General features: G+C 33.6%; 101 protein-coding genes, 2 tRNA genes, 3 pseudogenes, 1 riboswitch and 1 other annotated feature (1 of these 108 running past the window's edge). Of the genes and pseudogenes, 18 read left to right on the top strand and 88 right to left on the bottom strand.

All coding sequences use genetic code 11. The features are described from left to right. From cas9 to LPC11_RS00470, 13 genes are all read right to left on the bottom strand, one after another. Window positions 1-118: the beginning of a type II CRISPR RNA-guided endonuclease Cas9 gene (cas9, locus tag LPC11_RS00530; RefSeq protein WP_231307298.1), read on the bottom strand. 3047 nt of this gene lie to the left of the window's left edge; 118 of the gene's 3165 nt are visible here — the first part of the coding sequence; its start codon is at window positions 116-118; its stop codon lies off the left edge, out of view. Window positions 119-758: 640 nt separating this feature from the next. Next, window positions 759-1697 carry a VOC family protein gene (locus LPC11_RS00525; RefSeq protein ID WP_023374366.1) on the bottom strand — a complete coding sequence of 313 codons (939 nt, stop codon included), beginning with the start codon at window positions 1695-1697 and terminating at the stop codon, window positions 759-761. A 370-nt stretch (window positions 1698-2067) separates the two neighbouring features. Further along, window positions 2068-2157: a type I toxin-antitoxin system Fst family toxin gene (locus tag LPC11_RS00520; protein WP_106913175.1), complete on the bottom strand. Its 90-nt coding sequence runs from the start codon at window positions 2155-2157 to the stop codon at window positions 2068-2070. Between the two features lie 378 nt (window positions 2158-2535). Next, the gene (gene cntE / locus LPC11_RS00515; protein ID WP_023374367.1) at window positions 2536-3714 is read right to left on the bottom strand and encodes a staphylopine family metallophore export MFS transporter CntE; all 1179 of its coding nucleotides are present in this window, start codon (window positions 3712-3714) and stop codon (window positions 2536-2538) included. A gap of 11 nt (window positions 3715-3725) precedes the next feature. Beyond that, window positions 3726-4475: an ABC transporter ATP-binding protein gene (locus tag LPC11_RS00510; protein ID WP_023374368.1), complete on the bottom strand. Its 750-nt coding sequence runs from the start codon at window positions 4473-4475 to the stop codon at window positions 3726-3728. Next, complete coding sequence (gene cntD / locus LPC11_RS00505; protein ID WP_023374369.1) at window positions 4468-5283, bottom strand: staphylopine uptake ABC transporter ATP-binding protein CntD; 816 nt, start codon at window positions 5281-5283, stop codon at window positions 4468-4470. Before cntD ends, LPC11_RS00510 begins: the two co-directional genes overlap by 8 nt. Beyond that, the gene (gene cntC, locus LPC11_RS00500; protein WP_041613789.1) at window positions 5280-6149 is read right to left on the bottom strand and encodes a staphylopine uptake ABC transporter permease subunit CntC; all 870 of its coding nucleotides are present in this window, start codon (window positions 6147-6149) and stop codon (window positions 5280-5282) included. Before cntC ends, cntD begins: the two co-directional genes overlap by 4 nt. Further along, window positions 6146-7081 (bottom strand): nickel/cobalt ABC transporter permease, encoded by a 936-nt coding sequence (gene opp1B, locus LPC11_RS00495; protein WP_023374371.1) that lies wholly within the window; start codon window positions 7079-7081, stop codon window positions 6146-6148. Before opp1B ends, cntC begins: the two co-directional genes overlap by 4 nt. A 12-nt stretch (window positions 7082-7093) precedes the next feature. Then, on the bottom strand, window positions 7094-8692 hold the full coding sequence (gene cntA / locus LPC11_RS00490) for a staphylopine-dependent metal ABC transporter substrate-binding lipoprotein (RefSeq protein ID WP_023374372.1): 1599 nt from the start codon (window positions 8690-8692) through the stop codon (window positions 7094-7096). Window positions 8693-8759: 67 nt separating this feature from the next. After that, window positions 8760-10052 (bottom strand): staphylopine biosynthesis dehydrogenase, encoded by a 1293-nt coding sequence (cntM, locus tag LPC11_RS00485; RefSeq protein ID WP_023374373.1) that lies wholly within the window; start codon window positions 10050-10052, stop codon window positions 8760-8762. Then, window positions 10045-10860, bottom strand: a complete 816-nt coding sequence (gene cntL / locus LPC11_RS00480) for a staphylopine biosynthesis enzyme CntL (protein ID WP_106913174.1) — start codon at window positions 10858-10860, stop codon at window positions 10045-10047. The genes cntM and cntL overlap by 8 nt, the downstream gene beginning before the upstream one ends. Continuing rightward, window positions 10860-11699, bottom strand: coding sequence for a histidine racemase CntK (cntK, locus tag LPC11_RS00475; protein WP_107566270.1), 840 nt, complete (start codon window positions 11697-11699; stop codon window positions 10860-10862). The genes cntL and cntK overlap by 1 nt, the downstream gene beginning before the upstream one ends. Window positions 11700-12003: 304 nt before the next feature. After that, complete coding sequence (locus LPC11_RS00470; RefSeq protein WP_023374376.1) at window positions 12004-12564, bottom strand: TetR/AcrR family transcriptional regulator; 561 nt, start codon at window positions 12562-12564, stop codon at window positions 12004-12006. 140 nt (window positions 12565-12704) lie between these two features. Between LPC11_RS00470 and LPC11_RS00465 the strand changes: the two genes are divergently transcribed. Further along, a complete protein-coding gene (locus LPC11_RS00465) occupies window positions 12705-13430 on the top strand; it encodes an ABC transporter ATP-binding protein (RefSeq protein WP_023374377.1) in 726 nt (241 codons plus the stop codon). Continuing rightward, the gene (locus LPC11_RS00460; protein WP_023374378.1) at window positions 13430-14515 is read left to right on the top strand and encodes an ABC transporter permease; all 1086 of its coding nucleotides are present in this window, start codon (window positions 13430-13432) and stop codon (window positions 14513-14515) included. The genes LPC11_RS00465 and LPC11_RS00460 overlap by 1 nt, the downstream gene beginning before the upstream one ends. Before the next feature lie 111 nt (window positions 14516-14626). Here LPC11_RS00460 and LPC11_RS00455 read toward each other — a convergent pair whose 3' ends face one another. Continuing rightward, on the bottom strand, window positions 14627-15199 hold the full coding sequence (locus LPC11_RS00455; RefSeq protein WP_023374379.1) for a TetR/AcrR family transcriptional regulator: 573 nt from the start codon (window positions 15197-15199) through the stop codon (window positions 14627-14629). A 30-nt stretch (window positions 15200-15229) separates the two neighbouring features. After that, window positions 15230-16015: an arylamine N-acetyltransferase gene (locus tag LPC11_RS00450; protein ID WP_231307297.1), complete on the bottom strand. Its 786-nt coding sequence runs from the start codon at window positions 16013-16015 to the stop codon at window positions 15230-15232. Window positions 16016-16152: 137 nt separating this feature from the next. Between LPC11_RS00450 and LPC11_RS00445 the strand changes: the two genes are divergently transcribed. The 3 genes from LPC11_RS00445 (at window position 16153) to LPC11_RS00435 (ending at window position 19000) form a co-directional block, all read left to right on the top strand. Beyond that, window positions 16153-17562, top strand: coding sequence for an MDR family MFS transporter (locus LPC11_RS00445; RefSeq protein ID WP_023374381.1), 1410 nt, complete (start codon window positions 16153-16155; stop codon window positions 17560-17562). A 31-nt stretch (window positions 17563-17593) separates the two neighbouring features. After that, complete coding sequence (locus tag LPC11_RS00440) at window positions 17594-17965, top strand: DoxX family protein (protein WP_023374382.1); 372 nt, start codon at window positions 17594-17596, stop codon at window positions 17963-17965. A gap of 66 nt (window positions 17966-18031) precedes the next feature. Further along, window positions 18032-19000: an amidohydrolase family protein gene (locus LPC11_RS00435; protein WP_023374383.1), complete on the top strand. Its 969-nt coding sequence runs from the start codon at window positions 18032-18034 to the stop codon at window positions 18998-19000. A gap of 217 nt (window positions 19001-19217) precedes the next feature. On the opposite strand, the gene LPC11_RS00430 is transcribed toward LPC11_RS00435, so the two are convergent. The 9 genes from LPC11_RS00430 to LPC11_RS00390 form a co-directional block, all read right to left on the bottom strand. Then, on the bottom strand, window positions 19218-20219 hold the full coding sequence (locus tag LPC11_RS00430) for an NADP-dependent oxidoreductase (protein WP_181138340.1): 1002 nt from the start codon (window positions 20217-20219) through the stop codon (window positions 19218-19220). A 192-nt stretch (window positions 20220-20411) separates the two neighbouring features. After that, window positions 20412-21323, bottom strand: a complete 912-nt coding sequence (gene rbsK, locus LPC11_RS00425) for a ribokinase (protein WP_023374385.1) — start codon at window positions 21321-21323, stop codon at window positions 20412-20414. Window positions 21324-21346: 23 nt separating this feature from the next. Beyond that, the gene (rbsD, locus tag LPC11_RS00420; RefSeq protein ID WP_023374386.1) at window positions 21347-21751 is read right to left on the bottom strand and encodes a D-ribose pyranase; all 405 of its coding nucleotides are present in this window, start codon (window positions 21749-21751) and stop codon (window positions 21347-21349) included. Window positions 21752-21769: 18 nt separating this feature from the next. Next, window positions 21770-22651: a ribose/proton symporter RbsU gene (gene rbsU, locus LPC11_RS00415; protein ID WP_023374387.1), complete on the bottom strand. Its 882-nt coding sequence runs from the start codon at window positions 22649-22651 to the stop codon at window positions 21770-21772. Window positions 22652-22833: 182 nt separating this feature from the next. Continuing rightward, complete coding sequence (gene rbsR / locus LPC11_RS00410; protein WP_023374388.1) at window positions 22834-23823, bottom strand: ribose utilization transcriptional repressor RbsR; 990 nt, start codon at window positions 23821-23823, stop codon at window positions 22834-22836. Between the two features lie 284 nt (window positions 23824-24107). After that, a complete protein-coding gene (locus tag LPC11_RS00405; protein ID WP_041614065.1) occupies window positions 24108-25043 on the bottom strand; it encodes an amidohydrolase family protein in 936 nt (311 codons plus the stop codon). Between the two features lie 16 nt (window positions 25044-25059). Continuing rightward, window positions 25060-25683, bottom strand: a complete 624-nt coding sequence (locus LPC11_RS00400; RefSeq protein ID WP_023374390.1) for a nuclear transport factor 2 family protein — start codon at window positions 25681-25683, stop codon at window positions 25060-25062. Window positions 25684-25906: 223 nt separating this feature from the next. After that, window positions 25907-26932, bottom strand: a complete 1026-nt coding sequence (locus LPC11_RS00395; protein WP_023374391.1) for an NAD-dependent formate dehydrogenase — start codon at window positions 26930-26932, stop codon at window positions 25907-25909. A gap of 153 nt (window positions 26933-27085) precedes the next feature. Continuing rightward, the gene (locus LPC11_RS00390; protein WP_041613794.1) at window positions 27086-27436 is read right to left on the bottom strand and encodes a Na-translocating system protein MpsC family protein; all 351 of its coding nucleotides are present in this window, start codon (window positions 27434-27436) and stop codon (window positions 27086-27088) included. Between the two features lie 202 nt (window positions 27437-27638). Here LPC11_RS00390 and LPC11_RS00385 point away from each other — a divergent pair, with 202 nt between their 5' ends. Continuing rightward, entirely contained in the window at window positions 27639-27794 is a 156-nt protein-coding gene (locus LPC11_RS00385; RefSeq protein ID WP_159033338.1) for a hypothetical protein, read from the top strand. A gap of 220 nt (window positions 27795-28014) precedes the next feature. Beyond that, window positions 28015-28473 (top strand): annotated as a pseudogene (locus LPC11_RS00380) (isochorismatase family protein); the annotation flags it as partial. A 72-nt stretch (window positions 28474-28545) separates the two neighbouring features. Here LPC11_RS00380 and LPC11_RS00375 read toward each other — a convergent pair. From LPC11_RS00375 to LPC11_RS00345, 7 genes are all read right to left on the bottom strand, one after another. Next, entirely contained in the window at window positions 28546-30042 is a 1497-nt protein-coding gene (locus LPC11_RS00375; protein ID WP_023374394.1) for an MFS transporter, read from the bottom strand. A gap of 376 nt (window positions 30043-30418) precedes the next feature. Next, window positions 30419-30685, bottom strand: coding sequence for an FmdB family zinc ribbon protein (locus LPC11_RS00370; RefSeq protein WP_023374395.1), 267 nt, complete (start codon window positions 30683-30685; stop codon window positions 30419-30421). Beyond that, window positions 30685-31878 carry a formamidase gene (gene fmdA, locus LPC11_RS00365; protein WP_015364571.1) on the bottom strand — a complete coding sequence of 398 codons (1194 nt, stop codon included), beginning with the start codon at window positions 31876-31878 and terminating at the stop codon, window positions 30685-30687. Before fmdA ends, LPC11_RS00370 begins: the two co-directional genes overlap by 1 nt. A 338-nt stretch (window positions 31879-32216) precedes the next feature. Then, entirely contained in the window at window positions 32217-33578 is a 1362-nt protein-coding gene (locus tag LPC11_RS00360; RefSeq protein ID WP_023374397.1) for an MFS transporter, read from the bottom strand. Between the two features lie 160 nt (window positions 33579-33738). Continuing rightward, on the bottom strand, window positions 33739-35100 hold the full coding sequence (brnQ, locus tag LPC11_RS00355) for a branched-chain amino acid transport system II carrier protein (protein WP_023374398.1): 1362 nt from the start codon (window positions 35098-35100) through the stop codon (window positions 33739-33741). A 218-nt stretch (window positions 35101-35318) separates the two neighbouring features. Beyond that, window positions 35319-36299 (bottom strand): alpha/beta hydrolase, encoded by a 981-nt coding sequence (locus LPC11_RS00350; RefSeq protein ID WP_023374399.1) that lies wholly within the window; start codon window positions 36297-36299, stop codon window positions 35319-35321. A gap of 17 nt (window positions 36300-36316) precedes the next feature. Next, window positions 36317-36886 carry a DapH/DapD/GlmU-related protein gene (locus LPC11_RS00345; protein WP_023374400.1) on the bottom strand — a complete coding sequence of 190 codons (570 nt, stop codon included), beginning with the start codon at window positions 36884-36886 and terminating at the stop codon, window positions 36317-36319. A 124-nt stretch (window positions 36887-37010) separates the two neighbouring features. On the opposite strand from LPC11_RS00345, the gene LPC11_RS00340 reads away from it, so the two are divergent. After that, window positions 37011-37877 (top strand): LysR family transcriptional regulator, encoded by an 867-nt coding sequence (locus tag LPC11_RS00340; protein WP_023374401.1) that lies wholly within the window; start codon window positions 37011-37013, stop codon window positions 37875-37877. Between the two features lie 89 nt (window positions 37878-37966). Here LPC11_RS00340 and LPC11_RS00335 read toward each other — a convergent pair whose 3' ends face one another. The 5 genes from LPC11_RS00335 to LPC11_RS00315 all read right to left on the bottom strand — a co-directional run bounded on the left by LPC11_RS00335 (window position 37967) and on the right by LPC11_RS00315 (window position 41397). Further along, complete coding sequence (locus tag LPC11_RS00335) at window positions 37967-38377, bottom strand: cupin domain-containing protein (protein ID WP_023374402.1); 411 nt, start codon at window positions 38375-38377, stop codon at window positions 37967-37969. A 16-nt stretch (window positions 38378-38393) separates the two neighbouring features. Then, window positions 38394-38717 carry a carboxymuconolactone decarboxylase family protein gene (locus tag LPC11_RS00330; RefSeq protein ID WP_023374403.1) on the bottom strand — a complete coding sequence of 108 codons (324 nt, stop codon included), beginning with the start codon at window positions 38715-38717 and terminating at the stop codon, window positions 38394-38396. 139 nt (window positions 38718-38856) lie between these two features. Next, a complete protein-coding gene (locus LPC11_RS00325; RefSeq protein ID WP_107566272.1) occupies window positions 38857-39738 on the bottom strand; it encodes a LysR family transcriptional regulator in 882 nt (293 codons plus the stop codon). A gap of 75 nt (window positions 39739-39813) precedes the next feature. Further along, complete coding sequence (locus tag LPC11_RS00320) at window positions 39814-40518, bottom strand: Na+/H+ antiporter (RefSeq protein ID WP_023374405.1); 705 nt, start codon at window positions 40516-40518, stop codon at window positions 39814-39816. A 108-nt stretch (window positions 40519-40626) separates the two neighbouring features. Continuing rightward, window positions 40627-41397: a cation:proton antiporter domain-containing protein gene (locus tag LPC11_RS00315; protein ID WP_023374406.1), complete on the bottom strand. Its 771-nt coding sequence runs from the start codon at window positions 41395-41397 to the stop codon at window positions 40627-40629. 134 nt (window positions 41398-41531) lie between these two features. Here LPC11_RS00315 and LPC11_RS00310 point away from each other — a divergent pair, with 134 nt between their 5' ends. Genes LPC11_RS00310 through LPC11_RS00300 form a run of 3 tightly spaced genes read left to right on the top strand, consistent with a single transcriptional unit; the run spans window position 41532 to window position 43425 of the window. Then, the gene (locus tag LPC11_RS00310; protein WP_226956353.1) at window positions 41532-41912 is read left to right on the top strand and encodes a MerR family transcriptional regulator; all 381 of its coding nucleotides are present in this window, start codon (window positions 41532-41534) and stop codon (window positions 41910-41912) included. 6 nt (window positions 41913-41918) lie between these two features. Continuing rightward, a complete protein-coding gene (locus LPC11_RS00305; RefSeq protein ID WP_023374408.1) occupies window positions 41919-42554 on the top strand; it encodes an NAD(P)H-binding protein in 636 nt (211 codons plus the stop codon). Window positions 42555-42573: 19 nt separating this feature from the next. Beyond that, window positions 42574-43425, top strand: a complete 852-nt coding sequence (locus tag LPC11_RS00300) for an aldo/keto reductase (RefSeq protein WP_023374409.1) — start codon at window positions 42574-42576, stop codon at window positions 43423-43425. A gap of 133 nt (window positions 43426-43558) precedes the next feature. Here the strand turns inward: LPC11_RS00300 and LPC11_RS00295 are convergent, their stop codons facing one another. From LPC11_RS00295 to LPC11_RS00285, 3 genes are all read right to left on the bottom strand, one after another. After that, complete coding sequence (locus LPC11_RS00295) at window positions 43559-44119, bottom strand: sugar O-acetyltransferase (RefSeq protein ID WP_107566273.1); 561 nt, start codon at window positions 44117-44119, stop codon at window positions 43559-43561. A 55-nt stretch (window positions 44120-44174) separates the two neighbouring features. Continuing rightward, entirely contained in the window at window positions 44175-44780 is a 606-nt protein-coding gene (locus tag LPC11_RS00290) for an FMN-binding negative transcriptional regulator (RefSeq protein ID WP_023374411.1), read from the bottom strand. 122 nt (window positions 44781-44902) lie between these two features. After that, on the bottom strand, window positions 44903-45124 hold the full coding sequence (locus tag LPC11_RS00285; protein WP_023374412.1) for a hypothetical protein: 222 nt from the start codon (window positions 45122-45124) through the stop codon (window positions 44903-44905). A 305-nt stretch (window positions 45125-45429) separates the two neighbouring features. On the opposite strand from LPC11_RS00285, the gene LPC11_RS00280 reads away from it, so the two are divergent. Next, window positions 45430-46467, top strand: coding sequence for a PTS sugar transporter subunit IIC (locus tag LPC11_RS00280; protein ID WP_002450215.1), 1038 nt, complete (start codon window positions 45430-45432; stop codon window positions 46465-46467). Window positions 46468-46593: 126 nt separating this feature from the next. Here the strand turns inward: LPC11_RS00280 and LPC11_RS00275 are convergent, their stop codons facing one another. Continuing rightward, entirely contained in the window at window positions 46594-47529 is a 936-nt protein-coding gene (locus LPC11_RS00275; protein WP_023374414.1) for a hypothetical protein, read from the bottom strand. 285 nt (window positions 47530-47814) lie between these two features. On the opposite strand from LPC11_RS00275, the gene isaB reads away from it, so the two are divergent. After that, window positions 47815-48324: an immunodominant staphylococcal antigen IsaB family protein gene (isaB, locus tag LPC11_RS00270; protein WP_023374415.1), complete on the top strand. Its 510-nt coding sequence runs from the start codon at window positions 47815-47817 to the stop codon at window positions 48322-48324. A 459-nt stretch (window positions 48325-48783) separates the two neighbouring features. Here the strand turns inward: isaB and LPC11_RS00265 are convergent, their stop codons facing one another. The 3 genes from LPC11_RS00265 to LPC11_RS00255 form a co-directional block, all read right to left on the bottom strand. Then, window positions 48784-49518 (bottom strand): class I SAM-dependent methyltransferase, encoded by a 735-nt coding sequence (locus tag LPC11_RS00265; RefSeq protein WP_023374416.1) that lies wholly within the window; start codon window positions 49516-49518, stop codon window positions 48784-48786. Window positions 49519-50006: 488 nt separating this feature from the next. Then, the gene (locus LPC11_RS00260) at window positions 50007-51245 is read right to left on the bottom strand and encodes an ArgE/DapE family deacylase (RefSeq protein ID WP_104681494.1); all 1239 of its coding nucleotides are present in this window, start codon (window positions 51243-51245) and stop codon (window positions 50007-50009) included. A gap of 23 nt (window positions 51246-51268) precedes the next feature. After that, on the bottom strand, window positions 51269-52699 hold the full coding sequence (locus LPC11_RS00255) for an MDR family MFS transporter (protein WP_041613797.1): 1431 nt from the start codon (window positions 52697-52699) through the stop codon (window positions 51269-51271). Window positions 52700-53046: 347 nt separating this feature from the next. Here LPC11_RS00255 and LPC11_RS00250 point away from each other — a divergent pair, with 347 nt between their 5' ends. Beyond that, the gene (locus tag LPC11_RS00250) at window positions 53047-53913 is read left to right on the top strand and encodes an SDR family NAD(P)-dependent oxidoreductase (protein ID WP_023374420.1); all 867 of its coding nucleotides are present in this window, start codon (window positions 53047-53049) and stop codon (window positions 53911-53913) included. A gap of 226 nt (window positions 53914-54139) precedes the next feature. Further along, entirely contained in the window at window positions 54140-54778 is a 639-nt protein-coding gene (locus LPC11_RS00245; protein WP_023374421.1) for an FMN-dependent NADH-azoreductase, read from the top strand. Between the two features lie 92 nt (window positions 54779-54870). On the opposite strand, the gene LPC11_RS00240 is transcribed toward LPC11_RS00245, so the two are convergent. The 3 genes from LPC11_RS00240 to LPC11_RS00230 all read right to left on the bottom strand — a co-directional run bounded on the left by LPC11_RS00240 (window position 54871) and on the right by LPC11_RS00230 (window position 57002). Continuing rightward, window positions 54871-56241 carry a CitMHS family transporter gene (locus tag LPC11_RS00240; protein ID WP_023374422.1) on the bottom strand — a complete coding sequence of 457 codons (1371 nt, stop codon included), beginning with the start codon at window positions 56239-56241 and terminating at the stop codon, window positions 54871-54873. Between the two features lie 241 nt (window positions 56242-56482). Beyond that, window positions 56483-56755: a Txe/YoeB family addiction module toxin gene (locus LPC11_RS00235; protein WP_023374423.1), complete on the bottom strand. Its 273-nt coding sequence runs from the start codon at window positions 56753-56755 to the stop codon at window positions 56483-56485. Next, complete coding sequence (locus LPC11_RS00230; protein WP_023374424.1) at window positions 56748-57002, bottom strand: type II toxin-antitoxin system Phd/YefM family antitoxin; 255 nt, start codon at window positions 57000-57002, stop codon at window positions 56748-56750. The genes LPC11_RS00235 and LPC11_RS00230 overlap by 8 nt, the downstream gene beginning before the upstream one ends. A 245-nt stretch (window positions 57003-57247) precedes the next feature. Here LPC11_RS00230 and lip point away from each other — a divergent pair, with 245 nt between their 5' ends. Continuing rightward, the gene (gene lip / locus LPC11_RS00225) at window positions 57248-59449 is read left to right on the top strand and encodes a YSIRK-targeted triacylglycerol lipase (RefSeq protein ID WP_023374425.1); all 2202 of its coding nucleotides are present in this window, start codon (window positions 57248-57250) and stop codon (window positions 59447-59449) included. Window positions 59450-59575: 126 nt separating this feature from the next. Here the strand turns inward: lip and LPC11_RS00220 are convergent, their stop codons facing one another. From LPC11_RS00220 to LPC11_RS00180, 9 genes are all read right to left on the bottom strand, one after another. Then, a complete protein-coding gene (locus tag LPC11_RS00220) occupies window positions 59576-60013 on the bottom strand; it encodes a hypothetical protein (protein WP_023374426.1) in 438 nt (145 codons plus the stop codon). Between the two features lie 145 nt (window positions 60014-60158). After that, window positions 60159-61481 carry a PrsW family glutamic-type intramembrane protease gene (locus LPC11_RS00215; RefSeq protein WP_023374427.1) on the bottom strand — a complete coding sequence of 441 codons (1323 nt, stop codon included), beginning with the start codon at window positions 61479-61481 and terminating at the stop codon, window positions 60159-60161. A gap of 392 nt (window positions 61482-61873) precedes the next feature. Further along, on the bottom strand, window positions 61874-62110 hold the full coding sequence (locus LPC11_RS00210) for a hypothetical protein (protein WP_226956352.1): 237 nt from the start codon (window positions 62108-62110) through the stop codon (window positions 61874-61876). A gap of 186 nt (window positions 62111-62296) precedes the next feature. Beyond that, window positions 62297-63346 (bottom strand): PTS sugar transporter subunit IIC, encoded by a 1050-nt coding sequence (locus LPC11_RS00205; protein WP_104681493.1) that lies wholly within the window; start codon window positions 63344-63346, stop codon window positions 62297-62299. Window positions 63347-64008: 662 nt separating this feature from the next. Further along, entirely contained in the window at window positions 64009-64407 is a 399-nt protein-coding gene (locus LPC11_RS00200; RefSeq protein WP_023374431.1) for a hypothetical protein, read from the bottom strand. 190 nt (window positions 64408-64597) lie between these two features. Next, complete coding sequence (locus LPC11_RS00195; RefSeq protein WP_023374432.1) at window positions 64598-65008, bottom strand: phosphate-starvation-inducible protein PsiE; 411 nt, start codon at window positions 65006-65008, stop codon at window positions 64598-64600. A 229-nt stretch (window positions 65009-65237) separates the two neighbouring features. After that, window positions 65238-66215, bottom strand: a complete 978-nt coding sequence (locus LPC11_RS00190; RefSeq protein ID WP_023374433.1) for a LacI family DNA-binding transcriptional regulator — start codon at window positions 66213-66215, stop codon at window positions 65238-65240. Between the two features lie 136 nt (window positions 66216-66351). Next, window positions 66352-67767, bottom strand: a complete 1416-nt coding sequence (locus LPC11_RS00185) for a glycoside hydrolase family 32 protein (RefSeq protein WP_023374434.1) — start codon at window positions 67765-67767, stop codon at window positions 66352-66354. A 2-nt stretch (window positions 67768-67769) separates the two neighbouring features. Further along, window positions 67770-69071: an MFS transporter gene (locus LPC11_RS00180; RefSeq protein WP_023374435.1), complete on the bottom strand. Its 1302-nt coding sequence runs from the start codon at window positions 69069-69071 to the stop codon at window positions 67770-67772. Window positions 69072-69318: 247 nt separating this feature from the next. Here LPC11_RS00180 and LPC11_RS00175 point away from each other — a divergent pair, with 247 nt between their 5' ends. Continuing rightward, complete coding sequence (locus tag LPC11_RS00175; RefSeq protein ID WP_023374436.1) at window positions 69319-70299, top strand: tRNA dihydrouridine synthase; 981 nt, start codon at window positions 69319-69321, stop codon at window positions 70297-70299. 288 nt (window positions 70300-70587) lie between these two features. On the opposite strand, the gene LPC11_RS00170 is transcribed toward LPC11_RS00175, so the two are convergent. The 26 genes and pseudogenes from LPC11_RS00170 to hutH form a co-directional block, all read right to left on the bottom strand. Then, entirely contained in the window at window positions 70588-73224 is a 2637-nt protein-coding gene (locus LPC11_RS00170) for an AAA family ATPase (protein ID WP_023374437.1), read from the bottom strand. 12 nt (window positions 73225-73236) lie between these two features. Beyond that, complete coding sequence (locus LPC11_RS00165) at window positions 73237-73914, bottom strand: zinc ribbon domain-containing protein (RefSeq protein WP_023374438.1); 678 nt, start codon at window positions 73912-73914, stop codon at window positions 73237-73239. A gap of 1056 nt (window positions 73915-74970) precedes the next feature. Continuing rightward, window positions 74971-78093, bottom strand: coding sequence for a type I restriction endonuclease subunit R (locus LPC11_RS00160; protein ID WP_231307296.1), 3123 nt, complete (start codon window positions 78091-78093; stop codon window positions 74971-74973). Continuing rightward, on the bottom strand, window positions 78077-79360 hold the full coding sequence (locus LPC11_RS00155; RefSeq protein WP_023374440.1) for a restriction endonuclease subunit S: 1284 nt from the start codon (window positions 79358-79360) through the stop codon (window positions 78077-78079). Before LPC11_RS00155 ends, LPC11_RS00160 begins: the two co-directional genes overlap by 17 nt. Then, window positions 79350-80858 (bottom strand): annotated as a pseudogene (locus LPC11_RS00150) (type I restriction-modification system subunit M). The gene LPC11_RS00155 and the pseudogene LPC11_RS00150 overlap by 11 nt, the downstream one beginning before the upstream one ends. A 352-nt stretch (window positions 80859-81210) precedes the next feature. Continuing rightward, window positions 81211-81834, bottom strand: a complete 624-nt coding sequence (locus tag LPC11_RS00145) for a hypothetical protein (protein WP_023374442.1) — start codon at window positions 81832-81834, stop codon at window positions 81211-81213. Window positions 81835-81979: 145 nt separating this feature from the next. Further along, a pseudogene (locus LPC11_RS00140) lies at window positions 81980-82900 on the bottom strand (SEFIR domain-containing protein). Between the two features lie 378 nt (window positions 82901-83278). Next, on the bottom strand, window positions 83279-83437 hold the full coding sequence (locus LPC11_RS00135; protein WP_167321431.1) for a hypothetical protein: 159 nt from the start codon (window positions 83435-83437) through the stop codon (window positions 83279-83281). Window positions 83438-83544: 107 nt separating this feature from the next. Then, a complete protein-coding gene (gene rlmH / locus LPC11_RS00130) occupies window positions 83545-84024 on the bottom strand; it encodes a 23S rRNA (pseudouridine(1915)-N(3))-methyltransferase RlmH (protein WP_002466394.1) in 480 nt (159 codons plus the stop codon). Window positions 84025-84389: 365 nt separating this feature from the next. Continuing rightward, complete coding sequence (locus LPC11_RS00125) at window positions 84390-85190, bottom strand: MBL fold metallo-hydrolase (RefSeq protein ID WP_015364556.1); 801 nt, start codon at window positions 85188-85190, stop codon at window positions 84390-84392. Between the two features lie 473 nt (window positions 85191-85663). Further along, window positions 85664-86455 (bottom strand): two-component system regulatory protein YycI, encoded by a 792-nt coding sequence (locus LPC11_RS00120; protein WP_023374445.1) that lies wholly within the window; start codon window positions 86453-86455, stop codon window positions 85664-85666. After that, window positions 86456-87793, bottom strand: coding sequence for a two-component system activity regulator YycH (yycH, locus tag LPC11_RS00115; RefSeq protein ID WP_041613800.1), 1338 nt, complete (start codon window positions 87791-87793; stop codon window positions 86456-86458). Then, window positions 87786-89612: a cell wall metabolism sensor histidine kinase WalK gene (gene walK, locus LPC11_RS00110; RefSeq protein WP_002451566.1), complete on the bottom strand. Its 1827-nt coding sequence runs from the start codon at window positions 89610-89612 to the stop codon at window positions 87786-87788. The genes yycH and walK overlap by 8 nt, the downstream gene beginning before the upstream one ends. 12 nt (window positions 89613-89624) lie before the next feature. Continuing rightward, a complete protein-coding gene (yycF, locus tag LPC11_RS00105; RefSeq protein WP_002451565.1) occupies window positions 89625-90326 on the bottom strand; it encodes a response regulator YycF in 702 nt (233 codons plus the stop codon). 471 nt (window positions 90327-90797) lie between these two features. Continuing rightward, a tRNA-Asp gene (locus LPC11_RS00100) sits at window positions 90798-90870 on the bottom strand. 6 nt (window positions 90871-90876) lie between these two features. After that, a tRNA-Glu gene (locus LPC11_RS00095) sits at window positions 90877-90951 on the bottom strand. A 219-nt stretch (window positions 90952-91170) separates the two neighbouring features. Continuing rightward, window positions 91171-92454 (bottom strand): adenylosuccinate synthase, encoded by a 1284-nt coding sequence (locus LPC11_RS00090; RefSeq protein WP_023374447.1) that lies wholly within the window; start codon window positions 92452-92454, stop codon window positions 91171-91173. A gap of 285 nt (window positions 92455-92739) precedes the next feature. Continuing rightward, window positions 92740-94140, bottom strand: coding sequence for a replicative DNA helicase (dnaB, locus tag LPC11_RS00085; protein ID WP_002451563.1), 1401 nt, complete (start codon window positions 94138-94140; stop codon window positions 92740-92742). Between the two features lie 31 nt (window positions 94141-94171). Next, a complete protein-coding gene (rplI, locus tag LPC11_RS00080; RefSeq protein ID WP_002466410.1) occupies window positions 94172-94618 on the bottom strand; it encodes a 50S ribosomal protein L9 in 447 nt (148 codons plus the stop codon). After that, window positions 94615-96582: a DHH family phosphoesterase gene (locus LPC11_RS00075; protein ID WP_023374448.1), complete on the bottom strand. Its 1968-nt coding sequence runs from the start codon at window positions 96580-96582 to the stop codon at window positions 94615-94617. Before LPC11_RS00075 ends, rplI begins: the two co-directional genes overlap by 4 nt. A gap of 14 nt (window positions 96583-96596) precedes the next feature. Further along, window positions 96597-97535 (bottom strand): YybS family protein, encoded by a 939-nt coding sequence (locus LPC11_RS00070; protein ID WP_231307389.1) that lies wholly within the window; start codon window positions 97533-97535, stop codon window positions 96597-96599. A gap of 137 nt (window positions 97536-97672) precedes the next feature. Continuing rightward, window positions 97673-98638, bottom strand: coding sequence for a homoserine O-acetyltransferase MetX (gene metX, locus LPC11_RS00065; RefSeq protein ID WP_023374450.1), 966 nt, complete (start codon window positions 98636-98638; stop codon window positions 97673-97675). Window positions 98639-98703: 65 nt separating this feature from the next. Further along, a riboswitch (SAM riboswitch) is annotated at window positions 98704-98809 on the bottom strand. Window positions 98810-98911: 102 nt separating this feature from the next. Further along, entirely contained in the window at window positions 98912-99241 is a 330-nt protein-coding gene (locus LPC11_RS00060; RefSeq protein WP_023374451.1) for an AzlD domain-containing protein, read from the bottom strand. After that, complete coding sequence (locus tag LPC11_RS00055) at window positions 99238-99930, bottom strand: AzlC family ABC transporter permease (protein ID WP_023374452.1); 693 nt, start codon at window positions 99928-99930, stop codon at window positions 99238-99240. Before LPC11_RS00055 ends, LPC11_RS00060 begins: the two co-directional genes overlap by 4 nt. A gap of 328 nt (window positions 99931-100258) precedes the next feature. Then, a complete protein-coding gene (serS, locus tag LPC11_RS00050) occupies window positions 100259-101545 on the bottom strand; it encodes a serine--tRNA ligase (protein ID WP_104681492.1) in 1287 nt (428 codons plus the stop codon). An 85-nt stretch (window positions 101546-101630) separates the two neighbouring features. After that, window positions 101631-101846: a binding site (T-box leader), on the bottom strand. A gap of 83 nt (window positions 101847-101929) precedes the next feature. Beyond that, window positions 101930-103429 carry a histidine ammonia-lyase gene (hutH, locus tag LPC11_RS00045; RefSeq protein WP_231307295.1) on the bottom strand — a complete coding sequence of 500 codons (1500 nt, stop codon included), beginning with the start codon at window positions 103427-103429 and terminating at the stop codon, window positions 101930-101932. Between the two features lie 333 nt (window positions 103430-103762). On the opposite strand from hutH, the gene LPC11_RS00040 reads away from it, so the two are divergent. Next, window positions 103763-104575: an NAD(P)H-hydrate dehydratase gene (locus tag LPC11_RS00040; protein ID WP_023374455.1), complete on the top strand. Its 813-nt coding sequence runs from the start codon at window positions 103763-103765 to the stop codon at window positions 104573-104575. 131 nt (window positions 104576-104706) lie between these two features. Here the strand turns inward: LPC11_RS00040 and LPC11_RS00035 are convergent, their stop codons facing one another. The 7 genes from LPC11_RS00035 to dnaA form a co-directional block, all read right to left on the bottom strand. Next, window positions 104707-106026 carry an ISL3 family transposase gene (locus LPC11_RS00035; protein WP_148519196.1) on the bottom strand — a complete coding sequence of 440 codons (1320 nt, stop codon included), beginning with the start codon at window positions 106024-106026 and terminating at the stop codon, window positions 104707-104709. A 150-nt stretch (window positions 106027-106176) separates the two neighbouring features. Next, window positions 106177-108855, bottom strand: a complete 2679-nt coding sequence (gene gyrA, locus LPC11_RS00030; RefSeq protein ID WP_231307294.1) for a DNA gyrase subunit A — start codon at window positions 108853-108855, stop codon at window positions 106177-106179. Between the two features lie 36 nt (window positions 108856-108891). Then, complete coding sequence (gene gyrB, locus LPC11_RS00025; RefSeq protein WP_023374457.1) at window positions 108892-110826, bottom strand: DNA topoisomerase (ATP-hydrolyzing) subunit B; 1935 nt, start codon at window positions 110824-110826, stop codon at window positions 108892-108894. A 9-nt stretch (window positions 110827-110835) separates the two neighbouring features. Next, complete coding sequence (gene recF / locus LPC11_RS00020; protein ID WP_049416583.1) at window positions 110836-111951, bottom strand: DNA replication/repair protein RecF; 1116 nt, start codon at window positions 111949-111951, stop codon at window positions 110836-110838. After that, the gene (gene yaaA, locus LPC11_RS00015; protein WP_015364547.1) at window positions 111948-112193 is read right to left on the bottom strand and encodes a S4 domain-containing protein YaaA; all 246 of its coding nucleotides are present in this window, start codon (window positions 112191-112193) and stop codon (window positions 111948-111950) included. The genes recF and yaaA overlap by 4 nt, the downstream gene beginning before the upstream one ends. A gap of 330 nt (window positions 112194-112523) precedes the next feature. Further along, window positions 112524-113657, bottom strand: a complete 1134-nt coding sequence (gene dnaN, locus LPC11_RS00010; protein WP_002451549.1) for a DNA polymerase III subunit beta — start codon at window positions 113655-113657, stop codon at window positions 112524-112526. Window positions 113658-113978: 321 nt separating this feature from the next. Next, window positions 113979-115343: a chromosomal replication initiator protein DnaA gene (gene dnaA / locus LPC11_RS00005; protein ID WP_023374460.1), complete on the bottom strand. Its 1365-nt coding sequence runs from the start codon at window positions 115341-115343 to the stop codon at window positions 113979-113981.

The raw sequence follows: 115343 nt of genomic DNA, 5'->3' as shown, positions 1-115343 counted from the left end.
TTGCTTCTGGAAAAAGCCTAACTCCTGCATCTATAATTTTTTTAGTTTCAAAATTAATAATTCCATATCCTACTGATGTAATACCTAAATCTAAACCCAAAATATATTTTTCTTTCATAGTTTACACCCACCTTATTTGTTTTATTTTATTATAATTTAAAACCAATAAACGTGGCACTACTTTTTATATTTTTTCTACATAAGTTGTTCTAAAACAAAAAAATCCCACTAATAAATTAGTGGGATAAACACGACATATAGTCTTGTTTCAGTAGATTCTGTAATTTTAGGTATGAGTACAAGTTAGCTAAACTTGTTGTCTGTAATTAAATTATAATTGTTATTCAATAGCATTGCAACTAAAATATTACACTTTCAATATTCAAATTACAGAGTACTAAAACAATACTGGCTTAGGAATGCTTTCTTATTCAGTTTCACTCATACCTAAAATTACAGAGTACTAAAACTACTGGATGTATCCGAAAATTGTGTATAATGTTTCACTCATACCTAAAATTACAGAGTACTAAAACTAGATGGTAAGTATTAAGAATTAATAACTCGTTTCACTCATACCTAAAATTACAGAGTACTAAAACCTCTAGCGTATAAATCTTTACTACTAAAAATTTTAGTAATACATACTTCGTATTATCTACTTGATAATCTAAATATATATCTTAAACAAATAAAAATCTACTTTTATAACCACAAATAAGCACTCGCCGTACTAGCGAGTGCTTTTATATTGTATTTTATATTTCTCTCAATTGGCTTTCGATTTCGTCTCTTTTGTCCTCTAGGAAATCGGGGAGGTTGAGTTGTTGACCTAGTTTATCGACGGGTGTATCAACGGTAAACCCTGGCTCTGCTGTCGCAAATTCGAATAGGATTTGGTTATGTCGATAGTATAATGATTTGAAGAAGTATCGATCGATGATGCCGGAGTTAGGGTTAGGTTGTCGTGCTATTTTCTCATAAATATCGTTTAAGTCTATATCTGTAGGTAGATTGACTGCGACATGATGTACATAGCCTTGCCCTGGTCGCACACGATGACCTTGTTGATTAACGATGACGAAGTCTGTATATAATCCTTGTTCGTCTAATGTCATGATGGTTGTATTATCATCTACTTCTAAATCATTACGTTGATGATAACCTAAGATATATTCAAGAAATTCAGTTAACGCTTCTGGCTTTCTACTACGTAATTCAACTGGTCCCATTCCCAGTATTTGAACATCTTTAGGTATGTCTGTATCATCATTGGCTGACCATTGTTCTGGCGTTTGATAATCATCGTTCACTAATAAAATGATTTCAAGTTCATCTGGATCTTTTAGCAACACCGCAGACTGACCTACATAGGTGAGTGACGTCCATTCCACATTGTTTTGGTCTAAACGCTGTTTAAAATAGTTCAAGGCCGCTTCCGATGGTACGAGTAATGTTAACCGATGAATCGAATCTGTTCCCGGTCTATGCTTACCAACATTTTCAATTTCAAAAAATGTCAATAATGTACCAGGATGACCTGCATCATCACCATAAAATAAATGATACATTTTTGTATTATCTTGATTAACTGTTTTCTCTACCAATCTTAATCCAAGTACCTCAGTATAAAACGCCTTATTTTTGACCGCATCTTTGGTGTACATCGAAATATGATGGTGCCCTAATATTGTCATACCAACCACTCCTCTAACTCTATCTTTTCATCTATTAAATAGTGTTTGTATGTATTTAGCAACTTATCTGTTTTAAAATCAAATCCTATAATCAAGCTTATTCAATTCTGGTATCATTTACATCGATTTAAACCTAATAGTAGGACGAGAAAAACAACATATTAAATGCCATTCAAGCACAACTTAATCCTTTGCTGTAAACTAAAGGGTAAATTGCATTTCTATACATCAGAATTTTATAAATGATTTAATTAATTCACAAACGTTGTATTATGATACCTAACGTTATATAATAACAATGTAATTATATCGCTTAAAACGCACCAAAGCCCCTTACTACTGCCATAGTAAGGGGCTTTATTAGTGTTGGCTACCTGTCATCCTTTTTATTATTGCGATTACGTAGCCAATGCGTAAATAAAGCAACGATAAAACCATTGATGATTGCGAGTATATACATCGCAATATACAACAGACTGGGACATAAATATAAATTTCAAGTTACATTCATAATTAGGCAGTAGTTGACTGTAAAGTTATTCTTTTTCTTAAAGAAATTAGAATGACTTACACATGAGTATTAACTCATGTGTTCAGATTAAGTTTAAGAGGTATACATGAACTTAAAAGTTCATGTATAAAACCGTCTAAGTAATGAATTACAAAGACGGTCTAATGTATCAAGCTTTTTCATTTCTAGTCAACCTTGCTGGGGTGGGACAACGAAATAATTTTTAAGAAAATATTATTTCGGTCTCACTCCCGCTAAATCACCGCTTTACATTCACTTATTTTCTAACTTCCAAATCACTTTCCATAAACTCAACACTGTCGACAATTACTTTTGTCGTACACCTTTTAATGTGCTCATTAATATCATAACTACAACAAGCATACCGCAAATGGTATACATCCAGCTGAATCCTACTAAATCGGATATAGGCCCCATCAAGCTTCCGCCTAACGAGACACCTAAATCTGCACAGGCTATAAATAATCCTAGTAGCATATTTCGACCTGCTTTGGGTAAAACGAAGCTCAAATATGACGTAAGTGTTGGATATACTAAAGCTTGTGTGGCACCAATCAATATCGCACTACTGTAGAACATCATTACGTGTATATGTGGCCCTATGGCTACAAGCATCGATGCAATAACAAGTAACATCAAGACACTGACCATATAAACAGGATGCCACATACCATCTGAAGGAATGTATTTACGTAAATAAATACGTGCTAACACGACAGCTATAGCTTGAATGGTTAGGAAGATTCCGGCATCTGCAAACCCAAATTTGACTGTGTATAACGGCACAAAGGTACTCACTGCACCAAAGACAATTGATACTACAATCATAATGAGTCCGCTATTAAATAATTCTTTATTTTTAAAGAATTGTGCAAAGACTGTGACTGCATTAAATGGCAATGGTTCAACCTTTTTACGCGTGTCAGGTTCTTCATTAGCAAAGGTGACACGGTAACCGAAGAATGTCGTCGTTAAGGCAATCGCAATCATCACTATAGCGAATATTGAGATGCGATCTAAATGCCAAATACCTACTGCAATAAGTGGTCCAGCCAAATTAGGTATTGTAGAAAATAATGAATATAGTGACACACCTTCTGATCGATGTTCTTCTGGCAAGGCATCTATAATACCTAATTGTAGCGACATTGAGAAGAATGCCGTACACACACCTTGCATCACTCTGGCTATGAAATAGCCTTCTAATCCAGTCAGTCCATATAGTATTAACGCACAAGCATTAATCAATAAAATAATACGTAATACTTTGATAGGTCCGACACGGGCAATAATTTGGCCTGCCCACGGACGAAAGACCATTGCTGTTAACATGTAAGCCCCCATCACAATACCAATGGTTGTATTGGTTGCCCCTAAATCATGTCCTCTTAATGGAATGAATACATTCAATATGGCATTCGCACTAAAAAACATGAGTGTAAGTATATATAATCTTAGAAATGGCCAAGCCATGGCACCTTTCATTGTCTCACTCCTTAGAATGATAGTTGTTTGTCTATCAATGCTTGGGTATAAGCATTGGTTGTTGTATGTAAATCACGTGTTGCGATTTGTTCATCAATTTGACCGTCTTTAAAAATAACTAAACGATCACATAGATACGTAGCAGCTTGAATATCGTGTGTAATAAAGATATAGCTTAAATGACGCGTATGCTTTAATCGCTTCAACAAATCTAATATCTGTGTTTGTATCGACATATCTAGCGCACTGATTGCCTCATCGAACAAGATATAAGTTGGGTTAATACATATCGCTCTAGCAATAGCAACCCGTTGTGCTTCGCCACCTGATAACATATTGGGATATTTATCTAGAAAATCTTCTGATAATCCAACTTCTTCCAATAGTGTCTTTGCGGCTCCTTCCATCTCATCAGTACTCTGTTTATCACATTGACACATCACTTCAAATAGAATATCTCGCACAGTTTGAAATGGATGTAGTGAGGAGGTGTAATCTTGAAATACAGCGCCAATTTGATGACGTCTGACCTTCTTCTTGTACATCGGTTGGTCATTTAATGTCACTGTACCTTTATCTGGCCTTTCAATCCCTAATATCATGCGACTCAATGTCGATTTACCACTACCACTTTCACCGATAATGGCTATCGCTTCATCTACAGGGCAGTCTAAACTGACATCTTTAATAATCGGTTTAGGTTTAGGCCCCCACAAACTACGCTTGCCGTAATGTTTTTCAACATGATTGATTTTAATCATGGCTATCACCTCGCATGACACGTTGAAAATGGTCATTTACTTTTTGTTTCGTCGATAATAAATATTGCGTATATCTGTGATGTGGATGATGTAAAACCGCTTCTGTTGTTCCTTCTTCGACTAATTGACCTTCTTTCATAACGATGACACGATCAGCCACTTTATGAATAACAGTTAAATCATGTGAAATGAATATCATCGCACAATCAAAATGTTGTTTAATATCTTCAAAGGCTTCTAACACATCAAACTGATTAATCGTATCTAATGCTGTAGTGGGTTCGTCTGCAATAATCAATTTAGGTTTTAATGCCAAAGCTAATGCAATCATCAATCGTTGCAACATCCCACCTGATAACATATAAGGATAAGACGCCAAAATCGTTTTCGGTTCTGTTAAATTCATATAGGTCATATAGTCAATCAATGTTTGTTCAATCTCTTGTGTCGATAATGACGTATGTACCTGCATGGTTTCGATCATTTGTTTACCGACTTTGGTAGATGGGTCAAAGGCACGTGCACCTTGCTGCATAACCATCGCAATTGCTTGTCCTCTGTATTGGCGTAATTGCCTTTCTGATAATGCTAACAGGTTATGCCCGTCAAAATGCACATCTCCTGTAACCTTGAGACGACTTGGATTAAGCCCTACTAATGCTTTACATGTAATCGACTTACCACTACCACTTTCACCAATAATCCCTAATGTCTCACCACGCTCGACTTGGAAGTTAATATCATCTACAAGTGTTGTATCTGTCCATTCATCACGAATCGTTAACTGTTGAACTGTTAATAAGGTCATTCATGCATCACGCCTTTCTTTACTGCACGCATTTTCTCTTTAGAAGAGATACGTGGATCCATCGCTACTTGTAATGCATCTGATAAGAAGTTAAAGGCCATGACGATAATGACTATGACGATACCTGTCGTGACCATCATTTCAGGATGAGTGAACATCACTTTACGTGCTTCATTCAACATCATGCCCCATTCTGCAGTCGGTGCCTTTACACCTAAACCTAAAAATGAGAACCCTGACATTTGTAATATCATCGAGCACATAGCACTACTGGAAATAATCGCGATATCTCCTAAAGTTAACGGTAAAATATGTTTACGAATAATCGTAAAATCACTCATGCCAATCGTTTTAGCAAATTTGACGTGATCGGCTGACGTGTACTGCATCACACTCGTACGTATGACACGACAGAACCACGCCCAACGTGTGAGAATGAACGCTAAAATGATATTTTCCACACCCATACCAAATAATGTAATTAAAGCCAAAGTCACTACATAACTTGGAAATGCTAGCATCACATCACAACATCGCATAATCAGTGCATCAATATAACCCCGGAAATATCCGGAAATAAAACCCAGTATGGCACCAATCACAACTGAAATGACTAATGCGATTGAGACATAGAGTAAACTTGGTCGAATGGCATAAATCAACCGCGTCAATACATCGCGACCCAAATGATCAGTGCCCAACCAATGTGTCGCACTTATACCTGCAAATTTATGTGCTGTGTCAATATGATTCGGCTCATGAAAGGTAACCACTGGTGCTAGGCATCCGAGCAAGACATAAGTCACAATAATCACTAACGCAACAACTGCCCCTCTATCTTGTAATAATCGTTTTACAATCATCATCGTGATGCCTCCCTTAATCTAGGATTTAAAAGCGCATTGATGATATCGGCTAATGTATTAAAGATGATGAATAACACCGCCACGATTAACACATACGTTTGTACTACCGGAAAGTCATGCTCAACTATCGCTTTAATACTTAGCTGTCCTAATCCAGGCCAAGCAAACACATTTTCAATAACGACAAGGCCGCCCATAATCATTGGTATCGACATACAGAAGATAGACACTGCCACTTGTAATGCATTTCGTAAGACATGTCGCAATAAGGTCATGGTCTTTACACCACTTGCTTTTAAATAGAAGACATAATCTTCATTAAGTTGTTCAATCATGGCACGTCTCACATTTCTAAAGTAAATACCTGCATAGGTCATCGTGATTACAATAACTGGTAATACGTAACTTTCTGGGCCTGTTAATCCAGATGTTGGCAATAGATTTAACTTAACTGAAACATAAATAATGAGCATAGATGCGACCCAATACGAAGGTAAGGCTGTTAAAAAGAACGCGAAAGAACGAATCACACGATCTGTACGTTGCCCTCTTGTTAGCGCACTTACCACGCCGAGACATATGGAGGTCACCATGACTGATACACTTGAAATCAATGTTAATTTCAATGTATTCATAAATGCAGGTCCGATACGTTCTGATACTGGATCGCCTGTAATATAACTTGTCCCAAATTTAAATTGAACGGCTTGTTGTAACCAATCCTTATATTGAACAAGAATCGGCGCATCGAGCCCATACTTTTCTTTTGTCTCAGTTATTAATTGTGGTGTCACATTCGGTGTACCTTGCGCATGTAAAATGGTTACCGCTGGATCTTCATTCGTTAGATACGTCATCATAAATGTCATAAAACTCACTACAATCAATAACGGAAACATGAGTGCAATACGTTTTATTATTAATTTGAACATTGAGACGCTCCTTTATTTATATTGCATTTCGTTAAATGGTAGTTCATATTGTGATTGAGTAAATGACACGTTTTTCAAATCTTTAGGTGCAACAACAGTCATACTGCCATGTGAAATAGGTATGAATACACCTTCGTCATCCACTTGTTTTAAGATTTGTTGATAAGCTTTAGAACGTGCTTTTTCATCTTTCATCTTGAATGCCTCGTCGATGTCGTTATATAACTTTTTCTTATCTTTAATACCTGAGGTAGCACTTTCATAGCCTGTTTTGGATTTAAAGGCTGCAATGGTACTTTGCGGATCGTATAATAATCCCCATGTTTGATTGAACATTAGATCATAATCGCCTGATGTACGACGTTCTGCAATCTTATCTGACGTTTCTCCATTAATATTTAATTTGACACCAACTTTTTTAAATTCAGCTTCTAAAAATTCAGCTTGTTCTTTCTGACTTGTTGAGCCTTTGTCATAGTACATAGTCATCGTTAAATCTTTACCATCTTTTTGACGAATTTGTTTGTCTTGATTCATTTTCCAACCGGCTTGATCTAATAGCTTTTCAGCTTTCTTCGTATCGAATTGACGTGTTGGCATATTGAAATTAATATCTGTGACATTCTTCGCAAAGAGCTGCGTTGCTGGCTTTTCTTGGCCATCTAAAATGTCTTTTGCGATTTTGTCTCTATCAACCATATGTCCAATGGCTTGTCTAACTGACTTATCACTGACAGCACTGTCTTTGTTACCTGCATTGGCCACAATCATTTTCGTATTCATAGGTTGGCTACGTTTAACGTTATAATCACCTGTCTCTTTAAGTTGTTTTAAACTGTCTTTATCTAAACTATCCGTACCACGGTCGTCTGTAAAAGCAAAGTTGTTTTCACCTTTCTTCATTGATAAGAATGCTGTTTCGCCAGCTGGTTTTACTTTGGCTTCGACTTTATTTAATTTAGACCTTTCACCCCAATAGTGTTGGTTTTTATTAAATGTGGCCGACTCATCTTTCTTATGTTCGCTCATTTTAAAAGGACCTGTACCATCAAATGCTTTGACACCATCTTTCGTTGTACCGTGCTTGAAGTCTTTAGGAGATACAAAGACATAAGGACGAGGCATTGCTAATTCAGCTAATGCTGGTTGATAGGCTTCCTTTAAGTGAATCTGTACAGTATAGTCATCTTTCACTTTGACGTCATCGATTAATGTGGAGATCTTTAACCATGAATGTAACTTTTTATTTTGTTGTACAGCATCGATATTTTTCTTTACTGCCTCTGCGTTAAATTTCGTACCGTCATGGAATTTGACGTCATCTCTTAGATGGAAAGTATAGGTCTTACCGTCTTTTGAGATATCCCACTTCTTAGCTAATAACGGTTTGATACCCTCTTTCGTATTGCGCACTAACGGTTCATAGATCATACTTTCCGCTGACATAGATCCTCCATAAACATGGGGATTCATGTCTCCAATATCCTTAACTGTTGTATAAGATAAAGTCTTCTGTTCTTTCTTATCTTCTAATCCCTTGTTGCCACCGCATCCTGTTAATATGATTCCAGAAGCTAGTAAAACTGCACTCATTTTTGTTAGTTTATTCATTATTTTTCCTCTTTCTATATGGATTGAAAAATGTGTTGCCATGTCTCAAACGACATACAAATGACTTCTATAACTTGTTTGCTAAATACGTTGTAACTAGCGATATATCTTCTTCAAAATCATCAAGGTTGAATTGTGACGACATAGACTGTTGTGGGTGCTCGATTTGATAACGTTCGCAATAATCCGTGTATCTATGTAATAACGTATCGATCATTGGTGTCGACACACCTAATGCTTTCCCAATCGCTTGTATGACCGTCGTACGATAATAGTCTTCACTCGGCATCCTTGGTATATGAACGACACCTTGTTCGTTTTGATAAAGTGGCTTAAATGGTACCGCTGAAAAGTCAAAATAACGTCCATCTTTATCTGGCTTAGAAAAGGGATCAATTAAAATTGCCGTATACCTGACGTAAAGTAAGTATTCTTGATGTATAGCTGATAGCTCTTCGAATTGATGGATATCCGACTCACTTAATGTTTCTGAACGTACGGGATAGTTTTCTTTAACCATAAACTTCAAAAGATTGACGGAGGGCACACTTAATTTTTGTAATATCGTCATCATTTCCTGCCACATTTGGCGCATTTCTCGAATTAAAGTCATCGTGATAGGACCTTCTGGAAATAATTTGTAGACATATACCGGTACCTCAGTACCTTGGAAAATCGCCTTTAATGCAAAGTCATTCATAAATAATGGTGGGTGAACGTATAACGAACTATTATGTATCTCGGCATGTAAGGGTGTGTCCATCACTGCAAGTTGAATGTGTAATGCTTCAAACCAAATTTGTAATTGTGGAATCAACTGGGACGATGTCTTGTTAGACCCAACAAATAATTTCGATTTCACAGCCGTCGTTAACACACGATGTGGTTGAGCCATGTCAACCACTCGCGTATCTCCTAAATATGTTGAAAATGAAATGACTTCAACATCAGTATTGATGTCTGCCAATAATTGCTCAATCATCATATGTGAACCAAATGTTGGTGATACTAATATGATGTGTTTCACATGCTGTAATATCGTAGGTGCCAACTGCTTTAGCATCAGTCGATAAGCATCTGCAGTACACGCCAAAATAATGGTGTCATAGCTTTGGTCAATTTGTTGAATATCTTGATAAAAATGACGTATTTGAAACTGACCAGCAAATTGATGATGTGAATCATTCTGTGTTGTAACTGTAAATGTACCTGCTTGTTGGTAGCTTTGATAGACATCCATTGATTTCTTTGAGGTCGACGCTCTACCAACCATGTCGATATGATTTTTCGATACATGGTTACATAATTGAGCAAGTTGAATAGCGACAGGCCCGCTTCCAATAATCAAAATATTAGACATAAGTGACCCCTGCCTTTGACGACACCTTTTGATAGAGTGCCACATCAAATATTTGATTGGGTTGGACGAGTTGGTGTACACATTGCCATTGATCTGACGCCGTAAATTGAGATGGATAATTAAAGATGGCTTTCATCCCATCTCCATAACGCATAGCGACCACTACACAATCATTAGTTAACTCAAATAATTGCGCTAAAATCTCATATTTAACTGGAATCGTAGAACTAAATATAATATGCGTGACCTCTTTAATATCAGGTAACTGATCTACAGTTTGATTAGATATTTGGATATCTTCATTAGGCGCCAACACATTGACCACGCGTTGACCTAAATCAACTGCCTGTGGATCAATATCAATACCAATGACTGAGGCACCAGTTTCTTTAGCTACTTGAATTAATGTCATTGGATATGCTCCCGATCCAACGAGTAACAGTTTGTCATTCTTTCCGATGTGACACTGCCCAAACTCCTCGTCGATACAGTGTTCTATGTTGTCAAAGTAACCGGACGTAGACGCCTTACCGTCTAATAATCGTCTTGCTCTAATCATCTCAACTTGTTTCACACATTGTGCAGTGATATCTTGCAGTTGTTGTGTGATTAGTTGTTTACGTGGTTCGTCGTGCCATAAATCATATTGTTGTTGGTATGTTGGATTTAATATCAATTGACTATAGTCATCAACTAATGTTTCTAATGCGTCAATCGAATTTGGATCACTAAGAACATGTTGGTATCGTGCTTCGAATTGTTCTAAATATTGTTGTAAAAGTGTTTCTATCTTTGTATTTGAATGCATCAATGGGTCATCGTCTCCTCTTCTATATAAGCTTGTCCTCTAGCAACAGTTGATACACGACCTTTAATAGAGGTGCGATAACCGTCTTCAGAACAAATTGCAGATGTCACTGAAATACTGCCACCTGGTTGATAAACGATGTAATCTTCGCATGACCGTTGACTTTGATAATTGTTAAATACACCAATCGAAGCTGCACCAGAACCACAACTATTTTCCCAAATCAGACTCTTTACTTCTGGTATGAATATTAACGGATGTAAATATTGATCCTGAACATTAAACAACATGACACCAATGGTTTTATACTGTTCATCCCATTGTTGTTCACGCACAAATTGTGCCACTTGTTGTTTGAATGTTGCTGTGATCTTTTCGATTGGAATCACATAATGTACGTATGATTCGTATGTAATCTTGATCGCTTGCCACATATGCTGTGCAATGTGTAAATATTCAGTTGTGACGTATTGTGCTTGTGGCATCCCTACCTCATACTGCTGGTGACCATGGATAGTACAAGGCACTAAATCATCACAACCAGATACATTCAAATGACATTGTTGTGCCGTTAATCGTTGATGTTCTTGTAAATAATGCATGTATGACATGGTCGCATTACCACAAAATTCATTTCCGCTCATTACTAACCGACAATCATCCCCATGATTTAGATTGTTAGATTCAATAAATCCCACTTGCTCACAACATACATGTGTCGACGCCATTAATTGATTCGCAATCTTGGCATAGTCGTTTGGATGGTGTTGTGAATGAACAAGTATAGTCATATTCCCTGACGGATTATACTTGGAAAATTCAATCACTTGTCGATTCATACGATGCTCCTTAATGTTGTATTTTCTTTTGAATTTTGATGGATACATTGGCCTTTTTAATCAACCTATCCTAATTCTCAAAACAATTGCGCAAAACAAATCGTAATGGTTACGATTTAAAGAAGATAATATACGAGTAGAATCATATTGTCAATATAAATGATAATAATTTTCATTTAATAAATTGTGAATGGGGATAAGATGATATAAAAGTGGGATTAAAAATAATTTTTAAAAATAAAAAATCGATAATGCTTCATATACAATGAAACACTACCGATTCACTAAAATCATGTAAAACGTGTTAAACAAACACCGTATTAAAAACCTTGTCTATCATGAGTGCTATTTCTTTTGGCGATTCCTGTCTCCCTCTTTGCACCCAATCCTGTAACACACCGAAAACCGCATTACTCATAAATATAATTAAAAAATATTTTTCTTTATTTGTAAGTGCCTGAGTATTCATAATGGGCACCAAACGGACTTCAATGTTTTGTTGTAAATTCTTTTTCATAGCTTGATGGACAATATAAGCGCCATTATCTCTTAACAATAATAGTAATAATTCTCCTTCATTAATCCAAAATTTTAACGCGTGTTCAAAGAATTGACGTCGTTCCTCAAATTGAATTTGTGTCAATCGACGTTTCCCTTTTTTCATCATGGCTTTTTGATATTGAAATAAAAAGTCATCTTTATCTCTATAGTGTTGATAAAACGTTCCCCTACTAATGCCACTTTCATCACAAATATCTTTAATACTGATGTCATCATAAGATTTAACGTTTAGTAGTGTAACCATGCTTTTTTCAATTTTGGTTAATGTTTTATACACACGTTTATCCATGGTTTCTTCGTTCATTTGTGTCGCCCCCATAATATTATTGAACATTTATATCTCATGTGTCTGATTATTTAAAATTGATGCATGCAATTGTCGAAAATTGATTTATATTGAATATACAGTAATTAAACACAGTGTCAAATAAGGAGGTACACGGCATGACGCAAATGATTGCTTCACTCAAAGACGCAGTAAAATCTTATGATAAACATAAAGTTTTAGACCAAATCAGTCTAGACATTAACGGAGGCGAACTTTTGGGACTAATAGGGCCTAGTGGTTCAGGTAAAACGACGACCATCAAATGTCTGCTTGGTATGGAAACATTAAATGCAGGCAGTACGGAAGTCTTCAACCATAGTATGCCTAATCGAGGCGTATTAAGTCATATTGGTTACATGGGACAAACTGATGCTCTATATGAAAATTTAACTGCTAAACAAAATCTTACATTTTTTGGTCATTTAAGTGGTTTAAAAGGCCAACAATTAGCACAAAGTATTGATCAAAATATGAAATTAGTCAATTTAGAAGGTACACTCGATAAAACCATTAATACATTTTCTGGTGGAATGAAACGCAGATTGTCGTTAGCAATTACTTTGTTATCTAATCCAGATTTAATTATATTAGATGAGCCAACTGTTGGTATTGACCCTAAACTAAGACAACAAATATGGGCACAATTAAAATCATTAACACAACAAGGGAAAAGTGTCATCGTCACAACACACGTTATGGACGAAGCTGAACGTTGCGACAAAATTGGGCTAATTGTAGAAGGGCGGCTTTTCGCATTAGGCACACCTGATGAGTTAAAACAAAAATTCAATGTTAACACGATTGAAGAGGTCTTTATTAAAGCAGAGGAGGTTAAACATTAATGAAACTTTTAGCAATGATTCAGCGTGTCATCATAGAATTACTCAGAGACAAACGTACACTAGCGCTTATGTTTTTAGCACCTTTATTAGTTCTAACTTTAATGTACTTTATCTTTAATTCTGATGAAGACACTACTTTAAATATTGGCATCGCCGACTCTGTATCCACTAAAATAACTAACCATATGAAAAATGATGATGTGTCATTCAAGCACTTTGATTCTAATCAAAATATTAAAACTAAAATAGAAGACAATCATTTAGATGCTTTTATATATCAAGATCATCAGACTTTACATGTCACTTATACCAATGAAGATCCAAGTAAATCTGGTTCAGTTAAACAGTTAGTACATCAATCTATTCAAAAAGATAAAATGAATGATATTAAAAAAGTAATGAATTCAATACCACAAGCAGCCAAAAATAAAGACACTAATGATATCCAACTCGATCATAGTTATTTATATGGGGATAAAGATAGTAACTATTTCGATAAAATGTTCCCTATTTTGATGGGCTTCTTTGTCTTTTTATTCGTCTTTCTTATCTCAGGTATCGCCTTATTACGCGAGCGCACAACTGGAACGTTAGAACGCGTACTTGCTACGCCAATTAGACGAAGTGAAATTGTTTTTGGTTATTTACTTGGTTACGGTATCTTTGCTATTATTCAAACATTGATTATCGTGTTGTTCTCAATCTATTTATTAAATATCAACCTAGCGGGTAGTCTCTGGTATGTCTTACTCATTAATATTTTATTAGCCATTACGGCATTAGTGATGGGCATTTTCATATCAACATTTGCTAATTCTGAGTTTCAAATGGTTCAATTCATTCCTATTGTTGCCATTCCACAAGTGTTCTTTTCTGGTATTTTTCCTCTAGAAAATATGACACCTTGGTTAGCTAATATTGGTTATTTATTCCCATTACGATACGCAGGAGATGCGTTAACCAGTATTATGATCAAAGGACAAGGTTGGTCTGATATTTGGTTCGATGCTTTAGTTCTTCTCATTTTCATTATTTTATTTATCATTTTAAATATCATCGGACTTAAGCGTTATCGCAAAGTTTAACAATCTATCATACGACTTATAAAAATTGTAGCCTGGAACATAAATTAATGTCTCAGGCTACAATTAAATTTAAGGGCTATCTATATTTCTGTTCCGCTCAAAAGCTTTTATCTATCCAATAAATATATCTAATAAACGGCTTAAAAATTGGTCTTTTGTCAGTTGTTGATCGTGTTTGGCAAAGTAATAGAAATCTGATGAAAATGAGTTTAGCATCAGATTAATCTTAAATTCCAAATCTTGGGTCTGTTGTTGACTAGTGAACTGGTCTTTAATCAAATCTTTCAGTTGTTCATAAAATGGAATATTAATCATTGACTGATGTTGAGAATTTGATTTCTCAATAAAGTTTAAGACATTAAAATTTGCCTCTTTTAAATCTAAATAAATAGATAAAATACCATATATTTTGTCTCTCACAGACGCATCTTGATGCTGATGAAGCAACGTATCCATTTCATCAAACATATCATGAACCTTTTCATCCATCATCGCTTGGCATAGTAACGATTTACTTTCAAAGTGACGATATAAAGTGCCTACACCCACACCCGCTTTCTTCGCGATTTCCGACATATTCATCTCACTAATATCTTCACCCTGTGCTAATAATTGGGTCGTTGTCTGTAAGATGATTGCTTTATTATGCGTTGCATCACTACGTTTTTTCCGTTGATTGGTCATCTTATCCCCTTCCAAATGAAGTGCTCTCTTTTATGGTTCTAGTCTATTAATTTTAACATCTAAATTGAATGCTTCTTTTAAAAATTGACGATAAATTTCACTTGTCACATCATATTTTTCCTTATCTCGTTGTTTCGTTAACGTTAAATTATTTTGAGACATTGTCGCACGACCATATGATTTAGGCATTGTAACTAGCAGACGTTTAACGAATGTAGAGTTAGGATTAGTTTGATTGTATTCAATATTGTAATCAAAATCATGAATGTCTCTAGGTTCTAATTCCGCTTCGTATTCTGTATCCCACTCATTATCTTTCCATTTTTGAATGTAGAATAAGTGATCGTCTACATAAATCGCACGATATTCGCCGTTAATATCTTCAATGATAGCATCACTATCTTGATTAATAATTGGCATAGCACTGATTGGCAAGTCACCATAACCTACATCTGCGACATAATTGACACCATTAATCGGCACGATTAATGACATATGAGATCCTTTAAGACTACGTCCACCACCCGGTGTATGAATAGTTGCAGATACCATATTCGCTGTGAAGCCTTTTGCTTCTAAATACGCTTTGAAGAAGTGATTCATTTCATAACAGAAACCACCTCGTTGGTGATTAACGATTTTTTCATAAATATCGTCTACTTCTACTGATATTCTTACACCATTTTGAACATCGATATTTTCAAAAGGTACTGTTAACATATATCGTTTTAAATAATAATTTAATGCTTCTAAGCTTGGTTCATTATATTTATTTGGATCTATATTCAAATAATTTTCAAGACCTTCAATATTCATTACTAAACCTCTCCTTTTTACTTTTTTTCGTTTTTTAACACTATCTATATTATATTGAATTCATAAATTTGACAAACGGAACGCATTCCGAATAAAATAAGTGATAGTTGATTCCATTTAAGAAAAGAGGTGAACTTATGACTCAGACACAACCATCACATTTAAATATAAAACAACGTAATTTAATGATTGCAGTCATGATGATTGGTGCTTTTATCGGTGTCTTAAACCAAACGTTACTTACGACGATATTGCCAGAGATTATGAAGGACTTTGCGATATCTAGTAGTACAGCACAGTGGTTAACGACCATCTTTATGTTAGTGAACGGTATTATGATTCCTGTCACAGCCTACTTAATCGAGAAGTTTTCATTACGTACATTATTCTTTACGGCTGCGACTTGTTTAATACTTGGTTCTTTAATCTGTATGTTGGGGGTTACTTTCCCATTATTATTAGTTGGGCGTAGTATTCAAGCGTTAGGTGCAGGTATTTTAATGCCACTGTCTCAAACACTATTGTTCATTATTTTTCCTGTTGAAAAGCGTGGTATGGCAATGGGTATCTTCGGACTTGTCATCGGCTTTGCACCTGCGATTGGTCCTACAGCAGCAGGTTGGTTCATCCACCTATTCGACTGGCGCTATCTATTTTTAGTCGTGCTATTAATTAGTGTGGTTGACGCTATTTTCGGTTTCTTATATTTGAAAAATATTACCGAAACACAACAACCTTCGTTAGATATCTTGTCAGTCATCATGTCTACGTTAGGATTTGGTGGTTTACTTTATGGCTTTAGTTCAGCCGGTAATCTTGGTTGGTCGCATCCATCCGTTTACATGACGATCATCATTTCCATCATTATACTTTCGTTATTTATACGTCGTCAGTTGAAACTATCTTCACCGTTACTCGAATTTAGAGTATTTAAATACCGTAGTTTCACCATTTCGATGACTTTAATTGTATTAATGTTTGTACTCTTTATCGGTAATTTGACTATTTTACCTATTTACATGCAAACCATGATGCATTGGTCACCTTTAGAATCTGGTCTCATCTTATTACCTGGTGGACTCGTCATGGGCTTGTTGTCACCTGTTACTGGTAGATTATACGACCGTGTTGGCGGCCGAAGTTTAAGTATCACTGGCATGTTATTAATTATGATAGGTGCCTTATTCATGGCACAGTTTAATCCACAGACATCAGCATTGTATGTCATTGTGACATTCTCCATCTTGATGTTAGGTAATTCCATGATTATGACACCAATGACCACACAAGCATTAAACGCTTTACCTGTATCCTTGATTGCGCATGGAACGGCAATGAATAATACAATTCGCCAAATTTCAGCAGCTATCGGTACAGGTATCCTTGTAACACTCATGACTGGTTTCGGTCACCTTTCACCATTACACGGTGCAGCCGGTCTTATCCATGGTCTAGATATGACATTTTATATTGTTGCCTTTGTAGCACTGATAGGCGCATTCATTGCACTCTTCTCAGAAAAAAGACAATCAAATACAACACACTAATCTTTAATATTTTTAATAGGAGGTGTTAAGCATGTTACTAAGACATGTTATTAACGCATATGTAGGAAAAGAAATTTTTAAAAGTAGTTTACCAAAAGTAAAAAATGACGATGCTATGGCACAACAATTTAAAGAAGGATTCGGATTATCACGTCGTTCAATGCGATTAGCAGGATTATTCGAATTTGTAGGTTCTATATTTTTATTTAGTTCAATTTTAGGCAAACTCGGCCAAAAATTAGTCGTTGTGGGTACTTTAATGATTAACATTGTGATGGGTACAGCAATTTACAATCACTATAAAGCAGGGCATGGTCACCAAGGTGCCAAAGCCGCTTCAAAATTCTTTATGTTAAATGTCCTTAGCTTAATCGAAGTTTTAAGTTTAAATCGTCGTCAATAAAAGATTATTTTTTTAAAAACTGGATAAATATTTAATATAGTTATTTAATTAAAGGAGGACAATCATATGTCAAATGCAAAAGCGATTGATACACATACACATTTATGGAGTGAAGACTATTTAGAGAAATTAGGCAAATTAGGTAGTAAAGGTACAGAAGTTGCTAAAGGGATTAATCAATCTGCCTCTAAAGAAGATCTAGACAAGCGCTTTAAAATGATGGACGATGCTGGCGTTGATATGCAAATCATTTCTGCTACACCACAATCACCACAATGGGGTACAAAAGAAGAAGCACATCAAAGTGCACAAGAGATTAACGATTTATATGAATCATTGGTTCAACAATATCCAGACCGTTTCTTAGCATATGGTGCAGTATCTCTTCCATATGTCGATCAAGCTATTAAAGAAGCGCAAGAACTACTTAAAAAAGATGCCTTTGTAGGTATTGCGATTCCAACTATTGTGAAAGATAAAGTGTCAGTTGCCGACAAACAATTCGAACCTTTCTTCGAAGCTATGAACGAATTAAATGCAACACTTTATATTCATCCAACTGGTTGCGGTGCCCAAAGTCCACTCGTGAACGACTATCAATTAGAATGGGTGATTGGCGCACCATTAGAATCTACATTCATTACGTTACAATTAATTAAAAACGAGATTCCACAAAAATATCCAAATATTAAATTCCATATTTCACATTTAGGTGGTGCTTTACCATTCTTCATGACTCGTATTAAAGACAATTACGAAGACTGGAACGCCTTTAACATTGATCCATATGAAGTATTAAATCGTCAATTTTGGTATGATACTGCTAATTTCCATGAACCTTCTTTAATCAATACCATTGATACATTCGGTAAGGATAAGCTCATGATGGGGTCAGACTTCCCTTACTTCCAAGATGAGAAATATACACGTGGTGTAGACTATATTAAAAACAGTGATATTGATCCAGACACAATTGACGGTATTTTAAGAGGTAATGCTATTGAGTTCTATCAATTAAACCATCATCACTCTTAATACCATTACTTTAGTGATAACGTAGCGATCCATTTGCGATTAAATTCAAATATAAATGAAACAATCCCTTTTGATAGATGGTCGATTCAATATGACTATGCTAACAAAAGGGATGATTTATTGGGATGATTTTTCTAACATGCCTTTAATCACTTTACCTACTGATTCTAATACTTTGTGTTCGGTATAATGATTACTATTTTCTATATGTTTTAATTTAGTCTTCCATTTTAACAATTATTTTACCTTTAGCTCTACCACTATTGGAATACTCGAGTGCGGCTTGGGTTTCTTTGAAGTCATAAACTTTATCTATGACAGGCTTAATACTTCCATTTTCCACTAATTGACGAATGACTTCTAATTGTTGACCACTCGGTTTCATAAATAAAAATTCATAATTCACACTATATTGTTTAGCGATTCGTTTCAATTTAGCAGAAGCTACTCTCAATAATGTTGTTTTGACAAAACCTATTTTCATTTCTTTACCTGTTTTCTCAGTAGGTATTCCTGATATGGAGGTAACTGTGCCGCCTTTCTTAAGCACTTCAAATGCATGATTTAAATTATCCCCACCTAAGGTATCAAATACACCATCATAATCTGACAATTCATTCCAAAATGATTGTTCTCTGTAATTGATGATTTCGTCTGCACCTAAACGAGAAACTAAATCAAATCCTTTAGGACTAGCTGTAGTTGCCACATATAATCCCATTGATTTAGCGAGTTGAATCGCAAATGTACCAACACCACCAGCACCTGCCTGAATGAGTACTTTATCACCTTGTTTCAATTGCATGATGTCGTTTAGTGCTTGATATGATGTAAGCCCAACTAGAGGTAAACTTGCGGCTTCTTCAAATGAGACATTACTTGGTTTGAGTGCAATATCAGCTTCGTTGACGGCTATATATTCAGCAAATGTACCAATTTGAGTTTTACGTGGACGACCATAAACCTCATCGCCAACTTTAAATTGCTTTACATTACTGCCTACCTCAGTGATAATACCTGAAAAATCATTACCTAGTATGAGTGGGAATTGATACGTTAGTAAAATCTTTAATTCTCCGTCTTTTATCTTTGAGTCTATGGGATTAATGCTTGCAGCTTTAATTTTCACACGAACTTCATCAGGATTTATATTAGGTATTGGCATCGTTTCTTCTGACAGTAATTCATCCTTATATTGATGAATAACCATTGCTTTCATATCTGTTTTCATTTGGTTTGACTCCCTTTATCTTCATATCTAGTTTTCTTATACAATTGATTGGCTATAATAACTATTGAATTGAAGTGTACGCAACCTTAAAACATTTATCAAGATTTCTGATTACGTTTATATGCTTGCATTAAGAAATCCCATTCCAACTGAAACCAACTGGAATGGGATTTATCATATCTATGACTGAACTTCTTCTGCTAATGGTATAGAGGCTTGTGCCCCTGACTTTTGAACTGTTAGTGATGCGGCTTTATTGGCAAAGTCGATAGCCTCAACTAAATTACGCGCTTTCATATTAAAGCGACTGACAAAGGCGCCGATAAACGTATCACCTGCTGCTGTTGTATCAATAGCTTTTACTTTTTGCGCTGGTACTAGGCCTGAATCATTTTCAACCGCATAGTATGTGCCTTGTTCACCTAATGTAATAATCACGACTTTGGCACCTAAGCTTAAGAAGTAATCTGCATTTTGTGCCATTGATTTTTCATCTGTGACTGGTACACCTGATAATATTTCAGCTTCAAATTCATTTGGTACAATCACATCGATTAATTCTAATAACTCTTGAGGAATCTCTTTGGCTGGTGCGGGGTTTAAGACGGTCGTCACACCTGCCGCTCTCGCAACTTTAAATGCTTCTATAATTGCCGGAACAGGTACTTCTAATTGTGCCACAATGAAATCTGCATCGACAATTGCTGCTTTCGCACTTTTCACATCATCTGGTGTCATCGCCATATTCGCACCACCATAGACATAAATCGTATTTTGACCTTGTGCATCTACTGTAATAAAGGCTTGGCCAGTCTTTTCTGTTTCGGATTCTAAAATATAGTCAATGTTCATACCTGCTGCTTTAAAATCTTCAAACATAAATTGTGCTAATCCGTCATTTCCCACCTTGGAAATGAATGTCGTATTAGCTTTCATACGTGCCGTTGCAATGGCTTGGTTTGCCCCTTTACCGCCACCATATGACTTTTGTGCTTCTTCTACATGTAATGTTTCCCCTGGTTTAGCGTAGCGCTCAACTGTTAAAAATTGATCCACATTGGTAGATCCTAGAATAACGACTTTATTTGTCATAACAATGTCCCCATTTCTATATGTTAAAATGTCACGTTTGATTCCAAAATAATGTTAGAAAATGGCGTAATTTCACCTGTACGAATGTTACCTTTATTTAATGGATGACTTAAATATGCTTTCATTTCACTGTGTGGAATAAATTCAATGTCAACGTCATCATCAATTAATGCTTTGATTTGTTTTAACTGAGTTGCATTATTTGTTTTAATTTCTTCAGCTAAATAGATTTTTTGGATTTTCATTTCTGATAATACTGTTTCTAATACATCAATAAATTTAGGTAATTCTTTCGTTACTGCTAAATCAATTCTTCTATCGTCATTAGGAATAGGCATGCCTGCATCATTGACAGTTAATAAGTCATAGTGTCCGATTGTCGCAATGGCTTTAGATACATGACTATTGAGTAATGCTGTTTTCTTCATTTATATCACTCCAGTTGATTATTTAATAAATACTGTAACTGTCGCAGCTACTAAGATGAGAACTAATCCGATCACTGTGACTAACATTTCTTTAGATGTTTTATGTTGATTTAAGAAGTAAATACCAGTTAATGTCGCAAGTACTACAGATGTTTGTGATAATACGAAACCAGTCGCTAAACCGTTCATATTAGGTTGGGCAGAAATGAGATAAGTCAATGCTGCAAAGGCAAAGAAGAAACCAGAAATAATTTGTAACCATGTCACTTTATTAGTAAATGGATTGCCATTTTTCATTTTCATTAGTCCGTAGATAACTGCCACAATCACCATACCAATGGCTTGTGGTAAGAATGCTGCTTTACCACCGATGTCTGTAGCTTGTGGTGCTGCTGAATATAACCAATAACCAATTTCACCAATGATTAAAATCACTACCGCTTTACGTAATAAGTTTTTATTTGTAGCTTCAGGGTGTTCACTCCAAACTGTCATCCAAGCACCAATCAAGATAACTACTAATGCTAAAAAGCCGATGATTTTATTTGTAACACCAGGCCAATTACCTAATGCAAAGACGCCCCAAAGTGATGCACCCATTAATTGGAAGGCAGTTGTAACTGGCATGGCACGTGATGATCCTACATATTCAAATGCTTTAAATGTCATAATTTGACCGAAACTCCAACCAGCTCCTGATAATAATGCAAAGAACAGATCCATGCCTGTTGGGAAGCCGTGTCCTGTGGAGATAAAGAAGACAAAGGCAAAGATTAACGTACCGACTGTAGCACCTATAATTTGGTTAACCGGCTTACCACCAAATTTGGATGCAATCGTTGGAAATAGACCCCAACCGATTAATGGCCCTAAACCAATTAACAATGCAACTAAATTCATGATTCAACACCTCTATTAGTATATTTTTTGTCTGTTGCGTTTAGTAAAACGTTTTACTAAATTATAGCACTTCTATTTGAAAATGTATACGCTTTCTTAAACGCACTATAAAAAAGCCATACTTATCAATGCCTGATTGTATGGCTTTTTTATGAACGTCAGTATTTATTTTTTCGCAACCACTATATTTGTCGTGTCGTTTCGCGTTGCATCAGTTGAGTCGGAAGTTCTACTCTTTTATTTTCATGTGGTCTACCATTAATTTTATCGGTAATTAATTGCAGTGAGATATGAGCAATATCGTCGACCGATTGGGCAATGGTTGTGAGTGCCGGTGTCATGTAACCTGCCATATCTATATCATCATAACCAATAATCGACAAATCATCTGGCACTGATTTACCACATTCTGTTAAACCTCGTAGACAACCAATCGCTAATTCATCATTAATCGCAAAGATTCCCGTAACATGATGCTCAACCAGTTTTGTAGCAATATCACGTCCCCCAGCTTTAGACAATTCTGTACAAATTCTGACAGGGGCCGGCACCTGATGACTTTGACACGTTTGCTCAAATCCCTTCACTCGATCTTTCATATTAGCCATTAACGCATGAGGTTGAATAATCGCTAACTGTTGATGTCCCAATTCGATAAGATGTTGTGCGGCAGTCTGACCACCCTCTATTTCATTCGTTCTAATAATATCGGTATAACCATGGTCTTCACTTTGGTCTAGTAAGACATACGGAACGTGATGTTTACTAAGATAATCATTTAAGTGATGTGGGTCATTCACATATCGACCAATAACCAGACCATCTATACCACGTTCTACAAGATGCTGAATATTATCTTTAAAGTCTGCACTTGATGTTGCTATAAAACATAAATCAACGTCATCTGTTTTACAATCATCCATTCTTTGCATCATCGCCGAGAAGAATGGATTGGTTAAGTTAGGCAAAACAACACCTATTAACTTCCTTGTTTGTCCTCTGAGTTGTTGGGCATTTTTATTGGGAATATAGCCTAAACGGTCTTTCGCTAATAATACCTTTTGAATGGTTGCTTTAGAGAACCTTGTTTTATTCTGATTTAAAATGTGCGACACTGTCGTTACTGATACGCCCGCTTCTTTCGCCACATCTTTAATTGATACTCGTTTCATACATCCTTACCCCTTACTGACACGTCCTATATCACAATATATTGCTTACATCTTATCACTAAACAGCGTAGCTGAATAGATTTATATCATCTTGATTCTACTCTAATAAACGATACATATATACCTCATTCCATAATGACCCTCGCTTTATTCAATAACCAAAATCAATGTTCTACATTTTCAAACCACATGTTGATTTTCCTACAATGACGTTTAACTTGTGTGTTGTATCTATAATATAAAAAGGAGCGTTCCAATTGGAAGGCTCCTTTGTTAGCTTTATTTTAAAATCCTAATAATTGACTCGCATTGCGATGTAAGAATTTTTCTTTTTGCTCTTCTGTAAGTAAATCGGTAGATTCAATATCTTTAGCTAATCGCTTAATGACTTGATCTGTTGTATAAGGCGCATCTGCACCGTATACGATTTTATTTTCATCTACCATTTTTAATAATGTTGGAAGTTGATGTGGTAAAACCATACCTGCTAAATCAAAGTATAAACTTTGCATCACCTGTTCAATATCATCTGGACCATTTTCAACGTTAAACATTTTATTACCAATATTAACACGTTGTGCAATGACAGGTAATAATGCACCACTATGCGGTACAATCCATTTAATATTAGGATACTTACTAAACACATTGTTTTGACTCATAAAAATGATTGTACGTGTTGTATCGAAGAAGAATTCCATTAATGGTGATAAAATTTGTGCTTTAATAGCTTCATTCACTGGTTTAGGCTCATTAGGATGAATTGCTACGGTCGCTTGTCGTTCATTCAATTTCGCTAACACTGGATCTAAACGGTCATCTCCTAAATAAATACCACGTGCATTCGTTGGCAATGTAAAGCCAAGAGCGTGTTGTTCATCTAATACATGGTCGATCATGCGAATGCTTTCATCAACTAATGGTAGCGGTAATGAAGCAAAGTAACCTAATTGTTCACTATGTGCATGATGTATATCTTCAGCATAGGCATTAACTTCTTCTGTAAGTTCAAGCATCACTTCATCTGGTGCAGCACTCAAATGGGGACTTGAAATAGAAAGCACACTATAATCAATCTCTTCTTCTGCCATTAATTTCAAATAGTCATCAACAGAGAATGCTGGCGTTGGTACACCGTCTCCTTTACCATCAGAATAATCATCTAAAAATTTCACAAACCCAGGTGATAGGTAATGTGAATGTAAATCTATTTTCTTCATCATTAATATACTCCTTTTATATAGACTCTGTTTGATACGTCAACCATTGATCCAATCGATTGTAAAAGTCATTCAATTGTTCTGGTCGATCAATGCCTTGTAATTCATGATTAACACTATAACCAATGTAATTAAGACAGAAGCTTAAACATGCGTAGCTAGATCGATATTGGTTCAACGCATTAGCTGGTAACGATATGGTAGATGGGACAACAGGTGTCAAGCTATCCTTTTCATATACGCATTCCATATTATTGATGTACCAAATACCGTCTTGTTTAACTAATCCATAAACAATTTTCGCATCAGAATTGAGTTGCATTTGAACCTCGTTAATCGGTAATCTTGTTTGAATCGTGGCTTGCATGATTGCCACTGCTCTATCTTGGTTTATCCATATTTGGGAATTATAAATTTGATGTGGTGCATAACGCTTCATTTCTCTAGAGGCGTCCACAAATGCTTTACCCAAACCTTTAAACCATGAAATATTAACTGTTGAATCTTCAGCAAAGCATTCATACATACTGTCCCAAAGGCTATTGTCTCGACAAAATCTTTCAAACTGAATCAATTCTAATATATCCGCTTTATCAAGCAATGTTTCCTGTGTGTAGGGTTTATTTCTTTCAAATAACATATTAAATCTCCTTTAATATAACTTGCTCATATGTCCTCGTTATTATTCGGACACCTATCCGTTTATTATGCAATGTATTACTTTGAATTGCAAAAGTTCAATCTTTCTATATCAAACGAAACATAAAAATAGAGCAACATTGCCCAGGGGTAAGGCTATGTTGCTCTATTACATTTATTATTAAAAGGGAGATGGGAAAGGGTATAATCTATGGCTAGGTTAATTATTTAGCGTTATAGCTTGCACTTGTGATTTGACCACCGTCAACTATCACATCTTTGCTTTGGAATGGTTCATTATTAAAGAAACGATTTAAAATGTCTTTAACGCCTTCTTCGATACGTACTTGTGCTTCTAATGTCATACCTGAATAGTGTACAGTCATTGCATTTCTAGGCATATTTCTCCAAGGATGATCTTTTGGCGCAGGTTGAGGGAACCATACGTCACCTGCATAGCCTTGAATGTGTTTAGATTCTAATTGTTTTACTAATGCTTCTGTATCTACAATTTTACCTCTAGCAGTATTGACTAAATAGCTACCTTCTTTCATTTTACTTAACACATCATTATCAAATAATGTGTCTGTATCAGGTGTTAATGGTGCATGAATTGTAATTGCATCACTTGTTGATACTAATGTGTCAAAGTCAACAAATTTAGAGTTTTCATTATCTTTTTGGTTAATTGGATCATAGTGTTGAATTGTAACGTTAAATGGTTTTAGTCGTTCTGCAACTAATTGACCAATTCGACCGAAACCGAAGATACCAATTGTTTTGTTTTGTAATTCGTGCGCGTCGTTACCCACTTTTGAAAGGTTCCATTCTCCTTCAACTGATTGTCTATGTCCTTCTTCGTAGTTACGTAATAGAATTAGTAAGTCCATCACAGCGTGTTCAGCAACACTTACAGTATTACTACCTGTTACTTCTACAACACCTACATTGTGTTCACCAGCTGCTTGTAAATCAACATGGTCGGAACCAACACCAGCAGTGATGGCTAATTTTAAGTTTGGTGCTTTTTCAATACGCTCTCTAGTCATATAAGCAGGATAGAATGGTGCACTGATAACAATATCCATATCAGCTAAGTGTTTTTCTAAATCACCATCATTATCAGTTAATACAACTAATTCATGACCTTTTTCTTCTAAGAATGGTTTTAAGCCAATTGCTTTTTTTGTATTTAAAATTTGATTTTCTTCGCCTTCAACATATTCTGGAAATAATGCTACTATTTTCATAAATGATACACTCCTATTAATATATTTTATTGATACTGGTTATACTCAAAAATTAAAAAAGTACCTAGCTCTATTTACGCAAACCACCTCCTTGAATAACTAATTATTCAAGCGTAGTTAGTAAACAGCACTAGGTACCTTACACCAGCACGCTTATTCTATTGATTTATCGAATACAAATATTGATACAACTTCATCAGCAGCTAAATCAACATCTGTAAATAACTTTACGAATTTAGCTCCTACGAGTTCTTCCATCTCGTCAGGATTAATCTCATCATACAAACGCTTTACTTCATGTGTTCGTGCATGTCTCAACATATCTTCATTTCGTTCATCTCGTAAATAGAAATTTTCAACCTTACTTAATGCACCTGTCATAAATGCAATAGCCCACTTACCATGGAAACTAACGTCGATTTTTTCAGGTCCTTTTCCAACATATTGTTTGCGGTATGCACGCACAAGATTTGCAAAGGCTTGTTCTTTTTTATGTTTGTCTATTTTGACTCACCTTCTTCTAATTAAGAAGCGTTTTCAATTACAATACATTTATTATTATAATACATTGAATATAAATTTCAAGGGCTTTGCTCATAATTTAGACACAATTATTTTAGAAAATTGTCAAAATCAAATCTTTATCTTATAAATATTGCCCATAAAATGATTTCATTTTTTCTATAGCTTGAAGCTAGACCTAGAATTGATAGCACAACAACATTTAAACGAAGACATACTATTTACATTCTTAACTTCAGCTATCTATGGCGTCATGACTGAATTTACATTACAAGGAAATGGCCAATATGAAAAGATGGCAGATGGAGTATTAATCATCATGGTGCCTTATTTTAAATAGAATGTCATAATCATACAACACACACTTATAAATCAAACAATAATATAGATAAAAGTAATTAATTCTCTTCTTTGTTATTTTAGTTTAGTCTATGGATAACCAAGATAGATAAAGGAGATATATCATGACTAAAAAACAAGCACTTATTATTATAGATATACAAAACGATTACTTTGAAGGAGGTTAAAATCCTTTAGTCAATCCAGAGCGTGCGACAGACAATGCCGTGCAATTAAAGGATAAATTTAAATCCCTAGAGCTACCTGTTATTTATATTCAACATATTGATCATACCGAGGGCGCACCTTTATTTGAAGCTGGCACAGATGGCATAGAAATCCATGAAAAATTTAACGTACAATCTGATGATATTGTTATTGAAAAACAGTATCCTAATAGCTTTTTAGGAACAACGTTACAAGATACATTACAAAAATATGATGTCGAACAACTTGTCATTACTGGTATGATGACGCACATGTGTATCGATTCTACAACACGAGCTGCTGCAGAATTAGGTTATGAACCTATTCTTATCGAAGATACAACTGCAACTTGCAACCTAGAATATAATGGACAAATGGCAGAAGCCAAAGATGTACAAAACGCATTTATTTCAGCATTATCTAACTTTGCAGTAGTTACTACTACAACTGAATTTTTATCAAACTTAAAATAATCTCGCTTTTTCCTAATAAGTTAACCCTCTCACATGAATTTGAGTGAGAGGTGTTTGATTATATCATAACATTTATTCAGGTTTAACATGGATACGTCGACCTTTACCTAAGAACATTTGAATTATAGAAGCGATTAATAGAATGATGTTAAAAACAATCATCATCATGAACACTTTATCATCAGCATCAATTGTGATATCTTGCATTTTTTTCGATAAGATTAATTGGTTCTGAACTGGGTTATCTATATGAGTCGTGAAACTACCATATAATAATTGAACACCTTGTTGAATATGATCTTTCATTGTATAAGCAATGATAGGTACCAGTAGTGCCGCAAAGAAATTACGCATCGAATGCATTGTCGTTGAGCGATTTGAAGCAAATTTAATCTCTCCATCTAATAACGTGGCCATCGCACCACTTAGTAATGCCATAGATGCGCCAAATCCTAAGCAAGCCGCTTGCAAGTATAATAACGGCAAATTAATCACATTCCCCATCGCTATCCAGTGCACACTGACATATAATAATGCTACCGAACCAAGGGAACCTAATATACCTGCCCCAATCGCACTATAAAAGAACATTTTAATAAAACCAGCTATGACGACACCGATGAAAAAGCATAAATAAAATCTCGCAATATCTTCAAAAGGTAGCTTTAAAATCTTAGTTAGAAAAACATTAATACCTGCTATCCCAGTCAACAATGTTAAATGTGATGATATTGCCATCACTGCTCCAACACTAGGCTTTTTAGCAAATAATGTTTTAAAATACACTAACGGTGACGATGAATGCATGTTTCTGTATATAAAGTTGACTAGGAAGAACATCGCTAGTAGTAGAAATGGCCATACCCATAATGAGCTATATCCTTTTTGCGTTAACATAGCCATTGGTATCACAAAACATAATATAGTTAAAAACAATAAAATAATAAGCACATAATCCATAGAATTCGAAGACACATGCTTGTGCTCTTCTTTATTTAAAAATACTGTCCCAAATATTAAACAAACGATAGCTGAAACGATATTAAGTACAAATACCCAATGCCAACTATCAAGCTCTAATGAGACACTACCAGATAATCCACCTAACGCATTGGCGCCAAACAAGCCTACAATGACAAATAATAAAAATACATTGCGGAATCTTCGTGGGAAGTTACGAAATAATTGTGGTAATAAAGTGAAAAATAGAACACCTGTGCTAACGCTTTGTATAATTTTAGCAATACTTAATACTATTAAATCCTGTGATATGAGACCGATTATTGAACCGACTAAAAAGAAAGAAACAAAAAGTAGATAATTTTTCTTGAAACCTAAACGATGTGTGAATACATGTCCTAATGGAATGCCAAATGCAAACGCAAAATTCGCTATAACTGACGGTATGATTAAGTACTGTGAACCAGTACCAAAAGAGGTTTGAAGTATACCTTGATTTAAACTATAAGCTAAATTAGAAAAATACTGCGAGCCAATGCCAAATATTGTAATTACTGTGAGCACAAAAATTTCTAACATTCGTGCTCGACGCGACCATAAAAAACCCATATTATCCTTCTTTCTATTTAAATTCCGAATAGTAACAATATATCATTTTACCACTTTCAAAAATAAAAACATATAAAACTTTCTCGAACAACAATAAAAATTGTGCACTATCTATTCCAAAATACTAATCTAACTCATATTTAAAAGTTTGATAAATAAACCTTTTACTGGTGCTCAAGTTACAAGACAAGCTGTGGCACAACTAGTAAATGACATAGTAAACCAACCTGAGCTTTATCCTAGAGAAAGTATTGGCGTTAACGAACCAAATACTAATTTCGATAAACCAAGTTTTTATTAATGGTATATTGACGTCTTTCAATGCAAACAACCTCCACGACTGATCTAGGCCGTAGAGGTTATTTTTGAATCAAATTTAATGATCTGCCATCCATGGTCTGCTTTGTTTGGTTGGTCTTGGTGTCATTTTTGGTAATTGCTCTTTGGACATGACACGAGGTGTTTGTCCTCGTTCAATTCTTTGTTTCAGTTTTCCATCCATTTTATAGGTTTGGAATGTAGAGAATACGCGCTTCGCATCATGATGACATTGTGGACATTCTGCCATATCATGTTGTTCATTCATAGTTTGGCGTAAGGTAAATTCGCCACATTCTTTACATTCATAAGTATATTGAGGCATTATTGATCAGGCTCCAAATTCGGTACGATGTCATCTTTGAAAATCTCTCTTGGAATCGCAATCGTACAACATGCATTAGGCACGTCCACTATACCTGCGACTGTACCTTGTACCGGTGCAGTACCTAATAACATATAAGCTTGTTCACCTGTAAACCCACGTGTTTTTAGGAATTCAATCGCATTTAATACCGCATTTCGATACGCTGTATTGGCATCTAGATATGTTTGTTTACCACTGAATTCATTTACAGAAATACCTTCAAACACAATATAATCTGTATAATTCGGCATTACTGGTCCTGGTTTAAACGCAGGGTTCTTTTTAATATGATATTTTTCCATACCATTTTTAATAACATTGACTCTTAAATCAATCCATCCGGGCATTTCAATACCACCACAGAAGGTAATTTCTCCATCCCCTTGAGAGAAATGTAAATCTCCGACTGAAAGTTTTGCACCTTCAACAAATACTGGGAAATAGATGCGAGAGCCTTTTGATAGGTTCTTAATATCACAGTTCCCACCATTTTCACGAGGTGGCACAGTACGCGCACCTTCTCTCGCTACTCTATCAAAGTCTTTACCAGTTAAGGTACCAGCCACAACCGCATCCGTATCAGGTAAATTAGCTAAGACTGGTTCACGATTTGGATCCGTATCCACTAATTCTTTCTCGCGACGATTCCATTCATCTAGCATCTCTTGAGTAGGTGCCACACCAATTAATCCTGGGTGAATCTGACCTACAAATTCAACACCTGGTACATGTCTACTCGTTGCATAAATACCATTAAAGTCCCAAATTGATTTCTGTGCATTGGGATAATGATCAACTAAGAAACTACCACCATTTGTTTTATCGAAAATACCATTGAACCCCCATTGATGTTCATCAAAAACACCAATATCCAAGATATCTACTACAAGTAAATCACCTGGTTGTACGTTGTTTACATGCACCGGACCACTTAAAACATGTACACGATTTAAGTTCACGTGTTTAATATCACTTGGATCATCATTATTAGCTACTTGTCCATCTGTCCAATCTAAACATTCCATTCTAAATGATTCTCCTGGATCTACTGAAAATGCTGCTGGAATATCTGGATGCCATCGATTGTGTCCTGGATGTGCTTGTTGATCCATCTTCTTGTTTAAATCAATACTAAATAACTTTTTAGGCATATGCCCTTCCCCCTTACATATGAAAGTTAATTATGACTGATTATTAAGTTATCTAAATATTAACACAATTAAAGTTACAAAATATATTAAAATGTGTATATTTTTATTGATTGTAATTATTACGATAAACAAACTCTATAAGCGGAATGTTTGAATGTTTAATTAGCAATAGGGGAGGGGAGCTACGCAGAAACACTCCAAAAAATAAGACACCCGTTTGTCTAACTTCAGACAAACGGTACACTTACCCATAGGCGTATAAACCCTGTCATCTCGAACTTTATAGTGGGTTTATACAATTATGTCATTATTGTTTCTGTTTCTCCCCTATACTTATATTATTCATCTTCAACATTTTTACCGACCGGTTCCCATTTTAATACAAATGTAATTATGAGACCAATCAGTGGTACAAGACCAATCCATAACATCGTTTGGTTTAATCCGACTGCTGCTAATATAATCGGAAATACAAACGTACCAATAATACTGCCAGTTCGACTCACTGACTCTACAATACCTGTCGCTTGTGAACGTAAATGTGTTGGAAATGATAATGCACCAATCGTCTTACCTTGCGTTCCTGGTCCACCTGAATGACCGAATAAAAACAATGCAATTAAACATGTATTCATCATCATTGGTAAGTTATTGTAAAATAGCCCTGTTACAACCATGACAAACAAGACAATGCCGAAACCTATCATTGTGAGTTTTCTCGTACCCAGTCGATATGTATACTGTGCACCTAGGTACGCACCGATGATACCTGCAATATTTACAATTGCTGTACCAAATAAGACCCCTAGCTTATCCTCACTTATCATGTATTTAGCAATTATTGGGATATATAAACCCACTGCATAGTACTGCATACCTTGCAATGTTGATATCGCTGTTGCTAAAGTTAACCTTTTTAAATATGGCTTTTTAAGCAATGCTTTGTAAGATTGTTGATGTTCATAATGATTGACCTGATATTCTTCTTGTCTTTCTTCTAGCTTCAACTGGACATCGTAATGTTTCTGAATATAGTTTGTCGCCTTTTCGAGTGAAAAATGATTAATAATCCAAGTTGGACTTTCTTGTAAATACTTTAATCGCATGATGTATAACACTAAAGCAATACAAGCCCCAAATCCAACGGCCATACGCCACAATGTTTCTCCTGCTCCCATTAAGAAAAATGCAATAACCACTAACGAAGATGTCACAATCGCTATGTACCATACGACTTGCCAGTAGTTAACATTACGACCTCGTTGTACTTTATTACTAATTTCTGCAATAAATGTAAACGCAACTGGACTGTCCATCCCTATCGCAATCCCCATAAGAAATCTACATATTAATAGAATCATAAGATTAGGCGAAAGTGCTGCACCTAAAGACGTTACAATTAAAATTAATAATGAAATTGAAAGGATACGCTTTCTGCCAAATCGATGCGCGAGCGATCCTCCAAAAATCGCACCAATCAATGCCCCTACAGGTAGTGATGTCATCACGAATGATAGCATGGTGGGTGATAAATTGAATTCTTTCGTGATTTGGTCTGTCATCGTTCCTAAAATGGTAATATCATATGCATCTAAAAATATCGTTCCTAATATCATCAATAACAACATATTAGATGTATGTTGCTTGTCCGCGTCATCAATGATTCGATACAAATCTTGCTTTGACTTCACAATTTCCATATTAACCATCCCTTATTTTATTTTAGATTAAGCGTAATTAATGATTATTAACTCATTGTTAAGTTCAAATAAATATTTATTTAAGTCATACGCTTTCAACTCCGTCATAGTTAAAAAAATAGCGTCTATCTCAAATGTAAGATAGACGCTATATAGTCAATTATTTTGTCGTCGTTGACTTGTTAGAACGGATTTTATAAACAATTAATCCAATGATAAAACCGATTAATGCCGGTAGAATCCAACCCATACCAATATCAAAGAATGGTAGGTATTTTTCACCTAAAGAGATGATGAATTTAGCGAATGATGTTTTTAAAAATGGCTCTGGACTAGCCTTAATACCATCGATAAATGACGCAATCATTGTAAAGAAAATCGTAAATCGATATACAATTGTCGAATGATTGAATAATGGACTTACTAAAGTTAATAAAATAATTGTAATAGCCAATGGATAAATAAACATCAATACTGGCGTTGAATACATAATAATTTTAGTTAAACCAACATTAGCAAAAATACATGCTAAGATACTGACCACTGTTGCAAACATTAAGTAACTGCGTTTCGGGAATAACTCTGTAAATGTTTCAGAGAACGCAGTGATTAAACCAATCGCTGTTTTTAAACATGCGACAATAACGATCAGAGATAATACGATAATTCCGTAATCTCCAAGATAGTGTCTCGCGATTTGAGCTAATGCAATACCACCATTTTCACTCACTTTAAATTTACCGATACTCATCGTACCCATAAACGCAAGTAAACTATAGATAATCCCCATTAAAACAATACTGATTGTTCCTGATTTAAATGTTTCTTTGGCAATACTGTTAGGATTTGTGATACCTAACTTTTTAATCGTAGATACAATAATAATACCAAAGGCTAATGATGCCAACGCATCTAACGTGTTATAACCATCAATGAATCCTTTAAGTAATGGACTCTTATCATAATCTGCACTCACAGGCGCATTCGTTAACCCACCTAATGGATGGATGAACGCTAAGACTACGACAATACCTAATAAAACTAAAAAGACTGGATTTAAAAATTTACCTATGTAATCTAAAATTTTAGACGGCTTTCTCGCAAAGAACCACGCTAATAAGAAGAAGATAATACTAAAGATGGGTAAGTAAATCTTCGCAACATCAGGTGAAATGAATGGTGAAAATGCAATTTCAAAAGATGTTGTCGCTAACCTAGGTAACGCAAAGAATGGTCCAATGACTAGATATAATCCAATCGTAAATATGTATGCATATGTTTTACTGACTCTTGATGTAATTTCAAAAATACCGTTTGTTTTAGACATACCGATGGCGATAATACCTAAAAAAGGTAATCCAATAGCAGTAATTAAAAAGCCTAAATTGGCAATAAATACGTTTGACCCTGCTGTTTGTCCAAGATGAATTGGGAAGATAATATTCCCAGCACCAAAGAATAAACCAAATAGCATTGATCCGATAAAAATGTTCTCTTTTAAAGTCAATTTGTTTTTCATCATGTCTGTTTATTCTCCTAGTTATTTTTTATTCATTATACATGATATTTTGTAAAGGAAAAATGTAAATAACAAGAAAATTTTAAAAAATTAGACAATAATTGCTATTTTAAATTAAACTACGTCATCATTCGGGTTATTAAACCAAAAAGCGTCTAGTCAATGAATGCGTTAACCACATGATTGACTAGACACTTATATTAATTATAGCTAAACTGATACTAGTTCAAATATTTTTTATAAAAATGATCTATTTTCTCAAATGGTATTTTATCAAATTGATCATATAAATCAGTATGGTTGGCGTTAGGTATAATCATTAATTCTTTATTATCTCCAGTTAATTGTTTAAATGCATCCTCACTGAAATATTTAGAGTGTGCGTTGTCACCATGAATCATTAATACCGCACTTCGTATTTCATGACTATACTGTAATAACGGCATATTCATAAATGATAGTGGGTTTGTTATAGTCCAACCACGATTTGAATTAAGTGATCTTGGATGATAGCCGCGTTGTGTTTTGTAATAAGAATGGTAATCTTTAACAAACTGTGGAAATTCATCAGGTACTGGATCTATCACGCCTCCCGCTAGTTCAGGATCTTGTGAAGCGAAATCACGCGTACGTTGATTATTAAATACTTGTTTTTTCTCAAAACGTTGTTGTTCATCTTTTTCTTCATCAAAATAACCATTTGCATTAATTCTACTCATATCATACATAGTAGAAGTTACAGTAGCCTTGATACGTGTATCGATAGCTGCTGAATTTAATGCCATGCCGCCCCATCCACAAACACCTAATATACCTATACGATTTGCATCTACCTGATTATAATTAGAAAGAAAATCGACCGCAGCTTGGAAATCTTCGGTATTAATATCCGGTGATGCTACATATCGTGGTGTACCAGAACTTTCTCCTGTATAAGATGGGTCAAATGCAATTGTTAAATATCCCTTTTCCGCTAATGTTTGTGCATACAAACCTGATGATTGTTCTTTAACAGCACCATACGGCCCACTAATAGCAATTGCTGGCAATTTTTCTTGCGCACTTTCTAATGGGATATACATGTCTGCAGCTAATGTTAAACCATATCTATTATTAAATGTTACTTTTGAATGTTTCACTTTATCACTTTTCGGAAATACTTTGTCCCAAGTTTCTACTAAATTTAAATTTGTATTTTTCATTTTCAATTCCTCCTTAATTATGCTTCCTCAATCGTTTTAATCACACGTGCTGGACTTCCAGCTACGATTGTATTAGCAGGTACATCTTTAGTGACTAATGAATTAGCTCCAACAATAGCATTCTCACCAATTATCACACCTGGCAATATGGTACTAGCTGCTCCAATCCATGCATTTTCTTTAACTGTAATAGGTTTAACAATAAGTCCTCTTCTTTGAGAAGGATTGGTAGGATGGTTAACAGTTAATAAATTAGCTCGTGGACCAATTAATACTCGATCTTCTAATGTAATTCCGCCAAGATCCGTGAACATTACGTTGTTATTGATAAACACGTCTTTTCCTATTGAAATATGTCGTCCAAAATCTGTATATAACGGTAAATTAACACCCACACTACTATCTACCTTCTGTCCTGTAATTCTAGATAATAACTCAATTGTTGATTCATGATTTTGATAGATCGAATTCAATTCAGATACAATTGGTGCATTTTCATCTACAATTTTATGAATTTCTCTATAAACTGACTCATCCGCTTCTACAACACGATTCCATATATTTTCTGATAACACACTTTTAAACATTTGATGACCTCCTTAAAATTGTTTGCTATTTATTACATATTTAATGTTAAAATAGAAATCAATATATTACCAATGCCTATATCAAATATTTAATTATGCTTTAAAGGCATAAAAAGGAGTCAATATGGAAAACAGAGTTTTGCGATACTTTTTAACGATTGTATCTGAAGGAAATATAAGTGCAGCAGCTAATCTTTTACATATCACACAACCAACACTTTCTAGACAAATTAAAGATCTAGAGAACGAATTAGGTGTGACACTATTTCAACGTAACGGAAGATATATGTCTCTAACGAAAGAAGGACATTATCTTGCTGAACAAGCACGAAACATCATTGGCTTAGTAGATAAAACGGTGTCTAACATTCAATTGTCACAAGATATATACGGTGAAGTAACAATAGGCATAGCAGAATCTAAAGTCATTACCCATGTTATTAAAACTATGAAATGTGTAAGAATGAATCATAAAAATATTAAATTCGATACATATAGTGGTAATGGTGAACAAATATTAGAAAAATTAGATAATGGATTATTAGACTTTGGTATAGTTGTGGAGCCAATTAATAAATTGAACTATGAATCATTACCGTTAGCAGAAAGTGATACGTGGGGTGTGCTTACGAAAGTCGACTCAGATTTTAAAGATGTTTCACATATCACAGCAGACATGTTAAAAGACCAACCATTAATTATTTCAAAACAAGATGGTGTCAAAACGATGATTGCTAATATGGTAAATATCGATGTGGCTGAATTAAATATTGTCGCTACTTATAACTTACTTTACAACGCTTCGCTAATGGTTAAAGAGGGATTAGGACATGCTATATGTCTTGATGGCATCATTAACACCGATAATACTGACTTAAGGTTTATTACATTTAATCCTCAAATCACTTCCAATTTAAGCATGATTTGGAAAAAAGATAAGCCACTATCACAAGCAGCACAATTATTTTTAGACATGCTTCGTTTACAATAACGTTATGAATTTAAAGAGGTTAGAACGTAAGATATTCTAACCTCTTATAATCACAATATGCTTCAACATCAATACAAAAACATTTGATATTAACCCAACTGATTATATAACTCATCACTCACTGGCTCTAAAAATTCTGAAGCACCTGATGTTATGGCAATATGCTCAAACCAACTATCCTTTGTTGCACCATGCCAATGTTTGACTCCTTTATGCGTAACCACTACTGAGCCAGGTAATAATTTTTGGGCTTCTTTCCCTTCTTCTTGGTACCAACCTTCTCCACCTGTAACAAGTAATATTTGATAACCTTCTGTATGGATATGCCAATTATTTCTACAAGCAGGTTCAAATGTAACATTTCCAACTACTACATTTACATCATCTTCATTAACTAATAAGTTTAAATAACTTTGACCAGTAAAATATTGTGCAAATGCATCATTTGATTCTCCACTTGAAAAAATAACACCATTTTTAACATCTTCATTTTTATTCATTTTCATTTCCTCCTATTTACTCTTCTTCTTTGTATACTTTTTTAACTAAATTAAAAGCAGACCATGCTTTGGGCCACCCAACATAAAATGCTAAATGTGTAATCATTTCTGATATATCTTCTTGTGTAATACCATTGTCTTTGCCTATTTTTAAATGTGGTAATAATTGTTCAAAATTGCCACCAGTTATCAGTGCAGAAATAGTAATCATACTACGATGATAGGGTGATAATTGTTCTTCTCTAGACCATACTTCTCCAAACAAAACATCGTCATTCAATTCAGCAAATTTAGGTGCTAATTCACCTAAATTATCTCTACCTGCAGTTTGCTTTTTCATCTATTGCACGACCTTTCTGAATATGATTGAAATTTCATTTACTGTGAACTAAGCATACTTCTTCGAATATGAGGTGTCCAATGCCTTTAAAAAAACACCCCATGCTTTATAAGCATGGGGCTCTACTAAAATAACAGTATCAAGTTAATTCTTTGAACTTATTGATAAATAGTTCTAAAACAGGGGTTAAAACCCTACTTTTCTTCCAAGTTAGTATACAATTTGTTTTTATTGAAGGTTCTAAAGGGATAAATTTTAACTGATTATCTAATTTTATATTTGATATAGCGCCTTCAATAAGTAACGCGGAACCAACATTTTCTTTTACCAAATCAAGAATATTAAAAATCAAATTATAAGTACCCCTAATATTTAACTCATCAACATGTATACCACACCACTTTGCAATCATTTGCTGTACTTCTATTCTAGCAGACATTAAAAGTGACGCTTGGCTTAAACGATTGGGTTTAATCATATGATAATCATATAAAGGTGAATCATCTGACACTAATAATCCCCATTGTTCTGTACGTGGAAGTGCTATCTTTTCATAATTTTTTAATGTAATAGGTTCTAGTAATATGGCAATATCTATTAAACCTTTATCTAATTTTTCAATAATGTCATCACTTGTTCCACTATATAAATTAAATGTGATTGATGGATAATCTGTTACCAATTCTTCTAAAATCATAGCTAATGTATCTGAGTTATCTGCTTCTACACAACCTATAGAGATATGGCCTCTTAACTCATCATCTAATTTATCTGCGAATGCTTGCTGAGTATGATTTGTTAGTGTTAATATTTCTGCTGCCCTATTTTTGAGAAACATACCCTCTTCGGTTAAAACTATTCCGCTAGATTCCCTTTTAAATAATTCAGCACCTAACTCCAACTCTAATTGTTTTAATTGTCTACTTAACGTAGGTTGGGTAATGTTAAGTGCTATGGCTGCAGAAGAGATAGATAATGTTTCTGCAACCGTTAAAAAATATCTTAAACTTCTTAATTCCATTTTTTAAGCCACCTCATCTTTCAACCTATTTCACTATCATTTTAATTTCTATTTATCACTCATATTATATTGATATCAGTGCATTTGATTTTGTGGATCCATTACGATTGATTGTGCTAATAAAACATCATTATAAACTTCATAGACATATTCTGATTTAACTTCATTATTTTTGGATAAATCGTATAAATAACATCTTTGTGCTTCAAAAGCATACATCAATGCACGCCTTTGTTCTAAGCTTTGCAATTGAGTTAATACTTGTTCATTTTTATTATAATAAAGAATTTCTCGGAAAAAAGATTTAAATGTATTGATATTAGCTTGATCTTGTAAATCATAGATAACTAAATTTTTTACTTTTTGAGAGATGTCTATAGACTTTACTTTATTAATACCGACTTGAGTCATATTTATTCTCACATTTTTAATTATCTTCTCTTTTTCATAAGCTTCATTATCTTTATCTAATATCAATTTAAATACAATGGTCGGTACAATCATACTAATTAAAATGACTACCGTTTCTACAGCAACAATATAGGAAAATGTAGAATTACTGACCATGTCTTGAACTGAAAAAGTCATAGCCAATGTGATTGCACCGTGCACGCCACCTATCCCAAATAATAAACCATCCTTATATGTACGATGGCCGACAAATAATTTACCATATATCCATCTAATTAACACTAAACCTATATATATGGCTATTCCAGTGAATAACCAATTAATTGAATTTAAAAATAGTTCTCTTTGCGTGCTGAAAATTCTTTCCAAACTAATTCCTAAACTTACAAATACAAAGCTATTTAAAATCGTTGAAGTAACATTAATATATTGAATTCCTAAATGAATTTGCTTTGGAATGGTAAAACGACTTCGATTCTATTCACTATTATGAATAATCCCTGCAATGACAACGGTTAATATCCCAGACAAACCTAAATGTTCGGCAATCAAATATATGATAAACGGCGTAAATATATATAAAAGCATCTGTGATTCCATTTGATTTTTGGAGATTTGTACTATTCTTTGTCGAACCAGCATAAAAATAAAACTTAAGATGGCACCAACCAAAATACTACCTATCGCAGAGTATAATAACTCTATTAAACCGTCGGAAATGGATAAGTGTTTAGTGGTATACCATAAAATGGCAGATTCTAATAAAATAATACCAGTCGCATCATTAAATAACGCCGCACCAACAAGTTGTTTTTTAACTCTTTCTGGAAATTGTCGTCCATTGATCACAGATTCAAATGCTGTCACATCTGTAAGTGTACTAATAGCTACTAGTACACAACTCAATGCAAACGCCAAACCAAATATTGTACTTATTAAGAATGCAGTAAATATGGCAGAAATCATGACTAATAACACAGAAGTGCTAATAATATTTTTCGCATTTGAAAGTACATTAACTAAAGGTGTTTTATGTCCTTCAAAAAATAATAAAGGCACTAAAATAAACAACATAAAAATGTCATTATTAAACTCTAAAACATATTGGTTTGTAAGTGGGATTATACCGAATAGCACACCTACTAACAGACTAATAAAGTTATTTGGAAATCTTGGGATAAATTTAGACATACTTAATGCAATTGCTACCGCTATTAAAATAGCAAATGTCGAAGTTACAAAATTCATTATTTAGCTCTTAATTATATACATCATTGTATAATTTATTTTTTAAAACATAGCATATCTTTTAACATTTTAAAATTAAAAATTTGACATGAAGTTTACTCCAGGTAGTATTTTATAACTATGATGTTGAGAAGGTGGTGAAGACGATTAATATTTCTGAGGCAAGTCAATCATCTGGACTTAGTATAGACACGCTAAGGTATTATGAAAAAATGGGGGCTATTCCTAATATCAAACGGAATGCCCACGGACAACGTGATTATACAGAACTTGATTTACAGTGGATTTATGTTGCAAAGTGCATGCGACAAGCCGGTTTGTCTATGAATTCTCTTGTTGAATATGTGAAATTATCTCAAGAAGGCGATACGACCATAAATAGACGGGTAAAAATTTTAAAATCACAATTAGATGAATTAATAATTAAGCAAAATGAAATTCAAGAAACGATTGAATTACTTACTCACAAAATTAATCACTATGATCAAGTACTTCAACCAAAAACAAAGGAGTAATTTTAAATGAGTAATATATTAATAATCGGTGCTGCCGGACAAATTCCACATTATCTTATTCCAAAACTTATTGACCAAGAACACCATGTTGTGTTGTTTGCACGAGAAGCAGAAAAAAGATTAAGCACATATAGTCATGATCAACAAGTCACATTAATGAATGGCGATTTGAAAGATGTATCTACTTTAAAAGAAGCACTAAAAAATATAGATATTGTCTATACCAATACACTTTCTGATACAAGCCAAGCTGAACCTATTATTGAAGCAATGACAAACACCGGTGTACAACGATTGATAGCTGCAAGTGTTTTAGATATTCATGATGAAGTCGTTGGACCATTTAAACAATGGAATTTAAATATGGTGGGTAGTGGGTTAAAACTACGGGTCGATGCCGCAAATACCATCTTCCGCTCTGGTTTGGATTACACTGTCCTAAGATTAACTTGGTTATACAATCAAGAAGGCAAAGCATATGAAATCACACATAAAAACGAACCATTCACAGGTACACAAGTAACTAGACAGGCTGTCGCACAACTGATCTCAGACATAATTAATCAACCTGAATCATATTCACATGAAAGTATTGGTGTCAACGAACCCAACACTAACTTTAATAAACCAAGCTTTTACTAAATAGAAAGAAGGCGTAAATATGAAATATACAACTTTAAATAACGGATTAAAAATGCCATTAATCGGATTTGGCGTTTACCAAATTACAAATTCTACAGAAGCTATTGAAAGTGTAAAATCAGCGATTCGTCATGGCTATACGCTCATCGATACTGCTGCTGCTTATCAAAATGAAAAAGAAGTGGGTCAAGCCATCCAATCCTCAAATGTTAATCGAGAAGATTTATTTGTTACGACAAAATTATGGGTACAAGATGTAGGTTATGAAAATACTAAAAAAGCATTCCAAAAATCTTTAGATAGATTAGGTTTAGAGTACATTGATTTATATTTAATTCATCAACCTTATGGTGATGTACATGGTAGTTGGCGTGCAATGGAAGAATTATACAAAGAAGGTAAGGTCAAAGCCATTGGTGTATCTAATTTCTCACCTGATCGTTTAGCAGACTTAATTGCTTTCAATGAAATTAAACCTATGGTCAATCAAATTGAAGTGAATGCTTTCCATCAACAACATGATAATGAGTATTTCAATCGTTCTCAAGACGTTCATGTTGAAGCATGGGCCCCTTTTGCAGAAGGTAAAAACGATTTATTCCACAATGAAACTTTAGCATCAATAGGTCATAAATATAATAAATCTGTAGCACAAGTTGTTGTTCGTTGGTTAATGCAACGAGGTATCACTGTATTAGCTAAATCAGTCAACGAAGATCGAATTCAACAAAATATAGATGTCTTTGACTTCGAATTAAGTGATGAAGATATTGCAAAAATTAATGAACTTGATACAAACGAAAGTCAATTTTTCGACCATAAAGACCCTGAACGTATTAAAGCTATGTCTGAAGTGAAATTTGATATATAGTATTAAATCATTTCTTAAATTAGCTGCTATCTAAATATTGAAGCGTACTTAGTCACATTTTATTGCACTAGGTACGCTTTCTTATTTTATGATCTACACTCAATTATTAATAAGACTTACCTTAGACCTCCCTCTATTCAACTTCTAATTCTTTAATGACTGTAGCTGGTACACCTGCTGCAAGAGTATTATCTGGTATATCCTTTGTTACTACGGCACCTGAAGCGATCACTACATTATTCCCAATAGTTACTCCGGGAGTAATCGTGACTTTTCCACCTATCCAAACATCGTCGCCTATATTCACTGGACTTGCTTGAGCTAAATACTCTCGTCTTCCTTTTGCGCTTAATGGATGGTTAACTGTATAAATATCAACATTAGGACCTATCATCACATGGTTACCAATGTTCACTGGCGCTATATCTAGAATGGTAAGGTTATAGTTTGTTAACACGTCATGTCCGACATGTATATTTTTCCCATTATCACAATTGAAAGTCGCTTGGAATGAAATGTTTTCACCAGCTGAACCTAATATTTGGCGAATTTTACTTTCTTGTTGTGCCGGTTTTGTAGCAGGAATGGCATTAAATTCTTGGCATAATTGCGCTGCTCTAGCTTTACGTTCCGCCACTTCTTTATCATCAAAATGATATGGCATACCTTTATCTAATTTTTCTATTTCTCTCATTGCTATCTAGTCCTCTCAAGTGTCATATTATTCATGGGGTTTATAAAATGATGCCTCAATACTTCTCTATTTCTTCAGCTAATTTACTTGCCTTTTGATTGCCCGACGCCTTTAATTGCTTGGCAATGTTCACTTTCTCCTGCGCACTTCTATTTTGACTAAGTTTGTATGCTGCTTCTATGTCATTCACTTTAACCTGAAATCCTACAATCCCTTTGATTTGTTTCTTAGTACCTTCTGATAAATGATTCCAAGTTGCACCTTCTTCTTTATGGCCTTCATAGTGATTTAATAATTGCTTCAAGTCAGAGACTAGTTCCTCATGATTCAATAATCTCCCATCACCATATACATGAACACTTTGATAATCCCATGTCGGTACATCTTCTGCTTCGTACCAAGTAGAGGAAATATAGGCGTCTGGTCCTTGAAAGATAATTAATACATGGGGATTATGTTCAATTGTTTGTATTAAATTGTTGTTTTTGGCTAAATGTCCCGTAATCACTAAATGATTATCTTGTTCTGAAATCATCACTGGTATATGTGAAGCGATGGGCTTTGTACCGTTATTCGTTACAACTGTCGCAAAATTGTTATGTTGTATAAATTGTTTAATTTCTTCATAATCATCGATCTGTGAATGCTTTCCAATATACATACTGATCACCCCTTTATTAAATTAAATTTCTTAGATTAACTCTATTTCTCTCATTATAAAAAAACAGCTACAAATCACACTTTAAATGTAATATGTAGCCTTTTCGAATTCGTAATTAAACATTATAAATACTGATCTGCATGTTCTAATCTATAATGTTCTGTGGTTTCTTTTTCGTGATCAAATTCTTGTTGCGTTAATTTCGTAATTTTTTCTACTGCATAGCCTAATTTTTTAGCAAATTCTTCTACTTCCCCTTTGTTTTTTGCAATAACAAATACCGTCAACACATTATCATCAACAATATCTTTATTGTGTTGATACTCTAATTTATAAAATGTCATGACAATCTCCCCCTCTTTATGTGTATATTATATACCCCAAATCATCATTTTATTCATGTAAATTGCCATCTTTTTTGTCTATATTGTTAAAAATATTATTTTGAATATTGAAGTATATTGTTTCATTTTCATTCTCTCGATACGACTATAAAAGAAGATAACAACCATTTCATTTGAATTTTCAAAAAAATTAAATATTGATTAACAATGTTTTGTGGACGATTTAATTTTTTGAACATTATGTTACAATTGTCAAATGATTTTTTATAGAACAATTCTTATTTCTACTAAAGGGGTTTAATGACATGAATATTATATTAGGCGTCGGAACACTCGTTATCGTGTTGGTCATTATGACATTGTTCCTTAAATTCGCACCATACGGTAAGGAAGGCTTACAAGCTTTATCTGGTGCTGCTTGTGCCACATTCCTACCCCAAGCATTCTTAAGTTATGCGATCGGTGGTATCTTACATATTAAATTCTTACAAGACATCGGGGACCTTGCAGGTAGTCTAGGTGGTATTGCGGTAGGTATACTCGCATGCATCAATTTGGGTGTATCACCTGTCTTCGCTATTATCGTCGGTCTTGTATTAAAAGATTTCAGCTTATTACCAGCGTTTATCGCTTCATATATAGTTGCATTTATTATTAAATTGATTCAGAAGAAAGTACCTGAAGGTTTAGACTTAATCGCAGTGATACTTATTGCACCTGCGTTAGTTTATGGACTTGCATCATTGATTAATCCAGGTGTTACAGCCGTATTAAATCAAATTGCAGGTGCTGTGAACTCAGTCGGCGACAGTAGTCCCTATGCGCTTGCGATCATCTTAGGCTTAATTATTCCAGTTACAAGTATGACGCCATTAAGTTCAATGGTGCTTGCAAGTATCTTAGGCCTTACAGGACTTCCAATGGCCATTGGTGCTATTACTTGTACAGGGGCATCATTTGTAAACTTCACATTATTCAACATTTTAAAAATTGGCGAAAAACCAAATCGATTTGCGGTCTTTATTGAGCCACTGACACAAATTGATTTAATCGTAAGATATGCGCCCGTTTTATACGGTACAAACGCCCTTATTGGTATGGTCAATGCTTGTATCATTGCATTTAGTGGACTGAAAATTGGTGTCACAGGTATGGCAACACCTATTGCAGGTGCGATTGTCTTATTTGGCTTTAACAATCCAGTTTCATCAGCGATTACAATTATTGCCGTAGCCATTACAAGTTTAGTACTCGCCTTTATTATTGGTACACTGATTAAAAAATTCGATTTAATGCACTTACACATACCAATGCCTTGGCAGAAGCATACTAAACACTCATAACACATAAATAACTCCCAATCATGCGATTGTTATCGCGATTGGGAGTTGTTTTTTATATCTTATTAATAATCAAGACATACATATAGTTTTACATATTTAGCGAACTTTTCTAATTTAATTCGAGTCCTAATATCCTGAACCGATTTTGTCCCCGTTTTCGTCATATTTAGTCACATAACCATCATCTGTATCAACAGTATATGAGCCGGCTAAATTACCGTCTTTATCGTCATATGAGAATCCCCATTTACCATCACTTGTTTTTTCAGGTTCTTTAAATGTATACGTATCTGTATCTAACTTTTCACCTTCGTAAGATTCTACTTTATCGATGACATTATCACGTGTCACTTCTTCAGAATCTGAACTACTATCAGATGAACTATTGTCGTCTGAACTTGAATCATCATCAGTTTCGTCGTCAGATGGAGTAGGCATCTTATCGTATAAGCTAATTTTATCAGCTATTGTTTTTAAAGCACTATCGCTTTTGTATTTATTATAAACATCTTTCGTATCGTGTTCTTCCCCAGTTTTTAATGCATCTTTATATGAAGGAATTTGACTTTGAGTAACACCGATATATATCTTGTCATCACTAATACCAATAATTGTAGCGGCCATAACCTTTGATGGTGTAACATTATAAAATTTCATTCCTTCAGGTGCTCCCGGAATTTGTTGACCATCTTTACTTATTTTTAATTCAGTCAAAGTTTTTGTTTCTTTTCCTTGTGAATTATTTTCAGTATATCTACCTGTTAATATATCATTTTTAGTATAAGTGTACTCTCCTGATTCATTAGATAAAAAGATTAACGCTATTCTTTCCTTTTCAGATAGGTTCGCAATATCATTATCAGATGATTGTTTAGAATTGCTTGAGTGACTTGAACTTTCTTTACTTGATGATGACTTAGAATCGTTCCCTTTTTTACTGTCTTCACTCTTTTGTGTATCTTCTACTTTCGATGCTCCTTTTGAATCACTAGATGAATCGCCATTGTTACACGCTGACAAAAGTAATAAAGCTGTTCCACTTAAAAATAAAAATTTCTTCAATGATAAATCCCCTTTGTTTAATGTTTTTCAAAAATTCTCAAATATATATTATTAATAATTCTTTATACGAGGCAATTATACTATATTTTTATAAAAATATGGCCGACAAACAGAAATTATTTATATTTATACCGTATATGCAAAAATGTATTTTTAAAATTAATAGTTATACTGCTAAAATCGACAATCATTTTATACTTTAAATTTGAATCTTTTATAAATTTGTTGTACTTTAAAGTTGGTAGCGTTTTCACTACCAAAAAAATTACACAGGAGTGATGCTTTATGAAGAAATTAACTAAAACTTTTGTTGCGGGAAGCATTGTATTAGGCACAGCACTAGGAGTAAGCGTTTCTACAGATAATGTATCAACTCACCAAGCACACGCAGCGTCATCACAGTATTGGTATAAATATAACGGTTACACTGCTTCAGGAGGTAACTTTCTATTAAGCCAATCATTCTATAATGGTTTAAAAGCGGATAATTTAGAGTTCAACGGTGTTAAAGTTAGCGGTAAATATCAAGCACCTACCAACTCTAAAGTCATTTATGATCAAACATTCCAACAGTATAAAAATCACAAAGCAAGCAATGTAGATATTAAAGTAAAACCAAACTCAATTAGCTTAAAACAAGTGAAACAAAAATATGGTAATAACTATGATTATCAAAATCCATTAACAGGACCTGCTAAAAAGAAAGGCGATGGCATTTATAGTTATCAAGTAGGCAAAGGTCATATTGCGTTTGCAATTGAAAACGGATATGTCACTAAAGCCAACGTATCATAAACATCTTAGAGCTAGTTAATATTATACCTCCCATATATAAAAAGGAAACTAGGACATAAATATATACTTCAAGTTACATTTATGTTTAGGCAGTAGTTGACTGAAAAGTCATTCTTTTCCGTAAAGAAATTAGAATGACTTACACATGAGTATTAACTCATGTGTTCAGATTAAGTTTAAGAGGTATACATGAACTTAAAAGTTCATGCATAAAACCGTCTAAGTAATGAATTACAAAGACGGTCTAATGTACCAAGCTTTTTCATTTCTAGTCAACCTTGCCGGGGTGGGACAACGATAAAGAAATACTTTTTCTTTAGAAATTAGTATTTCTTATGCATGAGTTTCACTCATGTATTCCCATTTTAAAGTACACATTAGCTATGGCTAATGCGTAAGAACCACTACATAATAAATGATTAGTGGTTCTTTATTATTTCTGTTCCTCTCCCTTCTTTATCACTTCATTTTCCCTATTATTCCGAATGCCATATCTCTTATGAAGGCACTATGATTGTGTTGTGCCTCTGCTTTTAATTTTTCTTTGAACGTTTCTATTGAGAAGGTCTCGTCCACAATATGATGTGCCTTCATTCTTGGTAGCATAATACCTACAAGCCATTCTAAATCATTGTTGTCGGATGTATGAATGACCGCTTCCGCAAAGTAATCAATGTCTTTCATACCTATTTCGTTCAACAAATTGTATAGTTTTTGACCGATATGAATATCGCCATCTTCTTGCGCTACAGTTTGCCATATCCACTGTATCGCTGTTTGATGTAGTGGTAGTTCATCTGCACCCGTACCGCCATTGATAGCATCACTTTCCTGAAAGCAAAATATACCTTCTGGTTTTAAAAAGTCCTTTAAAATACGTAACGCTCGTACCACGTCTGGTAAATACATGAGCACTCTTCTCCCAATAATGACATCAAATTGGCCTAATGATTCTGGTAATTGATAAATATCATGTTGTTGATAAGACACATGATCATATTGATTATTTTCAACTGCTTTTTCCAATAGTGTTTGATTCATATCAATACCAATCACTTCACCTTGTGATCCAATGCGTTCAGCTGCTAATTGAGTGACTTCCCCAGTCGCACATCCGATATCTAATATGCGCATGCCTGGTTTAATATCTGCTCTATTTAGCAACTTGATAATAACTTCATTTCGTTCATTCATTCATCTCTCTCCCTTTTGAAAAGCTCCTGATTTCCCTATAACCATAGCGTCCTTTATTTTATATAATTTAATAATTAAATTTATTTGAAATTTGAGTGTTAACCATATATAATATGATATGAATATAACTACATGATTAGAAAGGATAAACATCATGACCAACACCCGCTTACTCTATATCACTTCAATTATTTTAACAGTATTGAACTTATTTATCGTTTATACGACCTTTTTCACGAACTTATTTAACAATTCTACATTCTCGTTCTGGTATTGGCCAGGCGCTATTCTTATTTTCATTACTATAATTATCCAATTAACCTTACTTTCAAAATGTAATCAAAAATTAGTCACCATTTTATTAGGTGTTTTAAATACCATCTTACTCATCCTATTTTCTACGCCACTCTTATTATCATAATATAAAAGGAGTAGCCTCTGATCATACGTCCCTCACGCAATCACTAGCTACTCCTCTACATTCTTATTTAAGCTTCATTTAAATATGATGTTAATAATTCAATATAATAATCAACGAATTGATGATATGTTTCTTTATTTACATGTTCATTGACTTGATGTGGGACGGTACCTGGACCAAACATTAAGAATGAGAAATGCTCATCTTTATCACGTAGTAAATTAGATGCGTCTGTCACACCAACTGTAGGTGTTGCAACGACATCTCTCTTGAAAATATGAGCTGCAACTTGTTGACCTAGCGCGATTAAACGATTTTCTCCTGTTGTAAGTACTGGATCTAAGTCTAGGTACATGTCTTCTTCTAGTTGACCACCTTCGTTATTGATCTGTTCAATATGCTTTTTAAATAAAGCTTTTACTTGATCATTATTAAACTCTGGAACTGTACGAATGTTATAGTCTGTTGTTGCCATATCAGGTACAGAATTGACTTGGTTACCACCTTGAATAATTGTATGGTTAATAACCAATCCATTAATGACGCGTTCGATTTCTTCTTCCTCAACTTTGTCGCCCACACGTCCTTTTATTCTCTCAATCACATGTTTGAAATCAAATTGTTCACACTGTAATTCTTTTCTAATGTCTTCGTATTCCTCATCAATATTTCGCACAAAATCTAGTAATGGCTTAATCGCATTTTGTCCAACCACTGGCATAGAACTGTGTGCTGCTTGTCCGCGAGATACAATTTGATAATCCATAGAACCTTTATGCGCATAGACAATACCTGATTCGGATGGTTCAGCAATAACTAATGCATCGACATCATCCATATAGCTTTCTTTATATAATTGTTCTGAACCAAGTTGTTGCATTTCTTCTCCAGCTGTCGCCATTAACTTGATAGTACCTTGTTTTAACGCGCCACTTTGACCAATTTCAATCATCGCAATGACTAGTGCAGCTAAGCCTGCTTTCATATCTGATGTGCCACGTCCATATAAAAAGCCATCTTGTTCTGTTAATTCAAATGGTGGGAATTGCCAATTATTAGGATCGCCTTCTGATACCACATCCATGTGTCCTGAGATCGCCACGACTGGATGGCCTTCACCAATTGAAGCAATTAAGTTAGCACGATTGTCGTGACCTTTAATTTCATCTATATCTGCTTTGATGCCATGTTTTTCTAATAAATCTTTTAAATATCTTGCTACTTCTATTTCATTATCGTTCACTGTTTTGATTTCTACGATATCTTTTAAAATTTGTAAATGGTCCTCTTTTGTAAATACACTCATGTCAAATACTCCTTTATGATTTTTTATTTTCTAGAAGTTTTTGTTTTATCTTTGATGAATAAACATAGAATAAATGCAATCACAATCAAGATGGTTGTAAATATAAATGCTGCATCTACACCATGTACAGTAGCTGCACGCATCATTTCAGTTTTAGACTGACCGGTATGACTACCCGCTAAATCATTTTTAGATACAATGGAAAGAATCGTAATACTCACTGCGGTACCCATTGCCCCAGCGATAATACGTAATGAATTCATAATTGCTGTACCATGAGAAATTTCTTCCGATTGTAACGCATTCAGTCCTGCAGTATTCAATGGCATGATTAATAAACCGACTGAGAACATACGAATCGCATAAATAACGACTACATACCAAAATGGCGTATCTGTTGATAAAAATGTATGAAGAATCGTCATAATAATCAACAGTGTAAAGCCAGGTATCACTAGGACACGTAATCCAAAACGGTCAAACACCTTTCCTGTATAAACAGAAATAAATGCATTAAACACGGCACCAGGTAAAATCACAAGACCTGACAGTACCGCTGATAGTCCTAAACCTGTTTGTACGTACATAGGAATTAATAATGCCGGACCAACGATACCAATAAATAACAACATAGATGCTACTGCTGATAAGGTAAATGTCTTACTTCTAAAGACACGCAAATTTAACAATGGATGGTCAATGTTTAACTGACGGACTGTAAAAATGGCAATCACGATCACACCTAAAATAAATGTAATAATCACTGCTGGTGACGTGATACCTAACGTACTGATACTACTAAACGCGAATAAAATGAGGCCGAAACCAAAGGTAGAATATACAACAGAAATCTTGTCTAACGCAGTATCTTTTGGAGAACTATGATTTTCAACGAAGAAGTAACCAATCACGAAGGCGATAATAGCAATCGTTGCGACGACGTAAAACGGCATTCTCCAACTAAACGCATCAATGAGTAAGCCCGTTAACGTTGGTCCAATCGCTGGTGCAGATTGTGCGACTATACCTGTTAGTCCCATCGCAAATCCACGTTTTTCTACTGGGAATAAGGTGAACACGGTAAATTGCATGAGTGGTAATAAAATACCTGCGCCTATGGCTTGAATCACACGAGCCACCATTAAAATACTAAAGTTTGGGGAAAGTGCTGCTACTAAAGATCCAATTAAAAAGGCAGCCATAGAGAAAATATATAAACCTCGTGTGGAATATCTATCCATTAAAAATGCAGTAAGTGGAATCATAACACCGTTAACTAACATAAATCCTGTAATCAACCATTGTGCTGTCGTTTCAGGAATACCTAAGCCGGAAATAATCGCTGGTAATGCGGTATTCAAAATGGTTTGATTTAACATAGCTACGAATGCACTGATTAACATCACTACTACAATCGTATTTCGTTTTGCTATTGTCATTTCACTACTCGACACGACACCCTACTCCTTTCTTAAAATTGTCCACGAAAAACTGTATCATTTTTAGTTAGCTTAGCAAACCATTTTACTTAAAAGACGCTAAATTATTCCTAACTGTTGAAAATATTTGTGTGTGTTGAAATGAAATGTGTGAAATTGAACGATATACATGGGATACAATGACTAAATCTAATATTTTGACTTATTTTATCTATGGATATATTATGTCTATAGAAATAAAGGGAGATAACTTTAAAACTTATATTTTCTAACACTTGTTAGTATATTGTTTTACTATTCTTTCTTCTTTTTATTACATTACACAATAAAAATAGACCAACAAAAATAAAGGAGGTCTTCATATGAATAATAAAAAATTAATAGCAACATTATTATCAGTAGGTATTGGCGCACATCAATTAAATACTTATTTTAAAAATAAGCATATTGACGGGGCAGGTAAATACGCATTAATAACAGGTGCTTCAAGTGGTTTAGGTGAAGCATTTAGTAAAACATTTGCACGACATCACTTTAATTTAGTATTAGTTGCAAGATCTGAAGATAAATTAAACCAATTGGCTCATCAACTAAAAGCACAATATGAAATTAATGTAATCGTCATTCCTGCAGATTTATCTAAAACTGAAGATATTTATCATTTATATGATAAATTATCCGAAAAAGGCATTGAAATTGAGCAATTAGTTAATAACGCGGGATATGGAAAAAGTGGTAAGTTAGTGGATATCGGTACAGAACAATTAATTTCCAACCTTAAATTAAATATTACTAGTGTGACATTATTATCACGTTTATTCGGAAAAGATATGGTTGAACGAAACAGTGGGAAAATTTTAAATGTAGCATCTCTAGGGGCTATGACACCTGATCCTTATTTTAATGTTTACGGACCAAGTAGAGCTTATGTGATGAAATTAACCGAAACTATGTATGGTGAATTATTAGATACTAATGTTAATGTTAGTGTTTTATGCCCTGGGCCTTTAGATACCAATTGGGCTGCTAATGCCGGTAAATCTTCATCTGCCTTTGCAAGCAATCCACAAACCGTTGCTAACCATACATTCTATAAAATGCAAAATAATGAACTTGTGATTATACCAACACTATTACACAAAATAGAAAGACAGTTTTTAAATGTTGTTCCTAATAAAATGCTTGCTAAAATTATAGGTAATTGGCAACTACGCCTTATTAATAAATAAACTATAAGATGAGATATCCCCAATTATTAATTGGATATTTTCTTATAAATTCACCTGTTCCCATTTAGGTAACCATAAACACTATAACAATGTTTCCGGAGTGGCTCTATTTGATATCCACTCCTCTTTTATGTACATTTACTTTCAAAAATAATAATGCCGATTATAGTCTTTAAACAGATAACCGTGTATACTTGTCATATTACATACAAAGGAGTATTTAACTATGAAGACGTTACTTATTAACGCACACCCTGATTTTAATAATGACAGTACCTATACTGCTCAAATGAAAGCTATGTTTTTAGAAAAATATAATGAAGCATTTCCTAATGGAGAGATTTCAGAACTTAACTTATATGAAGGTTTATTACCTCGCCTTGATAGCGAACAATTGTTAAACGTGTGGAATAAACTTGGTGCGGGTACACCATTATCTGAGGAAGAGCAACAAGTTGCTGACAAATCTACATTTTTAGTACAACAATTTAAAGCACACCATCGTATTGTGATTTTGACGCCATTACACAACTTTAATATCACTTCTCGCTTAAAAGATTATATCGATAATATTATGGTTCCTAGAGAAACATTTAAATATACAGACGATGGCTCAGTTGGTCTGATGACAGATGATTATAAAGCATTACTCTTACAAGCTAGTGGTGGTATTTATACCAATGAAGATCGTTATACACCACTTGAATTTTCATACCATTATTTAAGAGAAATGTTCAAAGAAATTATGGGCTTTGATGAATTCTATATTGCTCGTGCCCAAGGTACATCCATTTTACCTAAAGAAGATATTATCAAAGATGCAGCTAAAGATATCGATCAAGTCTTTGACGCATTTTATTCATAATATATCAATGACCATATAAATCAAGCGCAGTACTTAACAATCATGTTCTGTACTACGCTTATTTTTTAGACTGCCTTTACACATCCCTATAGTTAAAAGGCTACTGTACCTACTAACATTGCAATAAGTAACAATACAATAGCAAAGCCCCATACCCAGAAGAAGGCATATTTAATATATGTGCCCATGTTGGCTTCGGCTAAACCAAGTGCAAGCCATACTGCTGGCGCAAATGGACTTACGAAGGTACCTATAATATTACCAATCACCATTGAGTAAGCGGTAGAGACTTGTGATACACCAAATTCAGCAGCTGTTTGCTTAACAATAGGTAACAATGCGAAATAATAGGCGTCCGTACTTGTTAATAAATCAAGTGGTACACCAAAGATACCTACAATAATGTGAATATACGGTCCGACTGGTTGCGGAATAATATGAATGAAACTTGTAGAGATTGCTTTAAGCATACCCGTCTCATCGAGAATACCTAAGAACATCCCTGCACCCACAATGACAACAGCCATCATTAACGCATTAGGTGCATGTGCTTTTAAGCGATCCATTTGTTCGTCTACACTCTTATAGTTAATAATTAGAGCAATAGATACACCTATCATAAATGCGAATTCTGGCGGTGCGATATTCGTTAACATTGCAACCATAACCAATAAAGTTAACAGTGTATTAATCCACTTAATAGACCCATGTTCTCTAGCACGGCCTCTTACTGGGAACTTAATATCTTGTTCATGTTCATAATGCGCAACAAGTTTATGTATATCAATATCTTGTGTTTGTTCAATTTCTCCCTTTGCGATCCCTTTTTGAATACGTTTCTTTTCTCTAAAACCTAAATACACTGCAAGTAACATAACAAGAATAAAACCAATTATTTGAATGGGTATTAAACCATACCATAACTCATTGACACTTTTAGCTTTTAAAACGGTTGCGACACGTGCCATTGGACCACCCCAAGGCACCATATTCATCACTGCTGCACTGAGCGCTAATAATAAAATGAGTAAATAGCGACTCATATTTAATGCTTTATATAATGGTAATAAGGCAGGAATACATAATAAAAATGTCACCGCACCTGCGCCATCGAGTTGTGCAATCGTTCCAAGTAATGCTGTCATAATACAAACGACAATTACATTACCACGTGTCATTAGTAACAACCGCTTCACAAGTGGTTTAAACAGACCACTATCGTTCATAATACCAAAGAAAATAATCGCAAAAATGAACATAATGACAACGTTCATCACTTGCGCTAACCCTTTATCAAAGAACTTCACCAAATCGGCAACACTATAACCTAAAATTAAGGCACCGATACATGGAATCAATGTCATACCCACAACCGGACTAATCTTCTTAGCAATTAGCAATCCTACAATTGAAATAATAATTGCTAAACCAACTATCGTTAACCACATACTATCCCCTTGCATGATTAACATCCCCCTTTAAATAATGAAACGACGATATTGCATTTGTTTACAAAATACTTAAATACCAAATCGTTTTAATTTTTAGAAAAATGTAAGCGCTTTAAAATATTTTATCATAACATGGTTTATGAGGAAATATGTAATTCGTATGGGAAATATTTTGAATCATTAAAAAACCACCTAATATTTAGGTGGTTTTGATCTCAAATACCTCAATCTGTTGTATAGAGACCATAGTAAATTATTTAAAATAATGATATTTACAAGAAACAATAATGATGGATGAATCGTATACTTTATAAACTAACCTATGTTCAAAATTGATTCTTCTACTATAATATCCTTTAAAATTCCCTTTCAAAGCTTCAGGTTTTCCTTCGCCTTGGAGTGGGCCATTACGATTTATACATTTAATAAAATGGTTAATCTTTTTTAATAATTTTTTATCATGAATTTGCCAATATTTATAATCTTCAAATGCATCAGGTGTAAATAAAATATTTAATCTACTCATATAATTCTAAATCTACCTCTATTGTATTTCCACGCTCAGCATCTTCTATAGATTTAGCCAAGTGTTGGGCATTAGCAGGGGATTGTTGGAGGTATAATGTCTCCATCATCGCATTGTAATCTGACTCAGAAATCAATACAGCATTACTATCATTAGTTGTTATAGTCACTGCATCTGAATCATTGTTTACTTTATCTATTAAACTTCTAAAATTTTTTCTAGCTATTGAGTACGATACTATTGCCATAATCTGTACCTCCTTTTAATAAAATTGTACAAAAACTTGTACAATAAGTAAAGTGTAGTGTTGCTTACACGTACCTTTGTTTGATGGAACTTTAAGAAGTTGTAAAGAGAAATTTATATTACGTTCATAATCTTAATTTATGATGGGGGTGTCGTCGGATTTTCTGAAATACGTTGTTAATCTGTCGGCATTTCATTTTAAATGTTGCTCATAATCCAGATTTAACAGATAGAGGTGCTAATAACATGAAAAACAGAAAGAATTCTTATAGTATTCGTAAGTTAAGTGTAGGTGCATCTTCCATCATTGTTGCATCTATGTTATTTGTTGGAGCAGAATCTGCACAAGCAGCAGAAACTGAACCACAAAATCAAACTACTGTACAAAATGTTAAAGAAACAACTGAATCATCTAACTCTGATCAAACGCAACAACAACCTTCAGAACCAACAAAAGCGAAAGATTCTGATACAAATAATACGAATGTTGAAAGTCCGAAGTCTAATTCGACACAAACGTCAACGCAAGATACTGACAAAATGCATGATACATCAACTAATCAAACAAATGAAAACTCTAAAAATATTAATCATAAAAATAATGACGTTTCACATGAAACTACAAAGGCAAATGAAACAGATCAAACGTCATCTCAAGACAATTCAGAACAATCTCCTGAAGTCGACTCAAATGAGAAATCAACTTCAAATGACAAATCAACTCCAACCAAACAAGAACCTAACAATACAAAGCAAGATATTGATAAAACATCTAAGCCTAATGAAGATTCAAAACTTGTACCATCAAAGTCAGATATAACATCTAAAGCAGATAAACAAGAACAGTCTTCTAAAGAACCTGTTGAGGATAATGCTCAAAAAAATAAACATGTATCACAAGAAGATTCATCTATAGAGAAACAAGGTACACAAGAGATCCCGCAGACTGACTCGCATAAAGATGTCAATGTAACACCTTCAAAGTCATCATCAGAACAACAACCATCTACAACACAACATATCACGGCTAAAGATTCTAGTGCTTCACAAGAGGTGCCAGTTCATTCACTAGATTCATCTAAACAAGATCAAACGACATCCACTGAAAGCCATATCAATTTAGATGACCTTGATAAGAAAGCGACAAAAGATAGCACACCTGCAGATAATGACGATGATCAATCTAAAGATGGTCTAAATACATTAACTAAAAATGCGGTAGCCATACATAACAACAAATCCAAAGCACAGGCTACTCAACCTACTAAAGACCAGACGAATAAGGTAGCGCCTCAACAACAGTATAAAAATCATGACCCTATTATACTTGTACATGGATTTAATGGCTTTACAGCTGATAATGGACCTGGTTTAGGCGATAGTAATTATTGGGGTGGCGATCGTCTTAACATCACACAAGAAGCACGTGCAAAAGGTTATAACGTGAGTGAAGCTAGTGTAAGTGCATTAGGTAGTAACTATGATCGCGCAGTTGAATTATACTATTATATCAAAGGTGGCACTGTGGATTATGGTGCAGCACATGCGGCTAAATATGGTCATGAACGTTATGGCAAGTCTTATGCAGGTGCCTATAGAGATTGGAAACCAGGCCAAAAAATCCATTTAATTGGTCATAGTATGGGTGGACAAACTGTTCGTTTATTAGAAGAAATGTTACGTAATGGAAATCCCGAAGAAATCGAATATCAAAAACAACATGGTGGTGAGATTTCACCATTATATAAAGGTGGACAAGATAACATGATTTCTTCTATTACTACATTAGCGTCACCTCATAACGGCACACACGCCTCTGATTTACTAGGTAATGAGGCAATTGTGAGACAAGCTGTTTATGATTTTGCGAAATCACAAGGTAATAAATTCTCTCGTGCTGATCTTGGTTTAACTCAATGGGGATTAAAACAGAGACCTGATGAAACTTATATAGACTATGTAAAACGCGTTGAAAATAGTAACTTATGGAAGACAAAAGATAACGGATTCTATGATTTAACAACTGAAGGTGCACAAGAGTTGAATAATCATACGTCACTCAATCCGAATATAGTTTATAAAACATATACTGGCGAATCATCTGACCCAGATAAAAATGGTATCCATCATCGTAATAGTCATATGAATATTAAATATTTACCAACAACCAATGTAATTGGTAAATTAGATGATAAAGCTTGGCGAGAAAATGACGGCCTAGTATCAGTAGTTTCGGCACAACATCCATCTAATCAAAAATATGTCGATGCTACAGATCAAATTCAAAAAGGCATATGGCAGGTCACACCTGTCCAACACGATTGGGACCACGGCGACTTTGTCGGAACGCAAAAAGATGAAAACGGCATCTCAATCGAGCAATTCCAAGGCTTTTGGGATAACCTATTAAACGACGCTGTAAGAAACGAAAAAGAGACTGATCAATAAACATTTATAAAAATTAAGACCCCTTCTATATTTAAACAAATAGCCAATATAGAAGGGGTTATTATTCTATTTTATAGATATATTTAATGATTTACTTTTAATCTTGGAATTATCTAAATTCTTCATCTAATGAACGGTTTCTCCTGGGACACCACCTTGGCCAACATCCCCAGCCGGACTGCCATTAATTGTTTCTGGTTTACCATCTCCGTTATCATCCGTATAGTCGTAAACCTCTATTTCAGGCATCGTTTCATCAGAATGTTCTTCCTTTTCATCGATTTTTCTTTTTGTTTTAGGTTGAGTATCCGCTGTATTTGTTACAGGCTGTTGAGGTTGGCTTACTGGTTGATTAACAGTATTTTGATTATTTTGCATTGTATCGTCAGGTGTTTGTTTATTACTTTCTTTAGTAGTTTTCTTTTTTGATTCTTTATGTTCTGTTTTATGCACTTCTTTCTCTTTAGTTATGATATTTTTATAAGAAGAATATCCCCATAAACCAGTTGCCAAGATTATAATAACTAAGCATACACATGCTAAGATAGACAAAAATATTTTCATCGTTTCCCCCCGTTATTTAATTCTTCCAAAACCCTATTCATATTGTTACAAACTATTACAGTACCTTCATATGGTGTAACTTTAAATGTCGTCGAACTAGCTATATTTCTCTAGAAAAATAGCTATACTATTCATTGATAAATTTTCATTGTTTTTCTTTATTTTCAATATATTCTTTCTGCAATACATTTACTTGAGTCAACCCAGATTTCATTAATATAAATATAAAAATCCATGCAATAACTATTAAAATAATTAATTTTAAGTTATAACTTCCTAAGAATGTGATTGGTGCATCCCAAATAAAATGTAAAATAACAGAGATAAAGAAGAAAAATAGAAATCGTTTATCAAGGATATTAGACCAAGTAAACTGACTAGTATTTTTCACAATAACCACAGCTGCTCCAATAATCGCTGCCCATACTAAATGACCACCTAAAGCAGACCATCCTCTTAAAATGATAATTTCAATCATTACATTAAGATCAACTGTTTGATCACTCGCGAAACTAAGTTTCAATATATATCCTGCCGTTTCAAATACAGCAAAACCAGCACCTATAGAAGCACCTATTAATATACCATTCAAAATTTTATTGGTTCTTTGATAGTTAATAAATAAAACAACTATAATAGCTTTGCCTATTTCCTCAACTAATCCAATTAAAAATGCATCACCCATTGTCATAATTCCATACATTTCAAGATCGTCACTAAAAGATACAAATTGATATAGCACAAGCGTGCTTATTAAAGAAAAGACCCCACCAACAAAGAACATTTTCAAGACTTCAAAAAAACTAATATTACGAAATGCATTGGATTCAAAGAAAAATATTACTCCAGAAATAGGAACGATTAGTGCTCCAATAAATATCATACCTGGAATACTATTTTCATTACCAAACATTTTTGCTAAAAACCACAAGCCAATAAAAGTAATTAATAGTGATATGAATACGCGTGAAAATACCCATGGTTTTCCCCATTCTTCTGAAACCTCTGTAATATGTGGTGTAGTACTTTGTGTACCAGCTATAAACACATCATCTGATTCATGCTTTGAATGAAACTTAAACACTTGGGAAAACATATCTCTCAAATTTAATTTAAGAATTTCATCATTTCCAGCTAATCTACCTATTGATTTTGTCGTATTATTGAATAGATTTTTAGCTTCCTCAGTAATATTGGTATTATTAGCGACTTCTCTTTCAATATGTTGATGACTATGATTATAGGTTTCATTAGATGAATATTGCATAGATTCATTTAATTTAAATCCACAATTGATACAGAATTTATCATTAGATTGGACGGTTTCATTACAATTTGGACATGTTAAATTATTATTTGTATCTACGTTTTCCTTCATAATGGGCTTTTCCACAGTTAAATTGGTACCACAATGTTGACAAAATTTATCATTCTGACCTACTTCATTTGCACATGATGGACAAATCATTTAGTTGCACTCCTTTTTATAAATTTAATTCTAATAAAAATATATTAACTTATTTTGTAACAACTTACTATATATTTTTTAAAGTTATGTATAAATATTTCTTATAATTTAAACTTTTTTATTTACAAATTAAAAAGGCTCACATGGTGATATATAAGCCTTTGACATATGTTAGAAAAACGATGCTATAAGAAACGAAAAAGTAACTGATCAATAGTGTGAGTTGTAGAAAGTCATAATATAAAACAAATGCCAATCCACCTATCATTAAAGGTGAATTGGCATTTTTACTATTGCACATTAACTACGCGTTACTTTCCTTGATAGCCTCATATAATTCTACAAATTTTTTACCTTCTTTACGTGACACGTAATCAAATATCCAATTTTCATTATTTTTTTTCGGTTATTACTATTCTATACGGGCTAAATGATAAACCAAATTTCAAACTCTTAATTTCATTAAAGTAAAATTCATTTTTAATCTCTGAACCTTTCAGTAATCCATCTGCTTCAAAATAAATCATGTCTTTTAGTAAATATAGTGTACCGGGAACGCCTTGAGATGTAAGTAATTTCATTGAAACTTGAACTTTATACACTGGGTGCTCTAAATTAATTTCCATCATATCACTCCTCTCATTAATTTAGTATCTACGATTAATAATGTTCTAATCAGACTGAACTTTTAAACTATTTATGCTTATTTATTTCTTAATAAAACTATACCCTGAAATATTTTTGAAATAGTCATTTTATATAGAAAAAGGCAACTTCTATCTCATTCATAGAAATTGCCTTTGGCTTATATAAAGTTATTTAAAAATAAATACATCTGGTTTATAGAGTTTCAATATTTTCACAAATAGATAATTGAAAAAGATAGCTGATATGATTGGTACGATGACATAAGTTATCGCAATCAGTAGCAAGCCACTACCCATGCTAGTACCTAATAAGTTTAATGATTTAATTGGACCTACTAATCCAATTAAACCAAACCCAGCCGAATCAGGTGTACCTTTAATATTAAGCAAACCGCCTACTAGTCCTGATACTGCAGCAGTACATGTAACGGGTAAAAATATAATAGGATGTCGAATGGTATTAGGCATCATTAATTTAACGGCACCGAGTAACACTGAAATCGGAACACCTACTTTGTTAACACGCCATGCCCCTAGCGCTAGCATAATAGCACTGGCAGAGACCCCTACAGCGGCTGAACCTGCTGCTAGTCCTGAAATTCCAATGGCAATACCAATACCAATCGCAGATATCGGTGACACAATAAGAATAGAGAATATCACTGCAATTAGAATTGTCATAATGATAGGTTGTGTATTCGTTAAACTATTAACAACACTACCTATGCCCACTGTTATCAATTTGGTATAAGGCAGCAATAACAATCCTAAGAGGCCAGGAATACCACCGGCAACGATGGGTAAGATAATCATATTTAAACTACCTGCACGGTCTCCGATAATTAAAATAATACCTACTGCGATTGCTCCGGTAATCATAGTATTAATTAAATCTCCGATACCTGTAATGACCCATTGGTGATTTGTAATTGTCGTTGCGCCAGAACCGACAAATGTTGCTGCACCAACCACAGCTGTTTGTAATTGTGTTAAATTAAACTGTATCGCAATTAAGACACCCGTTAATATTGGAATTGTATATTGAATGCCTTGAACTACAACTACTATTTTTGAAAATATCTCATTATACTGACTTAAGTATTTACTCAAATCTCCTAAAATCGCGTTAGGAAGCATACCTACAACGATTGCTATCGCTAATCCATTTAATATATTAAATAAAAATGATCTGGGTGTAATCCATTGTTTTTCGCCCATAATTCAAATACCTCATAGTTTCTTTCTTTATTTTAAAGTACGTGACAACGAACCTTTTAATAAAAAAACACTCTCGTCGAACTCATACATAAACGTATGAATTTATACGAAAGTGTTTTAAGTTATGATTATAATACCATGATTTTTTAGAATAGCAACAGTTATTTTATACGATTGTTTGGGCTATATAATGTGAGTTGTTAAAAAGCCCCATACTACAATATGAAAGCACCTATTACATAGACCATAAGTAAACAATATATGTTGAGTATCAACGCTCTTTGAATATGTTAAATAAATTTTCCACCTAGTTATCAACTACTAAATTGGATTAGGTGTTTTTACACTTTTATAACAACATGTTAACTTAAGGTGGAATATTTAGTTTTGCCGTTTTGATTAAGTTTGAATAGGCTATCTAAATCATATAATTAACCTTTACTTATTCACAAAAGGAAGATACATATGAAACGAAAAATAAGAAAGCGTATATATCTTACCCTTATGGCTATAAATTTAATTACCGTGCTTATAATTATAGGGTTCACTGAAATGCCCTATAGCGGCAGACAATATTTCGGCTATGCTTTTACAATATTACTGACACTATATTGTTTAGTTCCAAGTACGAAAGACAAACAAAATGACGATGATCATTAAGTTTATTTAATACTACCTATGCCTTTAAGCGCTTCATGATATGGTAAAGTTAATTCGTTACATGTCATAACTTTTCCTTCATCGTTAAATGTAAACTCTGCATACACTTCTATGATGCCTTGGTTTCCATTCTTTTTCTCTACTTCTACGTCATAACGTAGAAACACTTCATTTTGATCTTCATCAATGATCATCGTTTTAAAATAACTGATTTTCAAACTTGAAACAACTTCTTTTAACTTTTTAAGATGTGCTTTAAACTCATCAAAATTAGTGGAAACATGATCTGTTGTTTGTACGTATGTGGGCGCAAAATATTTATTTATTTTATCCAAATTCAAATCAATTAAGATGTCATTATAAAGTGATTTTATCGTAGTTTTTAAGTCTATTTTGTTCATGATAAAAACTCCTTTAATCAATTATTGTATAATTACAATTGAAATTATTCTATTTCAATAATAGTGTAACAATAAAATAAATAACATACATCTTTCATCTTAAGAGTATCGTATATCGCTTAGTTCCATAAATATAAAAAGGGAACAGTGCGTTCACACATGCTTCCCTCTTAAAACTTAATATTTGATTTTAATCAATCGTAAATTTTCGTAAACAGTACAGTGAAATCGTTAGTATAAATATACTTGCGACTAACAAGATTGTCTCAGTAGCATCGCTATGTTCTACTATAATAATTCTGACAATCGCTGTAATACCGATATAAATAAAGTACTGTAACGAAAAATGATAATTGTGTTTGAAATATTGAATAATGAGTAGAATAAACTCAATATACATGAATGATACCAATAAATCTTCAATCACTTGGCTATATTTCAAATCTTTATCTTGTAAAAATAAGTTTTGAAAGAAACCAAAACATTCGGTAAATAAAAATATAACAAGTGTTACCGCAATGAAGCCAATGCAAATATTAACCGCTAATAACAACAATTTAGAAAACTGTTCACTTATCTTTTCAGGCGTATATTTCTTCATCTTTTCTCCTTAATGAACCCTTCACTATTTAACTTATAGTAAATAGATTATTCAATTCATTTTAGCATAATATATCGTTTTATTTTCTTTTAATACTTTAACTAATATTTAGTACTAAATAATCAGTTATCTTAGCATCAACATATACTGTAGTAAAACTGAATACTGCTTAATTCAAAAATCCTAATATTAATTTTATACATGTTTCCCATCATAAATACAAATACATCTAACTCGTCGTACCTTGCCATAGTTTAACTGGTAATATCATATGTTGTTCAGTTTCTTCATTGTTGATACGTTGTTCTAAAGCGTTCACTGCTTGTTGTGCTATGCTATCAATAGGTTGAATAATCGTTGTCAGCTCCGGATGCATATGCCTTATTAAATCCGTGCCATCATAACCTATAATTTTAAGGTCTTCGGGAACTCTTTTATCATAAGATAAAGCTATATTATATATTTGAATTGCGTCAGTATCATTAGATGCAAAAATACCATCAACTTCTGGATGTTCTTCAAAAATCTGTTTGAATTTCTTAGCTTTTTCCTCAAAGCTTAATTCAAAATCAATGGTATATGTTATTGGTTTAAAACCATGTTGACTCATAGAGTGTTCGTATCCAGACTGTCTTAAATTCGCAGTTGTATTTACATCGATAGGTCCATTTGTGTGAATTATGTACTTTGCACCTTTTTCTATTAAATGTTGCGTTGCTAAGACACCTCCTTCAAAATTATCAGAGCGTATATCCGGAATGTCTTCATTGACTACTCTATCTATAGCTACGATTGGAAGATTTCTATTATTGTACTGTTCAATACCAATATTATGTGTACCTACAATCAAACCATCTAATTGATTAGAGAGTAATTGGTTAATATAATGTGTTTCCTTTTCACAGTCATTCATTGAGTTTCCTATTATAACGATATACCCCATATCATAAAGTTTTCTTTCAAGTTCTAACACTAATTCCCCAAAAAAAGGATTCGATACAGTTGGAAATAATAACCCGACGATATTCGTTTTTTGATTATATAATTGTCTAGCAGCAGAATTGGGCTGGTAATTTAAAGTTGTCATTGCTTGATAGACTTTATCTTTAGTTTCGTCACTAATATATCCACGATTATTCAATACACGTGAAACAGTCGTTTTAGAAACTTGAGCTAATTTAGCTACATCTTCCAATTTCGGTTTCATCAATATCTACTCCAATTCATTTGAATTCCTATCTTTATTATGCACTTTTCATAAACATAATTCGACATAAAAATAAGAGTTAAGCATAGGCACTCAGTGGCAACATATACTCAACTCTATTTTAACTTACGTGATGCTATTCAAATTGTATGGTTTGATGTTCCAATTCATAAATTGAAGTGATGACCTCAATATTTTGTTGTGATGATAACCATACTTCTGGGGCTGTTTCACTATAATACCTTTCTGTAAATACCGCTTCTCCTTCGTTTATAAATATTTCAATAGAACTTGTATCGATATATATCTGTAAATCTAATGTTTCAGTAGTTTGAATCATCGCATATCTATAATCACCTATATCATAACGATGTAACTTGAATTTCTGAAATTCACTATCAAACTCTAAAGATAATAAATCACCTTGCTGATTTTTTAAATTCAATATAAAGTCTGAAGCCAACATTTTTAGATTCACTTCAGCTTGATGTTTACCTTGTAAAAGCTTTATAGGTTCACTCAATGTATATTCTTCGTGTTTTCCCTCATCAATTCTTAATGACTTTAATTCTTCAACTGGACGCATGTATAAGTGATCGCCTTTGAGATAAAGTTCACGTGGTAAGGTTAACGCACCTGACCAACCATCTTCTTTTTCCGGCATATTAGCTTCCCACATAGCCATCCAACCAATTAAAATCCTTCTACCATCAGATGTTTCCATAGTTTGTGGTGCATAAAAATCATGTCCATGATCCAGTTCTTTAAATTGTTGTCTAGTCAATTTGTAAGTATCATAATCAAAATCACCAACAAAATAGCCGTTTTGGAATAAATTTAAATATTGTTCTTCTTCAGCTTCCATACCTTGCGGCGAAAATAGAAAGACATGTTTCCCATTCAGTTCAAATAAATCAGGGCATTCCCACATATAGCCTTCTGTCATTTGACCATTGGATTGATCTACAGGACCAAGATATTCCCACTCATATAAATCCTCAGAACGATATAAGATAATACGTCCTAATTCTCTATCATTTTGACTACCTACTATCATGTAATAATAGCCATGATGTTCCCATACCTTTGGATCTCTGAAGTGATGTGTATTATCTTCAGGTGGGGTAGGAATGATTGCATTTTGTTTATATTTTTGAAAATGAATGCCATCTTCACTATAAGCCATATTTTGATTTTGCCAAAAATGATCGGGATCATCGTCATTATAATAATGGTGACCTGTATAAAATAAATACAACTTATCATCTTTGACTATACCTGTACCAGAGAAACAACCATTTTTGTCTTCTTCATCTCCAGGTTCTAAAGCAATCGGTAATGTTTCCCAATGAACTAAATCTTTACTACGTGCGTGTCCCCAATGCATTGGTCCCCATTCAGGTGCATAAGGATAATATTGATAAAATATATGATAATATCCATTAAAATATGAAAAGCCATTGGGATCATTAATCCAACCATACTTAGGCATAACGTGATAACCTAAACGATACCTTAAATTAGATACTTCTAATGTATTTTGTTCTTCCATTGTTATCCAACCTCCTTCTCTTTATGTAAGTCTTTAATAAAAGGATCACCATAAACATACTCATTATCTTTTCTTAAAGTAAAGAATGCGAAAATTCCTGCTAATAAGACAATCGCTGATATAACGAAAAATGTAGGTTGATAACCTATATGATCTCGTAAAATTCCTAATGGACTAGATAAAACCACTTGTCCTATTTGAGCAGAAACGTTATATCCAACCATATAAATCGTTGCTGATAATTTAGTATCAAAGTGTAATGTAATATATCTAAAAATAGGTAATACAAATAGTGGTACCTCTAATGCATGAAACATTTTAATAAAAGAGACACTAACAGGACCACTTGCAATACCACATAATCCTATACGTAAAAACATTACCGTTACACCTAGTAACAATGTTTTACGTACACCTATTTTCATCATAATGACAGGTACAACAGCCATCATAATACTCTCAAAAAATACTTGTACAGAGTTAAGCGTGCCATACGTTTGTTGCCCCATACTTACCGTTGGAAATAATTTTGTGTAAAAATCTGGGAACATTTGTTGGTCAAATATAGTATAAAAAGACCAAGAAAACATAATAAAAATGATAATAACCCATAGGTCTTTCACTTTTAATAATGAGACAATTTTATTGAATGATGGTACTGCCTCACTATCGCCCTCTTCAATATGTTCTTTTATATCAATTTCTTTTTTAGATTTCCAGAATATTAATATTAATAATAATATGAAGCCTAGAACTGAACCTAACCAAAAATTAAGATGTGGATTTTTAACAAAAGTAAATCCAGCTACAAGCGCCATAATTGCATAACCAAATGACCCCCATGCACGTGCTTGTCCATAGTTAAAGTTAAACATACGACTAAATCTTTCACCAACAGCTTCAAATACACCTACAGCAGCTAAAAAGCCACAAGAAAGGAATATTGCACCGATAGGAACACCTATCCAAAAATGACTTTGAATCAATGGTGCATAAACCCATATGAAGAATGGACCCACTAAAGTTGAAAATATCGCACAGAAAATAAGTAATCCACGCTTGATGACAAGTTTATCTTGTATAACTCCATAAAAAAACATTAATATCAAAGTTACGAAAGAATTCGCTGAATAAATGATACCTACCTGTCCACCATTTAAACCTAAGCCGTTACTTTCAGAGGTTAACCAAATTTGGAAGAATGACCACCATATACTCCAAGAGGCAAAAAAGAGCATAATCATAACTGAACTTTGTAAATAATATCTATTTTTAAATGGTGCAATTAAACGGTTGAGTTCCATAATATATCCCCTTTGTATTAAGAAATCGATTTATTGACTTTAAGTGTAAACGCTTTCTTAAAATATGTCAACCGGATGGCATATTGTATATAAACCTTCTAAATTAACATTAATAGATAGTACTGCCATAAATATTGATACAGAATCATATTTCGTCAACTTCACTTTGTATATCTCCTCCCTTTGTGGTAATATCATTATGCGTAAAATTGCGAGATACTAATAAAGAAGAAGGTTTAAATATATTATGAAGGAAAATTTTTGGAGTGAATTGCCACGGCCATTTTTTATTTTGGCACCTATGGAGGACGTGACGGATATTGTCTTTCGTCATGTGGTGAGTGAAGCAGCGAGACCTGATGTGTTTTTCACTGAATTTACGAATACTGCAAGCTTTTGTCACCCTGAAGGGATTCACAGTGTGCGTGGTCGCTTAACGTTTAGTGAAGATGAACAGCCTATGGTAGCGCATATTTGGGGCGATCAACCTGAACAGTTCCGTGAAATGAGTATTGGTTTAGCAGAAATGGGATTTAAAGGTATTGATTTAAATATGGGCTGTCCTGTTGCAAACGTGGCTCAAAAAGGTAAAGGTTCTGGCCTTATTCTTAGACCTGAAGTTGCTGCTGAAATTATTCAAGCAACGAAAGCGGGAGGTCTACCGGTAAGTGTTAAAACACGTCTTGGTTTCTATGAAATAGATGAATGGCGTGATTGGTTAAAACATGTCTTCGAACAAGACATCGCGAACTTATCGATCCATCTACGTACACGTAAAGAAATGAGTAAAGTTGATGCGCATTGGGAATTAATTGAAGCGATTAAACAACTACGTGATGAGATAGCACCAAATACTTTATTAACAATTAATGGCGATATTCCAGATAGACAAACTGGACTTGAACTAGCTGAAAAATATGGCATTGATGGTGTGATGATTGGCAGAGGCATATTCCACAATCCATTTGCCTTTGAAAAAGAACCACGCGAACATACAAGCGAAGAACTACTAGGTCTATTACGATTACATCTCTCATTATTCCAAAAATATGACAAAGATGAAGACCGACAATTCAAAAGTTTACGTAGATTCTTTAAAATATACGTACGTGGCATTAAAGGTGCGAGCCAACTACGTCATCAATTAATGAATACGCAATCTATCGCTGAAGCACGCGAATTACTAGATGAATTCGAAGCACAACGAGAAAAACATATAGAATCATAATTAATTTCAACACATAACAATCCCCTGTTAATTACTTAGTTAACAGGGGATTAGTATATGATTATGTCTCTATAATAAATAGGGCTAATAAAAAAATTAATAGATTTTTGTTTTGAATATGAAAAAAACGCAATTATCTCTAAAACTAAAAGTGACCAAACTAATAATCAAAAGAGATAATGTGCCTATAGAAAATATTATATTAAAAATTTTAGATTCGCATTCCCAAGTAACTTACTATTCCTTATGAAATAAATATTCAGTTTAATAGTTTGAAGAATTAACATTTTAAACTAAAAGCATACTTTTTATTGTTTGATCATTAATTACTGTTAAATTACCAGCAGTGTCATTAGAATTAATCACTTCATTTTTATGAATAGCTAAAAGCTCTTGAACAAAGTTTCGAGCCCATCTACCATTTGCCTTTTTAGAATCTTCAAGACTACTATATTTATCTTCAACCACTTTTCTTAGTAAATTTTCATTAAATTTCCATTGATCATTAGTCAAACTTAAAACAACAATTTCAGCTATCTCTTTTGGGGAATAATCATCGAAATGTATTTTATAAGGAATTCTAGATTGCAAACCCTCATTAGAAGTTAAGAATCGTTCCATATCATCCTCATAACCAGCAAATATAGCAATAAATTTGCCTCTATTATTCTCTAGCTCTGTAATAAGCGTCTCTATTGCTTGAATACCAAAATCATTACTTGATTTATCTTTAGGCATTAATTGGTAAGCTTCATCAACAAATAGAACGCCACCTATAGCTTGTTCAACAATACGTTTAGTATTTTTTTCAGTGTGACCAATATGACTACCAATCATCTCACTACGTTCTGTTTCAATTAAATGACCTTTAGAAATTATTCCTAATTGATCAAAAATCTTTGCTAATAACTTTGCTACTGTTGTTTTACCTGTTCCTGGTGAGCCAGTAAAAATCATATGATAATTGCTAGTTGTAGTTATTTTTCCTTGTTGTTCTATCATTTGATTAAACTTGACTTCATTAACAATAGTATTAACATGATCTTTAACTTTCTGTAATCCTATTAAACTATCAAGCTCACGAAGCAATGACTGTAGTGTTTCATTATTACTATTTTTTTGTTTACTAAAAATTTCAAAGTCTTCATCAATAATAGTAATTAAAGATTGGTTATCAAGATATTCTCCACTTTCAGAGATACGTTGCATTTGGTGTGTTGTCAATTTCTCATTAAAATTACGAACCCATCTACCATTGCTATTGTCGAAATTAAACCTATATTCTCTTTCTAAAAATTCCTCATATTTAGCTTCATCAAATTCATAACCTTTTTCAAATAAATCCTTACAACCTATTAAATATAATTCCTCTATATTATAATCTTCAAAATTAAAAGTATTCGGAATTCTAGAAGATAAGCCCGGATTTGAATTTACAAAATCCACCATCTCATTTAAATATCCAGCAAATATTATCATGATTTTCTCTCTATAATCTTCCATATATTTAAGAATAACATCAATAGCTTCTTGGCCAGCACCTTTATCTCCTTCATTATTCACTAATGTATAAGCTTCATCAATGAATAACACGCCATTTTTAGCTTTTTCTAAAATTTCTAAGGTTTGGGTGGATGTTCTACCTACATATTCAGATACTAAGTCTTTTCTAGATACTTCTATAAAATTATCACTTTCAATTACACCTTCTTCGTATAACGCACGTGCAATTAGTCGAGCTACTGTTGTTTTACCTGTTCCAGGGTTACCTACAAATAGAGAATGCATTGAAGGTAAGTGTTGTTGAATACCTCTTTCTTTTTTTATTTTATTTATTCTAGCAACATTTATAAATTGATTGGTAGCTTCTTTTACTTGTTCTAAACCTATGAGATTATTTAATTCATCTAATGCACTAATTTGAGTATAGTTATAATCATTAAATTCTTCATTACTAATGTCTTCTAAATCGTCGTTTTCTATTCTAAAAAAACTGTTAAATTCTTCATCGCTAATGTCTTTAGAATCTTCGCTTTCAACATATTCTTGATTGCTATAACTATTCTTTTGTATTATTTGATTAATTGGTTCTTCTTCTACAAAGGAATTCATTTTAACTTGTTCATCACGATTGATTAATTGTATTCCTTCTCCAATAGCATCTGAAAAATCATCTAGCTCTACTGTAAAATCACCAATAGTATTTGTTGTTAATTTATTAATTGAAATATAGCTTTCTTTTAAAATAGCAAATGCTTTACCTGAAAGAATATTTAAATTTTCTATTAAAATTTGTCCATTCTTTCTAGCATATATATCGTATTCAAAATTTTCATTTTCAATATATAAGTCCTTAGCTTTTATATCTGCTTCATTTAAGGCAGATATAAATCCAATAATTAGAGTATTTTCAATTTCAGTATGAGCATAATCATCTGTTCTCATTCCCATTATTAATGAATTAAAAATGAATGCTCTAGAGTTACCTAAGTACATCCCCCCAGGTCCTCTTGTACTATTATTTTCTAATGTTACATTATTTAATACTATATTACTATTTTGTCTAGCAATTAAAGATACTTTCTTAGATATGCCTTTTACAATAACATTATTCAATTCTACGTTACTATTACGTATCGCTAATGCATTTTTAGCTAAATTTGTTGCATCAATAGTTAAATTTTCTAAAATTACTTTACTATTTTCAATTTCAAAAATTGTTTCTAAAATTGTTTCTTCAGGAGCTGTTTCCCCTCGAAGCTTAATACTTAAATTACTAATCACTATTCCGTCATGATAAACATGAGATTCATCTTTAAGACTATCAAATACTATTACATCTTCATTTTTAGCTAACCCATCTCGAATAATTCTTTCCAAGCTTACTTTTCTAAAACCTTTACCTACAAGTATTGGTTTTTTCATTACTAATAACTCCTATCCTATTTTTTTTGCTAAGTTATATAAATAAATTAATGCGATAATACCTAAGATACATGAAAAATTCCAAATAAGAAGTAAAAATATATACTTAATCGCAAATTTTGCAGTAGCAAACATACAACCTAAATTTCCTATATCATTAATATAATTAGACTTATTAATAAACTTTCTAATAAAGTGGTCTACAACGCATATAATAAATGGAAACAAAATTAAATCTAAAATTAAAATAAACACATTCATCTGAATTTCCATCCAAAAAACATATAAACAAAAAAATACTATTGAAATTATGTATCTTTTTAACCATTCATTGTAATCATCTAATTTAAAAATATTTGTAAAATTTGTCTTAAAATTAGTTCTCATTCTATTTGAAGAGGCCCCGAAATGTCTTTTATTGCTCTCTATAAAGTCTTCATTATCATTCACTTTAGTATATACCGCATTAGACGATGCTCCAAATTGTTTTTTAAAGTCATTATCTTTAACTTGAGTACCTTTTTGTTCTGAATTATAACTTTGATTTCTCTTTGCTCCAAACTGTTTCTTAAAATCATTCGAATTATGGGGAGGACTTGTTTTATCTTCCTTTATTTCTACTTCTTTTCCGCAATTAGGACAAAACTTTTGTGATACATTTATTTCTTCTCCACAATTATTGCATTTCACTAATCATCATCCTCTTATACTTTAAATATTCAACCAATTATATTTTAATTGCAAACTACATTTTTAATTTTAATAAAATAATTCAGTTTTGTCACTACAATATAAAAAATTAGATTATAGTTAACTATTTAATTGAACATAATACTCAAAAATTAAATTTTATTTACAACAAATGAATGATAGTAAGTATTTTGAAAATCAAAAACTAACTATAACGGATACGTTATTTTAGATCTAATTTATACAGATTTAGTGAAATAATTCTTGATTCATGTCTCACTATCATATTTTAAATAAATAATACATTCTTTACTGCTTATATATATTAGTAGACAAATTTTTCATTCTTGAATCGAATAATACTAATAATTTCATCCACTTGTAGTCCAACAGAAATAAGATTGTTACAGCCTTTTAAATTTTTCGCTCGATAGTAAATAGTTGAACATAATTTGATTTAATAACAATGTCACTTGCTATTTTTCGAAAATTTAGTTCTAAATACGAATAATTAAATTTATTTTCGTATTTATACTGTTTACAATCAATATTTCTCTATAATTTTTAACGTAGTGTCATATCTTTATTAATATTACCTATAAATCACATATCAACTAGGTATTTATTCTCTCCTACTGACTAATATTTTTAGTAACCTTTTGTACTAGTCTGAAGTTAATAGTTTGCCATTACTGTTATTAGGAGATTTATTCTTTAATTTTTTAGATAGTATATACTAGAAATCTTTTTTGTAGAGTTCAACAGGATTATTAAATTCGCTATAAATATATTCACAAATGATATATCTATTAATATCGCCTGCTCTTGTCTGATAACCTGTCTCGGTCTGGTTATATGTATATCTATTTGCTAATATGCCACCACTTTCTTTTTTGGTTTAGTAATATATTTAAAACTAGCCGAAGGTATACAGTTGGATGGTATTTCTTTCCCATGATTACTGAGATATTAATCCTTAAGTAATTTAAAATAAAAGAAATGGGAATTCCTATTTTCTTAATAGAAATCCCCATAATATACAAGTATTAATTATTTTTATTGTTGACTAGCCATTAACTCTGCCTGTTCTACTACTTGCTCAACTGCCATTTTTTGTAAATCTGGTGGATAACCATATTTCTTTAAGAGTCGTCTAACTTGAACTCTCATTTTGGCTTTAGCACTGTCACGTTTTGACCAATCTACACTCATATTTTCTTTTACTGTTTTAGTTAATTCATGCGCAATAGCACGTAACTCTTTATCACCCATTACTTCTTTAGCTGTTTCATGCGAAGCTAATGCATCATAAAACGCTATCTCTTCAGTATTCAAGCCTAAATCTTTCCCTCTTTGTTGTTCTTGATTAATCTCTTTTGCCATTTGAATCAATTCTTCAATAACTTTAGATGCCTCAATAGAACGGTTATTGTATTTTCGAATGGATTTACCAAGCATTTCAGAAAATTGTTTAGATACTGTAGCATTTGTTTTCATTAAGGACTTCACTTGTCCTTTTAATAATTTATTCAGTAATTCAACAGCGACATTCTTTTGCTTTAATCCCTCTACATCTTTTAAGAACTCGTCAGATAAGATTGAAATATCAGGATTTTCTAAACCAAGAGTTTGGTAAATGTCTACCACTTCTTCAGTAACAACTGATTTAGATATTAACTGATTTATTTCCGCTTCAATTTCAGCTGGCGATTTTTTTTGTTTATTATTTTCATTAGGTGGCTCTAATAATTTCACAATACCTGATTTCACAGCTTTTAAAAATGCTATTTCACTATTCAAATCTTGCGCGGCATCTTCAGTTGAACACAATGCAAAGGCTTTACTAAGTTCAGTTACTGTTTTCACAAATCTTTGTCTTTCATCTTCTCCCAAACCAATAACGTAATCCATTGTATTGGTTAAAACATTATATCTTTCTGACTGTTTTTCAGATTCAAAATTTGAATAGTCATGGTTATACAACATATCTTGTATAACATCGTATTTCAATAACATAATTTCTACTGCTTTGTCAGTATTGACTCCTGTTTGTTCCTTATCAGAATCTGTATACTCTTTTAAGGCTTCTTTTAGACTTTCTGCTATACCTACATAGTCCACAATTAAACCACCTGGTTTGTCTTTAAACACTCTATTCACACGAGCGATAGCTTGCATTAAATTGTGTCCTTGCATTGGCTTATCTATGTACATAGTATGCATAGACGGTACATCAAACCCTATTAACCACATGTCTCTTACAATAACAAGCTGCAATTCATCATTTACATCTTTCATACGATTTTCTAAAAGGTTTCTTCGTTTTTTAGGTCCAATATGTCTTTGGAAATTTTGGGGATCACTTGATGAACCTGTCATCACAACTTTGATAACACCCTCATTATCATCATCTGAATGCCACTCAGGCTTTTGTCTTACAATTTCATCGTATAAATCAACTGCAATACGACGACTCATAGTGACAATCATACCTTTACCTTTCATAGCTTTTTGTCTTGTTTCAAAGTGCTTAATAATATCAGTAGCTAATGTATGAATACGTTGTTCTGAACCTGATAATGCTTCAATACGCGACCATTTAGATTTTAATTTACTTTTGACATCATCTTCTTGTCCAGATGTAATCTCATCATAAGCAGCATCTATATCTAAATTTTGAGGCAAGTTTAAAGGTATTATTCTGCTTTCATAATATATTTTGACTGTACTACCATCTTCTACAGCTTGTGTCATATCATACACATCAATATAATTTCCGAATACCATTTGTGTATTTTTATCTGTGGAGGATACAGGTGTTCCTGTGAATCCAACAAATGAAGCATTCGGTAAAGCATCTCTTAGATATTTCGCATAACCATATTTAACGCCTTCTCCTTTATCATCATACTTAGCACTAAAGCCATATTGAGTACGATGTGCTTCATCTGCAATAACGATAACGTTTTTACGTTCCGTTAAAGCATCCATTGTAACTTTTCCATCTTCAGGTTCAAACTTTTGCATAGTTGTAAAGACAATCCCACCTGACTCAACAGATAATAAATCTTTAAGTTCTTTTCTTGAATTAGCTTGTTTAGGTGATTGACGTAACAACCCTTTACCAGAACGGCCTTTAGACTTTGCAAACGTACTAAATAATTGGTTATCTAAATCATTTCGGTCAGTTACCACAACCAAGGTAGGGTTATTTAATTTCTGTATTAACTTTCCAGAGAAAAATACCATCGTTAAACTCTTACCAGATCCTTGTGTATGCCAAATGACACCGCCTTTACCATCGCCATGCTCAGAGCTTGCTTCCATTGCGCGTTCAATAGCTTTATTTACAGCATAGTATTGATGATATGCCGCCAAAATTTTAACAATATTTCCCTTACCGTCATCTTGGAATAGAATAAAATGACGAATTAAATCTAACAATACTTCTTTATTGAGCATACCATGTATTAAAACCTCTAAACTCGCTAGTGATGATGAAGATTCAGTCTTTCCATCTTTCGAACGCCAAGTCATAAATCGATCATAATCTGCTGTTAAAGAACCTGCTTTCGTATTAATCCCATCACTCGTTACTAATACAGCATTATGATTAAATAATTGAGGAATTCGAATTTTATAAGTCTCTAATTGATGATATCCATCTTCTACACCAACAGACTCGTTAGTTGAATTCTTAAGTTCAATAACTACAATTGGTAATCCATTAATAAACAACACAATGTCCGGTCTCTTATTATGATCTGCATTAACAATAGTCAATTGATTAACTGCTAGAAAGTCATTATTTTCTGGGTTACTAAAATCAAAAATATAGACTAAGTCATTGACTGTTTCACCATCTTCATTATAGTGTTCTACTTCAATACCATTTGTTATCATTTCATGGAAAGTACGATTGATTTCCAATAAACTAGGCGATTTTTCTATTGATATTTCACGGATAGCCTGTTCAATAGCATTGTTGTGTAAATCAGGATTAATACGTCTTAAAGCCGCTTCTAAACGATTATCAAGAACAACATCTTTATCACTTTCACGTTCAGGAGTAATCCCTTTATCACTAATTTCTCGACCATTTTTAATGGTATAACCAAGTCCTTCAAACCATTCAAGTGCTACTTGTTCTAAATCATCCTCGCTAAATTGAAAGTTCATCTGTATCCACCTCAATATCATCAGGAATTTCTATTTCTCCAGACATTAGTTTTGGAAGAAGCGTATCTCTTAATTGAAATAATTTTGAGTTTTCTTCACTTAATTCTATAGATTGTAAAATCATATTCTCACATTGACTATAGTATTTTTTAATTAGTCTAGTATTAGGTATAACTATTTTATGTTTAGTAATGTGCTTAGTGTTTATATATTTCTGTGCTGAACCTAACGATTTGGATAAAAATTGTTGTCTCGTATATTCTGAATTAAGTAAACTTTGTAAATAAGTTAACAAATATTTATTATAAACTCTAATTCGAAACATTCTCTGATTTAATACAAAGTAATCTGGTTTTGTTATTCTCACAGTTCTACCTAAAATATTCATTTCTTGCGTTCTATCTGTCATTACCATAACTAAATCATTTGTTTTTAATAGAAATTTTTCTTTTTTTTGATCAATATCTTTTTTATTAATATATTTATCCTTATTAGTAGTTACATATTGAGAATTAATATTAATATTTCCGAGATCCATTACAAAGTAGCCGCTATCGCTATATCCTGTTTTATAAAAAGCGTATCCATTTTGACAATCAGCAACTTCATCAATACTTTTAATAAACCAATTTAAAGGTATTTCTCCTAATTCACTATCAATCATTTCGCCTCCACTAGATTTATAAGGATTACCATTTTCATCTGGAAATTCAAAGTCGATAAACCAATGTTTAAATAAAGTTTGTGAAAGTTCTTCCAGATTTGCTATTATTTTAGTATTATAAGCAATTTTATTATCTAGAGATTTCCCTAGATCACTTATAAAGTTCTGATGTTTTATATTTCTAGGAACTTGAATTTCAAATTCCATAATAGCTTCTTTATCCCCACGAGGCATTTTAGTCCCTTTAGAAGTTTGATTCATATATTGAAAAAATTTATCTTGTGATAAGTAATAATATAAATAATTATTAGAAATATTTTTATTGTTAGAAGTAATATTTAATACATCATTAGAAGTACCACCAACATTATCGGCTTGCCAAATTTTTTTAAAATAGGGTCTAATATTTGAAATTAATATGTCATTTTCAATGTATTTTTTTACTGTTTTACTATTCGGTAAATTATTTGCGTTTTGTTTTCCTTGCTTATTAGGCAATAAGTTTTCAGTAGATATATAATTTGATGTAGTTAATTGATTAGTTGGAATTCTCTCATTTTTATATTCAGCTAATTCTTTTAAACGATATTTATTAAACTCCATAACCTAATTCCTCCAATGAAGCACGAATTTGGCCTTCTAGTTCTTTAGATTTTGTAAATTGTTTACTCAAATCAACTGTAATACGTTCCATCTTTTGTTCAAATAGCTCACTATCTTCTTCATTAATCAAACCTACATAACGTCCTGGTGTAAGTATATAATCATTATTTTTAATTTCTTCTATACTAGCAGCTTTACAGAAACCTATAATATCTTCATATTGTTTATTACTTGTTCCTCGCCAAGAATGATATATTTGAGTTACTTTTTGAATATCTTCATCCGAAAATTTTCGTAATTTTCTTGATACCATATATCCTATTTTACGAGCGTCAATGAATAATATGTTGTTTTCCTTCTTATTAGTGATATTTTCACCCTTATTATTAGTAATCAACCATAGGCAAACTGGTACAGTAACCGAGTAAAAAAGATTGGATGGTAATGTTACAATACAATCAACCAAATTATTTTCAATTAAATTTTTGCGAATTTCCAACTCACTTCTACCACTTGAAATTGAACCATTAGCTAAAACGAAACCAGCAGTACCATTTGGTTTTAATTTAGATACAATATGTTGAATCTAAGCATAATTAGCGTTATTACTTGGCGGAATACCAAATTTCCATCTATAATCATCTAAAAGTTTTTCTTGCCCCCAATCCTTAATATTAAATGGTGGATTAGCTAATATGTAATCAGCTTTTAATCCTTTATGTAAATCATTGTGGAATGTATCAGCATTTCTATCACCTAAATCATTATCAATTCCTCGAATTGCTAAGTTCATTTTTGCTAATTTCCAAGTAGTAGGGTTAGACTCTTGCCCATATATAGCAATGTCATCTAAACGACCTTGATGATTTTCAACGAATCTCTCACTTTGTACAAACATACCACCAGAACCACAACATGGGTCGTAAATTCTACCTTTATAAGGTTCAATCATCTCAACTAATAACTTTACGATTGATGATGGTGTATAGAATTCACCCGCATTTTTTCCTTCTGCACTTGCAAATTTAGCGATAAAATATTCATATACTCGACCCAATACGTCTTGTTTTTTACTTTCAGTATCTCCTACTTTAAAAGTAAATAAATCAATAATATCTCCAAGCTTTTCTTTGTCTAAAGCAGGTCTCGCATAATCTTTAGGTAAAACACCTTTTAAAGATTCATTTTCCTTTTCAATTGCTATCATAGCTTTATCAACGATTTGACCAATTTCTGGTCTTTTAGAATTATCATTTATATATTGCCATCTTGCTTCCTTTGGTACCCAAAATATGTTTTCAGCTAAATACTCATCTTGATCTTCTTCGTCTGCATAAGGATCTTGTTTCAATTCTTCATATTTTTCTTCAAATGAATCTGATACATATTTTAAAAAAATCAAACCTAACGCCACATTTTTATATTCAGCTGCATCCATGCTTCCTCTTAATTTATCAGCTGCTTGCCATAACTTTTCCTCGAATCCTATAGTTGCCATCCAATAACACTCCTTAAAATAACTATTAATACAAATATAGCAAAGTATTTCTAAATCATGAATACTTTGCATATTATTAATCACTTCAATTAGTTCTTTTCTAGTTTAGTAAAATCTGCATAATTTTTTATAATTTCATTTATATCACTTTTCACTTTTTTATGGCTCCTAAATCTGTTTTATTAAATCCAGATTTATCTTCTATTTTTATTCTATTATGATTATTCAATGGTACCTCAGTACTATATAAAATCAAATGGTCTATCTTTTCAAGATCATTTACTTAGAAAATTTCAACTGAATATCTCAAATAAATACTCCTTTCAAATTATTAAATATTTGTTTTGTATACTTAAACTTCCGTTTTATCTTCCACATTTATACATATTGGTACAGAAATATAATTGTTATATGAAAAATTATTTGAAATAGCTTTGCAATATTGAAATTTAAAATCTTGTTGATATGTTCTACCTATTAAATCATTAAATTGTATTTTAAAATAAACATCATAAGCGTTTGAATGAAATTCACATCTAACAGAGAAACTAATAACTTCTTGAGGTAAAGCATACTGTTTATCTAAATAATCATGAACAAAATGCTTATGGTTATTTACATCATCATTTGTTTTGAAATAACTATTAAAATCTCCAGTTTCTTTTAAAGGTATCAATCTAACATTAGTTGCAGATTCTCTTCCTAGATTTATAATTTTTATAGGAAGAATAATCTTTTTTTGGTTATTTTGCTCTTTTAAATAAATCTCATCTTCTAATTCTAAATGAAAATGCGGTATTATAGCTATTCTACTATTAGTATTATTAAGTTGTACTTGCAATTTATTTTCCATTTTCCTCAATTTTTCTTGTCTCATTGATAAAATTTGATTGGATTTATAGTTTTTATAACTAATACCAATTCCGATTATAGATACTAAAATTGCTAATGCAGAAAAATAATTAGACACTTCCATAATTTAATCTCCTATATAATTATATATAATCGATTTTTCTTTTTAAAACGTATCACTTAAAAGAAAACACATATAAAAATCGAAACTGAATAAATGAACTCATAATGAAATACGTATCCAAATTTGAATGACTTCCGTCACACAGTTAAAATTTAATATCATTTTGATTTAAGGAACGTTCAAATTCTTTAACTTTTTCATTTTCAATTTGTTGCCTTTTTAATTTCATTTTTATTAATTCTTTATATTCTTGATTTGTATCATCAACACACATTATTAGAGTATCACGATGATAATCTTTTACTTCTTCAATTGTCGTACCATCTAAAAGTATTTTATCATTTATAACTTTTGCTATCCCTGGTCTATGCATAGTAGAGAATGAACGCGGACTGTTCCACTTATTTATAAAAATATCATTCCATTCTTTGGAAGGGGCTTTATTTAATAAAAATGGAATACAGTATAATGCTGATCCTCTAGTACCATCCAGTCTAGGTATTGTTACTTCTTCTTGCTTTATTCCTAAAATCCTTACTTCCTCACTACTTTCTGGTATTGAATTTATACTTTCCTTACCTAAATAATTGTAAACACTTTTATTTTTTATAATTGTTTTTTTGCTATGACCTACTATAGTTGCCAGTAAATTCTTAATTTCAAAATCATAATTTTTAGAATCTTGTTTATAATAAAGAGCTGTCCAAAGTTTTCCCTTTAAAAAATTCGGTATGTTATCTTTATCTTTTTCATTTAATAATATTGGAATAAATCTATCTCTATCAGTATTTTTTAAAATTTCATCTGACATCAACATTGCTTCGTATCCGCTTCCACCAATTCTTGTATCTGTATTTGCTTTATAACGCTTACTACAAATAATTAGTACAAAATCTGACTGTTTTATTCCTTTTTCCATAAATAGTGGTAGTTCTTGACCTTTATTTAAATTCCATTTATCAAAAATCACATTCAATTATATATATTCCTCTAACATCTCTGCTAACTTAATAACTTTCTCATCTTCTTTTTCATCCCATGCATACGAAATAAAGATTGTTTTCATAAAAATCACACCTCTTATTTATAATCATTTCATTTAACATAAAAATAAATTTTATTTATTATAAAATATAATTTAATTTTACTATAGTCGCCTGCTTTGTATTTAAGTATTCTTTTTTAGCTCATTCTTACTCAAATTCGTTTGAAACAATAACTTTACCGAAGCTGTGTGTACCTTCTAAATAACTGTGTGCTTAGTTTGAATACTTTCTTAGGTTTAACAGCAATATGGTTGCTTTCTATATAATCAAAGAATTCTTTTATCTTTATTTCATCAACATTCTCTGAAACAAAAGCTGCTTTAATTCATTCATTGTTTCAACACCAAGCAAGTTCGAATTTATAAGATATTCATCTTGAAAAGTGGTTTTATATTTCATTATTTATACGCAATTTTACGAATCACTTCATTCGTAACTTTCTTCTTATTATTAATCACATCAAGAATTTGTTTTTGTTGTTCCTTTGTTACATCCATACCATCAAGAGAAAGATTTTTAGCGATTTGCTTATTAACATTTGACTCAATTGTAATCATATTCTCATCTCCTAATAGTAATATTACGCCATAATCTATTTTAACTCATCTACATCCAATATTCGTAATATTTCTAGTACTTTCTCATAATATTTAGTATTTTTGCATCACTTATGATATGCTTCGCCTCTCATTATCTTAAATGCTCGATACACTTGTTCTATTAACACTACGCGCATCATTTGGTGTGGGAAGGTCATTTTGCTGAATGATAGGGCGTAGTTGCTGCGTTGTAAGACGTCTTGATGTAGGCCGTTAGATCCGCCTATCACAAATACAAAGTCGCTTTGGCCTTGTGTCATGCGTTGGTTTAGTTCTTTAGCAAGGCCTTCTGATGACAACATTTTACCTTCAATTTCTAAAGTAATCACAGTTGCTTGTGGTTTGATTTTAGCTAATAGACGTTGGCCTTCTTTTTCTTTAACTTGTTCAATTTCTTTATCACTCATATTTTCTGGTGCTTTTTCATCTGGCACTTCTATTATTTCAATTTTAGTGTATGCACCTAATCGCTTTTCATATTCAGCGATTGCTTGTTTCCAGTATTTTTCTTTAAGTTTTCCAACTGACAGAATTGTAATTTTCATAATATCCTCCGAGATATACTTGTTAGAGTTATCCACAAGTTATCAACTTGTTCACACTATTCCCTCTTATTGTATCAGTTTATCCTCACATTTTTTATAAATTTTTATGATTTATGCACAAAAATTGTGGAATAACCTGTTATTTTGTGGATAAGTATGTGTACAATGTGGGTATTTCTGTGTGTATTGTACACAACTCTGGATAACTATGAACAATTCAGTGGATAACTTCCCGATAGTCTTAATTATTTTTATCAAGTTATCCCCTATAAATATGACTTTTAAGACTTACTTCTACCACTTTTCCACAGAAATAGCATTAAAAAAGAGCGAGACTTTCCGTCTCACTCCCGTCTAAAATTTCATTATAAAGTATAAATAGGTGTCGCTTGTGCTTTATCCGTATCACATAACAATACTTCTTTTTCAGTATCTATATCATGTTGGTTTAACACTTGTCCTACACTCATACGCGCTAAATCTTTCATATTATTATCTTGAGATAAATGTGATAGATATATACGTTTGGTATTACCGGTAATCACATCAGTCATTGCTAAACCTGCATCTTCATTAGATACATGTCCCATATCTCCTAAAATACGTTGTTTCGTCTTCCAAGGGTAACGACACATACGTAACATATCCACATCATGATTACTCTCAAAGATAAAGGCATCACTACCACGAATCATACCTTTCATTCTATCTGAAACATAACCTGTATCAGTTAAAATCGTAAATTTCTTATGATCATTATGGAAAATATAAAATTGTGGATCTATCGCATCATGAGAGACGTTAAATGACTCAATATCAAACCCAGCAATTGATTGCGTTTCATACGGATTAAAAATAAATTTCTGATCCATTGGTATACGGCTATCTTTCTTCTCAATTGCTTGCCATGTCTTTTCATTCGCATATATAGGCAAGTTATATTTACGTGCTAAGACTCCTAGACCTTTAATATGATCAATGTGCTCATGAGTCACTAATATACCGTTTAAATCTTTAATATTTCGGTCGATTTGGCCAAAGAGTTCTTCCATCTTCTTACCCGTTAGGCCTACATCAACAAGGATACTTCCTTTTTCATTTTCAACAAATGTGGCATTACCAGTACTACCACTTGCTAATACACTCATGCGTATCAAGCGGCTCATCCTTTCTAATTGAAGCACTCATCCCTCTTAGTGACGTAAGAGTGCCTTCCGTATCATTTTTCTATTATTCTTTTAGTTAGTAATTAACTTTTTGAGCCGGAGACATAAACAAATGTTTCAGGCTATCATTTTGTATTGGCATTAGTTGACTAAATTGATTTCCACTTGAATCAAGTTTTTCAATTCTAGTCAATCTTGCCGGAGTGAGACAACGAAATCAATTTTAATAAAATGTTATTTCTGTCCCACTCCCTCCCGTTCTTAAAATACCTTATATTATACTATACCAATTCTTATATTAATCTGCCAATACTCCGTTCTTTAAACTACTCGCATAATGATAATTTTATTTTTTATCTTCACTATTTAATATTTCAAAAAAGCACAATCTTATTCATAACTTAAAAATATACATAAAAAACTGCCGACAATGTTAAAAACGTTGTCGACAGTTTAATATTCAGTCTTGCTCCCTACTTATCTATTACTTTTGGATTAGTGCTTGTGGCTTCGACGTAATAGGTTTGTGTGCTATCTTTGCCGTTGTGTTTGACTTTGATTTCCCAGTTAGGTTGTAGTAATTGCACGTTTGTTTCTTTAACTACTGAATAGTAGCCTAGGCGTGCGTCTATCACTTCATCATGTCGCTTGAGGTAACGATTATAATATAAAGCTTCTATAGCCTTCCTAGGGCCTATCACTTGGCTTTTACTACTGTTTGAACCTTTTGCCGCTTCAATGTTATCCATCATTGTCTGTTTGTAGCTCGTCGCTTTACCATTATCTATGTTAAAGCTAAGACGTGCTTTACTGTTATTCATGATTGGATAACCTTGATAGGTTTGCTCAAAAGTCATTGCCTCTGATCCAAGTTTACTTAATTGATAATATTTACCTTTATAGACATTGTCTTTCATGTAATTCTTAATATCTTTAAGATTTTTATCACTGACATTAACAGTACTACCGATATCGCCATCAAGTAACTTCCCTGAATCTGATACACTCAAGCTTGAACGTTCTTTGGCATAACTTGAGAAATCTTTAGATTCTGCTGTGATTTGTTGCATATGCGTATCTTTCACATCTTTGTTCAAGACGTCGTCAGGGACTTTAATTTCTTCTTGTTGGAAGTTTACGCGATTATCACTTTCCGCTTCGTTAATTTGTGATTTATTTACTTTATCAATATAAATCACGACGAGGAAGATATTCACAAGAATAAATACGAAAATGAATAAGGTCTTGGTCAATTTCCAGTTCATTTATTCTAGCCCCCCATCTTTATACGCATACCACTTACCGTCATATTCGACATACCAACGAGGTGTAAACTCACTATTACGTTGCACTTCGATATCATCGTTGTTAGGTCGATCATCCATATCATAACCTACCGCGATGTTAGTCACACGCTCGAAGTCGATATTACTATTGTTCGCAAGTCCTGAACGAACAGATTCTGCACTTTCAAGTGACTTTTTATCGCCACTATTCAAGATAACATCCGTTCTTAGTAATGATCGTCGATAATCAAAGACGCCTTTTTCACCCCAAGTGACTTGAATCTCATTTAAATCTTGTTTGTTAAACGTAGGATAACCATTTAAGAAGCGTTGATATGTTAATTCACCACTCATATTATCTGTGCTAAACAGACGGTAGTCTTCGCCTAAGAAGCCTCCATGACCATTGAGGAATTCGAATGTACCACCAATAGTATCTTCCATGTTAGTTGAACTCTTCTCATCTTCTGATAAGTTTCTATAATGGTATTTCTCACTCTTATCATTGTAATTGGCTACACCTGTATTATTGTTGTAAGTTGTCACACCACTTTGTGCACTACGCACAATCGTTGAATCATTAAATAATACGGAATTCATTTTTTCAACGTTAATAATATTGAATACCATACGATATGTCTTAATATCTTTTGGCTTTTTAGGTGCAAAAATGTGTGTGGCTTTATCAATCGTTTCTTTATTAGTAATGATTTCAGTATATTTCTCCATATCTGATTTCAGACTAGTTAATGATTGATTGACGTCTTGTCCTTTAACGGATGTCTTCATTTTAACGACTTGATGTCTATCTTTACTAATTGCATATAATACGACGTGTCCTTCGTGGTCTTGATCTATTAGTAGTCGATTAAAGTTAAAATGACGCGGTGTCTTAGCATCAATATCTAAAACTTGGCTTAAATATGTTGATAACGGTAGATCATACGTAAAATCAAGAACGATAAAATTATCACTAAGTTCTGGAATAATTAAATTGTGATTTCGTTTTAAATGTTGTACTGAAACAATATCTTTATCTTTTAAAGGACTAATTATTTTTGAAATAGCATGTCCTGTTGCGGGCATACCTTCTGTTTTCTCACCATTAGAATGAATAATTTGAAACGGTGTGATGGTACCATCCATTTTAGCCGTTCCTGGTTTACTAATGGGTTTAGTGTTGTCCCTCTTGTTCTCCGGCGTATTATCTGCATTAGATAAGTCGGGCGAGAAATTCCAAACCATATAGGTTAAGACGATACTCATTAGTACGAGTAAGATGAGGATAATCGTTTTGATGTGTTCTTTACTATTCATCCCAATCACCGTCTTCAATGATTTCGCATGGTAGTGTTATGAAGATAGATGTACCTTGGCCTTCCACACTATTGGCCCAAATACGACCATTATGTGCCTCAACAATTTCTTTTGAGATGGCTAGTCCAAGACCTGTACCGCCCATTTTACGTGTACGTGCTTTATCGACACGGTAGAATCTATCGAAGATTTTATCTACTTTATTAATAGGGATACCGATACCATTATCTTTAATACGAATTGTCATTCTATTGTAAAGTGCATTTTGTTTCACGTGGAACTCGACGCGTTTATCACCACGAGAATATTTCATTGCATTAGTAATGACGTTATCAAATACTTGCGTCATCTTATCAGGGTCTATTTCAGCAAATATCGTTTGTTGTGGAATTTCACGAACAAATGTTGTATCTTTAGCAGCCATTTCATGTCGGTTAATAATCTTATTAATAAACATGTTAAAGTCGACGATTTCTTTGGTAATTTGATCTGATTCATTATCCATTTTAGATAATTGAAGTAAGTCGTTAACAAGTCGAATCATACGTTCTGTTTCTTCACGTGTTACGGATAAGAATTGTGGTGCTAAGTTATCATCTTTCCAAGCACCTTCTTCAAGTGCCTCAATATAACTGTTCATAGAAGTTAATGGTGTACGTAATTCGTGTGATACGTTAGCTACGAATTCACGACGTTCACGTTCTACTTGTTGTTGTTCTGTTACATCATGTAATACGGCAATGTAACCTGTCACAAACCCTGTTTCTTGAACAATCGTACTGAAGTTTACACGCGCAATGATGCCTTCTTCTTCATTAATATCTAATAAGAAGCTGTCATTATTTTCTTGAATTTCATCTAATGAAAATTCTTCTTCTAAATTCAATACACTTAGCATGTAATAACCGATAAGGTCTTCTTTAGCCATGCCTAGCATTTTAAGTGCCATATCGTTAGCAATACGGACACGTCCACGTCTATCTGTCGCTAAAATACCATCACTCATATGTGTGATAACAGAGTCTAAACGACGTTTTTCACTTTCAGTATTCGCTTGTGCTTCTTGTACCCTCTTGGATAAATTATTGAATGCAAGTGCGAGTTCACCGATTTCGTCATTACCATAAATCTTAACACGTTGCGTATAGTTACCTTTAGACATCTCGACCGTCTGGTTACGCATGTCGGTAATAGGTTTGGTAATGGTTCGCGCAATGAAGAACCCGAGTATCACAGTAATAAATAATGAAATAGCGGTACCTACGATAAAGATTTGGTTGATATTGTTAAGTTGATTGTATACATCATTGATTTTAGATTCTATGTAAATATTACCTATCGTTTGTTTATCAACTTTAACTGGTATGTTATAAACCCAAACCCGTTCCTTACCATTACCATAGTCTTTTAACACCATATGGTTGTTACTTTGACCAAGTGATAATGCCTTTTGAACAGAGCTATCGTTGGCTTTTTGATTGATTAAATCGCGGTTAGACTGCTTGGTTGTTGCCATAATAATTTGGTCTTTGTCTATAAAGCGGATTTCACCAATTTCTTGACGGTTGGCATACTCGCTCAAAAGATTTTGTATGTCCTTTTGAGCGTTGACCGAACCTTTTTCGTTATATACTTTTTCAATGCTTACATCTAATTGTTTTGCATATTGTGTAATGTTCTTTTTAAAATTATCGAGTAATTCCTTTTCCAAACTATTAGTAAAATATAGACCAATAATTTGCATACCAATAATGATCAGTAAGACATAGACAATGACCAGTTTCGTGTGAAGGGATTGGAGTTGTTTTAGCCACTTCATTCAACTAAACCTCTAATCATGTTGTTGGAGGAAGTATCCAACGCCTCTACGTGTCACAATATATTCTGGGTGTGATGGATCGTCTTCAATTTTTTCACGTAAACGACGAATCGTTACGTCTACTGTACGTACATCTCCAAAGTAATCATAACCCCACACAGTTTGTAATAAATGTTCACGAGTCATTACTTGGCCCATATGTTTAGAAAGATAATGGAACAACTCAAATTCACGGTGTGTTAACTCGATGTCATCACCACGTTTTTTAATTGAATACGCATCTGGATAAATGACGATATCTTTAATAGAAATTTCATTTGTTGCGTCATTGACTTCTTGCGCTGGTTGAGAATAATGACGACGTAAGTTTGCTTTTACACGTGCAATTAATTCGCGTGTACTAAATGGTTTCGTCACATAGTCATCTGCACCTAATTCTAATCCTAAAACTTTATCAATTTCAGAATCTTTCGCAGTTAACATGATGATAGGCATTTCGAATTTTTTACGTACTTCACGACATACTTCCATGCCATCTCTACCAGGTAACATAATGTCTAATAATACGATGTCTGGTTCCTCTTCATATATTAAATCTACAGCGTCGTTACCATCGTACGCGCAGAATACATCGTATCCTTCTTTTTTAAGATTAAATTCTAAAATATCAGCAATTGGTTTTTCATCGTCGACTACCACAACTTTTCTAGCCATATATATAAACCTCATTTCTCAAAGTATAATTCTACCGTTCGTCTTTTCTTAATTCGTATCGCTTGAGACCTTTCACGAGGCTCAAACGCATGTGCTTTTTCAACACAGTTACTACTATCTAATTTACCATTTATGAACGGTTAATTCTATTTTTGTATAAAAAATTATAGAATAATATTATATATAAGTTTACCACCAAAATTCTATATCACAAAATAAGTTGAATGCTTTCAGTAAGCTGAGAATTCAAAAGATATTAACTTCATAATTTTGTAATATTAAAATTTAGTATAAAACCGATTAATTCAATGTTTTTCCATTTATTTCTAACGATAATTGAGGAAATGTTAAGTTTCGATTGCCAAATGTCATCGACTTGTAAAATGAGGAATAATTATTAAATAAAGTGGCATTGCTTTCATTGATCATAAAAGGACATAAAAAAATGCCTACCCTCTTGGGTAGGCAATACGGTCTCGACGGGAATTGAACCCGCGATCTCCTGCGTGACAGGCAGGCGTGTTAACCGCTACACTACGAGACCTAAAAATGGTGACTCCTACGGGACTCGAACCCGTGTTACCGCCGTGAAAGGGCGGTGTCTTAACCGCTTGACCAAGGAGCCGTTCTTAAGCACAAGATAGATTATAGCACAGCCAATATTTGAATGACAAGATATTTTTTACATAATTTTAACATTATTTTTAATTAGGCCTGAGACAGTAATAATAAAGAACAATTGATTAGTTATTTTGTAGTATATTCAAGCATTTTTATCATCATATTAAATATAAAAAAAGCCGTTAAATAATTGTTATATCATTTAACGGCTTATCGGTATTAATTACCATAATTTTTCTAATAAATTTGTTTGTTCACGATCTGGACCTACTGAGAAGATTGAAATGCGTACGCCACATAATTCAGAAATACGTTCTAAATATTTGCGTGCATTTTCAGGAAGTTCTTCTAAAGTACGACAACCTGTAATATCTTCCGTCCAACCTGGTAACTCTTCGAAGATTGGTTTACAACGTTGTAATTGATCTAGGTTAGCTGGATATTCAGTAATTTCTTTACCATCTAATTCATATGCTGTACAGATTTTAACTGTATCTAAGCCAGTTAACACATCAATTGAGTTGATTGATAAGTCTGTAATACCACTTACACGGCGTGAATGACGTAATACTACTGAGTCGAACCAACCTACACGACGTGGACGACCAGTTGTTGTACCGTATTCACGACCAACTTCTCTAATGTGATGACCATCTTCATCAAATAATTCTGTAGGGAATGGACCATCACCAACACGTGATGTATAAGCTTTACATACACCAATTACTTTAGATACGTATGTTGGACCTACACCCGTACCTACAGTAACGTTACCTGCTACTGGATTACTTGAAGTAACGAATGGATATGTACCGTGGTCGATGTCTAACATAACACCTTGGGCACCTTCGAATAGTACTTTTTCATCTGCAACAATTGCGTCGTCTAAGATTTTAGGTGTATCTGTAACAAATTCTCTTAAACGTTGACCTGCAGCATAATATTTTTCAAACATATCATCGAAGCTTGGGCATGTTTCATTAAACATACCTTTGAAATATGCATTTTTATGTTCAATATTTTGTTTTAATAGTCTTTCGAATGTTTCTTTTTCGACTAAGTCTCCCATACGGATACCAATTCGTTGTGCTTTATCTACGTATGCTGGGCCGATACCTTTTTTAGTTGTACCGATTTTATTATCACCGCGAAGACGCTCTTCATACTCGTCTTGTGCAATATGATAAGGTAAAATCACTTGAGCACGGTTAGAAATACGTAAGTTATCTGTTGAAATACCACGTTCATTTAAACCGTCTAATTCTTTAAGTAATGCAACTGGATCAACTACCACACCATTACCAATAACTGCTAATTTGTCTTTATAGAAGATACCTGATGGTACTAAATGTAATTTATATGTTTCTCCACCAAATTGGATGGTATGTCCTGCATTATTACCACCTGAAAAACGTGCAATCACGTCTGCTTGTTCTGCTAAGAAATCTGTAATTTTACCTTTACCTTCGTCTCCCCATTGTGTCCCAACTACTACGATTGATGACATAAGAGCACCTCCAAATTTTTCTCATTTAACCATGAAGTATTTTACCAATATAGATACTATAATGCAAATAAAAATCGAACATTGATTTCGTACAATCAAATTCATCTATTTTTCTTTATAATGAAAGTTAAAATGCACACAAAAGCTATAATGACGGCGTTTAACGTATTTAATCAGAAATCCAAGACACATACTTAGTGATTTTTAAATACCTTTATACAAAACAAAAACCGTACAATAAAACTACAAAGTCATTTATTGTACGGAATTTATATTTAAAATATTTTATGACATTTCTGCATGAGCATAATCTATATCAGTAAATTTGTTATATTGTTTCATAAAGTGTAATTTCACGGTACCTGTTGGGCCGTTACGTTGCTTAGCGATGATAATTTCAATTTCACCATTATCATCATTAGTTTGTGGCTCAAAGCTTGAATCATCATCGTCATCCTCATCTTCGCCACGATTATAATAATCATCACGATATAAGAAAGCAACAATATCAGCATCTTGCTCGATAGATCCTGATTCACGAATGTCACTCATCATCGGACGTTTATCTTGTCGCTGTTCAACACCACGAGATAACTGACTCAGTGCGATAACAGGACATTCTAGCTCACGTGCAATAGCTTTTAGCGTTCGTGAAATTTCAGATACTTCTTGTTGACGGTTATCTGAGAAGCGTGAACCACTACCTTGAATCAATTGCAGATAGTCAATCACAATCATATCTAAACCGTGCTCTTGTTTAAGTCGACGACATTTAGAACGTAAATCATTGATTCGAATACCTGGCGTATCATCAATAAATATTTTTGTTCGAGATAATTTACCAACTGCAATCGTAAATCGGTTCCAATCTTCTTCGGTCATTGTACCGGTTCTTAATCGGTTTGAGTCAACGTTACCCGAACTACATATCATACGTGTTGCTAATTGGTCTGCCCCCATCTCAAGAGAGAAGATACCTACTGTATATAAATCTTCATGTGTTGCTACCTTTTGGGCAATATTAAGTGCGAAGGCAGTCTTACCAACAGATGGTCGTGCAGCTAAAATGATTAGGTCGTTTCGGTTAAAACCAGCTGTCATTTGGTCTAAATCTCTATAACCTGTTGGAATACCCGGTGTTTGACCACTATTTTGATCGAGCTCCTCAGCAGTTTCATACACTTGTCCTAATACATCTCGAATATCTTTAAAACCATCGCTCTCACGTGTAGATGATAGTTCTAAAATGCGTCGTTCTGCATCGCTCAAAATCGTATCTAATTCTAACTCATCATTGTATCCGTCATTGGCGATACTATCTGCAGTCTGAATCAACTTACGTTTAAGCGCATGTTTAAATACGATATCAGTATAATATTGAACGTTTCTTGTTGTAGGGACATTGGTAGATAATTCTGCAAGATATTGCGGGCCACCCGCTTCACTCAAGCTTCCTTCAGTCGTTAATTGATCCATTAACGTCACTACATCAATTTCTTTATTATCTTCATTTAAGTGCATCATCGCACGGAAAATATGTTGATGGGCGCCTCTATAAAATGACTCAGGAAGTAACACTTCCTGAGTTGTATTAATTAATTCCGGATCAATAATAATGGCACCTAAGACAGATTGTTCGGCTTCATTGCTATGTGGCATTTGATTTTGCTCGTACATACTATCCATTATTGATTACACCTCTATTTTCAATCCATCTTTATTGTTCTACTGTATGCACACGAATTGTACCTTCAACTTCTTTATCTAATTTAACAGGTACATTTGTATAACCTAATGTGTGGATACCTTGTGGTAAATCCATTTTACGTTTATCTAGTTTAATATCATGTTGATCTTTAAGGGCTTGGGCAATTTGTTTCGTACTTACTGAACCAAATAATTTACCGCCTTCACCTGTTTTAGCAGATACTTCAACTTCGATGTTAGCTAATTTTTCTTTTAATGCTTTAGCGTCATCAATTTCTTGTTGTCTGTCTGCTTCAGCACGTTTATTTTGTTGTTCTAATTGTTTTAAGTTACCAGGTGTGGCTTCTACGGCATAATTATTTTTTAATAAGAAGTTATTTGCATAACCTACTGGTACGTCTTTAACTTCACCTTTTTTACCTTTACCTTTAACATCTTGTGTGAAAATTACTTTCATGCGTCTTCACTCCTACTCATTTGTTCTGTTATTGCTTGTTGTAATTGTACAATGGCGTCTTCGACTGAGACACCTTTTAATTGTGTCGCTGCATTCGTCAAGTGACCACCGCCACCAAGGGCTTCCATAGTTAATTGAACATTAACTGAGCCTAATGAACGGGCTGAGATACCGACTAAATTATCTTCACGTTTGGCAACGACATATGAAGCTTCTATACCTTCTAAACTTAACAACTCATCGGCTGCTTGTGCAACTGTAACAGGATGATAAATTTTATCGTCCGAGCCATGTGCAATCGCAACACCGTTATCTTGTACTTCGACTGTTCTAATTAATTCAGAACGATTAATGTACGTATCCACATCATCTTTTAAGAAGTGTTGTGTAAGAATAGTATCTGCCCCATGTGCTCGTAAATAACTTGCTGCATCGAATGTTCTTGAACCCGTACGTAATGTGAAGTTTCTTGTATCAACAATAATACCTGCATACATAACAGTAGATTCAAGACGTGTTAAACGTTGTTCTGTTGGTTGATATTCTAGCAACTCTGTGACAAGTTCGGCTGTTGAACTTGCATAAGGTTCCATATAAACCAGTAGTGGATTGGAGATAAAGCTTTCACCACGTCTATGGTGGTCAATCACTACCTTACGATTTGCTTTATTTAAGACATTTTCATCTAGAACCATTTCAGGTTTATGCGTATCTACGACAACAACCGTTGTTTTCGATGTCATCATGTCCCAAGCATCGTCTGATGTAATAAATCGTTCTTTAAGTTCTGGTTTCTTATCAATTTCATCCATGACACGACGCAATGTTGGATCGATATCAGATTCATTTAAGACAACATATGCTTCTAGATTATTCATTAATGCGAATCTAGACACACCAATGGCTGCACCAATGGCATCTAAGTCAGGTCGTTTATGTCCCATCACGATGACTTTATCGCCTTCAGTTAAGATATCTTTTAATGCGTGTGAGATAACACGCGCTCTTACACGTGTACGTTTTTCCATCGGGTCAGTCTTACCACCGTAAAAGCGTACGTTACCGTTCATGTTTTTAATTGCGACTTGGTCACCACCACGACCTAGCGCTAAGTCTAGACCTGATTGTGATAATTCACCTAAGTCGATAAGATTTTCAGTACCTTCACCGACACCAATACTTAATGTCAATTGTGCTCGATAACCAACACTTTTCTCACGTAATTGACTCAAAATGTTGAAATTTGAGTCTTCGATTTCGGCTAAAATCTTTTGATTTAAATAGGCTACGAATTGGTCTGAATTATAACGTTTGAAATAAATATTATATTCTGATGCCCAACGACTAATCACACGCGTAACCATTGAGTTAATTTCAGATCGCTGTGTATCGTTCATGTTTTGCGTAATTTCATCGTAGTTATCTAAGAATAATGTTGCAATAATGGGTTTTGAATCTTCATATAGTTGGTTCGTTTGTACTTCATCTGTAATATCGAAGAAGTATAAGCAATGTTCATTGCTTGAATAACGTACTCTATAATGATAATTTTCATGTTCAATTTCTACTTCTTGAACTTTCTCCAATTGCTTTAAGATATTGGGAAATATTTCGTTTACCGATTCTGAAATGACATTAGTTGTTAAATGTTCAGACATAAAATGGTTGACCCATTCAATATGATCATTCTCGTCTAACACAATCATCCCTATCGGTAAGTGTTTAATCGCCTTATTACTACTTGTTGTAATATGACCACTTAAACCATCCACATAACTGTCCATTTTCATAAAAGCTTGTCTTAACAAGAACACACTAGCAATAATCATTACTAGTAGTATACCTGCAGCTATACCTGCCACGATTTGGTTAAATATAAACCAAACGACGACTAATGCAATAGCAGTCAGTACCATTATAATAAATGGTATGAGCAAAGCTTTTTTAGTGGATTGACGGTTCATTCTTCCACCTCTCATCACTTTTTATTATTATTGTTCATTAGTTGTTTTAAATTGATACATAAATCGATGACACCTAATAACCCTACAATGTGAGTCATTGGCGTTAATAATGTTCCTATAACCATTAATATGATAGTTACTACATTCGGTAGTCGCTTCGCTTTTCCGAAGAAATGTATCACGCTCATCCCTTGAATGTACATCACTAATGATAACACAACTTCAAAGTTTAATACGATACTCTGGAACGTACTTGGTTGGGTCGCAAACATGACACAAATTAAATCAATAATATAGATTGTTAATAGCGTACGATTCATTTGCCAAGCGAAAAGCGGTTTGAATATTGGCGTAGCTACTTTCAATTTGCGCAAGATTGGAAATGTTATGATCAGATTAATTAAAACGAAAAGAAAAACGATAATAATGAGATAACTAGGGAGTTGGACCGTCATTTGGCGGATACTTTCTTCAAGCATCTGTCTGTAATCAGCATCTGCTCCACTTGTTAATAACATGTTATGAACGGTTTCTTTAACAGGGTTAACTAATGCGGCTGCTCTTGGGATTTTTTCAAATACTTGTAATAACATGAATCCTATCAATGTCATTAAACTTAGAGATACCGTTGTTACATATAAAATTCTTTCTTTTGTTGCTCTTTCCTTAAGTAATTGTCCAATGATTAAACTCGTTAAAATCACTAAAACCATCATACTTAAGACGAATGTATTACCTAATAATGTTGTAATTATAACTGTTACTAAGGCACTAATTCCAAATGACTGAATAGATTTGTTCCATAATACGACACCTGGGATTGTTGCAAATAAACATAAAATTAAGCCGAGAATAGGTAATACATGTGTTACTAAAGCGACTATCACTAATGCTAATGTACCTATAATAGTTGCTTTAGGTTGTATTTTTGAAAACACACACGCCACTCCCATACTTTTTTTGACTATAATTACCATTTTAACCTCTTTGAAAAAAATAAACAATAAAGTACTACTGGTATTTATGTCGGTCAATTCCAGCAGTATTTTAGAGAGAAATACAACTTATTTTATGATTATAAAAATAGTCATTATCGTCGAATATGTTTCGCATTTAAAAAGTGATATAAATTGGGTGCCCAATCTTCAAAATTTAGTAAGAAACCATCGTGTCCCACGTTATCTGGTACAAAAAAGTGTCGATGATATTTAAAGCGTTGTCCTACCGCTAACACTTGATCATCTGGATATAACAAATCATCTATGAATCCCATCGTTAATACCTTTGTGTCTAATGATTTAAACACCTCATCAACATCATCTCTGCCTCTATCAATATTATGACTATCTAAGACGTCCAGCAGGGTTAAATAACATGATAAATCAAAGGATTCTTTGAACTTGTTCCCTTGATGTTGTTGATAACTAACTACCTCTTCAGGTGTGAAGCGTTGATCATAACTTTTAGAAGATCGATAGGTTAAAAATCCTAATTGTCGGGCAATACTTAAACCTTCTTTACCTCCGATATGAATCGCTTGTCTAGCAATTTCGTTAAAGGCACAACTGTACGATGAGGTTTTATCTGTAGCAGCAAGTATAACCGCTTTATCTACTTGGAATCGTCGATTATAAAGTAATTCTAGTGCTTGCATACCACCTAAACTACCACCGATTAAAATATCTATTTTATTAAATCCTAGTGCTTCTATCCCCTTCTCCAGTGCGCGTACGATATCTCTTAATGTTAAATGATCTGGAAAATGTGGATCATTATGCTTTGAACTGGAACCAAATGGACTCCCTATCACGTTGAATGTTAAAAATTGATAATCATTGATAGGCATATAACCACCATCAATAATTTCACGCCACCAACCTGGATGTTCATCTGTACCATATGTAAGATGATTACCAGTTAATGCATGGCAAACTAATGCTAATGGTTGTCCAGGATAACCTACATGTTCATATGTTAATTTTAAGTTTCGTATCGTTTCTCCAGACTCTGTCGTAAATTGGCCTAATTCTAATGTATCAACTGTATAATTCGACATATATGAATCCATCCTCCTTTAAATAAAAAAGCTTCTTACTCTATGAAAAGTAAGAAGCGGTTCAGTACTTATCATCCGAGTGCTCGTTGGTTTTAGCACCGTACTCGTATTCTTTATAGCCGGTTGCTGAAGCGTCTATGGGCCAAGTCCCTCAACTTCTCTGAATAAGATTTTATGATTAAGTTTTGAATAAATATATTAATTATCTAAATTTTCTAACTACTTAAATTTTAACTAACTCCTTTACGAAATTCAATATGTAGACCTTGATTTCTATAGAAAGAATCTCAAGGCAGCGATAAATGCAATACCGCCTAAAATGGTCCAAGTTAGACTTCTCGTATATATAGCTAATAATACAGTTGGTATTAATGCAATAATGAATGGCACATTGAGTGTATAGCCTACGCTACCCTCATGTTGTTGAATGATACCGTCCAAGACAAGTGCTGTAAAAAGCGTGATAGGAATAAAGGACAACCATTGAATAATAACATCTGGTAAATTCACTCGTGAAATCATCATAAATGGAATCACTCTAACTAAAATCGTAACAATACCACATAGAATAATAATGATTAACATATGTTGATCTGTCATCATCTGTCCATCACCACCCCTAATGTAGATGCGACAACTGCAGATATTATAATTGCTACATATGAAGGCATAACAAAGCTTAACGATAACATCATCACAATGACGCATAGAATCAGCACAAGATAGATGTTGATCTTAGACTTTTTAACAGATTCAAATTGAGCAATACCTAAAAATACAAACATAGCTGTAATCGCAAAATCTAATCCTAACATCTCTGGATTCGAAATATATTTGCCGAATATAGCACCAACTACACAAGAAAAGGTCCAAAACAAATATGCTGTGATGTTTAAACCATGCAACCAACGATCGTTAATTGGCTCACCTTTTAAATAAGGCGTAATGGCTACACCAAATGTTTCATCGGTTACTAAAGAACCAAGTCCAATTCGATTCCATAAACCATAAGACTTAAAGTTGGGAGCTAACGTCATACTTAATAAAAACATACGTGAATTAACAATAAATGTTGTTAACACTATCGCTGTTATCGGTGTTCCAGCCATGACTAACGCACATATAATAAATTGCGCTGCACCGGCATAAATAATTAAACAAAGTAATATAATTTCTAATAAACTAAATTTTTGAGATGCAGCAACAATGCCAAATGAAATACCAACACCTGCATATCCTAATAGTGTTGGAATACATTCTTTAACACCCTGTCTAAATGTGAGATGGGTCATTTTGTCTCCCCTTTCTAATACCAAATGAATATACGTTTAAATAATAAACTCAAGTCTAATATACAATGAAGAAAACGGCAATCACTTTAGACATCGGTATGTGTGACGTTAGACAAACCTCAGTTTTAAAACGCTGTCATCACAACAGTTTAAATATGACAGAATTTTCTATAAATAATTAGACTTACCTCTTAATTTCTCATATAAACCGTGCTCTCTTCAAACTCCCCTACCCTCTTATTTTTGATTATTGGCATAAAAAATACGCGGCAATGATGGCTCTTCATTACCGCGCATTGTATAGCTAGTCATTCGCTAACAATCTAAATTATTTAGTTGGCTTTTGAATATGAGTTTTACCACCCATGAATGGTACTAAGGCTTCAGGGATAGTTACAGTACCATCTTCATTTTGGTAGTTCTCAACGATTGCTGCGAATGTACGACCTACAGCTAAACCACTACCGTTTAACGTATGCGCTAATTCAGGTTTAGCTGCATTATCACGTTTGAAACGGATATTGGCACGTCGTGCTTGGAAATCAGTACAGTTTGAACAAGAACTGATTTCTTTGTAGTCGTTATAACTTGGTAACCATACTTCTAAGTCGTATGTTTTACTAGCACTGAAACCAATGTCTCCAGTACATAAGATAACACGACGATATGGTAATCCTAATTCTTCTAAGATTGCTTCAGCGTTTGTAGTCATTTCTTCTAAAGCATCCCAAGAATCTTCAGGTTTTTCAAAGCGTACCATTTCAACTTTGTCGAATTGGTGTAAACGAATTAAACCTCTTGTATCTCTACCAGCTGAACCCGCTTCACTACGGAAACATGCAGATTGTCCAGTGAATTTTTCAGGTAAAACACCTGGTTGGATGATTTCGTCACGATAGAAGTTTGTTAAAGGTACTTCAGCAGTTGGAATTGTATATAGTCCTTCTTTTTCTACTTTAAATAAATCTTCTTCGAATTTAGGTAATTGACCAGTACCATACATTGTATCAGCGTTAACTAATTGAGGTACCATCATTTCAGTGTAACCATGTTGTGTTGTATGTTTAGTGATCATGTAGTTCATTAATGCACGTTCTAATTGTGCACCGTCTCTTGTTAGATAAACGAAACGTGCGCCAGAAATTTTAGCGGCACGATCGAAGTCAGCCATTTTTAGATCTTCTACAATATCCCAGTGTGCTTTCGCTTCGAAATCAAACTCACGTGGTGTACCCCATTTTTTAACTTCGATATTTTCTTCATCTGAAGCACCTTGTGGTACATCATCATTGATAAGGTTTGGAATACGACATAGAATATCAGACATTTTATTATCAATTTCATTTAATTGTGTATCATATTCTTTAATGTCATCCCCTAATTGACGCATTTCAGCGATAACATCATCAGCATTTTCTTTATTACGTTTTTTCTGAGCGATTTCTTCACTAACTTTGTTACGTTTAGCCTTCATCTCTTCTGTCTTGCTTATTAATGTACGACGCTTTTCATCTAATGCTAATACCTCATCGACTACTTTAGGGTCGTCTCCTCTTAATTCAATTTTGCTCTTAACTTTGTCTGGCTCTGTTCTAAAAAGTTTAATATCTAACATGAAACCTTCATCCTTTCCCATTAAAAAATATATATTTTAGCATGCCAACTATGTATATAAAAGCATACAAAAAGACCACGCCCCAACAAGGGACGTGGTCTACGCGTTGCCACCCTATTTAACAAACAAAGCAAACATCTCAATGAAATGTTACTTCATTTGCACTTAACTAAAATAACGGTTATTCGCCGATTGCTCACTAAATGTAGGTAGATTCACATTAAAGTGGATTACTTGTTCTCACTAACCACAAGCTCTCTGAAATCCATCAATAATACTACTTGGCCTACGAACAATGTTTTATTAACTTACACACAATATAGCAAAGTTTTTTGTAATTTTCAAGTTATTTTAAAATTCAATCATTTTCATTTTATGAATGTCTTAATGATATGCACTATCCTTTAAGTACTGTGCTACGGCTTCTATGTCTTTATGGAATTGTCTATCTTGTTTGATAGATGGCACAATGTTTCTAAATTCGTCATATTTGTCTCGTGTTTTAGGTGAGAGTTGATTGACCCCTTTTAATTCAACTGCTTGTAACGCAATAATACATTCAATCGCTATCACTCGTCGTGCATTTTCAATCATTTGATAACCATGTCTTGAAGCAATCGTTCCCATAGACACATGATCTTCTTGGTTAGCTGAAGATGGTATAGAATCTACACTCGCTGGATGTGCAAGTGTTTTATTCTCAGAAACTAGGCTCGCAGCTGCATATTGCATAATCATCGCGCCACTTTGTAAACCAGGTTCTGGACTTAAGAATGCAGGTAGACCGTTATTCAATTGCGGATTCACTAGTCGTTCCACACGTCGTTCTGAAACATTCGCTAATTCACTGACACCTAATTTCAAATGATCAAGCGCAAAGGCGATAGGTTGTCCATGGAAGTTACCACCAGATATGACTGTTGTTTCACCGTCTTCATCAAAGATAAGCGGATTATCATTTGAAGCATTCATTTCAAACTCTAACTTTTCTTTTACGTAGTTAAACACTTGATAACTTGCGCCATGAATTTGTGGAATACAACGTAAAGAATAAGCATCTTGAACACGAATCTCAGCTTGTCTTGTTGTTAACTTCGAGTCTACTAACCAATGACGCATACGTGCCGCGACATCTACTTGTTCTTGACTATTTCTAACTGCATGTACTCTATGATCATATGCATCAACAATACCATTTAACGCTTGATGTGTGAGCGCCGCAATCCACTCTGCTTGGTAACCTAAGTCTTCCGCTTCAATATAATTAATGACCCCTTGTGCAGTCATAGCCTGTGTGCCATTAATTAGTGCTAATCCTTCTTTAGCTTGTAGATGTAATGGTGCTCTTCCTAATTCATTTAAGACATAACGACTATCAACTTCTTCATTTTTAAAATAAACAAGCCCTTCACCAATAAGTGCTAAAGCTAAATGAGATAATGGTGCCAAATCACCTGATGCACCGAGTGAACCTTGTTGAGGAATCACAGGTATAATACGCTCATTGATGAAATATTTGAGCTGGTCGACCAATTCTAACGTTACCCCTGAATTTCCTTTTAATAATGTATTAAGTCGTAAAATCATCATCACGAGTGATACTTCTTCAGAAAATGGTTCGCCCATCCCACAAGCGTGTGAACGTATTAAATTAACTTGTAAGTCATTATACTGAGTCGAATCAATACGCACATCACTAAATAAACCAAATCCTGTGGTAATCCCATAAATGGTTTCTTTATCATTAATGATTCGTTCTACTACGCTTCTACTTTTTTTAACTCTTTCTAATGCTTCCTCTGTGATTTCAATTTTTAAATCTTGGTGTAATAATTGTTTAATATCTTCAATCGTTAAAGCATCTCCATTTAAAAATAAAGTCATAGAAACAGCTCCCCTTTATGTAGAATTAAAACTTCCATTATCAAAAAGTATACGTTTTCATTTTTATATAAACAATACCTTTTACAATTTTTATAATACATTAACAATTTAATTATTTAATACGCTAAAATATTGTCATTGTTATACTTGGTATATATATCGTTACATTTCTTAAATTCCTATTGACGAAAGTGTATTACAGGTATAGTATTTTTTATTGTATTTAAAAGCACACACATCGTTGTGACTTATATTCAATATCAAATGAATCAATGAACATAAACCGGTTTGTATAATAGAAATAGATAATCCGGTAAAAGGAGGTTTAGGTAGATGGAAACTTTAGATACTATTAATATTCCTAAAAGAAAAGAAGAGTCTCATAAAGGTGATTACGGTAAAATCCTATTAATTGGTGGATCTGCTAATTTAGGTGGTGCAATCATGTTAGCAGCACGTGCATGTGTATTTAGTGGTAGTGGTTTAATCACTGTAGCAACACACCCAACTAATCATGCTGCATTACATTCTCGATGCCCGGAAGCAATGGTTATCGATATTAACGATACAAAGATGCTTACTAAAATGATTGAAATGACAGACAGTATCTTAATTGGACCTGGACTTGGTGTAGACTTTAAAGGAAATAATGCCATTACTTTCCTATTACAAAACATCCAACCTCATCAGAATTTAATAGTAGACGGTGATGCTATTACTATTTTTAGTAAACTTAAACCTCAACTACCTTCATGTCGAGTAATTTTTACGCCACATCAAAAAGAGTGGGAACGTTTAAGTGGTATTCCAATTGAAGAACAAACTTATGAGCGTAATCGTGAAGCGGTTGATCGTATTGGCGCGACAGTTGTTCTAAAAAAACATGGTACTGAGATTTACTTTAGAAATGATGATTATAAACTATCTATCGGTAGCCCAGCTATGGCAACTGGTGGTATGGGAGATACTTTAGCAGGAATGATTACTAGCTTTGTAGGCCAATTTGACAGTATTAAAGAAGCGGTGATGAGCGCCACATATACGCATAGTTATATCGGAGAAAAGCTTTCTGAAACGATGTATGTCGTACCACCATCACGTTTAATCAATGAAATTCCATACGCAATGAAACAATTAGAAGAATAGCATTTATAGGGGATATGGTCATATTTAACACTTGCCATATCCTTTTTATTACATAAAATAAGACTCCCCGATGATAGGGGAGTCTTATTTTTTGGTTCTATGTCAACGTCGGTTGGTAATGGAATTAAGTACTAAGCAACTCTATTCAGTTGCTTAGTACTTTTTTTATATTCACTTACAAATATCCTAGAAATAATCAATATTCGATTTCTAAAATTATAAAAATTTCTATAACCATAAGAGACTCGCTTAATAAGCTTAATTTTATTATTTATTCCCTCAATAGGGCCATTTGTTAGATGTGGATATCGAATTGTATTTGTAATATAGGGTAAATATTTTATCAACGTATTAATTACTCGTTTTAAACCTTTGGATAGATCATGTTTTTTCGAAGTATATAAACTATAGGTTAATTGTTTAATGTTATTAGATTTTAAGGCGTCTGAAATTAAATGACCCATTTCATACGTTGCTTTAAGTTGACCATCTAAACTTAATAAATATTGGACAAGGCTATACTGACTCTGCCATGTAGTAAAAAGCCTAAATTGATGATAATGCATTCGGTTCAAATCGTGTGGTGTCTTAAGTAACAGCTTCCAATACCGCTTTAATTTATTATAATTCGGCCTATCCTTTCTTCGAAATTCATTCATAACTTTAATCCGAGTTCGATTGATTTCGCGAGTTATTGCTTGAACAATGTGGAAACGATCAATGATAATTTTTGCTTCTGGAAACAGTGATTCAATAAGCGAAATATATGGAACATACATATCAATAGATATACTCTTAACATTTTTACGTTGTTTTCTAGAGAACCTTAAAAAATATTCTTTGAGTTTAAATTGGCGACGATCTGGTAAGATATCGATGATATCGTGCGTGATACTATCACAATAAATAAAACTCATTGCGCCATCCACATCTTTTGTAGATTTGAATTCATCAAAAGATAAATGTTTCGGCAACTCGCTATTAGGAGTTGTTTTAACAGAAGAACTGACTTCCTTTAAATATCGATGTACAGTGGAAGGTGAAATAAACAAGCTATTAGCTACGTCTTTTTCAGAACTTACTTTGGCTAATTTCTTCATCATCATTAGTTTAACATCTTTGGAAATTCTACAACGTGGCTCAATATAAGGTGTTTGAGCCGTAAATGTTTGACCACATTCCTTACAATAAAAACGTTGCTTTTTTAACTGTAGGTACGCAGGTCGTTCAAGAATTAAACCCATATATACTTTAGTTTCTCGAAATCCGTGTTTAATGATTAAGTGATTATCGTTTTTAATACCACAACATTCACATCCCATAGGGATGTACGTCAAAATCCCTTTGTATAGTAAACATCGAACGTTTTTATGAACATACAAGCCAAGTTTTTGAGTGATTTTTAAGTTTTCTACTTCAATTCCAATGATTTCTGATATATCATTACACATAGGCACAATATCTCTCCTTACTTATTTGTTTAGCCACTTATAATTATAGAGATATTTGTGCTTTTTTGTGTCTAAAAGATAAAACGGCTAGTGAATTTTATTCACCAACCGTTAAAAATATACAACCTATTTTTTACTTTATATTATTGCTTATTCATCTTCATTATTGTCTGAATCGTTTTCGATATCTTCATTTACACGATCCATAAAGTCTTGTCTTACATCGATACGTTCATCGCCATCTTGATTATCTTCTGAATCTTGTTCTTCGTCAGTAACTTCAGTTTGAATCGCTTTGCCTGGTGCGCCACCTTCAATAACTTCTTCGTTATTAGACTCACCTTGAGCGTTATCACTTTCATTTTCTGATTCTGTTTCATCAGCGTCATCTTCTTGTTTTACTTTAGCTACTGTTGAAACAAATTGGTCATCACCTAAACGCATAAGTCGAACACCTTGTGCAGAACGGCCATTTTGTGAAATATCATGCACATCTAGACGTATAATCACACCTGCATTCGTTACTACCATTAAGTCTTCTTCACCTGTAACAGTTGTAATACATACGATGTTACCATTACGTTCTGTAATTGTTGCCGTCTTAATACCTTTACCGCCACGATTTGATAATCGATAATCAGCAATTGGTGTACGTTTACCGTAACCATTTTCAGTAACAACTAATACTTCATCTTCACTATTCGCATGTGCGACGTCTAAACCGACTACTTCATCACCTTCACGTAATGTGATACCTTTCACACCTGCTGCTGTACGACCAAGTGGACGTAATGCTTTTTCAGAGAATCTAATTAATGAAGCATGGGCAGTACCAATAAGGATATCCTCTTCACCATCGGTTAGTCTAACTGCAATTAACTCATCATCTTCTTTAAAGTTAATCGCAATTTTACCGTTCTTATTAATACGAGAGAAGTTACTTAATGATGATCGTTTAACGATACCTTTACGTGTTGCAAATACTAGGTAATCGTCTTCACTTTCAAGGTCTTTAACAGCAATCATTGTGCTAATACTTTCATCATTTTCAAGTTCAATCGCATTAACAATTGGAATACCTTTGGATTGACGAGATAATTCTGGTACTTCGTAACCTTTAAGTTTGTATACGCGACCTTTATTCGTAAAGAATAAGACATTGTCGTGAGTACTTAAAGTAACTAATTGACTCACAAAGTCTTCTTCTAATGTATTCATACCTTGTACACCACGACCACCACGGTTTTGGGCACGATATGTAGATACAGGAAGACGTTTAATATAATTGTTATGACTTAATGTAATTACAATTTGTTCTTCTGGGATTAAATCTTCATCTTCTAAATCATCTAATCCGCCAAGTTGAATTTCTGTACGACGTTCGTCACCATAACGTTCTTTAATTTCTGTTAATTCGTCACGAACTAATTGTAGTAATACTTCTTCATCCGCTAAAATCGCTTCTAATTCATCGATATAAGCTAATAATTCGTTATATTCTGATTCAATTTTGTCTCTTTCTAAACCAGTTAAACGTCTTAAACGCATATCTAAGATAGCTTGTGCTTGTCTTTCAGATAATTTGAAGCGTTCTTGTAAGCTTTCCATTGCCACTTTATCTGTTTCAGATTCACGAATTGTACTAATAATTTCATCAATATGATCAAGTGCAATTCTTAAACCTTCTAAGATATGGGCACGGTCTTTTGCTTTTCTTAAATTGTACTCTGTACGTCTACGTACAACCGTTTTTTGGTGTTCTAAGTAATGGACTAATGCTTCTTTAAGATTAATCAACTTAGGTCTGCCATTAACTAAGGCAATCATATTTACACCAAATGATGTTTGTAACGGTGTTTGTTTATATAAGTTATTTAAGATAACGCTTGCGTTAGCATCCTTACGGATATCAATAACAACTCTTACACCTGTACGTAAACTTGTTTCATCACGTAAGTCAGTAATACCATCAATTTTTTTATCACGTACAAGTTCAGCAATTTTTTCAATCATTCGTGCCTTGTTAACTTGGAATGGAATTTCTGTAACAACAATACGTTGACGTCCGCCACCACGTTCTTCAATTTCAGCACGTGAGCGCATTTGTACAGAACCTCTACCTGTTTCATAAGCACGTCTAATACCACTTTTACCTAGGATAAGACCAGCAGTTGGAAAATCTGGACCTTGAATATCTTCCATTAATTCACTGATTGAGATGTCTGGCTTCTTACTTAAACTAAGTACGCCATCAATCACCTCTGTCAAATTATGAGGTGGTATATTAGTCGCCATACCTACGGCGATACCTGCCGCACCATTAACTAATAAGTTAGGGAAACGTGCAGGTAAGACTGACGGCTCTCTTTCATTACCATCATAGTTATCAATAAAGTCAATTGTATCTTTATTGATATCACGTAGTAATTCTAGCGTGATTTTAGTCATACGTGCTTCGGTATAACGCATAGCAGCTGCGCCATCTCCATCCATGGAACCAAAGTTACCTTGTCCATCTACAAGTGGATAACGATAACTGAATTCTTGTGCCATTCTTACCATAGCCTCGTAAATAGATGAGTCACCATGTGGGTGATATTTACCCATAACATCCCCAACAATACGTGCGGATTTTTTATATGGCTTGTCTGGAGTCATACCTTGTTCATTTAATCCGTAAAGTATACGACGATGTACTGGTTTTAATCCATCTCTGACGTCTGGTAATGCACGAGAAACGATAACACTCATTGCATAGTCTAGGAATGATTCGCGCATTTCATTGGTTATATTTCGTTCATTAATTCTTGATTGAGGTAATTCAGCCATCAAGAGATCCTCCTTCAAAAGTTCAGTTCATAGTGCTTAGAAATCTAGGTTGGCATAGACTGCGTTATCTTCAATAAATTGTCTACGGTTTTCAACAATGTCACCCATTAACATTTCAAATGTTTGGTCGGCATCAATTGCATCTTCTAACGTTACTTGTAACATTGAACGATGTTCTGGATTCATCGTAGTTTCCCATAATTGGTCGGCATTCATTTCACCAAGACCTTTATAACGGGCAATAGACCATTTAGGTGTTGGATTTAATTCTGCTTTTAATTTATCTAATTCTCTATCGTTGAAAACGTAATATTTTTGTTTACCTTGCGTTAATTTGTATAACGGTGGTTGTGCAATATAAACGTATCCCGCTTCGATTAGCGGTCTCATGAAACGATAGAAGAATGTTAATAATAGTGTTCTGATATGGGCACCATCAACATCGGCATCTGTCATAATTACAATTTTATGATAACGTGCTTTACTAATATCAAATTCTCCACCGATACCCGTACCAAACGCTGTAATCATAGAACGAATTTCATTGTTATTTAAAATACGATCTAGACGTGCTTTTTCAACATTAAGAATCTTACCTCTCAATGGTAAAATCGCCTGTGTGCTTGAGTCACGGCCTGATTTAGTAGACCCACCGGCAGAGTCCCCTTCGACTAAGAAAATTTCACTTTCTTCAGGGTTTTTACTAGAGCAGTCAGCAAGTTTACCAGGTAAACTTGAAATCTCTAATGCTGATTTACGACGTGTCACTTCACGTGCTTTCTTTGCAGCAACACGTGCACGAGATGCCATAATACCTTTTTCAACAATAATTCTACCAACACTAGGGTTTTCATATAAGAAACGTTCAAAGTGCTCAGAGAATAATTTATCTACAACTTGTCGCACTTCAGAGTTTCCTAATTTCGTTTTCGTTTGACCTTCGAATTGAGGATCACCATGTTTGATAGAAATAATAGCTGTTAAACCTTCACGTGTGTCTTCACCTGAAAGTCTATCTTTATCTTCTTTGATAATTTTACTGTTCATACCATAACTATTTAACACACGTGTTAACGCACGTTTAAAGCCATCTTCATGGGTACCGCCTTCGTACGTGTGGATATTGTTGGCATATGTTAATAAATTCGTTGAATAGCCTTTATTATATTGGATCGCAATTTCAACTTCGATATCATCTTTAGATTGGTGAATGTAGATAGGTTCGCCATGGATAGGTTCCTTATTTTCATTCAACATTTCTACATAAGACTTAATCCCACCCTCATAGTGATATGAGTCTTGTCTGATATCGTCTTCGTCTCGCTCATCAGTTAAAGTGATTTGAATACCTTTGTTCAAGAATGCTAACTCACGAATACGTTGTTGCAATGTTTCATAGTTATAAACTGTTGTTTCAGTAAAGATACTACTATCCGCTTTAAAACGAATTGCTGTACCTGTTTTATCTGTGCTACCAATTTCTTTTAAATCAAATTGAGGTACACCTTTTTTATAGGCTTGGTGATAAATCGTATCGTTACGGTGTACGTATACTTCTAAATCCTCTGATAGGGCATTAACAACGGATGAACCTACACCATGTAGACCACCTGATACTTTGTATCCGCCACCACCGAATTTACCTCCGGCATGAAGTACAGTTAAAATAACCTCAACTGCTGGACGTCCCATTTTTTCTTGAATATCTACTGGGATACCACGACCATTGTCAGTAACTTTAATCCAATTATCTTTTTCAATTGTTACGTTAATTTCGTCAGCATAACCTGCTAATGCTTCGTCAATACTATTATCAACAATTTCCCATACTAAATGGTGCAAACCTCTTTCTGAAGTTGAACCGATATACATACCAGGTCGTTTACGGACCGCTTCTAGTCCTTCTAATACTTGTATCTGCCCAGCACCATAATTATCTGTGTTGTTTACATCTGACAATGTATTCACCATCGCTTTCTGTTACTTTATAATTTCACCTTGATTTATACGGTATAACTTAGCATTATTCATGATTTCATGATCAATACCGTCTACGGATGTCGTAGTTACAAATGTCTGTACTTTATGTTGAATTGTACTCAATAAGTGCGTTTGACGTGAGTCATCTAATTCACTCAACACATCATCTAGTAATAAAATTGGATATTCTCCAACTTCTATATTCATTAGTTCAATTTCAGCTAACTTAATTGACAATGCGGTTGTTCTCTGTTGACCTTGTGAACCATAAGTTTGCGCATCCATGCCGTTAACATTAAAACCTAAGTCGTCACGATGTGGTCCAAAGAGACACACACCACGGTCTTTCTCTCTTTGAAGATTGTCATTAAGTAATGTCAGAATCTCTTCTAACATTTCTGATTCCGTTTGGTCCTGATGACTTAATTTCAAACTTGGTAAATATTTAAGCGCCAATTGTTCACGTTCATTCGTAATACCTGCATGAATGGGTTGAGCTAATTGTTCTAGTTCTTTAATAAAATGTTCACGACGCAACGTCACCTTTAACGCATATTCAGCAAATTGTTGATTTAAGACTTCCAGCATAGTTGTGTCAGTCTTATTACCAATTTGTAGTTGCTTTAGGTAGTTGTTCTTTTGTTTTAAAATACGTTGATATTGAGAAAGGTCGTTTAAATAGACAGCTGATATTTGTCCTAATTCCATGTCTATAAAACGACGGCGTATTAGAGGTGATCCTTTGACGATATTCAAATCTTCCGGCGCAAAAAGAACCACATTTAGATGCCCTATATATTGTGTTAGTCTACTTTGCTCTAAGTGGTTGACCTTCACTTGCTTACCTCTTTTAGTAATGAACATCGTCAGTGGCATTGTGCCATGTCTATAATTTAGCTCACCTTCTATTTTAGCATACTCAGAATCAAAACGTATGAGTTCCTTGTCATTAGAAGTTCTGTGGCTTTTTGCCAAAGCTAAAGTGTAAATTGATTCAAGGAGATTCGTCTTTCCTTGTGCATTCTCGCCTATGAGAATATTCACTTCAGGATGACAATCGATTGTAACCTGTTCATAGTTACGATAGTTTTCCAATTGGAGTGTATTTAGTTTCATTGTTCACCTTGGTGAATGATTAAAAAAGCACCCGTATCTTCAGGTAATTCAGGTATATCAATTCGATCATGATGTTCTAATTTTTTGCCACGTCTAACTTCACGTTGACCATTAATTAAAACCTCGAAATCTTGTAGGAACCATTTCGCTTGGCCACCTGATTCAATAATACCTTCTGTTTTCAGAAATTGACCTAAAGTAATGTCACCTTCTACAACAACTTCTTGAATCAAATTCATCACTCCATTTCTTTTTATGTCATTAATATATTATACCTGTTTTGCGCTCAAATTTCATGTGAAACAAAGAATGTAAACGTTTACTTATTGTGATAATGTCTCTATTTTAAATTTATTGGTTATTTCAATTACTTTTTTAGTTATGTATTAACGTCATTTTAATTTTAAAGGGCATATTAGCTCATTTTTCTATAAATCGATAAATTCCTCCTAAAAATATTTTCTTACGCTTACACAAAGGCTCACACACTTTAAAATGAACTTTAAATAAAAAATAGCCGAGACATTTAATCGTGTCTCAGCTATTATTCATTTTCGCTTTTTAAGTATTGATTAGTAAGTACGGATTGGCAAGATCAATTGAGTGACTGAATCATCGTCTTTAGGTTTTAAGATGAATGGTTTCATCGTACCGAAGAATTCGACTTCGACTTCGTCATTATCAATCGCTTTTAATGCATCCATCATATATTTTGAGTTGAACGAAATTTTAAGATTGCCACCTTCTACATCAGTTGCTGTTACTTCTTCTTTTACAGTACCAATTTCTGGAGACGTTGATGATAGTTCAACAACTTCATTACCAGTGCTTAATTTGATGACATTATTACCGCCTTCTCTAGCTAATAATGATGCACGATCAATTGCATGGTAAAACTCACCATTGTTAATTCCTAACTTGATTTCATAGTTTTCAGGGAATAAACGCGTTGTATCTGGATAATGACCTTCTAATAAACGAGAAATGAAATTAACATGACCTACTCTAAATAATACTTGGTTAGATGCGAAGAAAATATCAATATCTTCATCACTATCGCTCATAATTTTATTTAATTCAGATAAGGCTTTACCAGGAATGATGACATTTTTATTTTCAGATGTATCTTCTAATTTTAACTTTCTTACAGCCAAGCGGTGTGAGTCAGTTGCTGTGCATATTAATTCATTATCTTGTATAAGCCAGTTGACACCAGTTAATACTGGGCGTGTTTCTGAGGTGGACACTGCAAAATTAGTTTGTGCAATGATGTTTTTTAATACTTTTACAGATAATTGAATGGCGTCATCTCTTGATACTTCTGGTAATAGTGGATATTGATCTGGATCTAAACCACTTAAGTTGAATTCAGAATGGCCAGATGTAATGAGTGTTTGGAATTGTTCATTAGTAGACAATTTAACATCTTTACCTGGTAATTTTTTAATAATATCTACGAAGAAACGACCAGGAAGTACAACTGATCCTGTTTCTGAGATATCAACAATATCTTCACCATCTATTTGTTTTGGTATTGAGATTTCAATTGAGATTTCAGAATCTGATCCAGTTAAAATGACTTCATTTTCTTTAGCGTCAATTTTAATACCAGTAAGAATTGGTAAAGTTGTTCTTGGTGAAATAGCTTTTAATGTATCGTTTAGTTGATTAATAAAGTAATCTCTTTTAATAGTGAATTCCATCATTAAAATTTAAACTCCTTCCAGTCGTTTATATATAATTATATAGGTTTTAAATTCATAGTAATAGTAGTAGGGCCTGTGAATTAGTGGATAAGTGACAATAAGTCTGATATAGCAAAGTTATACACATGTGGATAAAGTGTGTATACTGTGTACACCTTTTCAACATTATCCACAATCCACAACTTGATTATCTTTTTTAGAATCATACAACGACAACAAAATGACATATGTTTTCCGATGTAATTATTCCCTTTTATAATCAAATTTAATCTTCAATTCGAACTGTACTATAACAGCTCAAGTGTTCAAATTATTTCCCAACTATTGGTTTCTGATTTCTTTTTCTAAATTTTCCACTTCTTGTTTAAATGTAGGATCTGCTTTTATATCATTTACAATTTTTTCGTGAGCATGAATGACGGTTGTATGATCACGCCCGCCAAACTCTTCACCAATTTTAGGTAATGAAAAATCTGTAAGTTCACGTGAAAGATACATCGCTATTTGTCGTGGATAGGCAATAGATTTTGTACGCTTTTTGGCACTAAAGTCCTCTATGCGAACGTTATAGTATTGTCCAACGACTTTTTGTATATCTTGAATGGTAATCTTTTTAGATTTAGGTGCTTGAATAATATCTTTTAAAGCTTCCGCAGCTAATTCAGTCGTGATAGGTTTACCTTGTAATTGTGAATATGCTAGTAAACGTGTTAAAGCACCTTCAAGTTCACGAATATTGGATTGAATTTGATTAGCAATGTAGTTTAAAGATTCCATTGGTATATCTAAATTCTCTTCTTCAATCTTTTTCTGTAAAATAGCCATTCTTGTTTCATAATCTGGTGGTGTAATATCCACAATTAAGCCCCATTCAAAGCGAGAACGAAGTCGATCTGACAATTTTGAGATCTCTTTTGGTGGACGGTCACTAGAAATAACAATTTGTTTATTATTGTTATGCAGTTCATTGAATGTATGGAAGAATTCCTCTTGTGTTTGCTCCTTATTTTGAATGAACTGTATATCATCGATTAGTAAAACGTCGATATTACGGTATTTCTCTCTAAAAGCATCACCTTGGTTATCACGAATTGACTTAATAAATTCGTTTGTAAACTTTTCACTAGATGTATAAATCACATTAGCATTAGGATTGTTACTCAAAACATGATGTCCAATGGCATGCATGAGATGGGTTTTTCCTAATCCAACTCCACCATAAATGAATAATGGATTATATGCTTCGGCTGGTGCTTCTGCTACTGCTAAACTCGCAGCATGTGGAAAACGGTTGCCTGGTCCGATTACAAATGTGTCAAATGTATTGTGTGTATTAAATTGTTCAATACCACCCGGATTATCGACATTCTGATGTTGATTAGTTTCTTGAGCTGTTGGTTCTTCAGGTTGTTTTTGATCGGTGTTCATATATTTTGACAGTTCTTCTTCAGTTATAAAACGAGGTTCGACTTCATAACCGATCACTTCATATATGATGCTTTGCATAATCTCACTATATTTTTGATTGAGCCAATTCGCATTGAAAGATTCACTGACTAATACGATGGCTTTATCATTTTGGAGTGAATAGAGTTGCGTATCTTTTACGAAAGTATCAAAACTAATTTTTGAAATTCGTTCTTTGGCGAGGTCTAATACTTTTTCCCAAATTTCTTTTTCAGACAT

Source organism: Staphylococcus sp. HL28 (genome assembly GCF_021117155.1).
Taxonomy (GTDB): Bacteria; Bacillota; Bacilli; order Staphylococcales; family Staphylococcaceae; genus Staphylococcus; species Staphylococcus warneri.
The sequence above is the reverse complement of the archived record's forward strand: the minus strand, read 5'-3'. Positions and strand labels throughout refer to the sequence as shown.

What these genes read in the sequence shown, in the direction of transcription:
- LPC11_RS00455 (WP_023374379.1), bottom strand. Translation starts at nt 15,199, where the DNA reads ATGACCAATCAACGGAAAAAACGTAGTGATGCAACGCATAATAAAGCA.
- rbsR (WP_023374388.1), bottom strand. Translation starts at nt 23,823, where the DNA reads ATGAAACGAGTATCAATTAAAGATGTGGCGAAAGAAGCGGGCGTATCA.
- LPC11_RS00360 (WP_023374397.1), bottom strand. Translation starts at nt 33,578, where the DNA reads ATGGAAATTGTGAAGTCAAAGCAAGATTTGTATCGAATCATTGATGAC.
- LPC11_RS00470 (WP_023374376.1), bottom strand. Translation starts at nt 12,564, where the DNA reads ATGAACGAAGAAACCATGGATAAACGTGTGTATAAAACATTAACCAAA.
- LPC11_RS00205 (WP_104681493.1), bottom strand. Translation starts at nt 63,346, where the DNA reads ATGGGCGAAAAACAATGGATTACACCCAGATCATTTTTATTTAATATA.
- LPC11_RS00180 (WP_023374435.1), bottom strand. Translation starts at nt 69,071, where the DNA reads ATGGAACTCAACCGTTTAATTGCACCATTTAAAAATAGATATTATTTA.
- cntE (WP_023374367.1), bottom strand. Translation starts at nt 3,714, where the DNA reads ATGAAAGGTGCCATGGCTTGGCCATTTCTAAGATTATATATACTTACA.
- LPC11_RS00435 (WP_023374383.1), top strand. Translation starts at nt 18,032, where the DNA reads ATGTCAAATGCAAAAGCGATTGATACACATACACATTTATGGAGTGAA.
- LPC11_RS00400 (WP_023374390.1), bottom strand. Translation starts at nt 25,683, where the DNA reads ATGTTATTTGAAAGAAATAAACCCTACACACAGGAAACATTGCTTGAT.
- LPC11_RS00325 (WP_107566272.1), bottom strand. Translation starts at nt 39,738, where the DNA reads ATGGAATTAAGAAGTTTAAGATATTTTTTAACGGTTGCAGAAACATTA.
- LPC11_RS00285 (WP_023374412.1), bottom strand. Translation starts at nt 45,124, where the DNA reads ATGACATTTTATAAATTAGAGTATCAACACAATAAAGATATTGTTGAT.
- dnaN (WP_002451549.1), bottom strand. Translation starts at nt 113,657, where the DNA reads ATGATGGAATTCACTATTAAAAGAGATTACTTTATTAATCAACTAAAC.
- LPC11_RS00175 (WP_023374436.1), top strand. Translation starts at nt 69,319, where the DNA reads ATGAAGGAAAATTTTTGGAGTGAATTGCCACGGCCATTTTTTATTTTG.
- isaB (WP_023374415.1), top strand. Translation starts at nt 47,815, where the DNA reads ATGAAGAAATTAACTAAAACTTTTGTTGCGGGAAGCATTGTATTAGGC.
- LPC11_RS00035 (WP_148519196.1), bottom strand. Translation starts at nt 106,026, where the DNA reads ATGTGTAATGATATATCAGAAATCATTGGAATTGAAGTAGAAAACTTA.
- yycH (WP_041613800.1), bottom strand. Translation starts at nt 87,793, where the DNA reads ATGAATAGTAAAGAACACATCAAAACGATTATCCTCATCTTACTCGTA.
- walK (WP_002451566.1), bottom strand. Translation starts at nt 89,612, where the DNA reads ATGAAGTGGCTAAAACAACTCCAATCCCTTCACACGAAACTGGTCATT.
- dnaA (WP_023374460.1), bottom strand. Translation starts at nt 115,343, where the DNA reads ATGTCTGAAAAAGAAATTTGGGAAAAAGTATTAGACCTCGCCAAAGAA.
- cntD (WP_023374369.1), bottom strand. Translation starts at nt 5,283, where the DNA reads ATGACCTTATTAACAGTTCAACAGTTAACGATTCGTGATGAATGGACA.
- LPC11_RS00450 (WP_231307297.1), bottom strand. Translation starts at nt 16,015, where the DNA reads ATGAATATTGAAGGTCTTGAAAATTATTTGAATATAGATCCAAATAAA.
- serS (WP_104681492.1), bottom strand. Translation starts at nt 101,545, where the DNA reads ATGTTAGATATTAAACTTTTTAGAACAGAGCCAGACAAAGTTAAGAGC.
- cntK (WP_107566270.1), bottom strand. Translation starts at nt 11,699, where the DNA reads ATGAATCGACAAGTGATTGAATTTTCCAAGTATAATCCGTCAGGGAAT.
- LPC11_RS00510 (WP_023374368.1), bottom strand. Translation starts at nt 4,475, where the DNA reads ATGATTAAAATCAATCATGTTGAAAAACATTACGGCAAGCGTAGTTTG.
- LPC11_RS00240 (WP_023374422.1), bottom strand. Translation starts at nt 56,241, where the DNA reads ATGCAAGGGGATAGTATGTGGTTAACGATAGTTGGTTTAGCAATTATT.
- opp1B (WP_023374371.1), bottom strand. Translation starts at nt 7,081, where the DNA reads ATGTTCAAATTAATAATAAAACGTATTGCACTCATGTTTCCGTTATTG.
- LPC11_RS00465 (WP_023374377.1), top strand. Translation starts at nt 12,705, where the DNA reads ATGACGCAAATGATTGCTTCACTCAAAGACGCAGTAAAATCTTATGAT.
- fmdA (WP_015364571.1), bottom strand. Translation starts at nt 31,878, where the DNA reads ATGCCTAAAAAGTTATTTAGTATTGATTTAAACAAGAAGATGGATCAA.
- LPC11_RS00525 (WP_023374366.1), bottom strand. Translation starts at nt 1,697, where the DNA reads ATGACAATATTAGGGCACCATCATATTTCGATGTACACCAAAGATGCG.
- cntA (WP_023374372.1), bottom strand. Translation starts at nt 8,692, where the DNA reads ATGAATAAACTAACAAAAATGAGTGCAGTTTTACTAGCTTCTGGAATC.
- LPC11_RS00440 (WP_023374382.1), top strand. Translation starts at nt 17,594, where the DNA reads ATGTTACTAAGACATGTTATTAACGCATATGTAGGAAAAGAAATTTTT.
- LPC11_RS00070 (WP_231307389.1), bottom strand. Translation starts at nt 97,535, where the DNA reads ATGGGAGTGGCGTGTGTGTTTTCAAAAATACAACCTAAAGCAACTATT.
- LPC11_RS00200 (WP_023374431.1), bottom strand. Translation starts at nt 64,407, where the DNA reads ATGAACAAAATAGACTTAAAAACTACGATAAAATCACTTTATAATGAC.
- cntM (WP_023374373.1), bottom strand. Translation starts at nt 10,052, where the DNA reads ATGTCTAATATTTTGATTATTGGAAGCGGGCCTGTCGCTATTCAACTT.
- LPC11_RS00185 (WP_023374434.1), bottom strand. Translation starts at nt 67,767, where the DNA reads ATGGAAGAACAAAATACATTAGAAGTATCTAATTTAAGGTATCGTTTA.
- LPC11_RS00265 (WP_023374416.1), bottom strand. Translation starts at nt 49,518, where the DNA reads ATGAATGAACGAAATGAAGTTATTATCAAGTTGCTAAATAGAGCAGAT.
- LPC11_RS00345 (WP_023374400.1), bottom strand. Translation starts at nt 36,886, where the DNA reads ATGTTTAAAAGTGTGTTATCAGAAAATATATGGAATCGTGTTGTAGAA.
- LPC11_RS00335 (WP_023374402.1), bottom strand. Translation starts at nt 38,377, where the DNA reads ATGAATAAAAATGAAGATGTTAAAAATGGTGTTATTTTTTCAAGTGGA.
- LPC11_RS00235 (WP_023374423.1), bottom strand. Translation starts at nt 56,755, where the DNA reads ATGAGTAGATTAAATATTTTATTTACACCTGATGCATTTGAAGATTAT.
- LPC11_RS00215 (WP_023374427.1), bottom strand. Translation starts at nt 61,481, where the DNA reads ATGATTTGTCCATCATGTGCAAATGAAGTAGGTCAGAATGATAAATTT.
- LPC11_RS00280 (WP_002450215.1), top strand. Translation starts at nt 45,430, where the DNA reads ATGAATATTATATTAGGCGTCGGAACACTCGTTATCGTGTTGGTCATT.
- yycF (WP_002451565.1), bottom strand. Translation starts at nt 90,326, where the DNA reads ATGGCTAGAAAAGTTGTGGTAGTCGACGATGAAAAACCAATTGCTGAT.
- LPC11_RS00375 (WP_023374394.1), bottom strand. Translation starts at nt 30,042, where the DNA reads ATGGGTTTTTTATGGTCGCGTCGAGCACGAATGTTAGAAATTTTTGTG.
- rlmH (WP_002466394.1), bottom strand. Translation starts at nt 84,024, where the DNA reads ATGAAAATTACAATTCTGTCAGTTGGAAAACTTAAAGAAAAATACTGG.
- LPC11_RS00300 (WP_023374409.1), top strand. Translation starts at nt 42,574, where the DNA reads ATGAAATATACAACTTTAAATAACGGATTAAAAATGCCATTAATCGGA.
- LPC11_RS00290 (WP_023374411.1), bottom strand. Translation starts at nt 44,780, where the DNA reads ATGTATATTGGAAAGCATTCACAGATCGATGATTATGAAGAAATTAAA.
- LPC11_RS00220 (WP_023374426.1), bottom strand. Translation starts at nt 60,013, where the DNA reads ATGAAAATATTTTTGTCTATCTTAGCATGTGTATGCTTAGTTATTATA.
- LPC11_RS00230 (WP_023374424.1), bottom strand. Translation starts at nt 57,002, where the DNA reads ATGGCAATAGTATCGTACTCAATAGCTAGAAAAAATTTTAGAAGTTTA.
- rbsU (WP_023374387.1), bottom strand. Translation starts at nt 22,651, where the DNA reads ATGAATTTAGTTGCATTGTTAATTGGTTTAGGGCCATTAATCGGTTGG.
- LPC11_RS00160 (WP_231307296.1), bottom strand. Translation starts at nt 78,093, where the DNA reads ATGAACTTTCAATTTAGCGAGGATGATTTAGAACAAGTAGCACTTGAA.
- LPC11_RS00120 (WP_023374445.1), bottom strand. Translation starts at nt 86,455, where the DNA reads ATGAACTGGAAATTGACCAAGACCTTATTCATTTTCGTATTTATTCTT.
- LPC11_RS00460 (WP_023374378.1), top strand. Translation starts at nt 13,430, where the DNA reads ATGAAACTTTTAGCAATGATTCAGCGTGTCATCATAGAATTACTCAGA.
- LPC11_RS00210 (WP_226956352.1), bottom strand. Translation starts at nt 62,110, where the DNA reads ATGATGGAAATTAATTTAGAGCACCCAGTGTATAAAGTTCAAGTTTCA.
- LPC11_RS00040 (WP_023374455.1), top strand. Translation starts at nt 103,763, where the DNA reads ATGGAAACTTTAGATACTATTAATATTCCTAAAAGAAAAGAAGAGTCT.
- LPC11_RS00340 (WP_023374401.1), top strand. Translation starts at nt 37,011, where the DNA reads ATGGAAAACAGAGTTTTGCGATACTTTTTAACGATTGTATCTGAAGGA.
- LPC11_RS00125 (WP_015364556.1), bottom strand. Translation starts at nt 85,190, where the DNA reads ATGAGCCGCTTGATACGCATGAGTGTATTAGCAAGTGGTAGTACTGGT.
- cntC (WP_041613789.1), bottom strand. Translation starts at nt 6,149, where the DNA reads ATGATGATTGTAAAACGATTATTACAAGATAGAGGGGCAGTTGTTGCG.
- LPC11_RS00170 (WP_023374437.1), bottom strand. Translation starts at nt 73,224, where the DNA reads ATGAAAAAACCAATACTTGTAGGTAAAGGTTTTAGAAAAGTAAGCTTG.
- LPC11_RS00155 (WP_023374440.1), bottom strand. Translation starts at nt 79,360, where the DNA reads ATGGAGTTTAATAAATATCGTTTAAAAGAATTAGCTGAATATAAAAAT.
- LPC11_RS00445 (WP_023374381.1), top strand. Translation starts at nt 16,153, where the DNA reads ATGACTCAGACACAACCATCACATTTAAATATAAAACAACGTAATTTA.
- LPC11_RS00195 (WP_023374432.1), bottom strand. Translation starts at nt 65,008, where the DNA reads ATGAAGAAATATACGCCTGAAAAGATAAGTGAACAGTTTTCTAAATTG.
- LPC11_RS00250 (WP_023374420.1), top strand. Translation starts at nt 53,047, where the DNA reads ATGAATAATAAAAAATTAATAGCAACATTATTATCAGTAGGTATTGGC.
- LPC11_RS00405 (WP_041614065.1), bottom strand. Translation starts at nt 25,043, where the DNA reads ATGAAGAAAATAGATTTACATTCACATTACCTATCACCTGGGTTTGTG.
- gyrB (WP_023374457.1), bottom strand. Translation starts at nt 110,826, where the DNA reads ATGGTGAATACATTGTCAGATGTAAACAACACAGATAATTATGGTGCT.
- LPC11_RS00305 (WP_023374408.1), top strand. Translation starts at nt 41,919, where the DNA reads ATGAGTAATATATTAATAATCGGTGCTGCCGGACAAATTCCACATTAT.
- brnQ (WP_023374398.1), bottom strand. Translation starts at nt 35,100, where the DNA reads ATGATGAAAAACAAATTGACTTTAAAAGAGAACATTTTTATCGGATCA.
- metX (WP_023374450.1), bottom strand. Translation starts at nt 98,638, where the DNA reads ATGTCGAATTATACAGTTGATACATTAGAATTAGGCCAATTTACGACA.
- LPC11_RS00060 (WP_023374451.1), bottom strand. Translation starts at nt 99,241, where the DNA reads ATGATGACAGATCAACATATGTTAATCATTATTATTCTATGTGGTATT.
- rbsD (WP_023374386.1), bottom strand. Translation starts at nt 21,751, where the DNA reads ATGAAGAAAACAGCATTACTCAATAGTCATGTATCTAAAGCCATTGCG.
- rplI (WP_002466410.1), bottom strand. Translation starts at nt 94,618, where the DNA reads ATGAAAGTAATTTTCACACAAGATGTTAAAGGTAAAGGTAAAAAAGGT.
- LPC11_RS00520 (WP_106913175.1), bottom strand. Translation starts at nt 2,157, where the DNA reads ATGTATATACTCGCAATCATCAATGGTTTTATCGTTGCTTTATTTACG.
- LPC11_RS00330 (WP_023374403.1), bottom strand. Translation starts at nt 38,717, where the DNA reads ATGAAAAAGCAAACTGCAGGTAGAGATAATTTAGGTGAATTAGCACCT.
- dnaB (WP_002451563.1), bottom strand. Translation starts at nt 94,140, where the DNA reads ATGGATAGTATGTACGAGCAAAATCAAATGCCACATAGCAATGAAGCC.
- lip (WP_023374425.1), top strand. Translation starts at nt 57,248, where the DNA reads ATGAAAAACAGAAAGAATTCTTATAGTATTCGTAAGTTAAGTGTAGGT.
- cntL (WP_106913174.1), bottom strand. Translation starts at nt 10,860, where the DNA reads ATGCATTCAAATACAAAGATAGAAACACTTTTACAACAATATTTAGAA.
- LPC11_RS00245 (WP_023374421.1), top strand. Translation starts at nt 54,140, where the DNA reads ATGAAGACGTTACTTATTAACGCACACCCTGATTTTAATAATGACAGT.
- recF (WP_049416583.1), bottom strand. Translation starts at nt 111,951, where the DNA reads ATGAAACTAAATACACTCCAATTGGAAAACTATCGTAACTATGAACAG.
- LPC11_RS00145 (WP_023374442.1), bottom strand. Translation starts at nt 81,834, where the DNA reads ATGGAAGTGTCTAATTATTTTTCTGCATTAGCAATTTTAGTATCTATA.
- LPC11_RS00295 (WP_107566273.1), bottom strand. Translation starts at nt 44,119, where the DNA reads ATGAGAGAAATAGAAAAATTAGATAAAGGTATGCCATATCATTTTGAT.
- LPC11_RS00350 (WP_023374399.1), bottom strand. Translation starts at nt 36,299, where the DNA reads ATGAAAAATACAAATTTAAATTTAGTAGAAACTTGGGACAAAGTATTT.
- LPC11_RS00190 (WP_023374433.1), bottom strand. Translation starts at nt 66,215, where the DNA reads ATGAAACCGAAATTGGAAGATGTAGCTAAATTAGCTCAAGTTTCTAAA.
- LPC11_RS00315 (WP_023374406.1), bottom strand. Translation starts at nt 41,397, where the DNA reads ATGAATTTTGTAACTTCGACATTTGCTATTTTAATAGCGGTAGCAATT.
- LPC11_RS00075 (WP_023374448.1), bottom strand. Translation starts at nt 96,582, where the DNA reads ATGAACCGTCAATCCACTAAAAAAGCTTTGCTCATACCATTTATTATA.
- LPC11_RS00135 (WP_167321431.1), bottom strand. Translation starts at nt 83,437, where the DNA reads ATGATTACAATTGAGTCAAATGTTAATAAGCAAATCGCTAAAAATCTT.
- LPC11_RS00260 (WP_104681494.1), bottom strand. Translation starts at nt 51,245, where the DNA reads ATGAGTGTATTTACAAAAGAGGACCATTTACAAATTTTAAAAGATATC.
- rbsK (WP_023374385.1), bottom strand. Translation starts at nt 21,323, where the DNA reads ATGACAAATAAAGTCGTTATTCTAGGATCTACCAATGTGGATCAATTT.
- LPC11_RS00090 (WP_023374447.1), bottom strand. Translation starts at nt 92,454, where the DNA reads ATGTCATCAATCGTAGTAGTTGGGACACAATGGGGAGACGAAGGTAAA.
- LPC11_RS00370 (WP_023374395.1), bottom strand. Translation starts at nt 30,685, where the DNA reads ATGCCTCAATATACTTATGAATGTAAAGAATGTGGCGAATTTACCTTA.
- LPC11_RS00430 (WP_181138340.1), bottom strand. Translation starts at nt 20,219, where the DNA reads ATGAAAGCAATGGTTATTCATCAATATAAGGATGAATTACTGTCAGAA.
- hutH (WP_231307295.1), bottom strand. Translation starts at nt 103,429, where the DNA reads ATGACTTTATTTTTAAATGGAGATGCTTTAACGATTGAAGATATTAAA.
- LPC11_RS00395 (WP_023374391.1), bottom strand. Translation starts at nt 26,932, where the DNA reads ATGAAAATAGTAGCATTATTTCCAGAATATGTTGAAGGCGAAGAAAAT.
- LPC11_RS00055 (WP_023374452.1), bottom strand. Translation starts at nt 99,930, where the DNA reads ATGACCCATCTCACATTTAGACAGGGTGTTAAAGAATGTATTCCAACA.
- gyrA (WP_231307294.1), bottom strand. Translation starts at nt 108,855, where the DNA reads ATGGCTGAATTACCTCAATCAAGAATTAATGAACGAAATATAACCAAT.